Below are 111,973 nucleotides of genomic sequence, written 5' to 3'. Positions count from 1 at the left end.
ACGCGACGAGCGTCGGTGCGATCTCGGGCACGGCAGAGCTCTCCTTGCTCGGGTCGGGTGGGGTCGAGGAGCGTCAGCCGGCGACGGCGAGCTCGGTGTGCCGGTTCTCCATCAGGCGGAGCACCATCGGCGTGAAGATCAGCTGCATGGCGAGGTCGATCTTCCCGCCCGGACAGACGATCGTGTTCGGCCGCGACATGAACGAGCCGTGCAGCATCGCGATCAGGTAGGGGAAGTCGATGCCGTGCGGGTCGCGGAACCGGATCACCAGCATGGACTCGTCCGCCGTCGGGATCGTGCGCGCGATGAAGGGGTTCGACGTGTCGACCACGGGAACCCGGTGGAAGTTCACGTCGGTGCGTGAGAACTGCGGGCACATGTAGTTCACGTAGTCCGGCATGCGCCGCAGGATCGTCTCGGTGACGGCCTCGGTCGAGTACCCGCGCTCCTGCTTGTCGCGATGGAGCTTCTGAATCCACTCGAGGTTGATCGCCGGCACCACGCCGATCTTCAGGTCCGCGTGGCGCGCGACGTCGACCGTGTCGGTGAGGACGGCGCCGTGCAAGCCCTCGTAGAAGAGCAGGTCGCTGTCCGTCGGGAGCATCTCCCAGGGCGTGAAGGTCCCGGGGGCCTGGCCGTACACCGCCGCCTCCGCCTCGTCGTGGAGATAGCGGCGGACGCGGCCCGTCCCGGTTTCGCCGTACGCGCGGAACAGCTCCTCGAGCTCGTCCAGGAGGTTGGCCTCGGGTCCGAAGTGGCTGAACGAGTGGTCGCCGCGGCGGGCCGCCTCGGCCATCGCCGCGCGCATCTCCGCGCGGTCGTAACGGTGGAAGCTGTCGCCCTCGACGAACGCGGCGGTGATGCGCTCCCGGCGGAAGATCTGCTCGAACGTGCGCATCACGGAGGTCGTGCCGGCACCGGACGATCCCGTGACCGAGATGATCGGGTGCTGACGTGACATGACTTCGCTCCTCACCTGACGCGGGCTCTGATCACAGCCTGCGGTGCGGGCGACGTCCTGCCATCACCCGCGCGGAGGAGCGTGGGGGTGGTCAGTCCGCCGGCGCCCAGCCGAGGTGCGTGTCGGCGAGCAGGTGCTCGACCAGCAGCCGGGTCGGTGCGGTGGGACTGATCTGCGTCACCGCGTTCCACGGGCGGTCCATCGGAGTGCCCGGGACCGCGATCTCGATCAGTGTCCCGGCCTCGAGTTCGGACTCCACGGCCTGACGCGACACCATCGTGACGCCGAGACCGGCGACGGCCGCGGCGACGACGGCGCCGTGCGAGCCGAGGGTCATGAGCGGCGGCGTGATCTCCAGCCGTCCGAGCAGGGCGAGGCAGGTCGCCCGGACCCCGGACTCCGGTTCCCGCAGCAACCAGGTGACGGTGGCGAGATCGCCCGGGGTGCCGGGCGCACCGACCACGACGAGGGTGTTGGGGCTGGTGGCGCACACCCGGACGTCGTTCACGCTCGCAGGTGGTCGCCCGGCCACGACGAGATCCGCCTCGTGCCGTGTCAGGATCGGCCACACGCGGCCGCGGGGGGCGACGTCGACGTGGAGCACCACGCCCGGGTACTTCCGGCGGAACGATGCGAGCAGGGCGGGGATGAGCAGTTCGCCCGCGGTGGTGACCGCGGCGATCCGGACCGAACCGTGCTCGGGGTCGGCCTCGCCGCGAGCGGCCAGGACGGCCTCGTCGTGGAGGTTGAGGATGCGCTGGGCGTAGGCGACGTAGCGCTCGCCCGCCGGGGTCAGCCGGACACCGCGGCCGATCCGCTCCACCAGGGGCACGCCTACCTCGGCGCTGAGCGCGCTGAGGGAGGACGACACCGAGGACTCGGTGACGAACAGGCGCGCGGCGGCGCCCCGCACCGAGCCGGCCGCCGCCAGTTCGACCAGGACGCGGAGGCGTGAGTTCGTCGCCATCGTCGCTCCTGGCCGTTCGCCGTCAGGCCGAGCGGACGGTTCTGCCCGCCTCGGCGGCCTCGCTGAAGACGCGGCTGGCCAGGATGTCCTCGGGCCGAATCGTCGTCAGCGTGTCCAGGGTCACCATAGTGTTCTCGCCCTCCACGAGGCGCTGCGCCTGCCGCAGTCGTGCACGCTCGACGGCGTTGCGGACGCTGCGCGCGTTGGCGAACCACGGCTGCCCGACCCGGCGGTCGAGGTAGCGGGTGAGGGCGTCCTCGGCTTCGGGGGAGAACCGGTAGCCCAGCTGATCAACCATCAGATGGGCGATCTGCCGGAGCTCGTCGACGGTGTAGTCCGGGAAGGTCACGTGGTGGGCGATCCGGCTCTGCATCCCGGGGTTGGCCGCGAAGAAGGTGTCCATCTTGTCGGCGTACCCGGCGAGAACGACGACGAGGTCGTCCCGGTGGTTCTCCATGACCTGGAGCAGGATCTCGATCGACTCCGCGCCGTAGTCCCGCTCGTTGCCGACCTTGTAGAGGTAGTACGCCTCGTCGATGAAGAGCACCCCGCCCATGGCGCGCTTGATGACGTCCTTGGTCTTCGGTGCGGTGTGCCCGACGTACTCCCCGACCAGGTCGTCGCGGGTGACGCTGACCAGGTGGCCGCGGCGGAGGTAGCCGAGCCGGTGGAGCAGGTCGGCCATCCGCAGCGCGACGGTGGTCTTCCCGGTGCCGGGGTTGCCGGTGAAGCACATGTGCAGGTTCGGTTTGGCCGTCGTGATGCCGAACTGGGCGCGCGTGCGGTCGACGAGCAGCAGCGCGGCGATCTCGCGGATCCGTTGCTTCACCGGGGCCAGTCCGACCAGCTCGGTGTCGAGCTGCGCCAGGACCGCGTCGATCCCGGCGTCCCGCCGCGCCGCGGCCAGGTCGACGACGGCGTCGGCGGGCAGCAGCTCCTCGGTCATCGCGCGAGGCGTTCGGTGGTGTAGCTGATCCGACGGTCGGAGCTCTCCTGCCGGATCAGCCGGAACCCGGTCTCGTCCGCCGGTCGCTGGACGAGGATCGACAGCGCGGTCGTCTGGCGCCCGAGACTCGCGTCGTACGCGTTCACGCGGATGTAGCAGTCGGGCCGTGCCTGCCGGCAGGCGTTGATCTCCAGCAGAACGCCCGCGGGGTCGACGAGATCGAACATCGGCAGACCCCACATCTCCCAGTAGGTGTTGCGGGGGTGCGGGTCGTCGGTGAACTCGATCGACAGGGGCCAGCCGTGATCCAGGCAGTACTGAATCTGGGCGGCGATCTCGTCGTCGGTGAGGTCGGGAAGGAAGGAGAAGGTCCCCTGGGTGATGCGCACTGCTGAGCTCCTCAGGCGGGCGTCGGCGTCGCGACGACGTCGGGGGTGTCGGTGGACTCGTAGGTGAACGTGATGTCGCCCCAGGTGGACAGCGCCATCTCCAACGGGCGGCAGTGCGCGGCGGCGCGGGCGAGGATGTCCGGGCCCTCCCGGTAGAAGTCGCGGCCTTCGTTGCGTGCCTTGATCATCGCCTCCAGCGCGACCCGGTTCGCCTCGGCGCCGGCGGCGATGCCCATCGGGTGTCCGATGGTGCCGCCTCCGAACTGCAGGATCACGTCCTCGCCGAGGTGGTGCAGCAACTGGTGCATCTGGCCGGCGTGGATGCCGCCCGACGCGACCGGCATGACGCCGGGCATCGACGCCCACTCCTGCTCGAAGAACAGGCCTTTGACCGGGTCGGCCGGGACACGGTTCAGACGCAGGGTGTCGTAGAAACCGGCGGTGGTGTTCGGGTCGCCCTCGAGCTTGCCGACGACGGTGCCCGCGTGGATGTGGTCGACGCCCGCGAGCCGCATCCACTTGGAGATCACGCGGAAGCTGACGCCGTGGCTCTTCTGCCGCGTGTACGTGCTGTGCCCGGCGCGGTGCAGGTGCAGCAGCACGCCGTTGGCCCGTGCCCAGCGCGCCATCGACTGGATCGCCGTGTATCCGATGGTGAGGTCGATCATGACGACGACCGAGCCGAGCTCCTTGGCGAACTCCGCCCGCTCGTACATCTCCTCCATCGTCCCGGCGGTGACGTTGAGGTAGTGCCCCTTGATCTCACCGGACGCCGCCTGCGCGCGGTTGACCGCCTCCATGCAGAACAGGAAACGGTCACGCCAGCGCATGAACGGCTGCGAGCCGATGTTCTCGTCGTCCTTGGTGAAGTCGAGCCCGCCGCGCAGCGCCTCGTAGACGACGCGACCGTAGTTGCGGGCCGACAGCCCGAGCTTCGGCTTCACGGTCGCACCGAGCAGCGGCCGGCCGTACTTGTTCAGGTGCTCGCGCTCCATCACGATGCCGTGCGCCGGGCCCTGGAACGTCTTGACGTACGCGACCGGGATCCGCATGTCCTCCAGCCGCAGCGCCTTCAGCGGCTTGAAGCCGAAGACGTTGCCGATGATCGAGGAGGTGAGGTTCGCGATCGACCCCTCCTCGAACAGGTCGAGGTCGTAGGCGATCCGTGCGATGTACTGCCCGGGCGTCCCAGACACCTCGTCGACCCGGTAGCACTTGGCCTGGTAGTGCTCGAAGGTCGTCAGGCGGTCGGTCCAGACGACCGTCCAGGTCGCGGTGCTGGACTCACCCGCGACGGCCGCGCCCGCCTCCTCCGGGGACACCCCCTCCTGCGGCGTGATCCGGAAGGCACACAGCACGTCCGTGTCCTTCGGGACGTAGTCCGGCTGCCAGTAGCCCATCTCCGCGTAGGGGAGAACCCCGGCGTTCCAGCGTTTCTCGGTGCTCAGTTCGGTCGTCATGACCCGAAGCATGGGGCGCGGAAAACCACGGCGTCCATCGAAATCTTCCTCAACCACACTTAAGTGGGAACCCAAGCCTCCATCGGGAGGGGCGCGGTCTCACCCCTCCCGTTCCCCCGCAGGGTGATGTGCCCGCCGGGCGATGAACCGCAGGCTCGGTGGGACGAGACGGCGCGCGGAGCGCAGGGAGGCCACACATGCACGAACTCGCCACGACGGCGCGCCGGTTGGTGCGGCCCGGGCACGGAATTCTCGCCGCCGACGAGAGCATCGGGACGATGTCGAAGCGGCTGGAGGCGGCCGGAGTTCCGGCGTCGGAGCAGGTGCGGCGGGACTACCGCGAACTGCTGCTGACGACCCCTCGGCTATCGACCTGGGTCTCCGGGATGATCCTCTGTGACGAGACCCTTCGCCAGTCGCTGGCCGACGGGACCCCGTTCGTCGTAGCGGCGCGGGAACGCGAGATCGAACTCGGCATCAAGGTCGACACCGGCACGGTGCCCCTGCCGTTCTCGGGTGGGGGCGTCGTGACCCAGGGTCTGGACGGCCTCGGCGGCCGGCTGGCCGAGTACCGGGAGATGGGCGCGACCTTCGCCAAGTGGCGGGCCGTTCTCGAGGTGTCGCGGGCGACCAAGCGCATCGTCAAGGCGAACGCGCACGCGCTCGCGCGCTACGCCGCGCTGTGTCAGGAGGCGGGCCTCGTGCCGATCGTGGAGCCCGAGGTCCTGATGACCGGCCGCCACGAGATCGAGGTCTGCCAGGCGGTGACCCACAAGGTGCTCGGCGAGGTCTTCGACCAACTCGACCTTCTCGGCGTCGACCCGGCCGGCATCGTGCTCAAGCCGAACATGGTCGTGGCGGGAGACGCCTGCCCCGTCCCGAGCCCGCCGGAGGAGGTCGCGCGGCGCACGCTCAAGGTGCTGCGCGCCCAGCTGCCCTCCGCGGTGCCCGGCGTCGCGTTCCTCTCCGGCGGCCAGTCGAACGCCCAGGCCTGCGCGAACCTCGCCGCCGTCAACCGGCTGGCGGGCGAGGACCAGGCGGCGCCGTGGGCGCTGACCTTCTCGTTCGGACGTGCGCTCGTCGACGACGCGCTCCGTACCTGGCGGGGCAACCCGAACGCCGTGACGGGAGCTCAGAACCGGCTGGCGGAGAACTGTGCACGGGCCGCCGCGGCCGCGGCGCGTCGAGCGGTCGTGGGCGCTCATGCGTGAGTCGGTGGCGGGGGTCGTCGAGCGGTCCTCGGCGGCGGCGCGCGTCTCGCTCGAGCAGTACGCCGACGGCCACGTGATCCGGTCCCTCGACCCCAGCGGTGACCTCGGCGACGTGATCCGGGCCTTCGGGGAGGCTGTCCTGCGGATCGCCGACCACGTCGGCGCGGGGCGCCTCGCCGCGGCCGCGGTCGACGCGGGGGAGCTCAACGTCCAGGGCGAGGTGCAGAAGCCCCTCGACGTGCTGAGCAACGACGTCGTCCTGACCGCGTTGCGCGACGTGCCCGCGGTCGCGGCGGTGGTGTCGGAGGAGCTCGCGCAGCCGCAGGTGTTCCCCGACGCCCGTGGGCCCTACCTGGTGGCGGTCGACCCGCTCGACGGGTCGAGCAACCTCGACGTCAACATCCCGGTGGGGACGATCTTCTCGGTGCTGCGGCGTACCGGCACCGGCGCGGAGGTGGACCTCACCGAGTTCCTGCAACCGGGCCGGGACCAGGTGTGCGCCGGCTTCGCGCTCTACGGCCCGGCGACGGTGCTCGTCCTCGCGACCGCCGCGGGTGCGGTGGCCTTCACGCTCGACCGCACCACCGGTGTGCTGGTGCGGACCCATCCGCATTTGCGGGTGCCCGAGTCGGCCTCGGAGTTCGCGGTGAACGTGTCGAACGAGCGCTTCTGGCCGGCGCCCGTTCGTGACTTCATCTCCGACTGCCTCGCCGGCCGCGCGGGGCCACGCGGCCAGGACTACAACATGCGCTGGGTGGCCTCGCTGGTGGCGGAGGCGTTCCGGATCCTCACCCGGGGCGGGGTGTTCCTCTACCCGGCCGACAGCCGGTCCGGGACGCGGGCGGGACGGCTGCGGCTGCTGTACGAGTGCAACCCGATCGCGTTTGTCATCGAGCAGGCGGGAGGGTGCGCGAGCACCGGGCGTGGTCGCGTCCTCGACATCAGTCCGACCGCCCTGCACCAGCGTCTGCCGTTGGTGTTCGGCTCAAGCGACGAGGTCGCCGCGGTGGAGGGCTACCACCTCGACCGTGCCTGCGGCGTCCGGCCCCGGAGTGCGCGTCCGGAGTTCCCGCTGTTCAACACTCGAACGCTGTTTCGCGGTCGGTGACGTCCAGCGGGAGCTCGACGATCACCCGGGTGCCGCGACCCGGCGAGCTCTCCAACCGTAGGTCGGCGCCGAGCAGCGCCGCCCGCTGCTCGATCGACGACAGGCCGAAATGGTGTCGCGCCGGGTCGTCCGGCGTCGTCCGGGCCGAGGGCGGCTCGCTCGTGTCGAAACCTCGCCCGTCGTCGGTGCAGGCGAGGACCAGGGAATCTCCCGAGCGCCGCAGCGACAGCACGATGCGTTTCGCCTCGGCGTGCCGGACGGCGTTGCTCAACGCCTCCTGTGCCAGGCGGTACAGCGCCGCGGCGGCGTGCGACGGGATGTCGCCGAGGACTTGCGGGGGGTCGGCGAGCAGCTCGACCTCGGTCCCGGGCTCCGGTGCCGCGCCCTGGATCAGCGACTCCAGGGCGGCGACCAGACCGAGGTCGTCGAGGACCAGGCTGTGGAGGCCGGAGATCGCCGATCGCGTCTGGTGGTAGGCGAGGTCGGCCAGCTGCTGCGCGGCCGCGATCTGGGCGCGGGCCGCCTGGGCGTGGGGAAGGTCACGCACCGCGAGATCCGCCGCGTTGAGGTGGAAGGCCATCGTTGCCAGCACCGTCGTCACGCCGTCGTGGAGGTCGAACGCGATGCGCCGGCGCTCGTCCTCCTGCGCCGAGATTGCGGCCGCGATCAGGCGGTCGCGTTCCGCGCGGTGTCGGCCGACGGCGACCCACAGCTGCTCGGTGTGCATGCGCAGGCCGAGCGGCGACGCGAGCTCGGTCGCACGCGTCAGTTCCTCCTCGGAGAAGGGCCGGGCGCAGTTGCGGTACGCCGCGAGGACCCCGACGATCTCCCCGTACAGACCGGGAATCGGGGCGCAGATTCGGGACACCGATTCGCCCGGCCCCAGCCCGATCAGGCGGCGGTGCACGACGTTGCGGGGCGAGTCGCGGTCGATGCGCACGGGTCGGCCGTCCTCGGCGACCTGCCCCGTGATGCCGAACCCGAGCGGGATGCGCAGCGACTCGGCGATGCGCGGGTCCCGAGGACCGGAGGCGGCGACGAACAGGTCGTCACCGTCGACGGCGAACACCACGACGCTGTCCGCCATCAGGTGGGCGCAGAGGTAGTCGCAGTCCGGCGGGGCGGTGAACTGCCGCCACGTCACCGGAAGATGCCCTCCCGCAGGGCGACCGAGACCGCGCCCGCGCGGTCGGTCACCTCCAACTTCCGGTACAGGCCGCGCAGATGCGTCTTCACCGTGTCCTCGCTGATCACCAACGTCGACGCGATGGCGCGGTTGGAACGTCCGGCGACGAGCAGTTCGAGCACCTCGGACTCACGCTGGGTCAGACCCAGGTGTGCGCCGGGCCAGAACTCGCCGGCGTGGATGCGCGCGGCGGACAGTGCGACGCGCCCGGCCAGGGCCGGGTCGACCACGGTCTCCCCGTCACAGGCACGCTGGAGGTGGGTCACGAGCTCGGCGGCGTCAACGCGCTTGAGGATGTAGCCCCGCGCGCCCACGCGGAGCGCCTGGAACAGGTAGTGCTCGTCGTCGTAGACCGAGAGCAGGACAACGGAGACCTCGGGGTAGGCCGTGGTGATCGCCTGGCACAGGTCGATCCCGCTGGTGCGGCCGAGTCGGACGTCGCAGAGGACGACGTCGGGACGCGTCCGGTCGACGAGGGCGAGGGCCTGGTCGTACGTGGTCGCCGTCCCGGCGATGACGACTTGGTCGGAGAAGTGGGCCAGCATCGCGGTCAGGCCGTGCAGCACCATCTCGTGGTCGTCGACCAGCACGAGGCGCAGGGCCGGGCGTGGGGCGGGGGCCTCGGCGGGGCTCGGCATGGACATGGCGCACAGGCTAGGACCGGAACCGTGGTGGGGGCGAGGTTCCACCGCGCAATTCACCCCCGTTCTCCCACCCGCGGGGGAGGGAGAAGCGCGCTGCAGCCGCTGGGATCGCTCTGTCGCCCTACGGAGGTTGTTTCATGCGGCAGAGCACGTTGGAGACCCACGGAGCCGGTGCGATTCGGTCCGAGGGCGTGGACAGGAGCGTGGACGCGAGCGCGGATGTCGACGCCCTCGCCGTCGACACCATTCGTTTCCTCGCCGCCGACATGGTGGAGCAGGCCAACTCGGGCCACCCGGGCATGCCGATGGGCGCCGCGGCGATGGCGTGGACGTTGTTCAGCCGGCACCTGAAGCACGACCCGGCCGATCCCGACTGGCCGGACCGCGACCGTTTCGTCCTGTCCGCCGGCCACGGCAGCGCCCTGCAGTACGCATTGCTGCACCTGTTCGGCTACGACCTGCCGATGCACGAGCTCCGCGCCTTCCGCCGGATCGGCTCCCGTACGCCCGGCCACCCGGAGCACGGGCACACCCCGGGCGTCGAGACGACCACCGGCCCGCTCGGGCAGGGCCTCGCCAACGCGGTCGGGATGGCGCTCGCCGAGCGCATGCTGGCGGCGGAGTTTCCCGAGGTCGTCGAGCACCACACGTACGCGATCGTCGGTGACGGCTGCCTGATGGAGGGGATCAGCCATGAGGCGGCGTCACTCGCCGGTCACCTCGGGCTGGGACGGCTGACCGTCCTGTGGGACGACAACCGCATCACGATCGACGGGGGCGTCGACCTCGCCTGCTCCGACGACGTCCTCGCGCGTTTCGAGGCCTACGGCTGGCACGTGCTGCCGGTCGCCGACGGGACGGACGTCGACGCGATCGACGCCGCGCTCACGGCGGCGAAGGCCGACCCGCGTCCGTCGTTCCTCGCTGTCCGCACGGTGATCGGCCGCGGTGCGCCGGGGATCGAGGGGACGCCGAAGGCGCACGGGTCGCCGCTGGGGGAGACCGCGCTCAGCGCCGCCAAGGCGCGCGCCGGGTGGCACCACCCGGCCTTCGCGGTCCCGGAGCCGGTCCGGGACCGCTGTCTCTCGCTCGCGGCGGTGGGAACCGCGCGCCGCCGGGAGTGGGAACACCGTCTGACGCAGTTGAGCCTGGCCGACCCGGCACGCGGGCGCGAGTGGGACCGGCGGCTCGCCGGCGCCTTGCCCTCGGACTGGCACCAGTTCCTGACGGACACCCGCGCGGCGATGTGCGCGGGTCCCCGCGACGCTCGTGCGACGCGGATCTGGTCCCGCCAGGTGCTGGAGGCGATGCAGCACAAGCTGCCCGAGCTCGTCGGTGGATCGGCGGACCTGGCGGGATCGACGGGCGTCGACACGGGCTTCCCCGTCGTGCGTCGCGACGACTGGGCCGGGCGGGCGATTCCGTTCGGCGTGCGTGAGTTCGCGATGGCGGCGGTGCTCAACGGCCTCAGCCTGCACGGGGGGTTCCGCGTCTTCGGCTCGACGTTCGCGGTCTTCAGCGACTACCTCCGGCCCGCGCTGCGCCTGTCCGCGCTGATGCGACAGCCGGTGATCTACGTGCTGACGCACGACTCCGTCGCGGTCGGCGAGGACGGGCCGACGCACCAGCCGGTCGAGCACCTGGAGTCGCTGCGACTCATCCCCGGCGTGCGGGTGTTCCGCCCGGCCAACGGACTCGAGACACTCACGGCCTGGACCCTCGCCCTCGAGCACCGTTCGGGCCCGTCGGTGATCGCGCTGTCCCGGCAGGCGCTGCCGGCCCTCTCGGCCTGCGCTCCCACCGAGGACCGCCGGCTGCGGGTGGTGCACGTCGAGGAGGCACTGAAGCAGGACGCCTCGCGGGCTCCGGACGTCGAGTTCCTCGCGACCGGGTCGGAGGTCGGGCTCGCGGTCGAGGCCGCGAAGCTGCTCGACGCGCAGGGTCTGCACTGCCGCGTGCGCTCCGTCCTCGAGCGCGACGCGCTGCTCGAGACCGAGCGCGACGCCCGGCTCACCGTCTCGGTCGAGGCCGGCGTCACCGCCGGCTGGCACCGCTTCGCCGGCCTCTGCCTCGGTGTCGACGAGTTCGGCCTCTCCGGTCCCGGCCCCGACGTCCTCCGCGTCCTCGACCTCACCCCCGAGGCCGTCGCGGCCAAGGTGCTGGAGCGGTGGGTCGGCCGGGCCCGCCCCGACGCCCCGCCGGTGACGACGTAGCGGAGGTCAGGGCTCGGCGGCGACGATCTGCTGGGCGAGGTCGCGCATCGAGCGGCGGACGAGGTCGTTGTCCTCGCCGGCGAGGGGGCCGTCGTCGGACTGGGCGCCGGCGACCATGTTCAGCGCGGCGATCAGGGAGCGCAGGGCGAGGGTCTGGGCGGCGAGGCGGCGCTTCGCGGACGGCCGGCCGGCGGGGAGGTACTGGAACGCGCGGCGGACGTGGAGGGCGACGAAGCGGTCCCGGAGATCGCGGGTCGAGCCGGTCGCGGCCTGCAGGTGGGTGCGGTAGAGCCGCGCCGAGTCGGGCTGGGACTCGAACCAGCCCCACACCGCGTCGACGACGCGGCCGAGGCCCTCGACGTCGGTCGCCTCGTCGGTCGGGCGCGCGGCCTCGATGACGGCGTTGAGCTCGTCGAGGACCTGCTCCATCGCGCTCTCGAAGAGCGCTTCCTTGCTCGCGAAGTGGTACGTCACCGTCGCGACGGTCACGCCCGCAGCGTCGGCGACGTCGGGGAACGAGGTGCCCGCGAGCCCCCGCTGGGCGAAGACCTTGATGGCCGCCGCGAGGACCTCCGGCCGACGCGAGCCGGGGCCGGGCCCCACCGCTTCCGTCACTGCGTCACCTCGTACTCGCGTGCGATCCGTACGTTACCGTCGCGACCCATGGCGACCGGTGCTGCGGTGGGACGCCCGTCCCGGCGGAACGACGTGATCCGCGCCGGCATGGAGCTGTTCGCCACCGGCACCCCGGACGAGATCCCGGTCGCCGACATCGCGCGCTCCGCCGGGGTCACGACGGCCGCGCTGTACTACCACTTCAAGAGCAAGGAACAGATCCTGCTCGAAGGCTTCCGGGCCTTCGGCACGCGACTGGTCGAGCGGTTCGCCGCCGAGCTCGACCCGACGACCGGCCCCGCCATCGACCTCGGGCCGGCCATCGCGCGCCTCGTCGTCTGGCTCGACGAGTGCGACCCCGATGCGACGGTGTTCTTCGTGTCCTCGGTGGCCGCGCACCACGAGGTCGAGGAGGCACGACGGGCCACCCGGCACCAGCTGGTGCCGATCCTCGGCGCGGCCGCCGCCCGTGCGAACGCCGAGCTCTCGCCCGCCCGGAGCCTGATCGTCGGGGCGAGCGTCCTCGGCGTCTACGAGACCGCGGTGACGTCGTGGATCGAGCGCGACGAGATCTACCGGGGCCTCGGCCGCCGCGGGTTCCTCGCCGAGGTCGAGCACCTCGTCGAGCGCATGCTCCGCGGCGGCTGACGAAGCATCAGGAACTAGCGGGCGAGACCCTCGGAGCGGATGCGGTCCGAGAAGAACTCCATCCAGCTGAAGCCGACCTTGACCGGCCGGTCGTCGCCCTTGATGCGGACCTCGCCGGCCTGCGACTTGTAGCCGCCCCAGCGCGCCTTCGAGTGGCCCTCCATGCGGCCGTCCGGCACCCCGCTGAACGCGATCTCGATGTCGTCGACCCGGTACTCGCCCCGGTCGATGTTGCCGTCGTCGTCGAGGGAGAACGCGGCCTCCATCTGGTCCGTCGACGCGATGACGCGGTCGCCCTCGACCATGCAGACCAGGTTCATGCCGTTGGTGCACCGCACCAGGTGGCCGAATTGCGTGGTGCCGTCCTGAAGCTGGTTCGCGTAGAGGTTCCAGAAGACCTGACGGTCCGTGTAGAACTCGGTCTCCTTCCACTCCGCTCCGTGCGGGCGGAAGTAGATGGCGTCGAGGAAGATCGTGCCCTGCATCCGGCGGCCGTCGATGACACCCTCGACCGCGTACGGCTGGCTCGTGTAGAGCATCCCGGCCTTCTCCAGTGAGCAGTACAGCTTCACGCCGGTCGCGCAGATCGAGCCGTTCAGGTTGAGCAGGTTGCCCTCGTCCCAGCGCAACGTGTCGTTGGTGACGGTCAGGTCCAGTGGCTGCTCGCCGGGCAGGCGCAGGTCCTCGGGGATGCGCTGCATGAGCGGCTCGAACCAGCGGAACTCCTCGGGCGTCCGCACCCGGCGCACCTCACCGCGCGCGCTGTACGGCGTGCCCGGGAGCATCTGCATGCTGCCGCTCTGCGACGACATCACCGTCAGCCCGCCGGTCATCGACGCCAGGAACTTGCGGTGGACGACGAACAGCGAGCCGTCCTCGGCCCGTCCGCCGCCGTAGGCGTACATGCTCTGCAGGTTCACCCCGAGACGCGGGTGCTCGTTGAGGAACTCCCCGAGGTCTGGCGTGTAGGTGCCGGTCAACGTCGAGTCCGGGAAGTGGTCGAACGGCTGCGCGGTGGACATGCGTCAGGGTCCCTTCTGCGGGGGAGCGGTGCGTCGGACGCTAGCTCCGGGGATGGTACGAGTCAAGAAATTGGCCCGACTGTCTCGAGCGGGACGCTCAGCGAGGGCAGCCGCGGCCGGTAGACGGCCGAATACTTGACTCGACATCCAGTCGCGCGGTTTCGTGGCGGCACGTGCGCGGACAGGAGGTTCGGATGACGGTCACGCTGATCACCGGCGGTGCGGCCGGGATCGGTCGGGCGACGGCGCAGATGTGTCTCGACCGCGGCGGTTCGGTGGTCCTCGTCGACCTTGCGGAGTGCGCGGGGCTGCCGGCCGACCGCGCCGCGACGGTCCAGGGCGACGCCGCGGACCCCGCGGTGCTGGCCGCGGCGGTCGAGCTCGCCGACAGCCGGTTCGGGCGGCTCGACGGGCTCGTCCTCAACGCGGGCATCACCGGCTCGGAGTCCGTCGACGTCGTCGAGCTCGACCGGCTGCGCCGCGTCCTCGAGGTCAACCTGGTCGGCCTCGTGGTCGGGATGCAGGCCGCGACCCCGCTGCTGGAACGCAGCGGCGGCGGCTCAATCGTCGTCGTCTCCTCGGTCTCCGCCCTCGGCGGCGAACCCCGCCACGGCGCGTACGGCGCGGCGAAGGCGGGTGCGATCAACCTCGCCCGGTGCGCGGCCGTCGACCTCGCGCAGAAGGGGATCCGCGTCAACACCGTCTGCCCCGGGCCCGTCCACACCCAGCTCACGACGCCGCTGCGGGAGAAGAGCCCTGAGCGGTACGAGGCGCTCCGCCGGCAGATTCCCGCCCAACGATGGGGCGAACCCGAGGAGGTCGCGGAGCTGATCTGCTTCCTGCTCTCCCCGGCGGCGAGCTTCATCACCGGGGCCGCGATCCCGGTCGACGGCGGCATCACCGCCCAGACCCCGCAGTTCCCTCCGCCGGCGTTCGACCCCCGCTGACTCGACCGAAATTCGCGTTTTCCGGGACCTCCGTACCTCCGACACGGGGCCAAGGACACCCGAACGGAGCACCCGTGGACCGACAGAATGGACGCGTGGGCACGGGCCGGGCGCGGAGACTCTGACGTGCAACTCGTGCTCGCCGCGCAGCCGGACGCCGTTCCGAAGGCCCGACGCTTCGCGGCGGAGGTCACGCGCGACCTGCCGGACTTCCAGGACGGCGTCGAGCTCGTCGTCACCGAACTCGTCACCAACGCGGTGCTGCACGCGGCCGGGCCGGTGGTGCTCCAGCTCCGGACGGACGGGGAGGCGGTCCGCGTCGAGGTCACCGACGGCGGCGGGTCGTTCGCGCTGACGCCGCGGGACCTGCCGATGGGCATGACCGGCCGCGGGCTCGGTCTCGTCGCCGCCTACGCCTCCGCCTGGGGCATCGCGCCCGTCGACGGCGGCAAGACGGTCTGGGTCGAACTGCGGCCGGACCCCCACGACGTGGCCCCGATCGCGATCGACGACGGCGCGTTCGACTGGCCCGACGACGAGCTCGAGTCGCCCATCGAGGTGCGGATCCCCGGGGTCCGCGCCGATCTCGTGCTCGCGGTGCGGGCGCACACCGACGGGCTCGTGCGCGACCTGCAGCTCGCGCTGGCCGCCGGGTCGTTCGAACCGTCGACGGTCGAGATCGTCCAGCGGCTCCTCGACGACCTGACGCTGGTGGTGGCGGAGTACCGCGACGAGACGGCGCGCCAGGCCGCGAACGCCGACGGCTCCTTCACCCTCGTCCTGCACGCGACGCCCGACTCCATCGCGAAGGCGCACCGTCACCTCGAGGCCCTCGACGAGGCCGACCGGTTCGCGCGTTCCGCCCAGTTGCTCAGTCCTCCGGCCCCGGCGGTGCTGCGGGTCTTCCGCCGTTGGCTGGGGGAGTCGGTGATCCACGCCGTCCGAGCGCAGATCGAGCCGGAGCCGATGCCGGTACAGCTCTCCTTCGAGGCGGCGCTGGCGAAGGAGGTCTCCCGTCTGGCGAGCCTCTCCGAGGCCGCCGAACGGCTCTCGGCCCTGCAACGCGTGACCGGTGCGCTCGCCCACGCCCACAGCCTCTCCGACATCGCGCGGACCGTGACGATGGAGGCCGCGGCGGAACTGCACGCGCTCTCTGCCCGCGCGTACCTGCTGCGCGGGGACCGGCTTCAGGTGCTGGCCGTCGGGGGAGACGTGCCCGGCTGGGTGCCGGACTTCGACGAGATCCCGCTCGACTCCCACCTGCCCGCCGCGGAGGTCGTGCGCACCGGCCGACCGCTGGTTCTACGCGGACACGCACAACTGACGGACCGTTTCCCGGCGCTGGCCGCTGTCTACGAGGACGAGCGCGCCGTCCACCTCGCGCCGCTGATCGTCGACTCCCGTTGCATCGGCGTCCTCGGACTCACCTTTCCGCTGCTCGGCGTCGACGACGCCACGCAGAACGACTTCGTCGCCACGCTCGCCGACACCTTGGCGCAGGCCCTGGACCGTGCGCTCGTCATCGAACGCCTCGCCGAGACGAACGCCGCCCTCAACGCCGCGAACGACCGGCTGACCTTCCTGGCCGACGCGTCGGCGGCGCTGTCCGGCAGCCTGGACTACCAGGAGACCGTCGACGCGATCGTCAACTACATGGTCCCCCGGCTCGCGGACTGGTGCTTCATCCAGCTGCTCAATGAGGACGGCCAGCTCCACACGGTGGCGCTCTCCCACGTCGACCCTGACCGCGTCGCCTGGGCGCACGAGGTCGGGCGTCGGTACCCGACGCGCATGGACGCGGCGTTCGGTGCCGCGAACGTCGTCCGCACCGGTCGTTCGGAGCTGTACGCGGAACTGCCCACCGAGCTCATCGAGTCGGCGGTCGAGGACGACGAGCACCGCGAGATCATCCGCGAGTTCGCGCTCTCCAGTGCTCTCGTCGTGCCGCTGGCCGCCGACGACGAGGTCCTCGGGGCGCTCACCCTGACGTTCGCGGAGTCGGGCCGCCGGTACGCCCCCGCCGACGTCGCGTTCGCCGAGGACGTGGCCCGGCGCGCGGCGCTCGCGTTGCGGTCCGCGGTGACGTACCGCGCCCAGACCGGGCGGCTCGCCGAGGTCCAACGGGTCGCCGACGCGGCGCAACGCGCGATCCTCGCGCCGCCGCCCGCGCGGCTCGGGCCCCTCGCCCTCGCCGCCCGGTACGTGGCCGCCGCCGCGGAGGCCCAGGTCGGCGGCGACTTCTACGAGGTCGTCTCCGGCGGCACCGGCGCGCGGCTGCTGATCGGCGACGTCCGGGGCAAGGGCCTGGCTGCGGTGCGAACGGCGACGCTGGTGCTCGGCGAGTTCCGCGCCGCCCGCCGCGACGACAGCTTGCCTGAGGTGGCGGCGCGGCTCGACCGGCGGATGCGGCCGTACCTGGAGGACGAGGACTTCGTCACCGCTCTGATCGCCGACATCCACGACGACGGCCGCGTCGAGCTCGTGTCGTGCGGTCATCCGCCGCCCTTGGTGCTGACGTCGGGTCAGATCGTCGAACTGACCGTGTCCGCCGACCTGCCACTGGGCCTCGGCGCCGAGCCGGAGGTCACGCACTCCCAGTTGGGGTCCGGCGATCGTCTCCTGCTCTACACCGACGGCGCGATCGAGGCCCGCGACGCCCGGCGCCGCTTCATCGAGCTCGCTTCGGTGCTGCAGCCCGGCCTGGACCAGGACCCGGCGGGTCTGCTCGAGACCGTCGTCTCGGGCCTGCACCGACGCGTGGGCCAGGAGCGGCTGAACGACGACCTGGCCCTGCTGGTCGCCGAGTACCGGGGGACGGGCCCGGCGTAACGTCGCGTGCATGAGCAACGCGATGGGCTTCGACGCGGCCACCTCCCGGCGGATCGAGGCCGCCTACACGAGTTCCGAGCTGATCGCCCAGCGCCGGGCGACCCTCGACCTGCTGGCGCTGCGGCCCGGCGAGGTCGTGCTGGACGTCGGGTCGGGCCCGGGGTTCCTCGCCGCCGAGATGGCCGCGGCCGTCGGGCCGACCGGGCGCGTCCTCGCCGTGGACCCGAGCGACACGATGCGGGCGCTCGCGCGCAGCCGCGAGTTGCCGCCGAACTCCGGCGCCGTCGAGCACCTCGCCGGGGACGCGACCGCGCTACCCACGCCCGACGCGTCGGTCGATGTCGTGGTCTCGACGCAGGTCCTGGAGTACGTCGCCGACGTCCCGGCCGCGCTCGCCGAGGCGCGCCGCGTGCTGCGCCCGGGTGGACGGGTGCACGTCCTCGACACCGACTGGGACTCCCTCGTCTGGCGCAGCGCCGACCCGGAGCGAGCGCGCCGGATCCTCACCGCGTGGGACGCCCACCTCGTCGACCCGTACCTGCCGCGCCGGCTCCCGCAGCTGCTGCGCGCGGCCGGGTTCGCCGAGCCGGAGGTGCGCGTCCTCCCCCTGGTTCGCGCCGGGTGGGACGAGAACTCGTTCGCCGCAGGCCTGCTCGGGCTGGTCGAGGCGTTCGTCCCGGGCCGGGACGGCCTGACCACGGAGGACGTGGCCGCCTGGACCGCGGAGGTGCGCGGACTCGGCCCGGACGCCTTCTTCAGTCTCAACCGCTACCTGTTCCTCGCCACCCGGCGGGATTGACGTCGAATTCCGGGGAATACCCCCCAGTGGTACCGTCTTGTACGAGGTACCCGCAGGGGGTATCCGAACGGAGGCGATCGTGAGCACCAGCGAGTACACCGTCAAGGGCATGACCTGTGGCCACTGCGTCAGCGCGGTGACCGAGGAACTCACCAAGCTCCCCGGCGTCTCCGACGTGCAGGTCGACCTCGCGTCGGGTCGCGTGACGGTCCAGTCCGAGGCTCCGCTCGCCGAGCAGGACGTCGTGGCCGCGGTCGACGAGGCCGGCTATGAGGTCGTGACGGCGTGACGCACGGCTACGCCCACGCCAAGGACGAGCACCTCCGCCGACTGCGGCGCATCGAGGGCCAGGTCCGGGGCCTGCAGCGCATGGTGGAGGAGGACAAGTACTGCATCGACATCCTCACCCAGGTGTCGGCCGCGACCCGCGCACTGCAGTCGTTCTCCCTGGCTCTGCTGGAGGAGCACCTCGCCGGGTGCGTCGTCGACGCCGCCCAGCGCGGTGGCCCCGACGCCGACGCGAAGGTGCGCGAGGCGTCCGAGGCGATCGCCCGCCTCGTTCGGTCCTAGGAATTCCGGAGCATCCGTCATGAACACACCCGTCAAACTCGGCGCCTACGTGCTCGGCCTGTGCGGCGTCTTCGGCGCCGCCGCCGGCGTCGGCGCCGCGGTCGGGCCGGTGGGCTCGGAGCCGGTGTCCCACACCGTCGCGCACGGCGACCCGTCGCCGGCGCCGGCCGCGGAGCATGGCGCCGCTCACGCGCCCGGTGGGCTGCAGATCTCGGAGGCCGGGTACACCCTCGAGGTCGCGCGGGAACTGGCGGCCGGTGCGGCCGTCACGGTCTCGCTGCGGATCCTCGGACCTGACGGCGCTCCGCTCACGGACTACGAGGTCGTGCACGACAAGGAGTTGCATCTGATCGCGGTCCGCCGTGATCTGACGGGTTTTCAGCATGTTCACCCGACGCGAGCGGCGGACGGAACCTGGTCGGTCCCGCTCGACCTCTCCGCCGGGACCTGGCGCCTGTTCGCCGACTTCGACCCCGCCGGCCCCGCCGCGGCGCTGGTGCTGGGAGCGGACGTCGCGGTCGCGGGTGACTACGCGCCGGCCGCGTTGCCGCCGCCCCGCCTGCGCACGAAGGTCGACGGCTACACCGTCACCCTCGACGGCACGCTCGTCGCGGGGCAGGCGGGCCCGCTGCGGTTCTCCGTCAGCCGCGACGGCACCGAGGTGACCGACCTGCAGCCGTACCTGGGCGCGTACGGCCACCTCGTCGCCCTGCGGGCCGGGGACCTCGCGTACCTGCACGTCCACCCCGAGAGCACCACATCCGCCGGACCCGTCACCTTCGTGGCCACCGCCCCCTCCGCCGGGGACTACCGGCTGTTCCTCGACTTCCGGCACGGCGGTGTCGTCCGCACCGCGGCGTTCACCGTGAGGGTCGCGCCCGGCCCCGCGGAGGACAGTTCCGGCGAGCACGCCGACGACGACCACGCGCACTGAGAATCGCTGACAGGACATGACGATGAGCACCGCGAAGCAGAGCACGAGCCCCCCGGCGTCCGCCGAGGGCCAGGTCGAGCTGGCGATCGGCGGCATGACCTGCGCGTCGTGCGCCGCGCGCATCGAGAAGAAGCTGAACAAGCTCGAGGGCGTCACCGCGACGGTCAACTACGCCACCGAGAAGGCCAAGGTCAGCTGGACCGGCGAGATCGCGCCCGAGGACCTGGTGGCCGTCGTCGAGAAGGCCGGCTACACCGCGAAGCTGCCGGAGCCGCCGGCGGCCGAGGGCGGCGAGGTCGTCCTTGAGCCCGACGCCGACGTGGAGCTCCGCAGCCGCCGGCAGCGCCTGCTGGTCTCGACCGCGCTGACGATCCCCGTCGTCGCGATGGCGATGATCCCGGCGCTGCAGTTCACGAACTGGCAGTGGCTGTCGCTGACGTTGGCCGCGCCCGTGGTGGTGTGGGGCGCGTGGCCGTTCCACAAGGCCGCGTGGACGAACCTGCGCCACGGCACGTCGACGATGGACACCCTGATCTCGATGGGCACACTCGCCGCGTTCGCGTGGTCGATCTACGCCCTGTTCTGGGGGACCGCCGGCGAGCCCGGCATGAAGCACGGCTTCGAGTTCACCGTCGAGCGCACCGACGGCTCCGGGAACATCTACTTCGAGGCCGCGGCCGGCGTCACGACGTTCATCCTGGCCGGGCGGTACTTCGAGGCCCGCGCGAAGCGGCAGGCGGGAGCGGCGCTGCGCGCCCTGCTCGAGCTCGGCGCGAAGGAGGTCTCGCTGCTGCGCGACGGCCGCGAGCAGCGGATCCCGATCGGGCAACTGGTCGTCGGTGACGAGTTCGTCGTCCGCCCCGGCGAGAAGATCGCGACCGACGGCGTCGTGACAGAGGGTTCCTCGGCCGTGGACGCCTCCATGCTGACGGGCGAGTCCGTGCCCGTGGAGGTCGGACCGGGCGACGTCGTCGTCGGCGCGACCGTCAACGCGGGCGGCCGGCTCGTGGTTCGTGCGACGCGGATCGGCGCGGACACCCAGCTCGCGCAGATGGCGCGCATGGTCGAGGACGCGCAGAACGGCAAGGCCGAGGCCCAGCGCCTCGCCGACCGGATCTCGGGCATCTTCGTCCCGGTCGTGATCGCTCTCGCCGTCGCGACCTTCGGCTTCTGGCTCGGGACGGGTGACGGGGTGTCACCCGCGTTCACCGCCGCCGTCGCAGTGCTGATCATCGCCTGCCCGTGCGCCCTCGGGCTCGCGACGCCGACCGCGCTGATGGTCGGCACCGGCCGCGGGGCCCAGCTCGGCATCCTCATCAAGGGGCCCGAGGTCCTGGAGAACACACGCCGCGTCGACACCGTCGTCCTCGACAAGACCGGCACCGTGACCACGGGACGGATGAGCCTGCTCGACGTCGTCGTCGCGACGGGGGAGAGCCGCGCGCAGGTGCTCGCGTTCGCGGGCGCGCTGGAGCAGGCCTCCGAGCACCCGATCGCGCAGGCGATCGCGGCCGGCGCGCTCGCCGAGGTCGGCGACCTGCCCTCGGTGCAGCAGTTCACCAACGTCGAGGGCCTCGGCGTGCAGGGCATGGTCGACGGGCACTCCGTCGTCGTCGGTCGGCCGCGCCTGCTCGCCGACTGGGCGCAGCACCTGACCCCGGAGCTGGAGCGCGCCCGCGCCGCCGCGCAGGAGAGCGGCCGCACCGTCGTCGCCGTCGGTTGGGACGGCGCCCCGCGCGGACTGCTCGTCGTCGCCGACGCGGTCAAGGAGACCTCCGCCGAGGCCGTCACCCAGCTCCGCGAACTCGGCCTGACCCCGGTGCTCCTGACCGGTGACAACGCCGTCGTCGCCCGCTCCGTCGCGGCGCAGGTCGGGATCGACGAGGTCATCGCCGAGGTCCTTCCCGCGGAGAAGGTCGACGTCGTCCGCCGGCTCCAGAGCGAGGGCCGCACGGTCGCGATGGTCGGCGACGGCGTCAACGACGCCCCCGCCCTCGCCCAGGCCGACCTCGGCCTCGCGATGGGCACCGGCACCGACGTCGCGATCGAGGCCGGGGACCTGACCCTGGTCCGGGGCGACCTCCGCGCCGCCGCCGACGCGATCCGCCTCTCCCGCCGCACCCTCGCGACGATCAAGGGGAACCTGTTCTGGGCCTTCGCCTACAACGTCGCCGCCCTCCCCCTCGCCGCCTCCGGGCTGCTGAACCCGATGATCGCCGGCGCCGCCATGGCCCTGTCCTCGGTCTTCGTGGTCTCCAACAGCCTCCGGCTCCGCCGCTTCCGCCCCCTCAACGCCTCCTGAGCCCCGCCCTGTCAACAAAGGGTGACACCCCTTACTGCGCAGTAAGGGGTGTCACCCCTTCTTCGCAGGGGCAGCAGGGGCAGCGGGGTAGTAACGGGGGTCTCGCCCCAACGGAGCCGCGCCGGGGTTGGGGAGGACCGGCCGGGGGCAGATCCGCGCCATGGAAACCACTGCCGGTCTGCCGTTCCCGCTCGGTGCCACGCCGGGGCCCGGGGGGACGAACTTCGCCGTTGCCTCGGAGGTGGCGGACTCGGTCGAGATCTGCCTGTTCGACGAGGGCGGGGGTGAGACCCGGGTCGAGCTGCCGGAGCGGACGGCCCACGTCTTCCACGGCTTCCTCCCCGGCGTCGGACCCGGGCAGCGGTACGGGCTCCGGGTGCATGGGCCGTGGGACCCGGCGAACGGGCTCCGGTGCAACCCCCACAAGCTGCTGCTCGACCCCCACGCCACCGCCGTGGACGGGGACGTCGTCTGGGGCGAGGCGGTCTTCGGCCACACCTTCGACGACCCGGGCCGCCGGAACGACGAGGACTCCGCGGCCTCGATGCCCAAGTGCGTCGTCACCGACCGGGCCTTCGACTGGGGCGACGACGCCCCGCCGCGGATCCCGCTGGCGGAGTCGGTGATCTACGAGACCCACGTCAAGGGCATCTCGGCGCGGCACCCGGACGTGCCGAAGGAGATCGCCGGCACCTACGCCGGGCTCGCGCACCCGGCGATCGTCGACTACCTCACCGACCTCGGTGTGACGGCAGTCGAGGTGCTGCCGGTGCACCAGTTCGTCCAGGACAGCCACCTGCTGGAGAAGGGGCTCCGGAACTACTGGGGCTACAACAGCATCGGCTTCCTCGCCCCGCACGGGGAGTACAGCTCGGCGGGCACGGCCGGCGGGCAGGTGAACGAGTTCAAGGAGATGGTGAAGGCCCTGCACGCCGCGGGCCTCGAGGTGATCCTCGACGTCGTCTACAACCACACCGCCGAGGGCAACCACCTCGGCCCGACGCTCTCGCTCAAGGGCATCGACAACCCGTCGTACTACCGCCTCGTCGAGGGCGATGCCGCACACTACTTCGACACCACCGGCACGGGGAACAGCGTCAACGTCGGGCACCCGATCCCGCTCCGGCTGATCCTGGACTCCCTGCGCTACTGGGTCACCGAGATGCACGTCGACGGGTTCCGCTTCGACCTCGCGACGACCCTGACCCGCCAGGACGGCCGCGAGGACATCCACTCCGCGTTCCTCAACCTCGTCCACCAGGACCCGGTCCTCGCGCCGGTGAAGCTCATCGCCGAACCGTGGGACATCGCGGGTTACCAGGTCGGCGGGTTCCCCGCCCGATGGGCCGAGTGGAACGGCAAGTACCGCGACTCGGTCCGCGACTTCTGGCGGGGCGCCGACGGCGAGCTCGGCGAGTTCGGCCTGCGCCTGACCGGCAGCGGCGACATCTACTCCAGCGACCTGCGGACGCCCACCGCGAGCGTCAACTTCGTCACCGCGCACGACGGGTTCACCCTCGCCGACCTCACGGCCTACAACGACAAGCACAACGAGGCCAACGGCGAGGACAACAACGACGGCGAGTCCCACAACCGCTCGTGGAACTGCGGCGCTGAGGGCGACACCGACGACGCCGACATCCTCGAGCTGCGTGAGCGCATGCGCCGCAATTTGCTCGGAACACTGCTGCTCTCCGCCGGGGTGCCGATGATCCTCGGCGGCGACGAGATGGGCCGCACCCAGGGCGGGAACAACAACGCCTACTGCCAGGACAACGAGATCTCCTGGTACGACTGGGACAACGTCGACGAGCACCTGCTCGCGTTCACCAAGACCGCGATCGCGCTGCGCCGCGACCACCCGGCCCTGCGTCCCCGCGAGTACCTGCGCACCCCGGAGGGCGGGGTCGCGCAGATGGTCCTCTACCGGCCCGACGGCAAACAGATGCAGGCCGAGGACTGGCAGAACCCGATCGCAAAGACCCTCGCGGTCGCGCTCGACGGCCGCCTCATCGAGGACGCCGACGGCGAGACCACCCGCGACCGCCTGCTGCTCCTCATCAACGCCCACTTCGAACCGGTGGAGTTCACGATCCCCACCGGCCGCGGCTCCTGGCGGGTCGTGCTCACCACGGACGACCCCGACCCGATCGATCCCCTCAGCGCGGGCGACGTCATCGCCGTCCGGGACCGCTCACTGCTCCTGCTGCACAGCGACTGAGCTCCGTCAGGCGTAGAGCGCCTCGATGCGATCGGCGTAGAGCTCGTGGGCACGACCCCGTGACGACATCGCGGCCGTCGCGATCCGCGTCCCGTCGGCCTGAACGATCCTTCGATGTGACCGGGTCGACCGTCGTTTCCGGCCCCTTTTCATTTTTCTGAACTAGAATCAGATGTAATGCTGAGGAGGGAAAAATGGCTGACCAGCAGCGTTACATCACCGTCGGAGTCGATGGTTCGGAAGGGGGCCGTCGGGCCCTGTCCTGGGCGATCCGGCACGCGGTCGCCGTCGGCGCGGACGTTCAGGTCGTCACCGCCTGGTCGTGGGACGGGATGGCCTTCGCCGCCGGCAACACCGGTGGCCCGCACGAGGCGCGCGCCTACGCCGAGAAGATCCAGCGCACCGACATCGACAAGGTGCTCAGCGAGATCGACGGCCCGGTGCCGGTGATCACGACGCGGGTCGTGGAGGGACACCCGACGGCGGTGCTCGTCGCGGCCTCGAAGGGCTCGGAGCTGCTCGTGCTCGGCAGCAACGGCCGCGGCTTCCTCGCCTCCACGCTGTTCGGCTCGGTGAGCGAGTCCGTCGTCCGCCGGGGCAGCACCCCCGTCCTCGTGGTGCCCGCGCTGGCGCGCGTGGCTGTTGCCGCCTGACCTTCGCGCGTAACGTCAGCGGGACCGAGCGCTATGGCGCGCGATTCCGCTGACGTTGCGGGGTACGGAGGAGACGTGGGCGAGCACACGTTGACTCTTGGACCACCGGACCCGGTGGACGCGCTGGCGGCTGACGGCTCCTACGTCCGGATCCGGCCGGCCGGGCCGGGGGACACCGACGCGCTCGTCGAGCTGCACGACCAGGCCTCGGCCCGGTCGCGCTACCTGCGGTTCTTCACCAACGACGCGAACGCCGGTCGCCGCTTCGTCACGCACCTGATGGCACCGCCGGCCGCGGGGGAGCAGCCGCCGGTCGTCCTGCTCGCCGAGCGCAGCGGGGCCGTGGTCGCGATGGGCGCTTACCTGCCCTCGTCGGCGGTCGAGGCCGAGGTCGCGTTCCTGGTCGCGGACTCCTGCCACGGCCTCGGCCTCGGGACGCTGCTGTTGGAGCAGCTCGCCGCCGTCGCCCGCGAGCGCGGCATCCGGCGGTTCCGGGCCGAGGTGCTGCTGGAGAACCGGGCGATGGTCGGGGTGCTGGTCGACTCCGGGTTCGCCGAGCGCAGCGAGCCCGACGGGCCGACGACGTCGATTCTCCTCGACACCGCCCTCGACGACCGGGCGCTGCGCCGCATCCTCGACCGCGAGCGCATGGCCGAGAACCGGTCGCTGGACCGTCTGCTCGCCCCGCGCAGCGTCGCGGTCGTGGGGGCCGGGCGGCTCGAAGGTCCGGGTCACCGCGTCGTCCGCAACCTGCTCGCCGCCGGCTTCACCGGCTCCGTGCACCCGGTGAACCCGACGGCCCGCGCGGTGCGCGGCGTGCCCGCGGTCGCGAAGATCGGGGACATCTCGCCGCCGGTGGACCTTGCCGTGATCGCGGTCCCCGCGCCCGCGGTGCTCGACGTCGTCGCCGAGTGCGGCCAGGCCGGGGTCGCCGCGGTGCTCGTGATCTCCGCCGGGTTCGCCGAGGCCGGGCCCGAGGGCCGGCAGGCCGAGGCCGAGCTGCTCTCGGTCGTCCGCCGCTACGGGATGCGCCTGGTCGGGCCGAACTGCCTCGGCGTCGTGAACACCGGCCCTGACGTGCGGCTCAACGCGTCGTTCGGACTCGAGATGCCGCCGCCCGGGGGGCTGTGTCTGGCCTCGCAGTCCGGGGCCGTCGGGATCGCCGTGCTCGACGCGGCGAGCCGCAACGGGCTCGGCGTCGCGGAGTTCGTCTCGCTCGGCAACAAGGCCGACGTCTCCGGCAACGACCTGCTGCTGGAGTGGTGGCGCGACCCGCGGGCCGACGTCATCGGTCTGTACCTGGAGTCCTTCGGCAACCCGCGTCGCTTCGCCCGTATCGCGCGGCTGGTCGCATCGGACAAGCCCGTGCTCGTCGTCAAGGGCGGCCGGTCGAGCCGGGGCAGTCGGGCCGGGGCATCCCACACCGCGGCCGCGGCGACGCCGGACCGCGTGCTCGACGCCCTCTGTGCCTCGGCCGGCGTCGTGCGGTTGGACTCGCTGCCCGAACTGCTCGACGTCGCGCGCCTGCTCGCCGGGCGCCCGCTGCCGCAGGGGTCGCGGCTCGCCGTCCTCGGGAACGCCGGTGGCGGCGGGGTGCTTGCGGCCGACGTGGCGTCCGCGGCCGGCCTCGAGGTGCCCCCGCTGACGGCGCCGACGATCGAGGCGTTGCGGGCCCTCGGCCCGGTCGACACCGACGGCAACCCGCTCGATCTCGGCGCGACGGCGTCCGCGGCGGCGCTCGCCGAGGCCCTGCGCATCGTCGCCGGGTCCGGGGAGGTCGATCTGGTGGTCGCGGTCGTGGCCTCCACCGGCGACAACGACGCCCCGGGCGCCCTCGACGCCATCGCCCGCGCGGCCGCGGAATGCCCCGAGGTGCCGGTGACCGTCGTCGCGCTCGGCGCGGTGACCGGCCCGCAGCGCATCGAGACCGATGGCGTCCGCATCCCGATCTTCGAGTTCCCCGAGACGGCTGTGCGCGCGCTCGGGCACGTCGCCCGGTACGCGGCCTGGCGCCGGCGGCCACAGGGTGAGGTGCCCCAGTTGGCCGGCGTCGACCTCGCCGCCGCCCGCACGCTGCTCGACGAGTTCCTGGGCGCGAACAACCAGGGCGGGTGGCTCCCGCCGGTCGAGGCCGCGACGTTCCTGCGCGCGATCGGCATCGACGTCGCGCCCGGCGTCGTCGTCACCGACCCCGACGCGGCCGAGGCGGCGGCGACGCAGCTCGAGTACCCCGTCGTCCTGAAGAGTGCGGTCCCCGACCTCGTGCACAAGACCGACCGGGGCGCGGTGCGCACCGACCTGCGCGCCCCGTGGGAGGTCCGCGCCGCCTACGCGGCGGTCGTGCGCGCGGCGGAGGATCCGCGCGTCCTCGTGCAGCCGCTCGTGACGGGTACGGAACTGCTGATCGGCCTCGCCCGCGACCCGGACTTCGGCCCGGTCGTCGCCGCCGGCAGCGGTGGCGTCCTCACCGACCTCGTCGGCGACCGGGTGTACCGGGGCCTGCCGCTCACCGACGTCGACGCGACGGAGATGATCGCCGGGCCGCGGATCGCCCGGCTGCTCGCCGGGTACCGTGGCGCGCCGCCCGTCGCCATCCCCGCGGTGACCGACGTGCTGCACCGGGTCGCGGTGCTGGCCGAACGCTTCCCGGAGATCGCCGAGCTCGACCTCAACCCGGTCATGACCGGACCCGACGGCGCGACCGTGGTCGACGCGCGGATCCGCGTCATCCCCGCCGGCCCCGAGCCCGACCCCTACCGCCGGCGCCTCTCGCCCGCCCGCTGACCCGACAGGAGACCCGATGCCCGACGAGCGTTCCTGCCCCACCCTGCTCGTCGCCGGCGACGGCGCCGCGGCCTACGACCTCGGCGACGGGCATCCGATGCGCGCGGTGCGGGCGGCGCTCGCGGTCGAGCTCGCGCGGGCGCTCGGGGTCGCGGAACGCGCCGGCTGGACCGAGGTCGTCGCCCCGCCCGCCGCCGACGAGCAGCTGCGGCTCGTGCACACCGAGACCTACGTCGCGCTCGTGCGGCAGGCCGAGCGGTTGCCGGAGGCGATCCTCGCCGGGTTCGGGCTCGGCACCGAGGACACCCCGGTGATCCCGGGTCTGCACCAGGCCGCGGCTGCGGTGGCCGGCGCGACGATCGCGGCCTGCGAGGCCGTGTGGTCCGGAAAGACGCGGCACGCGGTCAACCTCGCGGGCGGCCTCCACCACGCGATGCCCGGCCACGCCAGCGGCTTCTGCGTCTACAACGACGCGGCCATCGGCATCGCGACGCTGCTCGCCGCCGGTGCGCGCCGCGTCGCGTACGTCGACCTCGACGCGCATCACGGCGACGGCGTCGAGAGGTGCTTCGTCGACGACCCCCGCGTGCTCACGATCTCACTGCACCAGGACGGGCGGACGCTGTTCCCCGGCACCGGGGCGGCCCACGACACCGGCGGCGACACGGCGCCCGGCAGTGCGGTGAACGTCGCGCTCCCGCCCGGGACCGACGACGCCGGCTGGCTGCGCGCCTTCCACGCCGTGGTGCCCGAGCGGATCCGCGCGTTCGGCCCCGACGTGATCGTCACCCAGTGCGGGTGCGACGCCCACCGCAACGACCCGCTCTCGGACCTGCAGATCTCGGTCGAGGGCTTCACGGTCGCGTACGAGGCGATGCACGAGCTCGCCCACGAGACGAGCGCCGGCCGTTGGGTCGTCCTCGGCGGCGGGGGGTACGACCTCGGCGACGCGGTCCCGCGGTCGTGGGCCCAGCTGCTCGCGGTCGTCAGCGGTTCGTCGGTGGCCCCGGACACGGAGCTTCCCGCGGACTGGCGCGCGCACTCGGAGACCCTCGTCGGCCGCGCGGCCCCGACCGTCCTCGGCGACGGCGCGGAGACAACCTGGCGGGACTGGGAGTCCGGCGCCGACCCCGAGCACGCCCTCGACGCCGCGATCCTGCAGACCAAGGCCGCCCACCGCAACGCGGGGATCGTGCCGATGGTCGGCGAGTTGTTCTGACGAGACGTCACGTGCGTCCGCCGCCCCGTCTGCCCGACGTCCTGCGCCCGCTGGTGCGGGAGACGGTCAACCGCCACCAGCTCCGGACGGCCGGCCGCCCCGGCGCCCGGGCGGCGCTGATCCGGCACCGCGGCCGCCGGTCCGGCCGGACCTACGAGACCCCCGTGACCCCGACCCTCACCGACGACGGCTTCCTCATCGCCCTCCCCTTCGGCGACCGCGCGGACTGGGTCCGCAACGTCCTCGCCGCCGGCGAGGCGACGCTGGTCCGCGAGGGCGTCGAGCACGCGGTCCGGGACCCGGAGGTGGTCCCGATGGCGGACGTCGCGGACTGCTTCGACCCCGGCGACCAGCGCGCCCACCGCCGCTTCGGCGTCACCCTCGCCCTCCGCCTGCGGACCCGTTGAACAAGGGGTGTCACCCCTTATCAACGAACGGGCGGGCGATGCGGCCGGGCGGGGGAGCGGGGAAGGCGTCGGGGTGCAGCGCCCAGGCGAGGGCCTCGATGCCGTCGACGAGGCCGGGGCCGGCCTGGACGACGTAGTTCGCGGAGTCGATCGCGACGATCGGGAGGCCGGGGAGTCGCTCGGCGACCGCGGCGCTCTGCTCGACCGCGGCGTCGAGGCCGAAGCCGCACGGCGCGACCACGACGACGTCGGCCGCGGGCAGGTCCTCCCACGGGATGCTGACGCTGCGGCCGCCGTCGATCGAGCCGACCGGAATCCCCCCGGCGTGCCGGACGAACTCGGGAACCCAGTGCCCGGGCAGGAACGGCGGGTCGGTCCACTCCAAAACGAGGACCCGCGGCCGCGGCCGGTCGCCGACGCCGTGGGAGACGACGTCGACGCGGCGCCGCAGGGACCACGCGAGTTCGCGGCCGACCTGCGGGACCCCCGCCGCGGCGGCGACGGTCTCGACGTCGAAGAAGACGTCGGAGAGGTAGCGCGGGTCGAGGGAGACGACCGCGGCGTCGGTGCCGATCGCGCGGCACGCGTCCTCGACGGTCCCGGCCGGGAGCGCGCACACCCGGCACAGGTCCTGAGTGAGGATCAGATCCGGTTTCAGCGCGGCGAGCGCGACCCGGTCCAGTTCGTACATCGGCAGCCCGGCCGCCGTTCGGTCGCGGACCCACGCGTCGATCTCGGCGGGACTGAGCCCGTCCGGGATCGCGGTGTCGACCACGACCGGCACCCGGTCGCGCAGCGAGCACTCGAACGTCACTGCGACCAGGTCGTCCGCAAGGCCCAGCGCCCGGACGATCTCGGTCGCCGCGGGCAGCAACGACGCGATCCGGGGCATGTCCCCAGGGTAGGCAGTGATCAGTCGTCGGGTTCGTCGGTGTGCTCGGCGTGCGCGGAGTGCTCGGCGTACCAGCCCGCGTAGGGGGTGTTCTTCGCGAGATGCCGGTTCCAGTCCGGCGCCCTGTCGGTCCACCACACCGGCCCACGCTCGCCGAGGGCGCGCTTGGCGGCGTCGACCTGCTCCCGGGCCTGTGCGCGGGCCTTCTCGTCGCCGGCCCGCATCGCGGCCTGTTTCGCCCGGCGGGCCGCCATCAGGTCGGAGACCAGGCGCTCGCGGGCGTCCTCGGACAGCGCCGGGTTCGACCGCCGCCACAGCCGTCCGCGGACGACCACGTACCGGTCGTCCGGGGTCACGAGCGGCTCGGTCATGGTGAGGAACTGCCGCAGCACGGGCCGTTCATGCCGGCACGATTCCGGGCGCGGAGGGGCGGACGCCGCGCCGCGGGGGAAGAAACCGGTCCGAACCGGCATTGTTGACCCCCGTGGCGAACCCCTCGACCTCAGGAGAGTCCACGGGCCGGGCGATGGTGGCCCGCATCGCGGCTCCGTTGCGCCGGTACCTCGACACCGAGGCCGGTAGCGCGGGCCTGCTGCTGCTCGCGACCCTCGCGGCGCTGGCCTGGGCGAACTCACCCTGGCCGGACAGCTACGACCGGTTCTGGCACACCGAACTGTCGATCACCCTCGACACCCACACGCTGAACCTCGACCTCAAGCACTGGGTCAACGACGGCCTGATGGTGTTCTTCTTCCTCGTCGTCGGTCTGGAGGTCAAACGCGAGCTCGCGATGGGCGAGCTGACGGACCGTCGCCGCGCCGCCGTCCCGCTCGCCGCCGCCCTGTTCGGGCTGGTGGCACCCGCGGTGCTGTTCCTCGCGATCAACCCCTCCGGCGAGGCGGCGTCGGCGTGGGGTGTCGTGATCTCGACCGACACGGCGTTCCTGCTCGGGGTGCTCGCCCTCGTCGGATCGCACGTCCCGACCGGGTTGCGGTTGTTCCTGCTGACCCTCGCCGTCGCCGACGACATCGGCGCGCTGACGATCATCGCGCTCTTCTACACCGAGGACCTCGACCTCGTCGCGCTCGCGCTCGCGGCGCTCGGGATCGCCGCGATGCTGTTCCTCCGCTACCTGCACGTGTGGCGCGGGCCGGCGTACTTCGTCCTCGCGATCGGGGTGTGGATCGCGATGTACGAGTCCGGGGTGCACCCGACCCTGGCCGGCGTCGTCATCGCGATGTTCACGCCCGCCTACCCGGCCCGCCGTGAGCAGGTCGAGGAGGCGGAGCGCCTGACCCGCGCGTTCCGACAGTCACCGAACCCGGAGTACGCCCGCGCGGCACGGCTGAGCATCGAGCGCTCGGTCTCGCTGAACGAGCGCATGACGCGGCTGTACCACCCGTGGACGAGCTACGTGATCGTCCCGATCTTCGCCCTCGCCAACGCCGGCGTCCGTCTCGACGGCGACACGATCAGCGACGCCTCGACCTCGCCCGTGACGATCGGCATCGTCGTCGGCCTCGTGCTCGGCAAGCTGCTCGGCATCTGGGCCGGTGCGTACGCCGCCGTCCGCTGCCGCCTCGGGGAGTTCGCGCCGGGCATCACCGGCCTCGGCCTCGCCGCGGGTGCGGCGCTGTCGGGCATCGGGTTCACGATCTCGCTGTTCATCGTCGACCTCGCGCTCGACGACCCGCAGCTCGCCGACGAGGCGCGCATCGGTGTCCTCGCCGCCTCGGTGCTCGCGACCGTCCTCGGCTGGGGTCTGTTCCGCGTCGCGCAGGCGCGGCAGGGTGACATGCCCGGCCGGCCGCTCAAGCTCGACCCGCCCGTCGACCCCGCCCGCGACCACATCCGCGGGCCGCTCGACGCCCCGCTCACCCTGGTCGAGTACGGCGACTTCGAGTGCCCGTTCTGCAGCACCGCGACCGGCTCGGTGCACGAGCTGCAGGACCGCCTGGGCGACCGGCTGCGCTACGTCTTCCGGCACCTGCCCCTCGACGTCCATCCCCACGCCCCGCTCGCCGCCGAGGCCTCCGAGGCCGCCGCGGCGCAGGGCAAGTTCTGGGAGATGTACGACCGCCTCTACGAGCGGCAGGACCAGCTGACCGAGCGCGACCTGATCGTCCACGCCTACGAGCTCGGCCTCGACGTCGAGCGGTTCGCCCGCGAGCTGGTCGAGAGCAGGTACGCCCCGGTCGTCCGCGACCACGTCATCTCCGCCGAGGCCAGCGGCGTCGGCGGGACCCCGACCTTCTTCGTCAACGGGGTCCGCCACGTCGGCCCCTTCGACGCCGAGACCCTCGCCGCCCGCCTCCTCGAGACCGCCCCCGCCGCCTGACCCCCCGCAGTGGAGATGTCATCTCCACTGGATTGGGCCGTTCCCGTTGGAGATGTCATCTCCAGTGCAACCCGTCTGTGCACTGAAGATGACATCTCTTGTGCATCCCGCACTGCACTGGAGATGACATCTCCAGTGCACGGCGGGAGGTCAGGGGCGGCCGGGGGTGAACAGCTGGATCGACCCGACGGGGGAGAACCCGGCGCGGAGGAGGGCCCGCATGCTCGCGGCGTTGCCGGGGGCGCAGGCGGCGACGACGAGCTCCCCGGCGGGGACGGCGGCGAGGCCGGCGCGGACCAGGGCGGTGCCGCCGCCGGCGCCGCGGCGCGACTGATCGAGCTCGAAGCTCAGCTCGATCAGGCCGCCGATGCCGCGGGCGAGGACCACCACGGAGGTGTCGCTCGCGTCGGTCCGGCCGAGGACGCGGACGTCGTCCCGGACGCGCTGGGCGAACCCGACCCGGGGGTGTCCGGCGAGGTCCGGCCGCTCGATGAGGTGCCCGCCGGTGCCGCGGGCCTCCCAGGCGCCGGTCCCGACGCCGACGAACAGTGAGTCGAGGCTGTCGATCCAGCCGCCGTCCGCGAGGGCGGCGATCACGGCCGGGTGGTGCGCCCCGCCGAGACCGTCGACGCCGAGCTTGGTCAGCTCGTCGTCGGCGACCCGCTCGGAGATCGCGAGCACCGCGTGCCCGGTGAACGCGACGACGGCCTCGACCCCGTCGCGCCACGGCGGGACGCGCCGCCAGCCGGCGTCGGCAGTGGGGAACTCCCCGGCCGCCGCGGCGCGGATCAGTGTCGCCAGCGGGTGTTCACCCATCGTCAGCCTCGACGCAGCGGACTGTCGGGGCCGGAGACGAACGCGCGGTACGTCGCGAACGCTTCATCGACCTGACGAGGCGTCAGACCGTAGCGCTCCAGGGTGTAGTCGGGTGCGCCGGTGCGGCCCGGCGGGTGCGAACGCTCCCACGCGTCGACGGCGTCGAGCAGCGCGGGCGCGGGCTCGGTGCCGCGGCTGCGCAGGATGCGTTCCACGACAGCACCGACGTCGGAGCACGTCTCCGCGTAGTCGACGTCGAGCACCTGGGTCGCGTCGACCCGCTCCCGCTGCTCGATGTTCGCCTCCCAGCTCTGGGCACTCAGCAGGACGTTGCGGCCGATCTGGTCCAGCGTGACGTGGTCGGCGCCGTAGGCCCGGTGGAAGATCTCCTGCATGTGCGCGCTGGACGGCACTACCTGTTGCGGGTCCCGGTGGCAGTGCACGACGGTGGCACGGGGGAAAGTCTTGAGCAGCGTCTCGAGCGCCTGCAGGTGGATCGGCGCCTTGAGCACCCAGGGTCGCCCGCGGCGGCCGCCGTCCTGCCACTGCAGGTACTGCAGCGCGCGCTTGAGATCGGCGTAGGCGGGAGTCTGGTCCTGCTGCACGACCCAGTCGATGAACGAGTAACCGTGGCACACCCACGGCGTGCCGACGGTGCGGAAGCTGAGCTGGAGGAGCAGCACCTCCTCCTCCGGCTCGGTCGCCTCGACCGGGTGCACGGCCATCATGTCCGGGTGCTGCTCGCGCAGGACCGCGAGCTGCTGCTCGGTGACGGCGATGCGCGGGTCCGGGCCGGGGCCGGGGGGGCCCCACGGCGTCGGGAACAGGGCCTGCCAGAGCAGCAGCCGCTGGAAGTCCGGCACGACCGCGAGCGCGCGGTGCAGCTTCGTCGTCCCGGTCCGGGCCAGGCCGGTGATGACGATCGGGTCGTCGAGCTCCTCGTCGGCGATCTCCGGGTGTTCGGTGAACGCGGCCGCGATCGCGAGGCGGGTGCAGAGCAGCCGCGTCATGTCGGCGTCGAACGCGGCGGCCCAGGTCGCGTCGAGGGTGCCGGCCGAGTCCACGGCCTCGACGAGCTTCTCGAACGGCTCCCGGAACGCCGGGTCACCGAAGTCGCGCAGGCCGAGCAGGTCACCGGCCGCCGACATCAGGGCGGCCGCACGCAGGCTCGGCGTCATCGCTCCAGCACATCACACCAAGTCGGCCACCAGGGCGGCCACGCGCTCGCGGAGGGCGTCCCGAATTCGCCGGACCGCGGCGAGCTCCTGTCCGGCCGGATCGTCCAGGGCCCAGTCCTCGTACCGCCGTCCGGGAAAGACCGGGCAGGCGTCGCCGCAGCCCATCGTCACCACGACGTCGGACGCCATCACGGCCTCAGGGGTGAGCACCCGAGGTGCGGCCTCCGTGATGTCGATCCCGACCTCCCGCATGGCCGCGACCGCGACCGGATTCACCCGGTCGGCGGGCGCGGACCCGGCGGACCGCACCTCGATCCGGCCCTCGCCGAGGTGCTCGAGCCAGCCGGCGGCCATCTGGGAACGACCGGCGTTGTGCACGCAGACGAACAACACGCTGGGACGTTCAGGCATCAACGGCACCTCTCACGGTGGTCGGGTACAAGGCAAGCAGCAGGAGCAGGCCGAGCGCGGCGCCGACCAACTGCGCGGCGACGAAGCCGGGCACCGACGAGGGCGCGATCCCGGCGAAGGTGTCGGTGAACGCGCGGCCGACCGTCACCGCCGGGTTCGCGAACGAGGTCGACGAGGTGAACCAGTACGCCGCCCCGATGTACGCGCCGACGGCGGGGGCGCACAGGGGACCCTGCGAGCTGCGCACGAGCGCGAAGATCACCAGGACCAGGCCGGCCGTGGCGACGACCTCCGCCACGAGCGTCGGACCGCCGTTCCGTGCGTGCGTCGACGTGGTGAGCACCCCGACGTCGAACATCCCGTGGGCGAGCCAGGTGCCGGCGATCGCCCCCGCGGTCTGGGCGGAGACGTACGCGGCCACCTCCGGCCCGCGGAACGAACGCCGGTCGAGGGCCCATGCCGCGAGGGTGACGGCGGGGTTGAGGTGCCCCCCGCTGACCGGCGCGAGGACGAGGATCAGCACCGTCAGCCCGAGCGCGGTGGCCATCGAGTTCTGCAGCAGCTGGAGGCCGACGTCGTCGGGCGAAAGTCGCTGGGCCGCAATGCCGGAACCGACGACGACCGTGACCAGCCCGCCCGTGCCCACGAACTCGGACAGGGCCCGGCGCCGTAGCTCCGTTGTCATCCGACCGGAGTGCCGAGCAGGCGGCCCAGTGCGTCGAGGGCCTCGGCCCGGACGCGGTAGTACACCCAGCTCGCCCGGCGCTCGGAGGTCAGCAGGCCCGCCTCGCGCAGCACCTTGAGGTGGTGACTGATCGTCGGTTGGGAGACGTCGAACTCGCCCGTGAGCTCGCAGACGCACGCCTCCTGGCCCTCGTGCGACGCGATCAGGGAGAACAGGCGTAGCCGTACCGGGTCGCCGAGGGCTTTGAACGCCGCGGCCAGATCCACCGCCTGACGCGCCGTCAGCGGTTCGCGGCTCAGCGGTGCGCAGCAGTTCACGTCCAGAAGTTCCATGACCGTCCCGGGAATGAATTCGACAGGTATCGATATTGACAGCTATCGAAACAAGGCGCAACCTTCGACCATTCCGAGAGAACGGAGCACCGTCATGACCAGCACTGCCGCTAGTACTGCCATCGACACCAGCCGCGTCCAGCTCGCCCTCCGGGTCGCCGACCTCGAGGCCGCCGTGGAGTTCTACCGCCGGCTGTTCGGGGCCGAGCCGGCCAAGCGCCGCCCGGGGTACGCCAACTTCGCGATCGCCTCACCGCCGCTCAAGCTCGTCCTGATCGAGGGCGAACCCGGCCGGGACACGGTGCTCGACCACCTCGGTGTCGAGGTGCCGACCAGCGCGGAGGTGTCCGCCGCCGCCGCGCGCCTGGCCGCGTCCGGCCTCGCGACGGAGGAGGAGCAGGACCGCGCGTGCTGCTACGCCGTCCAGGACAAGGTCTGGGTCGAGGCTCCCGGCAAGGAGCCGTGGGAGATCTACACGGTGAAGGCGGACGCCGACACCCTCAGCCCCGCAGGAGCCGAGCCGTGCCGCGCGGGATGCTGCTGACCGCGCGTCCCGGACCTACGCTGAGCGCGTGACCGAGCTGGCGCAGCGACCCGGACGCTCCCGCCCGGTGCGCTGCGCCCGCTACGTCGGCGGCCGCCGGGTCGACCTGACCCTGGAGGGCGCGTTCGCGGCCTGCTCCGCCGAAGGCTTCGTCTGGATCGAGTGCACCGACCCGTCGCGGGAGGACATCGCCGCGGTCGCCGCCGAGTTCCGGCTGCCCGAGCTCGCGGTCGCCGACGCCGTCGCCGCGCACCAGCGACCGAAGCTCGAGGCGCACGGCGACATCCTGCTCGTCGTCCTCAAGCCGGTGCACTACGTCGACAGCTACGAGGTCGTCGAGGTCACCGAGGTGGCGCTGTTCCTCGGGCCGAGTTTCGTCGTGACGATCCGCCACGGCGACAACGACGTGCTCGACCGCGTGCGCCGCGACCTCGACTCCGGCGAGCACCCCGAGTTCGGGGTGGCCGGCGTGCTCTACCGCGTCGCGGACCGCGTCGTCGACGGCTATCAGGAGGCCATCGACTACATCTACGACGACGTCGACGAGATCGAGGAGCAGGTCTTCGGCGGCGGGGACGAGGACCGGTCCGAGCGCATCTACAGCCTCAAGCGCGAGGTCGCGGACTTCCGGCGGGCGGTCTCACCGCTGAGCCGGACGCTGGAGACCCTCGCCGACGGCCGGCACCCGGTACTGACACCGGAGGTCGAGCCGTACTTCCGCGGCGTGCACGATCATCTGCTGCGCGCGGCCGACAACGTCGAGGCGATCGACCGCCTGCTCTCCGACGTCCTGCAGGCGAACGTCGCGCAGGTGAGCGTCCGTCAGGCGCAGATCCAGCTGCGCCAGAACGAGGACATGCGGCGGATCAGTGCCTGGGCCGCGATCGCCCTGGTTCCGACCGCCGTCGCCGGCATCTACGGCATGAACTTCGAGCACATGCCCGAGCTGAACTGGCAGTACGGCTACCCGCTGGTGCTCGGCGTGATCCTGACGATCTGCCTGGCGCTGTACCTCAACTTCCGGGCGCGCCACTGGCTGGGTGCGCCGGCGGTGGCCGACCCTCAGGCCGAGGGCGCGGGCCGGGTCCGGCGCGAGTTGAAGAGCCGGGCGAGGAAGCTGCGGCGGACGGCGCGCTTGGGCTCGGGGTCGTAACCGGGCCACACCGGCGCGGTGCGCGACTGCGGCGGCGGCGGCCCCTCGAACAGGCCGTTGTGCAGATCCATCGTTCTCGTCCCCCCGGACTGGTGCACGCGGCGGTGCGTGCCGATCTTGCTTCGACGGTAGAGCTCCGACCTCCCGCACGGGAGCCGTTCGGTCAGAGATCAACCGAACGATGGACCCCTATCGGCCGCACCGCCGCGGACCTGACCCGCGCGGCCGAACTCAGGCCGCCCGGCCGGCCGGTTCGCCGAAGAATCCGGCCACGTAGCGGAGCCGGCCGGCGTCGTCGACGAGCACCACGTCGGTGCCCGCGAGGACGGCGGTTCCGTCCGGGGCGACGAGCTCCCAGGTGTAGCGGGCCAGGTCGTGGTGCGCGTCGAGCTCGCTGGTCCGGCGGAACGTGTGGCCGGGGAACTGGCCCTGCGCGGCGCCGGTGAGGGCGAGGATCTGCGCGTGGCCGGTCCCGGTGAACGGCGGGTCGGCGAGCACGCCGTCGGGGGCCCAGACCTCGGCGATCAGCGCGGCCCGCGCGGCCTCGTCCGGTTCGCCGTAGGCCTGCAGCCAGGTGTCGACGGTGAGCTCGAGGGTGACGGTGGTGGTCATCAGGTGTCCTTTCGGTCGGTGCGGGTGGCACCACCGTCGGGTCCGGCGCGGGCGTTCTCAATGACGTCCGAGGTCATGACGGGCCATGACCTCGCAGGTAATCGCGGGCATGACCGCGCGCGGTTAGCGTGCGGGGATGACCGAGCTGACCGTGGGCGCGCTGCTGCGCGACTGGCGCCGGCGGCGCCGGCTGAGCCAGATGGACCTCGCGCTGGCCGTCAACGTCTCGACGCGGCACCTGAGCTTCGTCGAGACCGGCCGCTCCCGGCCGAGCGCCGAACTCGTGCTGGCGCTCGCCGACGGCCTGGACATCCCGCTGCGCGAGCGGAACACGCTGCTGCTCGCGGCCGGCTACGCGCCGCGGTACCCGGTCCGGCCCCTGGAGGACACCGCGATGGATCCCGCCCGCGACGCCGTCCAGCGGATGCTCGACGCCCATGACCCCTACCCCGGCATCGTCGTCGACCGGGCCTGGAACATCGTGCTCGCGAACGCCGCGGCCGGCGCGATCACCGCCGGCCTCCCGGAGGAACTCCTCGGCCCGCCGGCGAACGTTTACCGGCTGAGCCTGCACCCCGAGGGCCTCGCGAAGCGGACGCTGAACTTCGGGGAGTGGGCCGCGCACCTGCTGCAACAGCTGCGCCGGTCGGTCGTCCTCACCGGCGACCCGGGCCTCGCCGCCCTGGAGGCCGAGGTCCGCGCGTACCCGGGGGTCGAGGAGGCGGTCGCCTCCGTCCCCGCCTCACCGTTGGACCGCGCGCCCCTGCTCCTGCCGTTCCGCCTCGACCTCGGCAACGGCACCGAGCTCTCGCTGTTCACGACCCTGACGACCTTCGGCACACCCCGCGACGTCACCCTCGACGAGCTCGCGGTCGAGCTGTTCTACCCCGCCGACGACGCCTCCGCCCGCCTTCTCGGCGGCCGCGGCTCCTCCGCCTCCGCGCTCAACTGACCTCCCGTCCGCTCTGTCCCCCCGTCCGCCCTGTCCCGCTGCTCATGCATGAGCAGGGTGTCGATTTCGGCGGACAAATCGGACACAGATCGACCACCCGCTCATGGATGAGCGGGGCGTCGCCCTGTCCCGCTGCTCATGCATGAGCAGCGGGTCGTTTTCGCGGGACATTTCGGACACAAATCGACCACCCGCTCATGCATGAGCGGGGTGCCTGGTGAAGCCGCCGGGGGCGGCCGAGGGGGAGCGGGGGAGCCGAGGATCAGGGCTCGAGGGAGCGGAAGACGGTCCCGGTCCGGGGCTTGGGCCAGAAGAAGGTCGACTTCGGGGGCATCAGGCCCCGGGCGTCGGCGGTGGCGCGGATCTGCTCGACCGAGACGGGACGCAGCAGGATCGCCGCCTGCGCGCGGCCGCCGCGAACGGCGGCGACGGCGTGCCCGACCCCGTGCTGGTACCTCACCTCGGCGCCGAGGCCCTCCAGCGCATCGGCGACGCGGACCGAGTCGAGCGGCTCGACACCGTCGGGCCCCGGGCCCTCGACGGGACGTAGCAGCCGCAACCCGTCGGGGGTCACCAGCGCCAGCGCGCGTTCGGCGATCAACCGCGCGACGACGTCCGGCCCCGGCAGCGGTTCGAGCTCCCCGACCTCGAAGTCGACGGCGAGGGCTCCGGCGAGGTCGACGTCCGACCCGAGCCCGGAGATCAACCGGTGGATCGGTTGCACGGTCAGCTGCTCGGCGTCGAGCTCGACGATCAGGCAGAGCGTCGCGTTCGCGCCCGCGGGGGCGCCGTCCTCGCCGGCGAAGATCTGACAGGTCGAGTACCGGTGGTGCCCGTCCGCGACGACGACCGGGTTGGACGACACCGCGTCGGTCACGGCCTTCACCGCGGCGGGGGAGTCGAGGCGCCAGAGCTCGTGGGTGACGCCGTCGGGGTCGTCCCAGCGGCCGAGGGGCTCCGCGGCGTCGAGGTCGATCAGACCGGTCAGCCCGGACGTCAGCGACAGGCCCCAGATCGCCGACAGGTTCGCCCGCGTCGCGCGGAGCAGGTCCAGCCGGTCGCTGTGCGCCTTCGGCGTCGTGTGCTCGTGGGGCAGGACGTCCGCCCGCGACTCGGCGTCGATGCCGAGGGCGCCGAGCACCCCGAGGGTGTGGCGCCGCGTCCCTGCCTCGTCGGTGAACGTCATCCGGTACGGGTAGAGCGCGGGCGCGTCGTCGACGAGCGCACCCTCCGCCCGCCACCGCGCGAACAGCGCGGCCGCGCCGGCGTAGGCGTCGAGACCGCTGGAGTCCTCGGGGTCGGTCGGCATGTCGACGAGCACGACGTTGTGCGGGTGCTGCGCGACCAGCGCCGCCCGTTCCTCCGCGTCGATGACGTCGTACGGCGGCGCCGTCACCGCCGCAAGGTCGTCGGTGGCGTAACGGATCCCGGCGAACGGCTCGAATCGCGGCATGCCCGGATCCTTGCAGAAGCAGAGGCGCGCCGAGCGAGCTAAATGCCGTCCCGCACGTCGGGCGTGCAGGCGACCATCCGGAGCTGACCTCGCTCGTCACGCACGAACGTGACGAACTGCTCCCAGCTGTACGCGGCGTCGGCGTTGTGGACGCCCCAACTCGCCTCGACCAGGACCGCATCACCCGGAGGAGTGCGGATCAGGTTGACGAAGTACCGCTGCGGAGCTTCGTGGCTGTCGCGCACGGTCTCCAGGGATTCCCGCACGCCGACCGCGTTCGGCTGAACACCGGCCGCGAGGAGAGCGTCGTCCGTGATGGTCTGCCCGGCCGCGGCACGCACCTGGACCTGCCGCCAACTCTCGAGCGCCTGATCGACCTGAGCGCGCACGCGCGGATCGAGGTCAGGTTCCCGCCGGTCCAGGAACCAGCCGACGCCGAGCAGCAGGGCCAACGCGAGCGCGGCCGCGGCGCCGATGCGCGCCCGTCGCAGTCGCTCGCGGGCGGCGTCGTCCGAGGTCAGCGGCGGCCACAAGGCGTTCGTGGGCGCGGGCAGCCCGGGGCCGCGGTCGATCGACACGGCGTCAGTAGAACATCGCGCGCTCGCGGCGAACGCCCGATCGTGCGGACTGTGACCGTTCGTCCGAGGACGAATCAGGCGTAGTGGAAGACCTCGGTGCCGGCGGGGGCGCCGTAGCGGTCGACGACCTTGTTCAGCTCGTCCTGGAGGTACAGGACGCCGACGCCGAAGCAGACCCACATCAGGACGCCGGTGGCGGGGTCGCAGGTGACCGGGAGCCCGGCGGCGTGCTGGGCGGACTCGATGCGGCGGGCCATGCGGTGCAGGGCGAGGAACTGCGGGATGCCGATCGGCCAGCCGAGGGCGAAGGCGGTGGTGTCGACCCGGTACGACCCGGGGATCCGCTCGTCGAACCGGGCGAGCTCCCGGTTCGCGCGCAGGAACCACACCACCCAGTAGACGCCCAACGTGGCGACGCCGAGGAACCACACCGCCGCCGGTCGGCGCCGTTTCGGCGCCGGACCGTACGTCAGGGTCTCCCGGCTGAGCAGTACCGACGTGTCCGGTGACATCGCGCATCCCCCCGAGCGCGGCCGGCCTCCCCAGAACGGCCGCGGTCTATCGAAACGCTAGGGCGATTTGCCGCGGTCCGCAGAGAAATCGTGAGAAATTCACGCGCCACGCCGGGAGGGCGTCACCCGGACGGCGGAAGGTCAGCCCGCCGACGCGAGGTGCCGCCGCAGCCCGCGCTCCCCGGAGCGCATCATCAGGGCGTGGTTGGCCCGCAGCGCGGGCCGGGCGAAGGAGAGCGCGCGCAGCAGCGCGCGGCGCACCTCGACCTCCTCGCCGAACTCCAGGACGGTCCCGCCGTTGGGCGCCGGCGTCAGGCGCCAGCGGCTGTGGCCGACCAGGTCGCCGGTCAGGCGCGCCTCCAGGACACCGGCGTCCGGGTCCTTCTGCGAGTGGTGCGCGGTCATGCGCAGCGAGTACGGAAGTGTCGACCGAACCTCAACTTCACAGGTCTGTTCGTCGATAGGACGGGTACTGCGGACCTGCGGCCACCATTGGGGGTATTCGTCCAGCTTTGCGAGGGTCTCGAACACTCGCGGTGCGGGCGCGTCCACCAGCCAGTGACTGCGGAACACGTAGAAGTGTCGGCTCACCCGATCAAGTGTGGCGACGCCAGTGAAATTGGACGGAACCGGACCGGATCAGTGCACGTCTCACCTTTGCTGCGAGTCGGGGGACGGCACGCGGCGGGCCCCGCACAGGCCCACGGTCCGCAGTGTCGATGGAGGTTCGAATGCGCCGGTGGCTCTCCCGGATGCGTCCTTCGCACCACGTGTCGGAGCCGGTGCCCGTGGTCGCGTCGCAGGCCCGGATCCCCGCCCCCACGGTCGGTGACCGCCTGGCGTTCATCCCGGCCCAGCGCGACCGCCGCGCGCACCTCGGCTCCTGAGGCCGTCTCCGCACTTCTTACGATGGGCCGGTGCGAGCCGGCCGTCTTCTCGCCGCTGCGGCGGCGACCCTCGTCGCGCTGACCGCGTGCAGCGCCGAGGACGGCCCGGCGACGCCGGGCGGTGACCGCGGGTTCGTCTCCGGAACCGGCGCCGTCACGATCATCGCCCCGCAGGACCGGGGCGAACCCGTCACGCTGGCCGGCGAGAAGGTCGGCGGCGGGACGCTGGACCTGGCCTCGCTGCGCGGGAAGATCGTCCTGCTCAACGTCTGGGGCTCCTGGTGCGCGCCGTGCCGCAAGGAGGCTCCTTATCTGCAGGCCGCGTGGGACCAGACCCGCACGCTCGGGGACGTCCAGTTCGTCGGGCTGAACACCCGCGACGACGCGGCCGGCGCCGCGGAGGCCTTCGAGCGCCGCTTCGGCATCACCTATCCGAGCCTGCGCGACAACGACGGCAGCCTGCAGCTCGTGTTCAGAGCGACGCTGCCGCCCCGCGCGATCCCGTCGACGATCGTCCTCGACCGGCAGGGCCGGGTCGCCGCGCGCATCATCGGCGAGGGATCTCGCGCAACTTTTGTGGGCCTGGTTGACCAGATCCGGTCCGAGGCGTGACGCGCCGCTGATCCCGCGGCGGCCGTCCGCCCGATTTGCCCGTCGGCAATAACGGACAAAGGCCGGCAACCCTCGCTCGGAGGGTGAGGATCCGGTGACGGAAAGTAGTTGCCGGCGTCCCTAAAGTTATGGGGAAGTCGCGGAACCGCAGGTCAGCGGCCTGCGTCTCACCGCGGACAAGAGCAGAAGCACCGCAGGGGTCACGGACTGATGCGGCTGGGGGGTTGCCCAGACCATGACCGGTGCTTCGCACACTTCACACCAGGGGGATCCACCAATGTCCGGTCTTTCCATGCGTACCCGCGTTCTCACCGTCGCCGTCTCCGGCGCGATCGTCGCTCCGTTCGCCCTCATGGGCGGCTCCGCCCAGGCCGTCGAGGCCCCGATCGTCGGCGACGTCGCCGCGGTCGACAGCCTCCTCGGTGGCACCGGTGGCCTGCTCGGCGGCGACCTGGTCGGCGGCGTGCTCGGCACGGCCACCGGCACCGTCGGCGGCGTTCTCGGCGGCACCGGCCTCGACCCGGTCAGCACGGTCACCGGCGTTGCCGCCGACCCGCTGTCGATCGTCCAGACCCTGCCGCTCGGCGACGTCCTCGGCGCCGACGTCCTCTCCACCGTCACCAACCTGGTCGACCTGGAGAACGTCCTCGAGACCGTCACGAACCTCGTCGACCTCGACGGCATCATCAAGACCGTCACCGACCTGGTCGGCTCGGTCACGGACGCGCTGAACCTGGACCAGCTGCTCGGCGTCCCGGTCAAGGTCACCAAGCCCGCCGCCGAGGTCAAGGGCGCGAGCAAGACCACCAAGACCACGAAGACGACGAAGGCCGCCAAGCCCGCCACCGTCGAGGCCGGCGCGCTGCCCCAGACCGGTGGCAACGCCGACCTGACCGCGCTGCTCCTCTGCGCGGGTCTGGCTGTCGCCGGCACCGGTGTCACCCTGGTGACCCGCCGCCGCGGCAGCATCCTCGGCGCCGCCTGAATCCGGGGCCCGAGATCGGGGCGCTGACCCCGAGAGCGATCGACGCGAACGCCCGTCACCGCACTGCGGTGGCGGGCGTTTCGTGTGTCCCGCGGGGCGTGTGCGATGCTGGCCGGACTTACCGGCGGTAGCGCCCACGTAGGGAATGACAGCAATGTCATTCAGCCGTAGACTGGCGATGCCGCCGGAATGCAGGCGGTCGGAAGAGCCAGTCGGACGCTTCGGAGGTCTACTCGATGGAAGCCGCAGCAGCCGCGTCGGAGCGCAGCGCCCAGGTCGCCGCCGAGCTGGAGCTCGCGGAACCGGGTTCGGTGACGTTCGACGGTCCGGCCGGCGCGCTTCCCGAGCGGGACCGCGAGATCCTCGCCTTCGAGCGCCAGTGGTGGCGCTACGCGGGGGCCAAGGAGCAGGCCATCCGTGAGCTGTTCGGGATGTCCGCGAACCGGTACTACCAGATCCTCAACGCCCTGATCGACCACCCGGACGCGATGGCCTACGACCCGATGCTGGTCAAGCGTCTGCGCCGGCTGCGTTCGGCCCGGCAGCGCGCGCGGTCCGCGCGTCGTCTCGGCCTCGACGCCTGAGGTCCCGGCCGTCTGAGGTCTCGGCCTTCTGACATGGCCCCCGGCGAGCCGCGGCGCGGCGCCTCGCTGCTGAGCATCCTTGCCTCGTCGGCCCTGGCCGCCCTGGCGGTGATCGTGCTGGTCGGGGTGCTGATCCTGGCGTTCGGCACCGACGACGACCCCGCCGCCGAGCAGGCCGGCCCGGCCGCGACCGCCTCGCCCGCGCCCGGGCAGCCGGCGGCGCCGACCCCGACGCCGGAGCCGGCCGCCCCGACCCCGAGCCCGACCCCGCGGCCCGCGGCCAAGGTGCCGGTCGTCGTGTTCAACCAGACGACGGTGCGCGGGCTCGCGCAGACCTTCGCCGACGAGCTGACCGCGGGGGGCTGGACCGTGGCCGGCGTCGACGACTGGCGGGGGAACGTCCCCGCGACGACGGTGTACTTCCCGCCGGGCCTGCGGCCCGCGGCGAAGGCCCTGATGGCGCAATTCCCCCAGATCGGGAGGATTCGCCCGGCATTCGCCGGCATCTCGACCACCCAACTGACCGTCATCCTGAGTAAGGACTTCCCCACGTCTGGATGAGATGTCGGCGGGCTTGGGGAGCGCGTGACCGGACCGTTTCGCACCCTGCGGTAGAACTCGTCAGGTGCCCGGCGTCCCCCACACCTGCCCTCTGTGCGAGGCCAGCTGTGGATTGCTGGTCAGCGTGGACGAGGACGGGTCGGTCCTGGAGATTCGCGGCGACCCGGACGACGTCCTCTCCCAGGGTTTCCTCTGTCCCAAGGGCGTCGCGGTCAAGAGCCTGCACACCGACCCCGACCGCCTCCGCACGCCGATGGTCCGGTGGGGCGGGATGCTCCGCGAGGCGACCTGGACCGAGGCCTTCGACGAGATCGCGCACCGCCTGCCCGCGCTGCAGGAGCGCCACGGCCGGGACTGCATCGCCGTCTTCTCCGGCGTCTCCGCCGACCACGCGCTCGGGCCGCTGCTCTACACCGAGTCGCTGATCAACGCCCTGGGCACACGCAACGTCTTCTCGGCGGCGTCGCTGAACTCGCGGCCGCGCCACGTGGTGTCCGGGATGCTCTACGGCAACCCGTTCACGACGCCGGTGCCCGACATCGAGCGCAGCGACTTCGTGATCATGATCGGCGCGAACCCGGTCGTCTCGAACGGCAGCATGCTGACCGCGCCGGACCTGCGCTCGAAGCTGCGCGCACTGCGGCGCCGCGGTGGGCGCATCGTCGTCGTGGATCCGCGCCGCACGGAGTCCGCCGACGGCGCCGACGAGCACCTGCGCGTCCGCCCCGGGACCGACGGGCTCCTGCTGCTCGCGATGCTCAACGTGCTGCTCACCGAGAACCTGGTGAACCTCGGCGAGCTCGCGGACCTCGTCGACGGGGTCGACGGGATCGCGTCGTTGGCCGTGGGCATCACGCCCGAGCGGGTCGAGCGGCGGACCGAGGTCGACGCGGGCAGCATCCGCCGCGTCGTGCGCGAGTTCGCGCGGGCGGACGCCGGCGTCGTCTACGGGCGGATCGGGGCGTCGACGACGTCTTTCGCGACGGTGACGACCTGGCTGATCGACGTCCTCAACGTCCTGACCGGCAACCTCGATCGCCCCGGCGGCGCGATGTTCCCCCAGCCCGGCCACGGCGGGCTGCCGAACTCGCCGCGGCGGGGCGTCCCGCCGGAGCCGTTCACGCTCGACGGGCCGCGCAGCCGCGTGAGCCGGCGGCCGATCCTGCTCGGCGAGGTCCCGGCGGCGGCGCTCGCCGAGGAGATCGACACGCCGGGCTTCGGTCAGGTCCGCGGCCTGATCACGATCGGCGGCAACCCGGCGCGGTCGGTCCCGAACTCCAAGCGCCTGTACGCGGCGCTGAACTCGCTCGACCTGATGATCAGCGTCGACATGTACCTGAACGAGACCTCCGCGCTCGCGGACGTCGTCCTGCCGGTGCCGTCGATCCTCGAACGGCCCCACTACGACCTGAAGCTCTACAACTACGCGTGCCGCAACGTCGCGAAGTACTCCCCGCCGGTGCTCGACCTGCCGGTCGGCATGTACCCGGAGTGGGAGACGATCGCGCGCCTCGCGCTGATCGCCGCGACCGGCTCGTACAACGGCGTCGAGGAGTTCGACGACCGTCTCGCCGCTGCGGTCGCGATGCGCGAGGGGATCCCGCTCGACCAGGTCGGCGAAGGGCTGCGAGGTCCGGAGCGTCTGCTCGACATCCTGCTGCAGGCGGGGGAGTACGGGCTGACGATGGAGCACCTGCAACTCAGTCCGCACGGGCTCGAACTCGGGGAGCTCGAGCCGCGGTTGCCGGAGGCGCTGCTGACCGAGGACCGCCGCATCCACCTCGCCCCCAAGGAATTTCTGACGGATGCTCAGCGCGTGCGGGCGTTGCTCGACGCCCCCGCCGGCGAGGGGATGCTGCTCGTCGGCCGACGGCACCTGCGGTCGAAGAACTCGTGGCTGCACAACCTCTCGGCGATGGTCACCGGTCCGCGGCGGTGCACGCTCCAGGTCAATGAGGAGGACGCGTACCGGCTCGGTCTGCGTAACGGCGGCCGCGCGCTGGTGACCTCCGCCGCGGGCCGGCTGGTCGCCAGCGTCGAGATCACCGACGAGGTGCTCCCCGGCGTCGTCTCCCTGCCGCACGGCTGGGGTCACGACGAACCTCAGGCCCGCATGACCGTCGCGGCCGAGCGGCCCGGCGTCAACGTCAACATCCTCACCGACGACGCCGACATCGACCCGCTCACCGGCAACGCGGTCTTCAACGGCGTCCGCGTCACGGTCGTCGCCCATGCCGGCGACGCCCCGGACGAGGAACAGCCCATGCCCGACCGGCGCCAGGGCTTCGAGCGCCGCCGCACCCCCCGCGGCCCCGGCGGCATCGGCCCGGAGTCCTTCGGCCCCGCCTGATTCATCTCTGGCTTATATAACGACCAGCGCATATAGTCGGGGCGTGGAGGCGTTCGACGTACTCGGGGACCCGGTGCGGCGACGGATCCTGGAGCTGCTCGCGGGTGGGGAGCGGACGGCCGGGGACGTCGTCGCGGTGATCTCCGCGGAGTTCGGGCTGACGCAGCCGGCGGTGTCCCGGCAGCTGCGGATCCTGCGCGAGAGCGGGTTCGCGGTCGTCCGTCCCGACGGGACGCGGCGGCTGTACGCGCTGCAGGACGCCGGGCTGCGCGACGTCGAGGCCTGGCTCGCGCGGCTGCGGGCCGAGTGGGAGCAGCGCCTGGACGCCCTCGGCACCGAGCTGGCCCGCGGCCGGCGTCAACGTCGCACGACCCTGGAGGAGACATCGTGAAAGACCTGATCGCCGAGCTGACCACCGTCGCGCGCCGTGTCGAACGGGAGGGCGACCACGCCGGTGTCGGACGGGAGGGGGACGTCTACGTCGTCGAGCTCCGGCGCACCTACGACGCCGAACCCGCCGACGTCTGGGACGCGATCACCGACCCCGAGCGCATCGGGCGGTGGTTCGCCAGGGTGAGCGGGGACCTGCGCCTCGGTGGGCGGTACGCGATCGAGGGCAACGCCTCGGGTGCGATCACCGCGTGCGACCCGCCGAAGCGCCTCGCGCTCGACTGGGAGTTCGCCGGTGCGACGAGCTGGGTGAGCGTCGACCTCACGCCGGTCGAGGGGGACCGCTGCGAGCTCGTCCTCCGTCATCGCCAGCCGCGCAGCGAGCACTGGGCGACCTACGGCCCCGGTGCGACCGGCGTCGGCTGGGATCTCTCGCTCCTCGGCCTCGCCTGGCACCTGCAGGGCGTCGAGAACACCGCCGCGGAGTTCGAGGCCCACCCGGGCGGGCGGGACTTCATCCGCGGCGCCGCGACGTCCTGGGGCGAGGCCCACCAGGCCGCCGGCGCCCCCGCCGAGGCCGCCTCCCGCGCCGCCCAGGCCACCGCCGACGCCTTCGCCCCACCGGCCTGACGCATCGAACAAGGGGTGACACCCTTTCTGGCGCCGGAAAGGGTGTCACCCCCAATGAGACGAATGGGGCCAGAGGGGTGAGCCGGGTCAGGCGTCGAGGGCCCAGCGGACGGCTTCGACCCAGCCGAGGCCGTTCTCGCCCTGACAGACCGTCAGGTTGTCGGGGGAGCCGTCCTCGACGACGTGGGCGCCGTTCGCGGTCAGGAAGAACTGCCGGACGAACGGGGCCATCTCCAGGTCGCTGCGGGAGTCGCCGATCGCGATCGCCTGATCCGGCGTCAGACCGCGGCGGGCGAGGTCGGCGGCGATGCCGGTTCCCTTGGTGATGCCGTCGGCCATCAGGTGGTAGACGTGCAGCTGATGGCCGTCGGGGGTCAGGCCGGCGGCGGCCGGGAGGCGGCCGTTGTCGTGGAACCGCAGCCAGGGCAGACCACGGTCGGCGAGCCACTTCTCGACCTCGGCGACGTCGGCGCGGCCGCGGAGCATCACGTCCGCCTCGTGGCCGAGGTGCCAGGGGTCGTAGAGGGCGAGCTGGCCGGGGAAGGCGTCCGCGATCTCCTCGACCAGGCCCATCTCCATGACGACGTCGTAGAGATTGCCGCCGAACTCGGGCGGCATGGCGCCGCGGAGGATCTCGTGCTCGATCCCGTACTTCCAGCCGATCACCGCGCCGAGTTCGCCGACGAAGCCGTCCGCGCCGAAGATGCGCGCGGCCTCGGAGAGCTGCAGGCGCGTCCGTCCCGACACCAGGACGAGGGTGACGTCCGCGGCCAGCAGGTCGTGCAGCGCGGCCGCGGGTTCGAGGGTCGGCGCCAGGTCCGCGCGACGCAGGAAGCACCCCCTGGCCCCGACCATCGTGCCGTCGAGGTCGCTGTAGACGATCTTGATGCTCACGCCGTGCGGGTCCTCGCGTCCAGGACCGCGCGGTGCGCCCGGTACTCCGGCAACGTGATCACCGGGGGCCGTTCGCGGCCGGTCACGTCGTGGGTCGCGACCTCGATCGCGCCGTCGATGCGCGTGAACTGCGTCAGCGTCGCGGGCGGCGCGGGGTGCGCGCGGCCCGGCACGTCCCGCCCGAGCCGGGCGTGGGCCGCCTGCCAGATCTGCGCGGCCATCCGGCCGAGCGCGGCGTCGTCCTGATGCCGGTGGTGGCGGCTGCCGAGGTCGACCTGCGCGATCGCGTCGAGCCCCCGCAGCGCGAGGGTGTCGACGAGCAACGCGATCTCGACGCCGTAGCCGCAGGGGAAGGGCAGCTGCTCGAGCAGCTCGCGCCGGGCGGCGTACTCACCCGCGAGCGGCTGCACGACGCCGGCGAGCTCGGGCCAGTGCAGGTTCAGCAGCGGCCGGGCGACGAGTTCGGTGACCCGTCCTCCACCGGCGGGCAGCACCGAGCCCCCGTTGGTCAGCGGCCGGTCGTAGAGGCCCTTGACGAGCGCGACCTCCGGGTCGGCCAGCAGCGGCCCGATCAGGCCGACGACGATCTCGGGCCGGAAGCGCTCGAGGTCGGCGTCGACGAACACCACGAGATCGCCGGTGCTCACGAGCAGTGACCGCCAGAGCACCTCGCCCTTGCCGGGGACGGCGGGGATCCGGGGCAGGACGTCGTCGCGGGGGACGACGCGCGCGCCGGCGGCGAATGCGCGTTCCGCGGTGCGGTCGGTGCTGCCGGAGTCGATCACCAGCAGCTCGTCGACCAGGGGGGTCCGCTCGACGAGTTCGCGGCGGATTGCGTCGACGATCGCGCCGACCGTCGCCTCCTCGTTGAGAGCGGGGAGAACGACGCTGATCGTGACGTCCGCCGCATTCTTCGCGGCCAGCACCTGCGCCGGCGACCAGTCCGCGAGCCCGCTCGTGCGGCGCTCGAACCACTGTCTGACCTGGGCCTGCACGCCGCTCCTCGCCGTTCGCGCTCCGTCCTGCCGGGCCGTCTACCCGACAGGGCACCCTCCATCTTCGTCTACGATGAACAGCACAACTGAACACGCTCATCCAGAGGGGCTGAGAGATACGGCTCGGTGAAGCCCCGGCAACCACCCGCAAACTCCGCCGCGATCCGTTCGGATCCGGTGTGCGGGAGACGGTGCCAACTCCGTCCCGGTCGGTGATCCGCCGCCGGGGAAGATGAGGAGAGGAACTCCCACGCCATGACGTCTGCACCCCCGGCCCCCCGTCTTCTGGGCAGTGCCACCGGCCTGAGCTGTCGCGAATGCGGCTCCGCCTACGAGATCGGCCCCCTCTACGCCTGCGGTGAGTGCTTCGGCCCGCTCGAGGTCGCCTACGACTTCCCGACGATCACCCGCGCCACCATCGAGGCCGGCCCCACCAACATCTGGCGCTACAAGGACCTGCTCCCGGTCCCGTCCCACGTCGCCGAGACCAAGACCCTCAACCCGGGCTGGACGAAGCTGATCCGCGCCGACAACCTCGCGGCCGAACTCGGCATGAAGCGCCTGTGGGTGAAGGACGACTCCGGCAACCCGACGCACTCGTTCAAGGACCGCGTCGTCGCCGTCGCCCTGGCCGCGGCCCGCGAGCTCGGCTTCACCGTCCTCGCCTGCCCGTCGACCGGCAATCTCGCCAACGCCGTCGCCGCGGCCGCGGCCCGCGCCGGCATCAAGTCGGTCGTGATGATCCCGGCCGACCTCGAGCAGCAGAAGATCCTCACCACCGCGGTCTACGCGGGCACGCTGCTGGCCGTCGAGGGCAACTACGACGACGTCAACCGCCTCGCCTCCGAGCTCGCCGGCGAGGAGGAGGACTGGGCGTTCGTGAACGTCAACGTCCGTCCGTACTACGCCGAGGGTTCGAAGACCCTCGGGTACGAGGTCGCCGAGCAGCTCGGTTGGCGCATCCCGCCGCAGACCGTCATCCCGATCGCGTCCGGCTCGCAGCTGACGAAGGTGGACAAGGCCTACACCGAGTTCGCGAAGCTCGGTCTGGTCGAACAGACGCCGTACAAGATCTTCGGCGCCCAGGCGACCGGGTGCTCCCCGGTCTCGGTGGCGTTCAAGGACGGCCGCGACTTCGTCGCCCCGGTCCGGCCCGACACCATCGCCAAGTCCCTCGCGATCGGCAACCCGGCCGACGGCCCGTACGTGCTCGACGTCTGCCGGCGCACCGGCGGGACCGTCGAGGACGTCTCCGACGACGAGGTCGTCGAGGGCATGAAGCTGCTCGCCCGGACCGAGGGCATCTTCGGTGAGACGGCGGGCGGTGTCACGATCGCGACGCTGCGCAAGCTCCTCGCGACCGGCCAGCTCGACCCCGACGCCGAGACCGTCGTGTTCAACACCGGTGACGGACTCAAGACGCTGGACGCGATCGCGGCGCACGTCGGTCCGACCGCGACCATCAAGCCGACGATGGCGTCGTACCGGTCCGCCGGGATCTGACGAGGGGTCTCGGGCGGCTCGCGGCGTCCGGAACGGGCTCACTCTCGCGCGCGAAACCCCTGGTCCTGGGCTTGTGCCGCCCGCTAATGTCAGCGGCGTCACATCAAGTTCAGCTCGGCACCAGGAGAGACCGATGCCTCAAGGCACCGTCAAATGGTTCAACGCGGAGAAGGGCTACGGCTTCATCGCGGTCGACGGTGGCGCGGACGTGTTCGTGCACTACTCGGCAATTCAGGCTGATGGTTACCGCTCCCTCGACGAGGGCCAGCGGGTCGAGTTCGAGATCGCCCAGGGCGCCAAGGGGCCCCAGGCGGACGCGGTTCGCACCATCGCCTAGAACCAAGCTGTAAGGCCGGGATTCGTCCCGGAGGTCCGCCGGCCGTCTGTACGGTGTCCAGATGTCCACGGACAACTCACGTCTGCCCGGCTCCGACGGTGAGCACGCCGTCCAGGAGCGCTGGGACGCGGTCGATCGGGCCCGCTCGTTCTACGACCGTCAGATGCTCGACCACCTCAACGAGGCCATGCGCGAGTTCATCGCGCGCCAGGAGATGGTCTTCATCGCCACCGCGGACGCCCGCGGTGAGTGCGACTCCTCCTTCCGGGCCGGTGAGGCCGGCTTCGTCGTCGCTCTCGACGAGCGGACGCTGGTCTACCCCGAACTGCGCGGCAACGGCGTCTACGCCAGCCTCGGCAACATCATCGAGAACGCTCACGTCGGGCTGATGTTCGTCGACTTCTTCGACGATCTGATCGGGCTTCACGTCAACGGCGCCGCGACGATCCTCGAGCACGAGGACCTGCTCGCCGACGAGCGTGTGACGGTCCCGCTGCTGGAGATGCTGACCCGCCAGGGCGGTCGCCGGCCCGAGCGCTGGGTCGCGGTGCACGTCCACGAGGCCTACATCCACTGCTCCAAGCACATCCCGCGGCTGGCGAAGCTGGACCGCCAGCTCGACTGGGGCACCGACGACAGCAAGCGCAAGGGCGGCGACTACTTCAAGGTCGGCGAGACCAAGCGCGACGCGACCCCGAGCGTCGAGGCCTGACTCGGGCCGGGTCGAGCGGGATCCGAGCTTGCACTCGCGGGGGTCGAGTGCTAATCATGGGACTAGCACTCGTGGCATGAGAGTGACAGCACTGCAGACCGGCCGGTGAGGCCGGAGGGTCCGGCGCGAAAGGGGTCGCCGGCGCTCCGGTCGTCCGTCGCGGGCACCGCCCGGCTCTGAATCCACCCCATCTGGGAGGACCCAACAGCATGGCCAAGATCATCGCCTTCGACGAGGAGGCGCGGCGCGGTCTCGAGCGCGGCATGAACGCCCTCGCGGACGCCGTCAAGGTGACGCTGGGCCCCAAGGGCCGCAACGTCGTCCTCGAGAAGAAGTGGGGAGCGCCGACGATCACCAACGACGGTGTCTCCATCGCCAAGGAGATCGACCTCGAGGACCCGTGGGAGAAGATCGGCGCCGAGCTCGTCAAGGAGGTCGCGAAGAAGACCGACGACGTTGCTGGTGACGGCACCACCACGGCGACCGTGCTGGCCCAGGCGCTCGTGCGCGAGGGTCTGCGCAACGTCGCCGCCGGCGCGAACCCGATGTCCCTGAAGAAGGGCATCGAGGCCGCTGTCGAGCGCGTCAGCGAAGAGCTCATCAACATCGCCAAGCCGGTGGAGACCAAGGAGCAGATCGCTGCTACCGCCTCCATCTCGGCGGCCGACAACACCATCGGCGAGATGATCGCCGAGGCGATGGACAAGGTCGGCAAGGAAGGCGTCATCACCGTCGAGGAGAGCAACACCTTCGGCCTCGAGCTTGAGCTCACCGAGGGCATGCGCTTCGACAAGGGCTACATCAGCCCGTACTTCTGGACCGACCCGGAGCGCATGGAGGCGGTCCTCGAGGACCCGTACGTCCTCCTCGTCGAGTCCAAGATCAGCTCGGTCAAGGACCTGCTCCCGCTGCTGGAGAAGGTCATGCAGTCCGGCAAGCCGCTGGCGATCATCGCCGAGGACGTCGAGGGTGAGGCCCTCGCGACCCTCGTCGTGAACAAGGTCCGTGGCACGTTCAAGTCCGTCGCCGTCAAGGCTCCGGGCTTCGGCGACCGCCGCAAGGCCATGCTGCAGGACATCGCCACCCTGACGGGTGGTCAGGTCATCAGCGAGACCGTCGGCCTCAAGCTCGAGACCGCCGGCCTGGACCTGCTCGGCCGCGCTCGCAAGGTCGTCGTCACCAAGGACGAGACGACCATCGTCGAGGGTGCCGGCGACGCCGACCAGATCGCGGGTCGCGTCAACCAGATCCGCGCCGAGATCGAGCGCTCGGACAGCGACTACGACCGCGAGAAGCTGCAGGAGCGCCTGGCCAAGCTGGCCGGCGGTGTTGCGGTCATCAAGGCCGGCGCCGCGACCGAGGTCGAGCTCAAGGAGCGCAAGCACCGCATCGAGGACGCCGTTCGCAACGCGAAGGCGGCCGTCGAGGAGGGCATCGTCGCCGGTGGTGGCGTGGCCCTGCTCCAGGCCGGCAAGACCGCGTTCGAGAAGCTCGACCTCGAGGGCGACGAGGCCACTGGCGCCAACATCGTCAAGGTTGCGCTCTCGGCCCCGCTGAAGCAGATCGCCGTGAACGCCGGCCTTGAGGGCGGCGTCGTGGCGGAGAAGGTCAGCAACCTCGAGATCGGCCACGGACTCAACGCCGCGACCGGCGAGTACGTCGACCTGATCGCCGCCGGCATCATCGACCCGGCCAAGGTCACCCGCTCCGCGCTGCAGAACGCGGCGTCGATCGCCGGCCTCTTCCTCACCACCGAGGCCGTCATCGCCGACAAGCCGGAGAAGGAGTCCGCCGCGGCGGCTGCCGCCGGCGGCATGGGTGGCATGGGCGGCATGGACTTCTGAGTCCAGCTCCTCGCACCACCAGCACGACCAGCACGATCTGACACGAAGGCCCCGGCGGGATCTCCCGCCGGGGCCTTCGGCCGTTCGTCAGCCGAGCAGGGTGCTCGTGCGGGCGCGCAGCAGCGCCTCGGCGTCGCCGGAGATCGAGCGCAGCACCTCGGCCGCGGGCCGCACCGCGGTGACCGCGTGGGCGCCCTGGCCGTAGAGGACCGCGTCGGTCGCGGGGTCCGGCGGCTTCGCGAACGGGTTCTCGACCGGCGCGCCCTCAGGCCGCGGCGCGGGTTTGAGCTCGGACTCGCGTCCGGTCCAGCGGTCGACGTGGGCGTTGCGTCGCACCCGCTCCCCGACACCCTCGGGCCAGGGCAGGCCGGAGGCGATGTCGTACACCCGCGTCCAGACCGTGTCGTCGCCGTCGCTGGCGACGATGAGCTGCTTGTGGACGTCGTGCACCTCGACGGCCTCGTCCGTGGCGAGGAACGCCGTGCCGACCCACGCGCCGTCGGCCCCGGCCGCGAGGACGGCGGCAAGGCTGCGGCCGTCGGTGATCCCGCCGGCGGCGAGGACGGGGATGTCGGGGTAGCGGTCGAGCACCGCGCCGAGGAGTGGGAGCAGCCCGCGGGTGCCGGTGTGCCCGCCGGCCTCCGTCCCCTGGGCGACGAGGATGTCGGCCCCGGCGTCGACGGCGAGCTGGGCATCCGTCAGGTTCTGGACCTGGCACATCACGGTGGCGCCGGCGTCCTTCGCCTGCGCGACGTAGGGCCCCGGGTCGCCGAAGGAGAACGCGACGACCTGCGGCCGGCCCGCGAGGGCGGCGTCGAGCAGCGACCCGAACATCGGGAGGAAGGCGGTGATGAACCCGACCCCGAACGGGCGGTCCGTCGCCCCGCGGATCCGCAGGATCTCCGCTTCGATCCAGTCCGGCCCCCGCGCGGGATGGATCCCGCCGAAGGACCCCAGCCCGCCGGCCGCGGACACCGCGGCGGCGAGCGAACCGCCGCTGTGCAGCGCCATCGGCGCGGACATGATCGGGTGGTCGAGCTCGAACAGCTCGGTGAACCGGGTCGTCACCATCGTCAAGGCGCTCCGTCCGTCGTCGGCGTCGGTGATCGCGCGCTACGACCAGCATGGACCCGGACGGGGCCGAACGGTCAGGCGGTCAGCGCCCCGAGTGGAGCGATCGGTGCCCCGGACTGCTCGCAGACCCACTCCGGGTCGGGGCCGAGCTCGGGGCTGATCCGCAGCTCGTGCGGCTCCTCCTCGGGGGCGCACCGCCGGCACAGGGGCCAGCGGCCGATGCCGGAGTCGAGCAGCGCGTCCTGGACGTCCTGCGCGACCTGCCCCGCGACGTACGCGGTGCCCTCGGGCCACTCGTCCGCCCACCACCGGCGCTCGGCGAGCTTCTCCTCCAGGACCGACACCGAGTCGGCCGTCGCCGCCCCCGTCGCCGTCAGGTCCGCCAGCACCCGCGCCCGGGCGTCCAGCAGCGCCTCGTCCGTCGTCCGCACCCCCCGATTCTCCCCGCCCCCGCGCCCCCGACGCCCCGCCCCCGCACCCCCGGCGCCCCCGTCGCCGCTCATGCATGAGCGGGTGGTCGATCGAATCGGGACAAATCGGACACGAATCGACGCTCTGCTCATGCATGAGCGGAGTGCGCGCCTCCCGGACGGGTTGAGGGAGGCACCACGGCCGGGATGCGGGGGTCTGGGTACGCCGTTGGTGTGGTGAGCGTCAAGTCCGCGGCACCGGGGAAATCGGCTGCATAACCTGAGGGACATGGCGATGTTGATCGATCCCCCGACCTGGGCGGGGCACGGGCGGCTGTGGTCGCACGTCGCCTCGGACACGTCGCTGGACGAGCTGCACGCGTTCGCCGCGGTCGCGGGAATCCCGGCCGAGGCGTTCGACCGGGACCACTACGACGTCCCGGCCGAGTGGTACGACCGGATCGTCGCGGCCGGGGCCCGGCCGGTGTCGCCCCGGGACATCGTGCGCGCCCTCCGCGCCGTCGGTCTGCGCACCCCGAAGGTGCCGTCGTACCTGCGTCAGGCTTCCTGACGGCCAGTCAGCTCGGTTAGCTCCGCGCTGACGTTCGCTCGCGCGTCCGCCTCCCAGCGATCCCTTCCCGCTGGGGTGCGGAACAGCGCGGGCATCGCGAGCAGCGAGATCAGGATCCGCGCGCGGCCGGCGCGGAACTCCTCGTCCGGGACGTGGGCGTACTCGGCGCGCACCGCGTCGGTGTAGCGGCGGTAGTCCGCCGCCGACCCGGCGAGCACCGCGAGGTCGGCGTCGCAGAGGACCTCGCCGTTGCGGTCGCCCGAGGCGGGATCGTGTGTCGTCGTCAGGCGCACCAGCCGCGCGACCTCGGCCACCCGGGCGGCGGGCAGCCCGAGCGCGGACAGCTCGGCCTCCGCGAGCCGTGCGCTCTGCTCCTCGTCGTCGGGGGCGCAGGCGTACACCGCGTCGTGGTACCAGGCCGCGAGCCGGACGGCGGTCGCGTCGTCCGCGTGGTCGGCGAGGACGTCGACGCCGTCGAGCACCGCCGCGAGGTGGGCGAGGTCGTGGTAGCGCCGGTGGGGCTCGGCCCACCGCCCGAGCAGCTGCGCCCCGGTCGCGGCGGCGTCCGCCGCGCCCGCGCCGCGCAGCAGCGCGTCCCAGCGCTCGACGAGCTCCACGGGAATCAGCCGGTGCCGGGGTCCTCGACCCCGCCGAGGACGTCCTCGGCGTCGAGGATCCGGTACGCGTAGCCCTGCTCGGCGAGGAAGCGCTGGCGGTGCGCGGCGAACTCCTGGTCGACGGTGTCGCGGGAGACGATCGCGTAGAACCGCGCGCCGCGGCCGTCGGCCTTGGGGCGCAGGACCCGCCCGAGGCGCTGGGCCTCCTCCTGTCGCGAGCCGAACGTGCCGGACACCTGGATCGCCACCGCCGCCTCGGGCAGGTCGATCGAGAAGTTGGCGACCTTCGACACGACGAGGACGTGAATCTGCCCGGTGCGGAACAGGTCGAACAGGCGCTCGCGCTCCTTGACCGTCGTCTCGCCCTTGATGACGGGGGCGTCCAGCCGCGCGCCGAGATCGTCGAGCTGGTCGAGGTACTGGCCGATGACGAGGACCTGCTCGCCCGCGTGCTTCTGGACGAGCGCCTCGACCACCCGCGACTTCGACCGCGCGGTGGAGGCGAGCTTGTAGCGCTCCTCGGCCTCGGCGGTCGCGGTGAGCAGCCGCTCGTGGTCGGTCAGCGTCACGCGGACCTCGACGCAGTCGGCGGGCGCGATGTAGCCCTGGGCCTCGATGTCCTTCCACGGGGCGTCGTAACGCTTCGGGCCGATCAGGGAGAACACGTCGCCCTCGCGGCCGTCCTCGCGGATCAGAGTGGCCGTCAGACCGAGGCGGCGCCGCGCCTGCAGGTCCGCGGTCAGCCGGAAGATCGGCGCCGGGAGCAGGTGCACCTCGTCGTAGACGATCAGGCCCCAGTCGCGGGCGTCGAAGAGCTCGAGGTGTGCGTAGACGCCCTTCCGCTTCGTCGTCAGGACCTGGTAGGTCGCGATCGTGACCGGCCGGATCTCCTTGCGCTGCCCGGAGTACTCGCCGATCTCGTTCTCGGTCAGCGACGTGCGCTTGAGCAGCTCCGTGCGCCACTGGTGCGCCGAGACGGTGTTGGTGACGAGGATCAGCGTCGTCGCCTTCGCCTCGGCCATCGCGGCCGCGCCGACGAGGGTCTTGCCCGCGCCGCAGGGGAGGACGACGACGCCGGATCCGCCGTGCCAGAACCCGGTCACGGCCTCGCGCTGGTAGGGCCGCAGCGTCCAGCCGTCCTCGTCGAGGAAGATCGGGTGCGCCTCGCCGTCGACGTACCCGGCGAAGTCCTCGGCCGGCCAGCCGACCTTGAGCAGGACCTGCTTGAGGTGCCCGCGCTCGGACGGGTGGACGACGACCGTGTCGGGGTCGATGCGCTCGCCGACCAGCGGGGCGACCTTCTTCGACCGCAGCACCTCTTCGAGCACCGGCCGGTCGGTGGTCGAGAGCACCAGGCCGTGCACCGGGTGTTTCTCCAGTCGCAGCCGGCCGTAGCGGGCCATGGTCTCCGCGACGTCGACGAGCAGCGAGTGCGGAACGGCGTAGCGGGAGTACTTCAGCAGCGTGTCGACGACCTGCTCGGCGTCGTGGCCGGCCGCCCGGGCGTTCCACAGGCCCAGCGGCGTCAGCCGGTAGGTGTGGACGTGCTCGGGGGAGCGCTCCAGCTCGGCGAAGGGCGCGATGGCCCGCCGACAGGCCTCGGCCTGCTCGTGGTCGACCTCGAGCAGGAGGGTCTTGTCGGACTGCACGATCAGCGGGCCGTCGGTCATCCGACCCATTCTGCTTGATCCCTGGGAATCGTGTCGGGGAGTGAACGTTCGGTCCCGCTCCGGCGTCTGTGCTGCGAAAGCTCGCAACGCAGGAGGAACGATGTCCGCCACCGTCCGGTATGTCTACGACCGCCCGCTGCCGTTCGCCCGTCACCTGCGGATCGACTTCCTCAACGAGGACGGCGCCGTCACCTCGTCGATCGTCTCCACCTTCGAGCCCGGCAAGGGCTGGGTCACCTCCACCACCCGCCTGCCGCTGGCGTCCGGCGCCGCCTGACCCGGGCCGGATCGCGGGGCGGGTAACGTCCCGCGAATGATCGGCACCGAGTTCCGGGTCGAGATCGACCCGAAGGAGATCGACGACCTTCGCGAGCGCCTGCTCCGGACCCGCTGGGCGAATCCCGAGCCGGTGGACGACTGGTCCCAGGGCGTCCCGCTCGACTACGCGAAGGACGTCGCGAGCTACTGGGTCCACGGCTACGACATGAACCGCGTCGCGGACCGGATCAACGTCCACCCGCAGTTCCTGGTCGAGATCGACGGCGTCGACATCCACGTCCTGCACGCCCGCTCGCCGCACCCGCAGGCCCGGCCGCTGGTGATCACCCACGGGTGGCCCGGGTCGGTGATCGAGTTCCTCGACGTGATCCCGCTGCTGACCGACCCGCCGGACCCCGCGGACGCGTTCCACGTCGTCTGCCCGACGCTGCCGGGCTTCGGGTTCAGCGGCAAGCCGACGGAGACGGGCTGGAACGTCCAGCGCATCGCGCGGGCGTGGGCGCAGCTGATGGCGAAGCTCGGCTACGACCGCTACTGGGCCCAGGGCGGGGACTGGGGCTCGTTCATCACCGGTGACCTCGGGGCCGTCGACCCCGACCACGTCGCGGGCATCCACATGACGCTGCCCCGCGCGCCGAGCGTCCCGGACGCCGAACTCAGCGACCTCGACCGGGCGTGGCTCGCCGACGCCGAGGAGTGGCGCGCCCGCGGCCAGGGCTACTCGGCGCAGCAGAGCACCCGGCCGCAGACGATCGGCTACGGCCTCGTCGACTCCCCGGCTGCGCAGCTGACCTGGATCCTCGACAAGTTCTGGGCCTGGACCGACAACGGCGGCGACCTGGAGTCGGTCATCTCGCGCGACGTCCTGCTCGACAACGTGATGCTCTACTGGCTCCCCGCCGCCGGGGCCTCCTCGGCCCGGATCTACTGGGAGAACTTCCCCCGCCACCTCGGCCGCGACCCGGTCGGCGTCCCGATGGGGGCCTCGTTCTTCCCCCGCGAGGTCGTGAAGACCCCGCGCCCCTGGCTGGAGCGGCGCTTCTCCGACATCCGGTACTTCAACACCGACCTCGAACGGGGCGGCCACTTCCCGTCCCTCGAGGTCCCGGAGGCCTTCGTCGCCGAGGTCCGCGCCTGCTTCCGCCTGATGCCCTGACCTGCCCCTGCCCTGACCTGGCCTGTGGAAAAGAAAGGGTGACACCCCTTACTGCGCAGTAAGGGGTGTCACCCTTTCTTGACAGGGGCGGGGCGGGCCAACTTCTCCGGCGTGGCGCGCCTATCCGAGGCCTGGGATAGGCGCGGCGCGCAGGAGAAGTTGCGCCCCCGGGGGGCTACGCGTCGGCGACGGCGGAGATGCGGGAGAGGGCGAAGGAGCGGACCCGGGCCTGGCGGTGGTCGAAGGCCTTGAGGACGCCGCCCTCGACGGCGATGGGGTCGACGATCCGGTCGGTGGCGGTGCCGTCGTCCCCGACGTAGCCGAGCCAGAGCGAGGTCTGGGCGTCGGCGGCGGCGCGGAGGCGGCTGATCAGGGCACTGGTCGAGGTCGGCTTCTCGGTCAGCGTCGAGGGGCGCTCGGCCTCCTCGGCGGACCGGCGGGCCCCGACGGCGGCGGCGCGGTCGCCGGCGCGCAGGGCGCGGACCGCGGCCGCCCGCAACTGGGGCGTCGGGGCGGGCCGGTCGGAGAGCACCGGCTTGGGCGCGGTGCGCGGGCCCGTCCGGCGCGCGTCGGGACGCCGGAGCACGACGGCTCCCGTCGCGGACTCCGCCGCCGGGGCGTAGCCGAGCTCGCGCAGGGTCGCCAGGACGGTGTCGACGGCCACCGAGGCGATTGCGACGGTCGGGGCGAGCTTGCGCAGCCCGAGCTTGGCCGCGCGCCGGTCCGAGACCAGCTCCGAGACGACGGTCTCGTCGTCGCAGCGCAGGTACGCATCCGCGGTGCCGACGCGGATGCGGCCGTGCCGGCGGGCCACGTCGTCGACGAGGTAGGTCAGCGGCTGCGGCACCGGCGTCCGGGACGCCCGGGCGAACAGTTCGTGCAGGTCGGCAGCGCTGCGTCCCGCGTCGAGCGCACGGCGGATCGACGCGTCGGTGAAGCGGAACACAGTCGCGCCGCCGGTCGACTCGACGTCGGCTGCGAGGGAGAGGTCCGCGGCCAGCGACCGGACCAGCGGCCCGGGCGCGATCGCGGTCAGGTCGGCCTGCAGCATCACGTGGTCCAGCGGCTGGGGCAGTTCGTCCGACAGCCGGCTCACGGCGTCCTCGACCTCGCCGGCGATCAGCGCCCTTCCGTACGAGGTCAGCGCCCCGCGACCGGTGACGCCGAGCAGTTCCGCCTCGGTCAACGTCCACCGCACGAGGTCGGGACGCAGCGCCCCGCCGCGCCGCGGCCGTTGCCAGGTCAGGCGGGCCAGAATGTCGACGGCGCCGGTGGTCTGACCCGGCGTCAGGGATGCGAGCTCGGACAGGACGGCGAGACGGATCTCCGGTGCGGTGCCCCGGTCCAGCTCGCGACCGAGCGCCGCGACCGACTTGTCCTTCCCGTCCGGCCGCGAACCCACGAGGCCGACGACGCGGCTGCTGGCCAGCCAGGCCGCAGCGAGCGCCGCCCAGCGCCGGCCGGTGCCGAACGCGCGCCACCGGTCGAACTCCGGCGTCGGCAGGAAGATCTCCGAGGTGCCCGAACTCTCGGTCGCCACCAGCCCCGCGACGAACGCGGTCTCGACCAGGAGGGCCGCGGCGAAGGCGTCGCCGTCGACGGCGGCCTGCACCCGCTTGAGGTCACGGACGCCGAGGCCGCCCCCGCCGGTCCGTAGGGCGACGGGCGGGTCGAGCGCCCACTCGTCGAGCAGGTCCTCGACGCGGCGCACGAAGGTCATCGCCGCTCCGGCGCCGGCGCGGTCCGCCGCGTCGACACCGACCTGAGAGGCCGTCAGTTCTGGCGGCGACAGCTGCGGGTCGGGGTGGAGCGCCCCGCCGCGGAACGCGACCGCGACCTCCGCGGGGAGGACGGCCCGCTCGCCGTCGAGAGCGACCAGGATCCCGCGGGCGAGCAACCACTCGATCGGGCCGTTCGCGGTCGCGGCGGTGACGTCGCGGTCCGCGCGCCCGATCGTGCCCACGCCGCCACCGGCGTCCAGCTCGGTCAGCAACTGCCGGGCACCCGCCGGGGCCTGCTCCAGCAGCGCCGCCAAGGTCGCCGGCCGGGACAGGTGTCGGGTCAGGGCCGTCAGGGCCGCCGGCGGATCCGGCTCCCCGGGCAGCCCGAGGTCGGCGAGGATCTGTGCCAGTCGCGACGGGCGGTACCCCGCGGCGGCCTGGGCCAGCGGCGGGCCGGTCCCGCCCGGGCCGGGGCCGAGCAGCTCCCGGACCGTCCGGACCACCCGCAGGTTGTCGTCCGGCCCCCAGACCAGCGCCCGCTCGCGCAGGACGTCCAGCGCGCGCTCCACCGCGGCCGCCGGGGCGGGCACCAGGCGTTCCAGAGCCGCCAGCGTGCCCGGCTCGCCCTGGTGGGCGACGCCGTCGAGCACCTGCAGTGTGAAGCGGTCGAGCGCGTCGAGGGCTCGGGCCACGGAGGTCCGTGTCGTCGCCCGGGCGACGAGATTGGTCATGTCGGTGGGGACCGGTGCGACCAGGTCCGGGCGCGCGCCGAGCAGTGCCGCGAGGCCGTCGTCGTCCCGCGCGCGCAGCTCGTCGGCCAACGTGCGCACGCCGGTGGAGTACCCCGCGCTCATCCGCTCCACGTTACGCCGCGCGGGTGGCGGGCGCGGAACGCGCGCGGATCGCGGGGGGCAATGCGGTTTCCGCGCCCCCGGGAGGGCCATGATCGTCGTCGTGGGCATGTTGCCGGGCGACGAACTCGTCGCGGACTACCTCGCCCGCGCCGGCCGGGTCGCGGCCGACGCGCTGGCGCCGGCTGACAGTGCCGTCGTCGTCGAGGAGATCGGTCGCCGGGTGCGCGCCCGCGTCGGCGCCCCGCCCCGCTGGGACCTGCGCGGCACCCAGCACCAGCTCGCCGAGCTCGGGGAGCCCGAGGATCTGGTCGAGGCCGTCGCCGCGGAGCTGATCCCGGGTCACGCGAAGGCCCCCGAGCCGGAGCCCGTCGTCGAGCTCGAGATCGAGCCCGACACCGACTTCCCCACCCTGGACCTCGGCGCGGTCCCGCCGCCGGTCCCGCCGCCGGTCCCGCGGCTGCCGCTCCAGGCCGACCGGTCGGCCCAGTCCGCGTACAGCGGCCGGCCGGCCCCGACCTTCCGTCCGATGTTCCGCGACGAGGAGGAGGCGCTGCGGATCCGGCCGATCGCGGCCGACGAGTCCGTGGCCCGTGACACCCCGCTGTCGGGGATGGGCCGGCTCGGGTGGGAGCTCGCCGCCCTGGCCGTCCTGGCGATCGCGGTGTTCCCGTTCGGCTACCTGGGCTGGTTGCTCGGGGCCGTGCTCGTCGTGCGGTCCCGCTACTGGGAGATCTCGGACAAGGTCCGGGTCCTCGCCGGCATGCCCGCCGCCGGTGTCGGGTTCGCCGTCCTCTGGGCGTGGCTGCAGGCGACGCAGATCCAGGAGTCCGACAACTCCGGGACGCGTCTGTCCGAGGCCTGGCACTCCTTCGCCGACACCTTCGCCGTGCTGCCCCAGATCTGCGGGCTGCTGGGCGCGCTCTACCTCGGCTACGCCCTGGTGCGGGACCACCACACCGGCTGAGCCGACCGTCAGGCGGCGGCGTGCGACTCGATCCCGACGAGCACGTGGTGGTCCGGCCGCTCGACCTCGGCGGCGTCGCAGGACAGCGCCCGGGCGCAGGCGGCCAGGCGGCGCTTCACGGTGACGGCGAGGATCCGCCCGGCGACGAGCAGGTCGACGCGGGTGGTGTCCTCGTCGAGCTGCACCACGCCCTGGTGGGCGACGGCCGCGACGTCGAGGACGCCGAACTCCGCCCGGGCGAACCACTCCGCGGACTGCGCGGCCCCGGGGAGCCCGGCCCGCCCGCGGTAGTGCGGCAGCACGACCTCGCCCCGCAGCGAGGCGAGGCCGACGGCCGGAGCGTTCTCCGCGTTCAACGCCCCGTGGTAGGTCGCCTCCGGCAGCGTCACGGTCGTCGCGGCGAAGCGGTGCCCGCCGAGGTGGGTGGTCTCCCAGATGGCGTCGCCGAGCTCGCGCGCCAGCGCGTCCGCGGCCGGCCGGCCGGAGTGGGCGCAGCAGGCGTCGTGCCGGCCGTGCGCGCAGATCAGCAGGATCCGGTCGCGCACCGGCGCCCCGAAACCGCCGTGGATGCCCGCGGCGATCGCCTCGAGGTCGAGGTCGAGCAGGTCGCGCAGGTCCCCGACCTCCGCCCCGCGCAGCCACGGCTGCGGCCCGCTGAAGCCCAGGTAGACCTGGTGCGGGCTGCGCCGGCGGCCGCGCGTGCGCCGGATCAGCTGGGGGCGGACCTTGAGTTTGCGGGCGCGCACCATGAACTCGGACACACCCGGCGGGAGGTCGGTGTCGTCCTCGTTGGCCGGCCACGGCCCGGGGTGTTCCATGACGAGCCAGCCCCTGGGTTTGGTCGGCGCCGAACCGTGCAGGGGCTCTTCGAGGGCGGCACGCAGCACGCCGCAGCGGAGGTCGCTCATGTCACCACCACGGGGAGTGCGCAGCCGCCGGCGAGGCAGGCCACGAAATCAGGCTAGCGGCGGGCCGGTCCGGCTCCGGGGGAGACCGCGAACAGACGTGAGGAATGCCCGCCGGAACTCGTGACGCACGGAGCGCGGCCCTTGGGTAGCCTCGGCGTTTTCCAGTTTCGGTCCAGCAGCTTTCGGTCCAGCAGCGAGGTCAGCGTGCCCACCGGCAAGGTCAAGTGGTTCGACATCGAGAAGGGCTTCGGCTTTCTCGCGCAGGACAACGGCCCGGACGTCTTCGTGCACAAGGACGCCCTTCCGGCGGGAGTGGCGACGCTCAAGCCCGGGACCCGCGTCGAGTTCGGCATCGCCCAGGGCCGCCGGGGTGACCAGGCGCTGTCCGTGCGCGTCCTCGACCCGCTGCCGTCGGTGGCCAAGGCCATGCGCAAGGACCCCGACGAGATCGCGATCCTGCTCGAGGACCTGATCAAGCTCCTCGACAACGTCTCGAACTCCTACCGCCGCGGCCGGCGCCCGGCGCCCGCGGAGGCCAAGAAGGTCGCCGCGGTGCTCCGCGCCGTCGCCGACGACGTCGAGGCCTGAGGCCTGAGGCCCGAGCTCAGTAGCTGTCGTCGCCCCGGTTCCGGGTCGGCGGGAAGTCGCGCGGCGCGGGCCGGGGGTGCGCCGGCGGGGCCGGCGGGGTCGAGTCCGCGCGCGGCGGCGCCGGGGCGGGCGGGGCCTGCTTGCGGGCCTTGACCTGGTCGCGGCTGACCTTGCCGTGGCGGAGCATCTCCAGCGTCAGACCGACGATGGCGATCCCGGCGACGGCGAACGCGAGCCCGCCGCGCAGCGGGAGGGCGATGCCGATCGCGCCGCCGATGACCCAGGCGAGCTGCAGACGCGTCTCACTGCGGGCGAAGGCGGAGCTCTGGACGGCCTCCTCGACGTCGCGCTGGATCATCGAGTCCAGCGAGAGTTTGCCGAGGGTCTGGGCGAACCCGACGACGAACCCCGCCGCGAGCACGACCGTGATGCCGTACCAGATCGCCGCGCCGAAGATCGCGACCACGTCGGCGACGAGCAGCGCGACGATGACGATCTCCGGCCCGCGGGTCTTGAGGGCGCTGCCGACCGCGGTCCCGGCCGCGCTGCCGACGCCGGCGGCGCCGATCACCAGGCCGAGCTGGACGTTGCCGTTCATGTCGCCGATCGGGTGTTCCCGGAGCAGGAACGCCAGGTACAGCGTGAGGAAGCCGGACAGCCCACGGAACGCGGCGTTGGCGCGGACGCCCATGTCGACCGCCGCCCCGACGTAGCGCCCCTTGCCCAGGCCCGACCGCGCCTCGAACGAGGCGCGGGAGTCACGGGCGTCGGAGTCGATCTGCGCCGGCAGGCGCAGGGAGAGCACGACGCCGATCCCGAACAGGACGGTCGCGATACGCAGCGTCCACTCCGGGCCGGCGACGCTCTGGATCGGTGCGACCGCCGCCGTCGCGACCGTGGCGGCGGCGAGACCGGCCATGTTCGTCCACGAGTTCGCGCGCACCAGCGGGATGCCCGGCGGCAGCAGCCGGGGCACCCCGGCGGCCTTGATCAGGACGTAGGCCTTCGAGGCCATCAGGCAGCCGAAGGCGCCGGCGTAGATGAACAGGTCGGCGTCCTGGACGCCGCCGGCGATCGTCCACGCGAGGACGGCGCGGACGAGGAACGTCGTCGCGAGGGCCCAGCGGCGGCCGGAGCGGAACCTGTCGAGCAGCGGGCCGATCAGCGGGGCCAGCAGCGCGAACGGGACCATCGTGATCAGCAGGAACAGCGCGACCCGCCCGCGGGCCTGGTCGGCGTCGCTGGGGTTGAAGAACAGCGTCCCGGCCAGCGCAATCGTGACCAGGATGTCGCCGGCGGCGTTCAGGCCGGACAGTTCGGTCAGCTTCGCCATGCCGGACTCGCCCGCACCCTGCGCGTTCGTCGCCCGGCGGACCGTGCGGCGCGTGGCGTCCGCGGTCTTCGCGCTGGCCCGGGCGGTGCTGCGGGCGGCGAGGCGCCAGGCCGCGAACAGGCCCATCTCGTCGGTCGGCGGGGGCGGCGGCGTGTTCGGCGGCGTCGACCCCGGACCGGCCCCGGACCCGTACTGGGGTGGGGGCGCCCCGTACGGCGGGGGCGGGTCTCCGGGGCTCACGGTCCCTATCCTGCCCCGCGCCGCAACTCCGACAACCGTGACACCGGACGTCCGCGCGCCGCGACATGAGGTTGAATTCACGGGTGACCGCCACGACTCGCTCCCGCCGCTCCGCCGGACCCGACCCTGCCTGCGTCGAGGCGGTCGAGCTCGCCCGAGCCGCGGCCGCCGAGGCGGCGCCCGGCGAGATCGGTGACCACCTCGGCTTCGACAGCGAGGACGAGCGCCTCGTCACCCACCGGTTCGCCACCACCAACCCCGGTTACGTGGGCTGGCACTGGGCCGTCACCGTGGTCCGCGCGTCACGCGCCAAGGACGTGACGGTCTCCGAGGTCGTGCTGCTGCCGGGCGAGACCGCCGTGCTCGCGCCGCCGTGGGTCCCGTGGGCCGAGCGCTTCCAGCCCGCCGACCTCGGCCCGGGCGACATCCTCCCGCCGCCGGAGAACGACGACCGGCTCGTCCCCGGGTACACCGGCGAGACCGACGCCCCCTACGACCCCGCCGACGGCGGCGCCTACGCCGACACGGTCGCGGCCGTCGCCGACGAGCTCGGCCTCGGCCGGGCGCGGGTGCTCTCGCCCGTCGGCCGCGCGGACACCGTCGACCGCTGGTACTCCGGTGACCGCGGCCCCGAGGCCCCCCTCGCCGCCGCCGCGCCCGCGCAGTGCACGACCTGCGGCTTCCTGCTCCCGCTCGCGGGCTCGATGGCGCGCGTGTTCGGTGTCTGCGCCAACGAGCAGGCCCCCGACGACGGCCGGGTCGTCTCCTACGACCACGGCTGCGGCGCGCACTCCGAGATCGTCGCCGCCCCCGCGGCCCTCGGCGAGCGGCTCCCGCCCGTCCTCGACCACGTCGACTACGACCTCGTCGAGCGCGGCGGCCCCGAGGACGCGGCCGCGGAGCCGACTGTCGGCGACGGTGTCGGCGCCGGCGACGGTGTCGTCGTCGAGGTCGTCACCGAGCCCGACCCGGAGTAGCCGCTACGGCGTGGGGCCGGCCGCCCGGCGGCGCCGGCCCGCGCGCCGGGCCTCGACCCGCCGGCGGGTGAGCCACCAGCCCCAGCAGCCGAGGCCGAACCCGGCGGCGGCGGTCCACAGGTACCACTCGTTGCCGTTGTCCTCCAGGCGGCCGTGGAAGACCAGCAGGACGGCCCAGGCGACGAACCACGCCGCGGTCCCGATGGCGACGACGACCGACTCGTCGACCTCCATCGGCTCGGGGTCCGGACGCCGAGCCGACGTCGCGGCCCGTGCCCGTCTGCCTGCCATGGCCGTCAGCCTAACCAGGGTCTCGTGACACGATGAGGGCCGATCCGATCCCCACGCCCCGGAGCCGACACCGTGTCTGACCTGCGCGAACGCACCATCGACATCGTCAAGACCTACGGCCTGGTGCACCGCGAGGAGCCGTTCCGCCTCGCCTCGGGTGAGTTGTCCCACGACTACATGAACGGCAAGAAGGCCCTCGCAGCCGGCGACCGCCTCAAGACCGCGTGCGAGGCGATCGTCGAGATGGTCGCCGAGCAGGGCGTCGAGTTCGACGCCGTCGGCGGCCTGACCCTGGGCGCGGACTGCTACGCGTACGGGATCGCGATGCTGACCGGCAAGGAGTGGTTCGTCGTCCGCAAGCAGCAGAAGGACCACGGCGCCCAGAAGCGGGTCGAGGGTGCCGAGCTCGGCCCGGGCGTCCGCGTGCTGCTCGTCGACGACGTCGTCACCACCGCGGGTTCGATCCTGCAGTCGCTCGACGTCGTGCAGGAGCTCGGCGCGGAGGTCGTCCTCGCCGTCACCCTGGTCGACCGCGGCGACGTCGGCCGGATCAAGTTCGCCGACCGCGGGATCCCCTACTCCCCGCTGCTCACCTACGCCGACCTCGGGATTCGGCCCGTCGGCGGCGCCGCCTCCGCCTGATCGCCGCGTCCTCTCCTGCGCGCCGCGGCTGTCCCGGGGCGCAGGGACGCAACTTCTCCTGCGCGCCGCGGGTATCCCGGGCCCGGGATGGGCGCGCCAGGCTGGAGAAGTTGAGCCCGCCGGGCGGGCGCGAAAAGAATTTCGTTAGCCTAAGTAATGAGTTACGATGACGGCATGACGACGCTCTCCGCCGCCGACCTCGAACTGGCCCACGGCGTGCGGATGGCGGTCACCCGCCTCGCCCGCCGGCTGCGGAACCAGCGCGCCGACCTGTCCCTGACGCCGAGCCAGCTCTCGGCCCTGGCGGCCCTCGACAAGCACGGCCCGATCACGCCCGGGCAGCTCGCGGACCACGAGAAGGTCCAGCCGCCGTCGATGACGCGTGTGCTCGGGGTGCTCGAGGAGAAGGGTCTCGTCGTGAGCACCCCGCACCCCACCGACCGGCGGCAGAAGGTCGTCGAGGTGACCTCGGCCGCCCACGCGATGCTCGTCGCGGACCGGCGCGCCCGGGAGGAGTGGCTCGCGAGCCGGATGGCCGAGCTCACCTCCGCCGAGGTCGCGGCCCTCCGGGCGGCGACGCCGGTCCTGGAGAAGCTGATCGCCCCGTGAGCCCGACCTTCAAGAGTCTCTCCGTCCCCAACTACCGCCGATACTTCACCGGGATGGCCGTGTCCAACACGGGTTCCTGGATGCAGCGGGTGGCGCAGGACTGGCTGGTGCTGCAGCTCTCGAGCGGCAGCGCGGTCACGCTCGGCATCACGACGGCGCTGCAGTTCGGCCCGATCGTCCTGCTGTCCTCGCTCGGCGGCGTCCTGGCCGACCGCTACGACAAGCGCAGGCTGCTGTTCGTCACGAACACGGTGATGGGGCTGCTCGCGCTGATCCTCGGAGCGCTCGTGCTCACCGACCTCGCAGCGGTCTGGCACGTGTACGTCCTCGCCGCGGGGCTCGGCGTGGTCGCGGCCCTCGACACCCCGACCCGGCAGGCGTTCGTCGTCGAGATGGTCGGCCGGGAGGACCTGCCCAACGCCGTCGGCCTGAACTCGGCGTCCTTCAACGGTGGCCGCATCATCGGTCCGGCGGTCGCCGGTTTCCTGATCGAGGCCTTCGACGGCGACACCGGCTGGGTCTTCCTGATCAACGCCCTCACCTACCTCGCGCCGGTGATCGCCCTGCACCGCATGCGGGTGGCCGACCTGCACCGCAGCGAGCTCGCGCCCCGCGGCCGCGGGCAATTGGCCGAGGGCATCCGCTACGTCCGCGGGCGGCCGGACCTGATGGCCGTGCTGTTCGTCGTCTTCTGCCTCGGCACGTTCGGCCTCAACTTCCAGATCACCAACGCCCTGATGGCCACGGCGGAGTTCGGCAAGGGCGCCGGCGAGTTCGGTCTGCTCGGGTCCGCGATCGCGGTCGGGTCGCTCGCCGGTGCGCTGCTCGGCGCCCGGCGGACGGAGGTCCGCGTCCGCCTCGTGATCGGGGGTGCGCTCGCCTTCGGGCTGCTGGAGATCGTCTCGGGCGTGATGCCGAACTACGGGCTCTACGCGGCGTCACTTCCCGCCGTCGGCGTCGCGGCGCTGCTGACGACGACCGCCGCGAACTCGGTCATGCAGCTCTCCGTCGCGCCTGCGATGCGGGGCCGCGTGATGGCGCTGTACATCACGGTCCTGTTCGGCGGGACGCCCGTCGGCGCCCCCCTCGTCGGCTGGCTGGCGGAGGAGTGCGGGCCGCGCTGGTCGCTCGTCGTGGGTGGGGTCGTCACCGCCGCGTCCGCCGCGCTGGCAGGCTCGTACCTGGCCCGCCGCGCGAAGATCACCGTCCGGGCCACGGTCTTCCCCCGTCCGCGTCTGAGCCTGGAGTACCCGGTGAGCGAGCCCGTTCCGTGAGCACTGAACGCGGCTCCGCGAGGACGAAGTCCGTGCCGGAGACGCCGTGAGGTTGTTCGTCAGTGTGCGACCGCCGGCGGACGCGCTCGCGGCGCTGGACGCCGAGCTGGGCCGGGTTCGGGCGATCGCGCCGTCCGGCCTGCGCTGGACCCGGCCCGAGCAGTGGCACCTGACGCTCGCGTTCCTCGGGGAGGTCGCGGACGACACGGTGCCGGCGCTGACCGCCGCCCTCGACGCCGTCATGTCCGACGCCCCGATGACCCTCCGCCTCGCCGGCGGCGGGTGCTTCGGGACGAACGTGCTCTGGGTCGGCCTCGCCGGCGACGTTCACGCCCTGCGGACCCTCGCCGAGGCCGTCACCGCCGCCGCCCGCGGGGTCGCCGTCGAGCTCGACGACCGGCCCTACCGTCCGCACCTGACCCTCGCCCGGGCCGGGAAGACCTCCGCCGACCTGCGTCCCGCGGCCGGCGAACTGGCCCAGATCGTCGGCCCGACCTGGGACGTCGACGCCGTCCACCTCATGGCCAGCCGCCTCGGCCAGAGCCCCGGCGGCAGCGCCCTGCACGCCCCGATCGCCACCTGGCCGCGGCGCCGCCGCGGACCTGCGTAGCGTTGCCCGGCGTGGGTGGGCCTGGACGCACGCGGACGCTGGTGACAGCGGTCCTCGTCGTGCTGGTGCTCTCGGTCGTCGCCTCGACCGTCGTCGACTACTTCTCCGGCTGACCCGCCCCGCCCCCGCCCTGCACTGGAGATGACATCTCCAGTGCACCCGGCCGTTCTCGGTGGAGATGTCATCCCCACTGGATTGGGCGGTTTCCGGTGGAGATGTCATCTCCAGGGGGCGGGGCGAGGGGTTAGTCGGCGCGGCGGGTGAGGGGGACCCGGCCGATCGAGCCGAGCATCGCGACCAGCACCGCGAGGAGCGGGACCGCGGCGACGGTGAGCATCAGGTCGCCCCAGGGGACGATCGTCTCCGTCGCTCCGGTGGCGGGGCGGGCGGCGTGGGCGAAGTAGAACCCGAACCCGAGGCCCAGGGCGACGCCGAGGACCGCGAGCACGAGCGCCTGCGCCCCGGCCAGGCGGCGCCGGCGGCTCGGGGGCGCCCCGATCGCCGACAGCGTCGCGAGGTCCGGCCGGCCTTCGGCGGCGGAGAGGGCGACGCACATCGCGACCCCGAGCAGGGCGATCAGCGCGGCCGCGGCGGTCAGGCCGACCCGCACGAGCCGGGTGTGGTCCTTCTCCGCGTCCGAGGAGATGACCGGCATCCCCATCGCCTCCGCGGCCGCGATCGCGGCCCCGGCCTGCTCCCGCGACTCCGGCGGGTAGGACAGCAGCGTCGTGGTGTCCTCGGCCTTCCAGCCCTGCCGCTCGACGAGCGAGGAGGGCACGAACACGGCGGGCAGCTGGGTGTAGGCCTGGTCGCGGGGCAGGACGACGGCCGCGAGGCGGACCTGGCGCGCGCCCGCGTCGACGTCGAAGCCCTCGACGAGGGTCAGTCGCCCGGCGGAGTCGAGGAGGCCGTCGTCGAACACGACGGCCTTGCCGGCGTCCAGCGCGTCCTTCGCGGCGGCCGCGCCGGCGACGCGGCCGGACGCGAGCTCGACGAGGTCGGGGGTGCCGACGCCGACCTGCGTCCACGGGCCGCCGCGGGGGCTGACGGCATGGACCGGGAGGCGGCCGCCGTCGTCGTCGATCTCCCCGACGGGCTGCTGCACCGGGATCACCGTCGCGCCGGGGATCACCTGCCGCACGGCGGCGGTGGCCTGGCTGAGCTGCGCGGAGTCGACGGCCCGCTGGTTGTCGAGAGCGAGCACGCGGTCGGGGACGGCGCCCGCCTCGAAACGCTCCTTGCCCTCCCGGTCGGACGCGATCAGGCACGAGATCGCGACGGCGCCGCCGACGGCCACCGCGATCGCGGCCGTCGCCGGCCCGGTGCGGTGCCGGTGCCGCGCGGCGTCGCGGGTGGCGAGGCGCAGCGTGACGGGCAGTCGGCCGGCCAGCTTCGCCAGCGCCGCCAGCAGGGCGGGCGCGAGCAGGAGCAGGCCCGCGACGACCACGAAGACCCCGACGAGGATCGCGATCGAGCCGGTGGTGTCGTCCAGGCGCCCCTCCGAGCCGGCCAGGCTGGAGATCCGGTCCGACGGCGCGTACTCGAACCACTGCGTCGGGCCGCTCGACATCAGCGAGGACGCGATCAGGCTCAGCGTCACACCCCCGGCGACGAGCACACCACCGAACAGCGGCGCCCAGCGCGACCGCGCGGTCGGGACGGGGAAGCGCGCGGCGAGGGCGTCGACGATGCGGCGCCGGCCCGCGGTGATCGCGGGGAACATCGCGGCGGCCAGGCCGGAGCCGACGCCGACCAGCGCGACGACGACCAGCTCGGTCCACCCGAAGTGGACGCCGATCATCACCTCGTTGTTCAGACGCTCGAGCAGCGGCCGCGCGGCGACCACGCCCCCGATGCCGGCGGCCACACCGGCCACCGCGCCGACGAGGCCGAGCAGCAGGCCCTGCGCCAGCACGACGCGGCGCAGGTCGCCGGGCGACCCGCCCTGGGCGGCGATCATCCCGAGGTCGCGGGTCTGGCGCCGCGCGCCGACGGCGAAGGCGGTGCCGGCCAGGAGCACCACCTCGAGCAGCCCCAGACCCGCGACCAGCGTCACCAGCGCGGCGGCCTTCAGGTCGTCGCCGCTCGCCCGGCTGAGGTCACCGAGACCGATCTCGTAGGACGAGGACTGGCTGCGCAGCTGGACGTACATGTCGAGTGAGCGCAGGTCGCGCAGCTGCTCGAGCGTCGCGTTCTCGAACTGCTTCGGCAGGTCGATGTAGTAGACGCCGTCGAGGCTCGAGGCGTCCCCGTTCAGGGCCTTCGCGATCGGGGAGTTCGCCGGCATCACGACGAGCGGGCAGCTCAGGCAGAACGGGTTCTGGGCGATGCCGGAGACCGTCGCCGACGGCCCGTTGCGCAGCGAGATCGTCGCACCGACGCCGTTCCCGGGCAGGCCGAGCTTGTCGGCGAGCTTCGCGCTGATCGCCACCTCGCCGGCCTTCGGAGCGGACCCGGACTTCAGTCGTGCGGTCGCGCGGGTCAGCGGGTCACCGAGGTGATCGGTGATCAGGTACGAGGACTCCGCGAGCCGACCGGGTGCGCTGAACACCGCGTTGCTCTCGGACTGCTGGAAGGCGGCGCGGCTGCCGGGCGGCAGGGCCGCCTTGATCTGAGCCTCCGTCACGTCGGGACCGGAACCCTCGCGGAAGCTCGGGTACAGGACCGCGTCGGAGCCGCCGAACGATCGCTCCCGCTCCAGGGCCGGCGAGGTCTGCGTCCGGTAGAGGACGTCCACGCCGGTGGCCGCGGCGACCGGCGCGAGGATCAGGATCACGATGAGCAGCGAGCGCCACCTGTGCCGCAGGGCGTCCCGGCGGGCGAGCCGGAGCGCGGCGCGCCAGGCCGTCACGACGAGGTCCGCAGCGTGGAGCGCGAGCGCGGAACGCCGGTGCCGTCGCTGACCAGGGCGCCGTCCCGCAGGGTCACGATGCGGTCGGCCCAGCCGGCCATCCGGGCGTCGTGGGTGACGACGATCCCGGCCGCGCCCGCGTCGCACCGCGCGCGCAGCAGCTTGAGGATCGCCTCACCGGTGACGGAGTCCAGCGCCCCGGTCGGCTCGTCGGCGAGCACCAGGCGGCGCGGTCCGATCAGGGCGCGGGCGATCGCGACGCGCTGGCGCTGACCGCCGGACATCTGGTCGGGGAAGGAGTTCGCGTAGCCGGCGAGGTCGACCTCGGCGAGCGCCGCGGCCGCCTCGGCGAGCGCGGTCCTCGACCGGATCCCGTCGAGCTCGCGGGGGAGCGCGACGTTCTCGGCCGCGGTGAGGGCCGGGAGCAGGTTGAGGTCCTGGAACACGTACCCGATCGCGCGCCGGCGCAGGGCGGCCAGGGCGGCGGCGGGCTGCCCGCGCATGGTCGTCCCCTCGACGACGACGTCACCGGAGGTGGCGGCGTCGAGACCACCGGCGACGTTGAGCAGCGTCGACTTGCCGGAGCCGGACGGCCCCATGACGGCGACGAGTTCGCCGGCCTCGACCGCGAGGTCGACCTCGCGCAGGGCGTGCACGGCGGTCGGACCGCTGCCGTGCACGCGGCTCACGCCGCGAAGTTCGAGGACGGGGGTCATGAGGTCACACTCCGGGTCAGATCAGGGTTGGCGGGTGGTGTGGGTGGTCGGGTGAGCAGGACCTGCTCGCAGTGGTCGAGCCAGCGGATCTCCGCCTCGGCGGCGAAGATCGCGGCCTCGGCGACGAGCTCGGCCGCGAGGTCGCCACTCGCCTTGCGCCGGGTGGCGGCCCGGATCGCGCGGTGGGCGGCGGTTCGCTGGGCGTCGATCACCGCGAGGGCGTCGACGGTCGGGGTCGCGACGGCCATCGCGACCTTGATGACGAGTTCGTCCCGGGGCCGGGCGTCGTGCTCGATCGGCTCGTCGAACCAGGCCGCGAGCTCGGCGCGGCCGGCCTCGGTGATCCGGTAGACGACCTTGCCGGACTCGTCGGCGGTGCCGACGGGCTCGACGAGGCCGTCCCGGTCGAGCCGGTTCAGCGTCGTGTAGACCTGCCCGACGTTCAGCGGCCAGGTCGCTCCCGTCGCGGCCTCGAACTCGACCCGGAGCTGGTAGCCGTACTTCGGGCCACCCTCCAGGAGAGCGAGAAGGCCGTTCCGGATGCTCATGGATACTGAGTATGCATACTGAGTATGCGTCCCGCCACCCGGATCCCCATCCAGGAGACTGATCTCATGCCCGAGCCGCTCGCCGCCGCCCTCGCCGAGGTGCGTGCGCTGCTGCTGGACGCCGACCTGCACCGCGCCGTCGCGGCCGGCCGGCGCCACGGCGCGCCGCGCCCGCAGTGGCGGCGCGCGGAGCTCCGTCCCGTCGACCTCAAGGGCGGTCGCCGGCTGCAGCGGGTCTGCTACGACGAGCGGGCGGCGCACACGACGAACCTCGCCTACCCCGCCGAGGCCGCGGAGGGCGTCGACGCCCTGCTCGCCGAGCCCTACGGCAACTGGCACGTCGAGGCCGCCGGCCGGACCGTGCAGCTGCGCGTCACCAAGAAGGGCCAGGCCCAGGTCCACCGGGAGCGCGCGGCGCCGGCGACCACCCCGGCCGCGCGGCACGACCGGCAGAAGCCTCGCCTGATCGACCCCGGTGACCCGCTGTTCGACGTCCTGGGCGCGGACGCGGCCAAGCGCCGGCAGGTCGACGCCTTCCTCCGGCTGCTGGAGCCGACCCTGGACGCCGTCGCCGGGCGCGACCCGCTCCATGTCGTCGACCTCGGGTGCGGGAACGCCTACCTCTCGTTCGCCGCGCACCGGTACCTGTCCGGCCGGGGCACGGCGACGCTGACCGGCGTCGACCTGCGGGACGCGGCCCGGGCCCGGAACACCGCGATCGCCGAGCGCCTCGGGGCGACCGGGGTCGAGTTCGTCGCGGGCACGATCGCCGACGCCGACGTCCCGCCCGGCGACGTCGTCCTCGCGCTGCACGCCTGCGACACGGCCACCGACGACGCCCTCGCGCGGGCCGTGCGGTGGGAGGCTCCGGTGGTGATTGCCGCCCCCTGCTGCCACCACGAGACCGCCGCGGCGATCCGTGCCGCCGGCCCGCCGGAGCCGTACGGCATCGTCGGCCGGCACGGCATCCTCCGTGAGCGCATGGCGGACGTGCTCACCGACTCGCTCCGCGCCACGTTGCTGCGGCTGCTGGGGTACCGCGTCGACGTCGTGGAGTTCGTGAGCAGCGAACACACAGCGCGCAATCTGGCGATTCGCGCGGTGCGGACGGGCGCGCCCGCCGATGCTGGCCTGGTGGAGCAGTACCGGGCGCTGACGGCGGCGTGGTCGCTACGACCTCAGCTGGCGGCCCTGCTCTCCGCGGAACTGACGGCCCGTCATGGTGGTGAGTGGTGAAGCGCGCGCTCGCGGGCCTCGCGGCCCTGACGGTGGTCGGTCTCGCCGCGGGCGTTGCCGACGCCGCCGACAAGGAGCGGATGTTCCAGTTCCAGGACGACCGCATCACCGAGTCCAGCGGGCTGGCCGCGAGCATGAAGCACTCCGGGATCGTCTACACCCACAACGACTCCGACGCCGGCCCGGACGTCTACGCCGTCGACGACTCGACGGGCGAGACCGTCGCGGTCCTGACCCTCAACGGCGCCCCGGCCCGCGACTGGGAGGCGATGACCCGCTGCGTCACCGACAAGACGCTGTGGGTCGGCGACATCGGCGACAACATCGACGCCTGGAAGACCTACCGGCTCTACCGGATCCCGGAACCGGACACCCTCAAGACCGGCAACGTCGAGTTCACGCAGTACGACATCCGCTACGCCGACGGACAGGCGCGCGACGCCGAGGCTCTGCTGTGCGACCCGCGTACCGGCCGGCTCTACATCGTCTCGAAGGAGAACGAGTCCAAGGCCGGTGTCTACCGCGGACCCGCGACGATGAAGGCGGGCGCGGTGAACACGTTCATGCGCATCGCCTCAGCCCCGGCCGGCGTCACCGACGGCGCGTTCTTCGCCGACGGCCGGTTCGCGGTCCTCCGCGGCTACTTCGAGGCGCGGATCGTCACCCCGAACGCGGGCTGGAAGACGGCCGTGAAGTTCACCCCGCCGATCCAGATGCAGGGGGAGTCGGTCGCCGAGTCCGCCGACGGCAAGGACCTGCTCTTCGGCAGTGAGGGCATCGGGTCCACCGTCTGGCGGGTCCCGATCCCCGAGGACGTGAAGAAGCTCCCGAACTCCTCGGTCTCCGCCCAGGACGCGAAGGACGCCGCCAAGGACGCCAAGGACAAGGGCAGGAAGGCCGCCGACGACGCGAAGAAGGCCGGCCGGGACGCGGCGAAGGACACCTCCGACGACATCAAGCGCGTCAACGACGAGGGCATCCCTGGCGTCGACGGTCAGATGGTCGCCCTGTTCTCCGCCCTCGGCCTCGGCCTCCTGGTCCTCGTTTTGGCCACCCGCCGCGACTGACGAACTACCAACCGACCTGCTCGCAGCCGGTGTGGTCGGCGGGTTCGACCTGAAGCGTCGCGTGCTCGAGCTTGTGAGTGACGGAGAGCAGTTCACGGGCCTGGTCGAGGACCGCGTGGGTATCGGCGTCGACGGCGACGACGAGGTGCGCGGTCGCGACCTCCATCTCCGAGGTCAGCGTCCAGACGTGGAGGTCGTGGACGTCGACGACGCCGGGGAGCGCGGCGAGGTCGGCCTGCAGGGCGACGAGGTCGATGTGCGGGGGCGCGGCCTCCAGCAGCACCCGCAGCGCGGAGGCGCCGAGCCGGTAGGTCCGCGGCAGGATCCACAGGCCGAGAGCGATCGCGAGGGCCGGGTCGATCCAGTCCTCGCCGGTGATCGCGATGAGCACCGCGGCGACGATGACGGCGGCCGAGCCGACCGCGTCGGCGAGGACCTCCAGGTATGCGCCGCGGAGGTTGAGGCTCTCCTTGGCGCCCTCGCGCAGCAACCAGAACCCGACGAGGTTGACGGCCAGGCCCGCGCAGCCGACGGCGAGGACCGCGCCGGAGGAGATCTCGACCGGGTCGGACAGGCGGTCGATGCCTTCCCACAGCACGTACGCCGAGACCCCGAACAACAGGACGGCGTTCGCCAGCGCGGCCAGCACCTCGAGCCGGTAGAGCCCGAACGTGCGGCGGTTGCCGGTCTGCGCCCGCGTCGCGGCGGCGATCGCGGCGAGCGCCATCCCGAGCCCGGCGGTGTCGGTGAGCATGTGACCGGCGTCGGAGAGCAGGGCGAGCGAGTCGGTCGCGAGCGCAACGACGACCTCGACGACGAGGAACGCGAGCGCGAGTCCGAACGCGATCGTCAGTCGGCCGCGGTGGCGCTCCCCGGCGCGGGCCGAGGCATGGCCGTGGCCGTGCCCATGGCCGTGGCCGTGTCCCACGCGCGCCCCTCTGCCCCGTTGGCCCGCCTCGAGGGGCGGCTCAGCCGTCGAGCGTAGCGACCTCGGCGGGGCGTCGGCCCGAGACGATGAGCGAGGTCACGGCCACGGCGAGCAGGAGCGGGACGAGCGCGAAGGCCGCCTGGATGTTGAGCGCGTCCGACATCGCGCCCATCAGCAGCGGCGAGAGCGCGGCGGCGCCGCCGACGCCGAGCGCCGCCCGGCCCGCGGCGAGGTCGGGGTGTCCGTCACCGGCCTCGATCGCCCGGGTGACCGCCAGCGGGTAGTGCAGCGACATCCCCAGGCCCATCGCGGCCAGCCCGAGCAGACCCTGGACGGGGGTCTGGGACGTCCAGAACACAGCGAAGCCGACCCCGGCCAGGGACAGGGCCCCGAGCAGGGCGCCCTCGGGCTTGCGGCGCGCGATCGTCGCCCCGGCGACCCGGCCGACGAACATCCCGCCGAGCAGCACGCTGACCCCGGCCGCCGCGGCGCCCTCGGACATCCCCGCCGAGTCCCGGAGCAGGTCCGAGGACCAGACCGTCATCGAGGCCTCGACGCCGATCGACATCGCGACGACCAGCCAGGCGCCCCAGTAGGTGCGGGGGAGCTTGCCCTGGGATCCCCGCGTCGGCGCGACGCCGTCGGGGATCGGCTCGCGGCCGAGCGTCAGGCCGAGCGCCACGGCGATGAGGATCAGCCCGAGCAGCACCGGCCGCCAGCCGAGGTCCAGCGCCGCGGACGCCGCGATCAGTCCCGGCCCGACCAGTCCGAACGCTGCCGCGACCGCGTTGGCCTCGGTGATCACGGCCGGCGCGTTCTCGTCGTGGCGCTCGCGCAGGATGACCGCGGAACCCGTCACCAGCAGCGAGCCGAACCCGCCGGCCACGAACGCGCCGGTGAGAGTCACGGCGAGCACGTCCACCGAGCACAGGATCCCGACGCCGACGGCGAGGCCGACCATCGCCGCGCGTGCCGTCCGGCCGCGGCCGAAGTTGCGGGCGAGCAGGGGGTAGAGCAACGAGGCGAGGATCGACCCGACCGAGATCATCGTCGCGTGCAGGCTCGCGACGGTGTTCGAGACCTCGAGTTCGTCCCGCAGCATCGGCACGACGGGCCCGAAGCCGAAGAGGAAGTACCCCCACAGCCCGAGCTGGCCGTAGACCAGCAGGGTGAGGCGGTCGCGCTGCATCGGCCCTCCGCCTCTTAACGCGGAACGTCCGAAGAAGCGGCTGCTATTGCGACCACTTCTTCGGACGTTCGAGCAGTGCTAGAGCGCCGCGACGACGTGGTCGATGCAGGCGGTGAGCGCCTCGACGTCGGCGGGGTCGATCGACGGGAACATCGCGATGCGGAGCTGGTTGCGGCCGAGCTTGCGGTAGGGCTCGGTGTCGACGATCCCGTTGGCGCGCAGGACCTTCGCGACCGCGGCCGCGTCGACGGAGTCGGCGAAGTCGATCGTGCCGACGACCGCGGAGCGCATGGCCGGGTCCGCCACGAACGGGGTCGCGAACTCGGACTTCTCCGCCCAGCCGTACAGGTGCGAGGAGGATGCGGTGGTCCGGTCGACGGCCCAGCCGAGACCGCCCTGGCCGTTGATCCAGTCCAGCTGCTCGGCGAGCAGGAACAGGGTGGCGAGCGCGGGGGTGTTGTAGGTCTGGTCCTTGACCGAGTTGTCGATCGCGGTCGGCAGGTCGAAGAAGGTCGGGATGTAGCGGCCCGAGCCGGAGATCTCGGTGACCCGCGCGAGCGCGGCCGGCGACATGACCGCGATCCAGAGCCCGCCGTCGGAGGCGAAGCACTTCTGCGGCGCGAAGTAGTAGCAGTCGGTCTCGGAAATGTCGACGGGCAGACCGCCGGCGCCCGAGGTCGCGTCGACGAGGACGAGCGCGTCGGCGTCGGCCCCGGCCGGACGCAGGATCGGCATCGCGACGCCGGTCGAGGTCTCGTTGTGGGTCAGGCCGTAGACGTCGATGCCCTCCTCGGCCACGGGCAGCGGGTGCGTCCCGGGCTCGGACTTGATGACGCTCGGCTCGCCCAGCCACGGCGCGGCCTTGCAGACGCTCGCGAACTTGGAGGAGAACTCACCGAAGTGCAGGTGCTGGCTGCGGGAGCGGACGAGGCCGAAGGCCGCGATGTCCCAGAAGGCGGTCGCGCCGCCGTTGCCGAGCACGACCTCGTAGCCCTCGGGCAGGGAGAACAGCTCGGAGATGCCGGAGCGGACCCGCCCGACGAGGCTCTTGACCGGCTTCTGCCGGTGCGAGGTGCCGAGGATCGAGTCCCCGGCGGCGGCCAGGGCGGCCACGGCCTCGGGCCGGACCTTGGAGGGGCCGCAGCCGAAGCGTCCGTCGGCGGGAAGGAGGTCAGCGGGAATCTTGATGTCGCTCACGCGGATGTGTCCTCTGATCGAGAGGTTTGGGGGACCGGGGCCGGCGCCGCTGTCGACCGTCGTCCATTGTTCCGTACCCCGGTCCGTGCTCGCGCCGGAGTGTCGGCGGGGCGCCGCGCCGAGGGATCAGCCGAGCAGCAGGTCCTGGGGGATGTCGGACCAGCCGTCGACGTCCTCCGGCTTGCGGGTGGACGGGCCGATGTAGCGCGCGGAGGGCCGGACCAGGCGTCCGGTGCGCTTCTGCTCGAGGATGTGCGCGGCCCAGCCGGCGGTACGGGCGCAGGTGAACATCGCCGTGAACATGTGCGGCGGGACCTCGGCGAAGTCGAGGACGATCGCGGCCCAGAACTCGACGTTGGTCTCCAGGACCCGGTCGGGACGGCGGGCGCGCAGCTCCTCCAGGGCCGCCTTCTCCAGCGCGGCGGCGACCTCGTAGCGCGGGGCGCCGAGCTCCTTGGCCGTGCGGCGCAGGACGCGGGCGCGGGGGTCCTCGGCGCGGTACACCCGGTGGCCGAAGCCCATCAGGCGCTCGCCCTTGTCGAGGATGTTCTTGACGTACTTGGTGGCGTCGCCGGTCCGTTCGATGTCCTCGATCATGTAGAGCACACGCGAGGGGGCGCCGCCGTGCAGCGGGCCGGACATCGCGCCGACGGCGCCGGACAGGGCGGCGGCGACGTCCGCGCCGGTGGAGGCGATGACGCGGGCGGTGAACGTCGAGGCGTTCATGCCGTGCTCGGCGGCGGAGGTCCAGTAAGCGTCGACGGCCTTGACGTGGCGGGGGTCGGGCTCGCCCTGCCAGCGGATCATGAAGCGCTCGACGACGGTCTTGGCCTTGTCGATCTCCCGCTGCGGGACCATCGGCTTGCCCTGGCCGCGGGCGGACTGCGCCACGTAGGACAGCGCCATGACCGCCGCGCGGGCGAGGTCGTCACGGGCCTGGGCGTCGTCGATGTCGAGCAGCGGCTGCAGGCCCCAGGCCGGGGCGAGCATCGCCAGTGCCGACTGGACGTCGACGCGGATGTCCCCGGAGTGGATCGGGATCGGGAACGGCTCCGCCGGCGGCAGGCCCGGGTTGAAGGAGTTGTCGACCAGCAGGCCCCAGACGTGCCCGAAGGTCATCCGGCCGACCAGGTCCTCGATGTCGACACCGCGGTAGCGGAGCGCGCCGCCCTCCTTGTCCGGCTCGGCGATCTCGCTCTCGAATGCGACAACACCTTCGAGGCCGGGTACGAAGTCGGACATGGGGCCGCCTTTCAGCAGGTCGGACGGGGGGCCGTGACCTCCCATTCTGTACCCGCGGCCGACCCCGCCGGTCCGCCTGTGGCGTGGCCCACGCCTCACTCGTCCGGCCGGGGAGACCGGAAAGTCGGAAATCATTCCCCGTCTCCGGCTCCCGGGCCGGTGCGCGGCGGAAATAGGGTTGGCCGCATGGCGATCACGACGCAGACGGTGGAGTTCCCCAGCAACGGCGGCACGGCGGGTGGCTACCTGGCGCTCCCGGAGAGCGGCAGCGGTCCCGGTGTGGTCGTCGTCCAGGAGTGGTGGGGGCTCGACCCCTCCCTGAAGATCATGGTCGAGCGGCTGGCCGAGGCGGGCTTCGTCGCGCTGGCGCCCGACCTGTACCACGGTGAGCTCGCGAACCACGACGAGATGGACAAGGCCGGCCACCTCATGCAGTCCCTCCCGGCGGACCGCGCCGCGAAGGACATGAGCGGGGCCGTCGACTTCCTCGCCGGCCACGACGCCGTCACCGGCGACGGCCTCGGTGTGATGGGCTTCTGCATGGGCGGCATGCTCACCTTCCTGCTCGCCGCCGGCCGCGGCGACAAGATCAAGGCTGCGGTGCCGTTCTACGGCTTCCCGGGTCCGGACTCCGAGCCGGACTGGTCCGGTCTGACCGCGGTGGTCCGCGGGCACATGGCCGAGAACGACGACTTCTTCACCCCCGACGGCGCCCGCGCCCTGGAGAAGAAGCTGCGCGACCTCGGTAAGGACGTCGAGCTGACGGTCCACCCGGGCTCGGGCCACGCGTTCATGAACCCGATGAACACCCTCGGCACCAAGGACGACGAGCTCGCCGCCCGCTGCTGGGCCGAGGCGACCTCCTTCCTCCGCTCCCAGCTTGGCTGACGAGGCGTCAGACCTCGCGGCCATGCGCCGCGAGTACATGGAGACCGGGCTCGAACCGGCGGACCTGCCGGCCGAGCCGGTCGCCGCGTTCCGGAAGTGGTTCGACGAGGTCGTCGACGCCGGGCTGCCCGAGCCCAACGCGATGGTGGTCTCGACGGCCGGCCCGTCCTCGCGGATGACGCTGCTCAAGAGCGTCGACGAGCGAGGGTTCGTGTTCTTCACCAACTACACCTCGCGCAAGGCCCGCGAGCTCGACGCGAACCCGCGGTGCTCGCTGCTGTTCCCGTGGCACGGGCTGCGGCGGCAGGTGATCGTGAACGGGTCCGCGAGCCGGGTCCCTCGCGCGGAGACCGAGGCCTACTTCGCGACCCGCCCCCGCGGCTCCCAGATCGGCGCCTGGGCGAGCCGGCAGTCGACCGTCGTCGCGAGCCGCGCCGAGCTCGACGACCGCTACGCCGAGCTCGAACGGCGCTGGCCGGACACCGTCCCCTGCCCCGACTTCTGGGGCGGCTTCGTCGTCGTCCCCCAGGCCGTCGAGTTCTGGCAGGGCCGCCCCTCCCGCCTCCACGACCGGCTCCGCTACACCCGCGCCGGCGCCGGCTGGATCGTCGAGCGCCTCGCGCCTTAGCTGACGCGCAGCCGCCGGCCGTCGCCGCCGAGTCCCGCTGCTCATGCATGAGCAGGTGGTCGAAAATCGGACACGATCGGCGCCGAAATCGACACTCCGCTCATGCATGAGCAGCGGGCGCGGGGCGCGGCGGTGGCTGGTCCGGCCCAGCGCCCGGACAGAGAAGAGCCCGCGGGCTGCCGGTCGTAACCGGCTGCTCGGAGGGACGTAGCCCCGAGCACCCACGGGCTCCGGTGACTGCAGTGGATTCGCCTGGCCGCAGACCTGCGGTCCGGTGAAGGCACCTAGTCAATGCGGCTAGCTTGCAGCCACCTCACGCGTCCGACAGCTACTCAAAGCGTGGACCACCTCCCTTCCGTGTACGACGACGGTACGTCGCGGCCGGGAATCGTGTCGAGGGATTTCGGGCCGGGTCCCCGGACTCTCAGCTGGGCTCTCAGGTTGGCTCCCCGGAAAGGGCGTCGGCGGCGACGCGGAGGTCGGCGACGAGGGCGGCGTAGGCGGTCTCGCGGTCGTCGGAGCGGAGCACCGCGGAGGGGTGGACGGTCGCGAGCAGCTGCGCCGCAGGGACGTCGCCCGCGACCAGGCCGCGGGCCGCGCGGTCGGGCCACGGGAGGAGGACGCCGCGCTCCTTCGTCACCCGGAACGACGGCCCGGCCAGGGCCCGGCCGGCGACGGCGCCGAGGGCGACGATCAGCTCGGGCCGGACGCGCTCGAGCTCGGCGGCGAGCCACGGCCGGCAGGCGGTGACGTGCCCCGCGTCCGGGGACCGGTGCAGCCGGCGCTTGCCGCGCTCGGTGAAGCGGAAGTGCTTGACGGCGTTGGTCAGCCACACCGAATCCCGGGCCAGGCCCGCCTCGGCCATCGCCGAGTCGAGCAGCCGTCCGGCGGGGCCGACGAACGGCTCGCCCTCGACGTCCTCGCGGTCGCCGGGTTGCTCGCCGACCATCAGGCAGCGGGCGCCGGGGTCGCCGGCGCCGAAGACGACCTGGGTCGCGGGGGCGTACAGCTCGCAACCCCGGCACCCCTCGGCCGCGACGGCCAGGGCGGCGAGGTCCCCGTCGGCGGGGACCCAGGCCCGCGCGCCGGGGCGGTCGGGGCGGGTGGCCATGCCGGGCTCCTACCCGCCGCCGGGTCAGGAACGCGAGATCTCCGCCAGCCGGACAAGGGCCTCGGCCCGTTCCTCGGCGTGGTCGACGATCCGTTCGGGGTAACCGTGGGCGTACCCGTCGAGGACCTCCCAGGGGGTGTGGGCGGTCTTGCCGTGGAGGTGGGCGAGCTCCGGGACGTAGCGGCGGACGTAGTCGCCGGTCGGGTCGAACTTCAGCCCCTGCGTCACGGGGTTGAACACCCGGAAGTACGGGGCGGCGTCGGTCCCGCACCCGGCGACCCACTGCCACCCGTGCGAGTTCGAGGCGAGGTCGCCGTCGCGGAGCCAGCGCAGAAAGTGCCGGGCGCCGTGCTGCCACTCGACGTGCAGGTCCTTGACGAGGAACGACGCCACGACCATCCGCACCCGGTTGTGCACCCATCCCTCGGTCCGGAGCTGGCGCATCCCGGCGTCGACGAACGGGAAGCCGGTGCGGCCGTCGCACCACGCCTCGAAGGCGTCGTCGGGCTCGGCGTACCGCATCCGGGCGTACTCGGCCCGCAGGTACTCGCGCGCGCTCTCCGGGCGGTGGAACAGGACGTCGGCGTAGAACTCCCGCCAGGCCAGCTCCTTCAGGTAGGTCTCGTCGCGCTCGGGGTCGAGGTCGGCCAGCAGCGTCCGCGGGTGGACCTCGCCCCACTTCAGTGCGTGGGAGAGCTGCGAGGTCCCGTCGAGGTCGGGGCGGTTGCGGGCGTCGGCGTAGTCGGCCAGCGTCCGCTCGCGGAACGAACGCCACCGGCGCAGCGCCGCCTCCTCGCCCGCCGTCGGGAGCGACAGTCCGTCCGGGACCGGCGCGGCCGGGAGGTCCTGGCTGACCAGCGGGTACTCCCACCGCACCGAGCGCGGTGAGCCCGCCGGCTCCCGCCACCCGTGCGCGCACCAGGCCCGGAAGAACGGCGAGAACACCTGGTACGGCTCGCCCGAGCCCTTCGTGACCCGGCCCGGGGCGACGGCGTAGGGCGAGCCGACGAACTCCAACCGGATGTCGTGGGCCTCCAGCGCCGCGGCGACCCGGGCGTCACGCTCGCGCCCGTACGGCCCGAAGTCCGCCGCCGCGTACACGACCGGAGCGTCCGCCGCCCGGGCCACGGAGACGACCTCCGCGACCGGGTCGCCGCGTCGGACCAGCAGGCCGTCGCCGCCGATGCGGTCACCCAGAGCGCCCAACGATGCGGCGAGGTACGCACGCCGCACCGCGCCCGAGGGCCGCCAGAGGGCCGGATCGACCACGAACAGCGGAACGACCGCTGACGGCCGGTCACCGAATCCGGCCTGCCCGGCGGCGGCCAGGAGCGCGGGGTTGTCGCGCAACCGAAGGTCCCGGCGGAACCACAGAACGTTCGCGCTCATCGGCCGAGGCTATGCCGCTGTCGGACGCGGTCGGAAATTGGAAACAAATCGGTACTTCGACCGCGTCGCCGAAGGCTCTAGGTTGGGCCGAGTCGCCGGGTTCTGCCGTCCGGTGGCCCGTCCCCGGAGGTCCGCATGGCGTCTGGTCGCTTCCGGTCCGCTTCGGCGTTGACCCTGGTCCTCGCCCTGGCCCTGTCCGCCTGCGGCGGTGGGAACGACGACGCGTCGGCGCCGGGCACGTCACCGGACGAGAAGCCGGCGGCGGTCGCCTTCGGCGTGGACGACAACGCGGTCGGCCCCGCCCCGCCGGTCGAGGGCGCCACCCCGGGCGGCACGGTCCGGGTGCTCGACGACTCCGACATCGCGCACCTCGACCCGGCTCGGATCTACGTCAACACCGCGGGCATGGTCGCGGGCCTGATGATGCGCACGCTGACCGGCTACCGGCAGGTCGACGGCAAGGTCGAACTCGTCGGGGACCTGGCGACGAACACCGGCGTCACGAAGGACAACGGCAAGACCTGGACCTACACGCTGCGGGACGGCGTGACGTGGGAGGACGGGTCGCCGATCACGTCCGCCGACGTCAAGTACGGCATCGAGCGGACCTTCTTCTCCGGCTACGCCGAGGGCCCGACGTACCTGCAGGAGTGGCTCACCGGGCGGACCGACTTCCGCAAGGTCTACGCCGGCCCCTACAACGGGCAGTCGCTCAAGGCGATCTCGACGCCCGACGAGAAGACCGTCGTCCTGAAGTTCCCGAAGGCGCAGGCCGACGTCCCGTTCGCGCTGACGATGGTCTCGACCGGGCCGGTGCGGAAGAGCAACGACACCCGCGGCAAGTACGACCAGCGCCCGTTCGCCTCGGGCCCGTACAAGATCGGCTCGCGGCAGATCGACAAGTCGATGACGCTGGTCCGCAACGAGGCCTGGAAGGCGGAGTCGGACCCGATCCGCTATCAGTACCCCGACAAGTACGAGTTCCTCTGGGGCGACCAGCGACTCGCGCAGTACCAGCGGATCATCGCGGGCAACGGGGGCGACGCGGCCGCCGTCCCGTTGCTGGCGAACATCGCGACCGAACTGCTGGCGCAGGTGACCGGCAACCCCGACCTGAACCGGCGGATGGTCGCCGGCTACACGCCCTTCGTCTTCTACTTCGCGATCAACACCCTGCGCATCACCGATGTCGAGGTCCGCAAGGCGTTGCTCCACGCGGTGCCGCGCCAGCAGATGCGGCAGATCGCCGGCGGGCCGATCGTCGGCGACTTCGCCAACACCATCTCCGGCCCGACCCTGGTCGGCCACGAGGACTCCAGCGTCCACGGGGCGACGCCCGCGGGCGACCCCGCCAAGGCGCGGTCGATCCTGGAGGCGGCCGGCAAGGTCGGTCAGAAGATCGTCTACGCCTACCCGCAGACCGACGACCAGGAGCGCATCGCGGTCGTCGTCGAACGCGCGCTGTCCGAGGCCGGGTTCGAGGTCGTCACCAAGCGCCTGTCGGTGAAGAACTACTACGACGAGATCGGCAAGCTCGACGCCAAGCTCGACCTCTTCCAGGGCGGGTGGGGCTGGGACTGGCCGGGCGGCGGCACGGTCTACCCGCCGCTGCTCCACAGCAGCCGGGCCGTCGAGCTGGGCACGAACTTCGCCCACTTCCGGAATCAGGAGATCGACGCCGAGATCGATCGGATCTCCACGATCACCGACCCGGTCGCCGCCGGCAAGGAATGGGCGGAGCTCGATCGAAAGGTGATGGCCCTGGTGCCGATGATCCCGTACCGGTACGACCGGGCGGTGCAGTTGGCCGGCGAGCGGATCGGCAACGCGACGCTCGACGTGATCTTCGGGATCATCAACCTCAACGGGCTCTACGTGAAGTCCTGATCGCCCGTGGCCTCGATCGTGATCCCGCCGCCCCCGGCGGACAGCAGCGACGGGGCGGAGCTGCGGGCGCGGGACGTCGGACGTTCGCCACGTCAGATCGCGTGGCAACGGTTCCGACGCGACCGCGTCGGGGTCGTCGCGGGCTGCGTGGTGCTGTTCTTCGTCGCGGTCGCCGCGCTGGCGCCGGTGATCTCCTGGCTCTACGGCAAGGACGCGGACACCACGTATGGGCTCAACGAGCCCGGCCTCCTCAACACCTTCGGGTTCCCGATCGGGCCCGCCGGTGGGATGAGCGGTGAGCACTGGCTCGGCCTCGAACCCAGCCTGGGCCGGGACGTGTTCATGCAGCTCGTCTACGGCGCGCGGACGTCGCTGTTCATCGCGTTCTCGGTCGCCCTGATCACCTCGACGATCGGCGTCGTCTTCGGCATCGTGACCGGCTACCTCGGCGGCCGCGCGGACGCGATCGGTGGCTGGATCATCGACGTCGTGCTCGCCCTCCCCGGGCTGATGATGTTGATCGCGCTGAGCGTCGTCGTCGACGACGTGTTCGTCGGCGACGAGGAGGAGGCGTCGACGGCGCTGCGGTTCCTCACCGTCATCGTCCTGTTCTCGCTGTTCGGCTGGGTGTTCCAGGCCCGGCTGATCCGGGGTCAGGTCCTCTCGTTGCGGGAGCGGGAGTTCGTCGACGCCGCCCGGATGTCGGGGGCGGGGACCTGGCGGATCGTCCGCAAGGAACTGCTGCCGAACCTGTGGTCGCCGATCCTCGTGGTGTTCTCGATGGCGGTGCCCTCGATCATCACCGCCGAGGCGGCGCTGGCCTACCTGAACATCGGGATCACTGAACCGATCCCGGACTGGGGCCGCATGGTCAACCGCGGTGCCCAGGTGTATCTGGCCGACCCGGCCTACATGCTCATCCCCGGCGGAGCGCTGCTGGTGATGGTGCTGGCGTTCAACATGCTGGGCGACGCAGTCCGCGACGCCCTCGACCCCAAGGGGCTCCGATGAAACGACTGACGCGGTCCCGGATGTCCGTCCTCCTCGCCGCCGCGCTCCTGGTGACCGGATGCGGGGGAGGCGGGGACGACGACAACTCGGCGGCCTCGACCGGTCTGGACAGCCTCGACGGCAAGCCGCCGGTCTTCGCGTACGGCTTCGACGACTCCGCGGCCGGACCGGCGCCGGCGCCCGAGGGGGCCGTCGCCGGCGGCACCGTGCGCGTCTACGACGTCATCGACTATCAACACCTCGACCCGGCGCGGATCTACTCCAGCCACGAGGGTGTGGTCTCGCAGCTGATCACCCGGACGCTGACCGGGTACCGCCAGAACGGCGACCAGATCGACCTCGTCGGTGACCTCGCGACCAACACCGGTGTCACCAAGGACAAGGGCAAGACCTGGACGTACACCCTGCGCGAGGGCGTGACGTGGGAGGACGGGACGCCGATCACCTCCGCCGACGTCAGGTACGGCCTCGAGCGCACGTTCGCGAAGGAGTACACCGAGGGTCCGACCTACCTGCAGTCCTGGTTCGCGGACAGCGAGAACTACCGCAAGTACTACGACGGTCCCTACAGCGGGAAGTCGCTCAAGAACGTCACGACGCCGAACGCGCGGACGGTCGTCCTGAAGTTCAACCGGCCCCGGCCGGACGTGCCCTTCGCGCTCGCGATGCCCGCGGGGGCGCCGGTGAAGAAGAGCCAGGACACCCGCGGCAAGTACACCCTGGACCCGTTCGCGTCCGGGCCCTACAAGATCTCCTCGCACAAGGTCGACAAGTCGATGACGCTGGTCCGCAATGAGGCGTGGAAGGCCGAGTCGGACCCGATCCGCACGGCGTTCCCGGACCGGTGGGAGTTCAGCTTCGGTGAGCTCCCGCTGCAGACCAACCAGCGTCTGATCGCCGCGAACGGCGAGGACCAGGCGGCGATGACCGTCATCGACAACGTCTCGCCCGAGGTGCTGCAGCAGGTCGTGAGCACTCCGGAGCTGCGGGCGCGCACCATCGCCGGCTACACGCCGTACGCGAGCACCGAGGTGATCAACACCAAGCGGATCACCGACCTGAAGGTGCGTCAGGCGCTGATGTACGCCTACCTGCGTCAGCAGGTCCGGCAGATCCTCGGCGGCCCGACCCACGGCGACTTCTCCTCGACGATCGGCTCCCCGACCCTGGTCGGCTGGGAGCCCAACGACATGTGGAACGTCCCGCCGGAGGGCGACCCGGAGAAGGCGAAGCAACTGCTCGCCGAGGCCGGTAAGCCCAACCAGCGGATCGTCTACGCCTACGGCAACCTGCCGCGCGGGGAGCAGATCGCGGTGGCGGTCGTCGCCGGGCTGGAGCGCGCCGGCTTTCAGGTCGTGAAGAAGCCGATCAACCCGAAGACGGCCTCCGACGAACTCAGCGACCCGAACAACAAGTTCGACCTCTACAGCCTCGCGTGGGGTGCGGACTGGCCGAGCGGGGCCACGGTGTACCCGGTGCTGTTCGACGGCCGGCGCATCGGCCGGGGCGGGTTCAACTGGTCGTTCCTGAACGATCCGAAGATCAACTCCGAGATCGACGAGATCGAGCTGATCACCGACCCCGTGGAGGCCGGCAAGCGGTGGGCGGCCCTGGACCGCAAGATCATGGCGCTCGTCCCGGTGATCCCGGACGTCTACGTCAAGAGCATGCAGCTCTACGGGCCCAAGATCGGCGGCGTCTTCCAGGACACCCTGCACGGGCGCGTCTCGCTCAACACGATCTTCGTCAAGCCCTGACCTGATTTCCCGTCAGTTCAACAGTCCCGACGGAGGGTCGGCCCGGTGCTGCGATACGTGATCCGCCGCTTGCTCGGCGCGGTGGCGATCCTGGCCGTGGTCAGCTTCGCGACGTTCCTGCTCTTCTTCGCGATCCCGGGCGACCCCGACCGGCTGGCGTGCGGCAAGACCTGCACGCCGGAGCGCCTGGCCGACATCCGGGCCTCCCTCGGCATCGACGACCCGGTGCTCGTGCAGTACGGGGAGTTCATGAAGGGGATCTTCGTCGGGCGCGACTTCACCCAGGCCGGAGAGGTCGTGCACTGCGACGTCCCGTGCTTCGGGTACTCCTTCACCAATCAGCAGTTGGTGTGGGACACCGTCGTCGACCGCTACCCCGCGACGCTCTCGCTGGCGCTGGGTGCGGCGGTGCTGTTCCTCGTCGTGGGTGTCGGGCTCGGGGCGATCTCCGCGCTGCGGGCCGGCAGTCTCCTCGACCGGATCGGCATCGCGTTCAGCCTGCTCGGCGCCTCCGTGCAGATCTTCTTCCTCGGGCCGCTGCTGTCGAACATCTTCGTCAACCAGCTCGGGTGGCTGCCCCAGGCGCGGTACGTCCCGCTGACCGACGACCCGGTCGGGTGGTTTCAGGGCCTGTTGCTGCCGTGGATCGTGCTCGCCTTCGTCAGCATCGCGGTGTACGCGCGGCTGACGCGGGCGAGCGCGATCGAGGCGCTGGGGGAGGACTTCGTCCGCGCCGGCCGTGCCCGCGGACTCCCGACGCGCACCCTGCACCTCAAACACACCGGTCGCGCGACGGTCACGCCCGTCCTCACCGTCTTCGGCCTCGACCTCGCGACGCTGCTCGGCGGCGCGATCATCACCGAGACCGTCTTCAACATCCAGGGCGTCGGCAAGCTCGCGCTCACCGCGATCGACCGCGACGACCTGCCGTTGATCATGGCGACGGTGCTGATCGCGGCGGCGTTCATCGTGATCGGGAACCTGATCGTCGACCTGTTCTACGCGGTCATCGACCCCCGGGTGCGGATCACGTGACGCCCTTCCTCGAGGTCCGCGACCTCCACGTCAGCTTCGACACCGACGACGGCGTCGTGCGGGCGGTCGACGGACTGTCGTTCACGCTCGAGCGCGGCCGGACGCTCGGCATCGTCGGCGAGTCCGGCTCCGGCAAGACGGTCACGGGGCTGGCGATCCTCGGCCTGCACGACCGGCGCCGCGCCACCGTGACGGGCGAGATCCGGCTGCACGGGCAGGACCTCGTCGGGCTCAGCGAGGCGGAGCTGAACCGGCTGCGTGGATCGGCGATGGCGATGGTGTTCCAGGACGCGCTGACCGCGCTGTCGCCGTACTACTCGGTGGGCCACCAGATCGCCGAGGGCTACCGCCTGCACAACCAGGCGACGAAGAAGCAGGCGCGGCAGCGCGCGATCGACCTTCTCGGCCGCGTCGGGATACCGCGGCCGGCGGAGCGCGTCGACTCCTACCCGCACGAGTTCTCCGGTGGCATGCGCCAGCGCGCGATGATCGCGATCGCCCTGGCCTGCGACCCGGAACTGCTGATCGCCGACGAGCCGACGACGGCGCTCGACGTCACCGTCCAGGCGCAGATCCTCGACCTGCTCGCCGACCTGCAGGCCGAGTTCAACTCCGCGATCGTCCTCGTCACCCACGACCTCGGCGTCGTCTCGCAGGTCGCCGACGACGTCCTGGTCATGTACGCCGGCCGGGCGGCCGAGCGGGGTCCGACCCGGGCCGTGCTCACCCGTCCCGGTCACCCGTACACGTGGGGGCTGCTCTCCTCGGTGCCGCGGCTGACCACGGCGATCGACTCCGACCTGCTCGCGATCCGCGGCACTCCGCCGAGCCTGATCGACCTGCCGCGGGGCTGCGCGTTCCGGCCGCGCTGCGACTACGCGCCGCTCGTCCCCGACGACCGGTGCGCGACCGAGATCCCGGCGCTGACCCCCGCCCTCGGCACCGTCGCCGCCTGCCACCTGCGTTCGGGTGAGCGCGAGCGGATCGTCGTCGAGCGGCTGCTCCCGCTCTGGCGGGGCGAGGCGAGCGCGAGTGACGTCGGAGGTGCGTCGTGACGGCGCCACTGCTCCGGGTCGAGGGCCTGGTGAAGCACTTCCCGGTGCGCGCGGGCCGGTCCGTGCGGCAGCGGCAGCTCGCGGTCGTGCACGCCGTCGACGGGATCGACTTCGAGGTCGGCGCCGGCGAGACCCTCGGCCTGGTGGGGGAGTCGGGCTGCGGGAAGACCACGACGGGCCGGCTGGTCGCGCGGCTGCTCGAACCCACCGCCGGCGCGATCGAGTTCGAGGGCCGGGACATCGCCCACCTGTCGACGAAGCAACTGCGCCCGCTCCGGCCGAAGATCCAGATGATCTTCCAGGACCCGTACGCGTCGCTGAACCCGCGCCACACGGTCGGTGCGATCGTCGCCGCGCCGCTCGAGGTCAACGGCATCGACCCGCCGGGCGGGCGCAAGCGCCGGGTGCAGGAGCTGCTGGAGACCGTCGGCCTCAACCCCGAGCACTACAACCGCTACCCGCACCAGTTCTCCGGGGGGCAGCGGCAGCGGATCGGCATCGCGCGGGCGCTCGCACTGAACCCGAGCCTGATCGTCGCCGACGAGCCGGTCTCGGCCCTGGACGTCTCCATCCAGGCGCAGATCGTGAACCTGCTCCGGCAGCTGCAGCGCGACCTCGGCCTCGCCTACGTCTTCATCGCCCACGACCTCGCGGTCGTGCGCCACGTGTCCCACCGGGTCGCGGTGATGTACCTGGGCAAGATCGTCGAGACCGCGCCGGCCTCCGCCCTCTACGCGGGGCCGCGCCACCCGTACACGCACGCCCTGCTCTCGGCGGTCCCGGAGATCGATCACAGCGAGGACCCGGCGCCGCGGGCCCGGGTCCACCTCTCCGGCGAGGTCCCCAGCCCGATCGCGCCCCCGTCCGGGTGCCGGTTCCGCACGCGATGTCCGATCGCCCGCGACCGGTGCGCCGCGGAGGAGCCCGTGCTGCGCCCCATGGGTGACGCAGCACACCGTGTGGCCTGCCACTTTCCGCTCACCGGCCCCACCCAGCTCTGAGGGCTAGAGTGGCGGTTCGGGCACGGCCCGCAGAAAGGATGGCTTTCCCATGGGCGATCTGATCGACACCACCGAGATGTACCTCCGGACGATCTTCGAGCTGGAGGAAGAGGGTGTGGTGCCGCTGCGCGCCCGGATCGCGGAGCGCCTGAGCCAGAGCGGCCCGACGGTCAGTCAGACGGTCGCACGCATGCAGCGTGACGGTCTCGTCACCGTGCAGGGCGACCGGCACCTGGAGCTGACCGAGCGCGGCCGCGAGTACGCGGTCCGCGTCATGCGGAAGCACCGGCTCGCGGAGTGCCTGCTGGTCCAGGTCATCGGGATCGAGCCGGCCGAGGTGCACGCCGAGGCCTGCAAGTGGGAGCACGTGCTCTCCGAGTCCGTCGAGCGCAAGATCCTCTCGCTGCTGAACCACCCGACCCAGTCGCCGTACGGCAACCCGATCCCGGGGCTCGACGAACTCGGCGACGACCGTCCCGACGACGACTTCCTCGAGGGCCTGCAGCCGCTCCACCAGGTCGCGACCGCCGACGGTGTCTCCGTCGTGGTGCGCCGCATCGCGGAACCGGCGCAGGACGACCTCGCCGTGGTGCGCGGCATGTTCCGCGCGGGCGTCCGTCCGGGTGGTTCCGTCGTGGCGCGGACCGCCCCCGGCGGCGTGCTGGTCGGTCAGGCCGGGGAGACGATCGAACTCGATCCGCACATCGCCTCGCACGTGTTCGTCGAGGTCCTCGCGGGGGCCTCCGCCTGAGCGAGCGCGCCCGGGCCGACGTCGTGTCGGCGGTGGCCGGCATGGTCGCCGCCGGGCTGGTCGTCGGCACCGCCGGGAACGTGAGCGTCCGTGACGGCGACGTCGTCGCCGTCACGCCGAGCGGGCTCGACTACGACCGGCTGAGCCCGGCCGACGTCGGTCTGCACGCCCTCGACGGCACCGCGCTCGACGCCCGGCACCGGCCGTCGTCGGAGCTGCCGCTGCACCTCGCGGTCTACGCCGCCACCGACGCCGGGGCGGTCGTGCACACCCACTCCCCGGCCGCGACGGCGCTGACGCTGCTGGTCGACGAGCTGCCGGCCGTCCACTACTACGTCGCGATGTTCGGCGGCCCGGTCCGGGTCGCGCCGTACCACCCGTTCGGCTCGCCCGAGCTCGCCGCCGCGACGGCCGAGGCGCTCGACGGGCGGCGCGGGGCGCTGCTCGCACATCACGGTGCGGTCACGATCGGGGCCGACGTCGGGCAGGCGCTCGAGCTCGCGATCGTCCTGGAATGGCTCGCTGACGTGTACCTCCGTGCCGCGGCGGCCGGCACGCCCCGCGTCCTGCCGCCCGCCGCGCTGGCCCAGGCGGACGCCGCACTCGCGGCGTACCGAGCGGCGCGCCCGCGTCCCGAATAGGCTTTTCCGCATGTCGACGACGTCCCGCGCCCTGCGCGCCGCCGCCCTGTCCGCCGCTGCCGTGCTCGCCCTGACCGCCTGCGGGGGCGACGACAACGATCCGCTGGGCGGGCCGGCGAGCAGCCCCGCGGCCGGGGGCATCGGCGGCGTCGCGACGATCCCGGACGCGGCGACGAAGAACACCGACGCCGGCGCCGAGGCCTTCGCGAAGTACTACTTCGAGGAGGTCCTGAACAAGGCCTACGCCTCGGGCAACATCTCGACGCTGATCAAGTACACGCACCCGCAGTGCATCATCTGCCGCGCCACGGTCGGCGACATCGCCACCGCCTGGGCCCGCGGCAAGAGCGACGGCGGCCAGGTCACGGTGAGCTCGGTCGACGCCTCCAAGGCGCAGAACGTCACCAACGTCGAGCTCAAGCTGACGAAGACCCGCTACGTCGAGCTCGACCGCGACGGCAAGAACGTCTTCTCGACGCCGGCGCAGAACAACCTGAGCTTCCTGGTCCAGCTGCAGTGGAACAACAGCGAGAAGAGTTGGGTCGTGCGGGAGATCGTTCCGCCGGCGCTGCGCAAGGGCGGCAGCGCGTCGGCGACCCCGACGCCGTAAGGGTTCCCGACCCCATAAGCTCTTCGGCGTGCTCGGTCCTTTCGTCGCCCGTCACGTCGGCCCCTCCGATGCCGAACAGGCGACGATGCTCGCCGCCCTCGGCTACGACTCGCTGACGGCCCTCGCCACCGCGGCCGTGCCGGACTCGATCCGGCTGCCCTTCGAGGACGGGGCACCGCTCGCGGTGCCACCGGCCCTGTCCGAGGACGAGGTCCTCGCCGAGATCCGCGCGCTGTCGAGCCGGAACACGGTGCGTCAGCAGATGATCGGTCTGGGTTACTACGAGACCGCGACCCCGGGCGTGATCCTGCGCAAGGTGCTGGAGAACCCGGGCTGGTACACGGCCTACACGCCGTACCAGCCCGAGATCTCGCAGGGCCGGCTCGAAGTTCTGCTCGCCTTCCAGACCGTGGTCTCGGACCTGATGGGCCTGGCGATCGCCAACGCCTCGCTGCTCGACGAGGGCACCGCGGTCGCCGAGGCCGTGACGCTGATGCGCCGCTCGGTGCGCGGGATGCCCGACGCCCGTGTCGTCCTCGACGCCGACTGCCTGCCCCAGACCGTCGAGGTCGTCCGCACGCGCTGTGAGGCGCTCGGGATCGACGTCGAGGTCGCGGACCTGACCGCCGGGATCCCGGACGGGGAGGTGTTCGGCGTCGTCGTGCAGTACCCGGGTGCGAGCGGCCGGCTGCGCTCCCGTGCGGACTACGCGGCGCTCGCGGACGCCGCCCACGAACGCGGCGCCATGATCACGGCCGCCGCCGACCTGCTGGCCTGCACGCTGATCGAGGCCCCCGGGTCGTGGGGCGCGGACATCGCCGTCGGCAGCGCGCAGCGCTTCGGTGTCCCGCTGGGCTTCGGTGGCCCGCACGCGGGGTTCGTCGCGGTGCGCGCGGGGCTGGAGCGGGCGCTGCCCGGCCGCCTCGTCGGCCTGTCGGTCGACTCCGCCGGTCGTCCGGCGTACCGGCTCGCGCTGCAGACGCGTGAGCAGCACATCCGCCGTGAGAAGGCGACGTCGAACATCTGCACCGCGCAGGTGCTGCTGGCGGTCATCGCCGCGCTGTACGCGATCTACCACGGGCCGGAGGGGCTGACCGCGATCGCGCGCCAGGTCCACGGCCGGGCCAAGGCGATCGCCGACGGGCTGCGACACGCGGGCATCCGTCTCGTCCACGACCACTTCTTCGACACCCTGCTCGTCTCGGTGCCGGGGCGCGCGTCGACCGTTGTCGCCAACGCCCGACGGGCCGACATCAACCTCGGCCAGGACGGCCCGGACCGCGTGCGCATCGCGTGCGGCGAGACGACGACCTTCGCCCACGTCGCGGCCGTGCTCGCCGCGTTCGGCGCCGTCCCCGTGACGGGCGACGACGTCACCGTCGGCGACCTCTACCCGGAGGACCTCGGGCGGACGACGCCGTTCCTCACCGCCTCGGTGTTCCACGAGCACCGCAGCGAGACCGCGATGCTGCGCTACGTCCGCAAGCTCGCGAACAAGGACTACGCGCTCGACCGCGGGATGATCCCGCTCGGCTCCTGCACGATGAAGCTCAACGCGACGACCGAGATGGAGCCGATCACCTGGCCCCGCTTCGGCGCGATCCACCCGTTCGCCCCGGCCGAGGACTGGCCGGGCTACCTCACGCTGATCCGCGACCTGGAGTACTGGCTCGCCGAGCTCACCGGCTACGACCGGGTCTCGCTGCAGCCGAACGCCGGGTCGCAGGGTGAGCTCGCGGGCCTGCTGGCGATCCGCGCGTTCCACAAGGCGAACGGCCACGCCGAGCGCGACGTCTGCCTGATCCCCGCGTCCGCGCACGGCACGAACGCGGCGTCCGCGGTGATGGCCGGCATGCGCGTGGTCGTGGTGGCGGCGAACGACGCCGGTGAGGTCGACCTCGACGACCTGCGCGCCAAGATCGACGCGCACCGCGAGCGGCTCGCGGCGATCATGGTCACCTACCCGTCGACGCACGGCGTCTTCGAGGACGGCATCCGCGAACTGTGCGACCTCGTCCACTCCGCCGGTGGTCAGGTCTACATCGACGGTGCGAACTTCAACGCCCTCCTCGGGCTGGCCAAGCCCGGCGAGTTCGGCGGCGACGTCTCCCACCTGAACCTGCACAAGACCTTCTGCATCCCGCACGGTGGTGGCGGGCCGGGCGTCGGCCCGGTCGCGGTGAAGGCGCACCTCGCGCCGTACCTGCCCAACCACCCGCTGGTGGCGGAGGCGGGCCCGGCCACCGGCGTCGGCCCGATCTCGGCCGCTCCGTTCGGCAGCGCGGGCATCCTGCCGATCCCGTGGGCGTACATCCGCCTGATGGGGCCGGACGGTCTGCTGCGCGCGACGCAGGTCGCGATCCTCGCCGCGAACTACGTGGCGGCCCGGCTCGGCAAGCACTTCCCCGTGCTCTACACCGGCCGCAACGGCCTGGTCGCGCACGAGTGCATCCTCGACCTGCGGCCGATCACCAAGGCCACCGGCGTCACCGTCGACGACGTCGCGAAGCGCCTGATCGACTACGGCTTCCACGCGCCGACGGTCTCCTTCCCCGTCGCGGGCACGCTGATGGTCGAACCGACCGAGAGCGAGGACCTCGGCGAGCTCGACCGCTTCTGCGACGCGATGATCGCGATCGCGGGGGAGATCGACCGCGTCGCCGCCGGGGAGTGGCCGGCCGACGACAACCCGCTGCGGAACGCGCCGCACACCGCGGACGTCCTCGCCGCCGCCGAGTGGACCCGCCCGTACTCCCGCGAGGAGGCGGTGTTCCCGAACCCGGCGGTGCGGGCCGACAAGTACTGGCCGCCGGTCGGACGGATCGACGGGGCGTACGGCGACCGGAATTTGGTCTGCTCCTGCCCGAGCGTCGAGGAACTGGCTGCGGACTAGTCCTTAGGCTGTCGGCGACATGAAGTTCTGGGCGACCGTGGCAGCACTCGGACTGGTCGCCCTGGCCGGGTGCGGTGGCGGCGGCGGACCCCGCGTCGCGACGGCCCTGCCGCCGGAACTGCTCGAGGTCCTGACGACGCAGGTCGACTGCGCCGGCGCCCCGCTGGTCCAGGTCCGCCAGCACCGCTACGACTTCACCACCGACGGGGTCGAGGACGCGCTGGTCGCCGTCCGCTGCGACTCCGGCGCCGGGGCCCCGCCGTCGGCGGTGTTCGCGATCGCGGCCGGTCCGGACGGGCCGGAGGTGGTCGACGAGCTGCTCGACGCCGACGACGGCGAGGTCGTGAAGGACCTGTCGGCCGTCGGCCCGAACGCGGTGGTCACGACCTTCGGATTCGGCCCCAACGCCCCGCGTTGCTGCCCTGACCTGGAGATTTCCCACACCTACCGCTGGGACGGCGCCACCTTCGGTGAGCCCACGACCCGCTCGAGCCCGCTCCCCGAAGCCCCGCCGGAGTGAGGACCTAGGGTTCTCGCAGTGCCCGGTGCGGCCGGGCAGGCTGACCCGAGAAGGAGTTCGTCCATGAGCAGGTTCGACGGCAAGGTCGCGATCGTGACCGGCGCGGCCCAGGGGATCGGCGCGGCCACCGCGACGCGCTTCGCGTTCGAGGGCGCGACCGTCGCGGTCGTCGACATCACCGCGGAGCGCGGCGCCGACACCGTGGCCGAGATCGAGAAGGGCGGCGGCAAGGCCGTCGCGTTCGGCATCGACGTCTCGAACTCCGCGTCGGTCACCGCCGGCGTCGAGGAGATCGTCGCGCAGTTCGGCGGGGTCGACATCCTCGTCAACAACGCGGGCGTCACCCGCGACAACATGCTGTTCAAGATGACCGAGGAGGACTGGGATCTCGCGGTCGATGTCAGCCTCAAGGGCGCGTTCCTGATGGCTCAGGCCGCGCAGCGTCACATGGTGCCCAAGAAGTCGGGCAAGATCGTCTCGCTGTCGTCGATCTCCGCGCTCGGCAACCGCGGCCAGTCGAACTACTCCGCCGCCAAGGCCGGCATCCAGGGCCTGACGGCGACGATGGCGCTCGAGCTCGCGCGCTACAACATCAACGTCAACGCGGTCGCTCCCGGCTTCGTCGACACCGCGATGACCCGCGCGACCGCCGTCCGCATGGGCCTGGACCCGGAGGAGTTCGTCGCCGCCGGTGCGGCCGCGACCCCGATCGGCCGCGTCGCCCAGCCTGACGACATCGCCTCGGTCATCGCGTTCCTCGCCTCGGAGGACGCCCGCCACATCGTCGGCCAGACGATCTACGTCCACGGCGGCAAGTGGGGCGTCTGAGCCTTGGCCAAGGACATCGACTGGGACGCGCGGTACGCCGCGGATCCCGCGTTGTGGGGGGAACAGCCGAACCAGTTCGTCCGGGCCCGCGTCGCCGACGCGGAGCCCGGGCGGGCGGTCGACCTCGCGTGCGGCAACGGCCGTAACGCGGTCTGGCTCGCGCGGCGCGGCTGGCACGTCGAGGCGGTCGACATCTCCTCGGTCGCGATCGAGCAGGCGCAGCAGCGGTCCGAGCGCGCCGGCGTGCACGTGGACTGGGAGGTCGGCGACGTCCTGGCCTGGACGCCGGCCGAGCCGCTGGACCTCGTCCTGATCGTGTACCTGCACATGGAGATGCCCGAGCTCACCGGCGTCATCGCCCGAGCGGCGACGTGGCTGCGCCCGGGCGGCCGGCTGCTCTACGTCGGCCACTCCCGCACGAATCTGACGCGGGGTGTGGGTGGGCCGTCGAACCCGGAAGTGCTCGCGGAGATCGCGGACCTCGCCGGCGCCGCCGAGGGTCTGCGGGTGCTCGCGCTGCAGCACCTGCTGCGGGAGACCGAGGCCGGGACGGCCGTCGACATCCTGCTCGAGGTCACCACCTGGGACGGCCCGGAGCCCACGGGGAATCCCGACCCCGGTCACCTGAAGCCGCCCGCCCCGTGAGCGTCCTCGTGGTCACCGGCGGCGGGCGCGGCATCGGCGCCGCCACCGCCCGCGCCGCTGCGGCGGCCAGCTGGGATTTGTGCCTGGGCTACCGCGCGGACCGGGCGGCGGCCGAGGCCGTCGCTGCGGATTGCGCGGCGCTCGGCGTGCAGACGGCTGTCGTGCAGGCCGACGTCGCGATGGAGATGGACGTCATCGACCTGTTCGTCCAGGCCGAGGAACTCGGCCCGGTGCGCGGACTTGTCAACAACGCAGGCATTGTGACGCCCCGTAAGACGGTGGCCGAGCTGGAGTCCGAGGACCTCGAGGAGGTCTTTGGTGTGAACGTCTTCGGGGCGTTCTTCTGCGCCCGCGAGGCCGTCCGGCTGATGCAGCGCGACGGCGAGGGCGGGGCGATCGTCAACGTCTCGTCCCGGGCCGCGGTGCTCGGCTCGCCGGGGGAGTACGTCGACTACGCGGCCTCGAAGGCCGCCGTGGACGCCCTGACGACCGGCCTGGCCAAGGAGGTCGCCGGCGACGGGATCCGCGTCAACGCCGTCCGGCCGGGACTGATCGAGACCGAGATCCACGCCTCGGTCGGCCGCCCCGAGCGACTCGTCGAGCTCGCCCCCACCGTCCCCCTCGGCCGCCCCGGCACCGCCGACGAGGTCGCGGGCGCGATCGTCTGGCTCCTCTCCCCGGCCGCCTCCTACGTCACCGGCGCGTTCCTCGACATCGGCGGCGGCCGCTGATCCCTCCCCCCTCGACCTGTGGAAAAGAAAGGGTGACACCCCTTACTGCGCAGTAAGGGGTGTCACCCTTTCTTCACATCACGCCATCAGGGTGGCGGCGAGGGTGCCGCCGAGCTCCCAGCAGGCCTCGAGGTCGTCCTTGGTCGGGGAGCCGGAGACCTCGACGGTCGCGGCGGCCTTGGTCCAGCCGAGCCCGTCGGCGATCGACTCGACGGCTCGGACGGCGCCCTCGGTCCCGAGGTTGCCGTGGACGTAGAGGCCGTACGGGCGGCCCTTCGTGTCGTCGAGGACCGGGTAGTAGATCTGGTCGAAGAAGTGCTTCAGGGCCCCGGACATGTACCCGATGTTCGCCGGGGTGCCGAGGACGAGGCCGTCGCAGGAGAGGACGTCCGACGCCGTCGCCGCCAGCGCCGCCCGGCGGACGACCTCCACCCCGGTGATCTCCGGGTCGCTCGCGCCCCGGACCACGGCGTCGAGCAGTTCCGACGTCGCCGGTGACGGGGTGTGGTGGACGATCAGCAACCGGGCCATGGGCCCTTTCCTACCCCAGCCTCAGCGCAGGCTGCAGGTCAGGTGGATCCGCCTCCCGCTGCGGAGCACGAACGTCGCCGAGATGTCGACGGTGTAGCCCTCGTCGACGAACCGCGTGCTGGTGCGGAACGACGGCGGCAGCGTCCGACGCCGGTCACGCCACTCCCCGCCGCCGAGGTTCTCGCTCGGTTGCCCGCCGCCCGAGGCCCCACCGAACACCCGCTTCACCCGGGGCGCGGTGAAGTTGCCGGTCCCGTCGCGGTGAGTGACGCGGACGACGGTGTAGCGGCCGTTGTCCCGGGCCTTGATGCGGACCTTCTGGCCGTACTTCGTCTTCGAGCAGTTGGTGATGACGTCCTGCGCCGGCCGGGCGGTGGGGGCGGCGGAGGCGATCGGCGCGGCCGAGAGCGGCAGGGCGACGGCGGTCGCGAGCAGAGCGAGGCGGGTGCGCATCGGTTCCCTTCGCAGGACGGGCCGGGTCAGTGCGCCCGGCAGGCGAGCTTGATCTTCTTGCCGCTGCGGAGGGTGAAGGTCGTGCCGATGATCGTGATGTACTCGCGCGGCCCGGTGCGGAACGAGTAGGCGGACCCCGCGCTCTCCAGCGTCGCAGCGCTGCCGATCTCGCGGCCGCGACGGTCCGGCGGGACCCACTCGGACTCGCGGTAGATCCAGGTCTGCGTCGCGCTCACGCGCGGCTCGCGGAAGTTCCCCGCCGCGTCGCGGTGGCTGACGCGGACGTTCATGCCGGCGCGGCCCTCGTCGCGGATCTTGATCCGCACCTTGACGCCGTGCTTCGTCATCACGCAGTTCGTGACGGTGGCGCCCTTCTTCGGCGCGGCCGACGCCGGCTGGGCGACGAGCAGGGCAGGCGCGAGCAGCGCCGCGCCGGCGAGCAGAGCAATCGGGGTTCGCATGGGGTCCTCCGCCGTCAGGATGTGGCGGCGGCCCCGCCCTTGAGACCGGCTTGGTGTAATGCCGACCGAGAGCGGAGCCAACGAGCCGTCAGAAACGGTCAGAGCAGACGATTCCGGCCCTGCTCCAGCTCCAGGAGCGTCTGCTTGCGGGACAGCCCGCCGCCGTAGCCGACGAGCTTCCCCGACGACCCGATCACGCGGTGGCACGGCACGACCACGGAGATGGGATTGCGCCCGTTCGCGAGGCCGACGGCGCGGGAGGCGGTGGGCTGGCCGATCCGTCGGGCGAGCTCGCCGTAGGAGATCGTCTCGCCGTACGGAATCTCGCACAGTGCGGCCCACACGCGGCGCTGGAACGGCGTGCCGTCCGCGGCGAGCGGGAGGTCGAACGTCGTGCGCTCGCAGGCGAAGTACTCGCCGAGCTGCCGGTCGGCCTCCTTGAGGACGACGCTGGTGCCGTCGTCCGCGGGGCCGAAGCGCTCGGCGGGCGGGAGGTGTCTCGCGTCGTCCATGTAGATCCCGACGACGGTCTCGCCGTCGGCGACGACGGTCATCGGGCCGATGGGTGAGTCGACGACGACGTGCGTGCGGGTCATACCGAATCCTCTCGCGGCAGGACGTTGACGGGGTGGGTGCCGGTGGCCCACAGGTGCTGGACGGCGTACGCGCGCCAGGGCCGCCAGGCGGCCGAGCGCAGAGCGAGGGCGCCGGGGGATTCCGGCAGCCCGAGGCCGGCGGCCGCCTGGCGGACGCCGAGGTCGGTGGCCGGGAAGGCGTCCGGGTCGCCGAGGACGCGCATGGCGACCACCTCGACGGTCCAGGGCCCGACGCCGGGCAGGGCGGTCAGCTCGGCCCGGGCGGCGCTGTGGTCGGCGCCGAGGCCGAGGTCGAGGCGGCCGTCGGCGAGGGCGGAGACGAGCCCGGCCAGGGTGCGGCGTCGGGACTCGGGCACGGCGAGCGTCGCCGGGTCGAGGTCGGCCAGGGCCTTCGTCGACGGGAACAGGTGTGTCAGGTCGCCGTCGGGGTCGTCGACGGGCTCGCCGAGGGCGGTGACCAGCCGCGCGGCGTGCGTGCGCGCCGCGGCCGTCGAGACCTGCTGGCCGAGGACGGCCCGGACGGCGAACTCCTCCCCGTCGGTCGTGCGCGGGACGCGGCGCCCGGGGGCGGCCGCGACCAGCGGGGCGAGCAGCGGGTCCGCGGACAGGGCGGTGTCGATCGCCACCGGGTCGGCGTCGAGGTCGAGCAGCCAGCGGCACCGGTTGATCGCGACCTGCAGGTCCCGCAGGTCGGTCAGCCGCAGCCGGGCCGGGATGTGCCCGGTGACGGGGAGCTCGCCGTCCTGAGGGGGCGTCAGTTCGACGATGCCCGGGCCGTGGGGCAGTCGGAGCGTCCGTCGGTAGGCCCCACCACGCCACTCCTCGACGCCGGGGACGCCGGTGGCGGCCAGGTGACCGAAGAGGTTGTCGGGGAACAGCGGTCCGCGGAACGGCAGCCGGAGGCTGAGGGCACCGGGGGCTCCGACGGCGGGGCGTCCTTTCGCCCGCCGGCGCAGGTCGGTGGGCGAGAGGGCGAACACCTCTGCGACGGTCGTGTTGAACGCGCGGATGCTCGCGAATCCGGCCGCCGCGGCGACGTCGGTCATCGGGAGGTCGGTGGTCTCGATGAGCAGCCGCGCGGTCTGCGCCCGCTGTGCGCGGGCGATCGCGAGCGGCCCGGCGCCGAGCTCGGTCAGCAGCTGTCGCTGTACCTGCCGGACGCTGTAGCCGAGGCGCGCCGCGAGCCCCGGGACGCCGTCGCGGTCCACGACGCCGTCGGCGATCAGGCGCATCGCGCGGGCGACCGCGTCGGTGCGGAAGTTCCACTCCGGGGAGCCGGGGCTCGCGTCCGGCCGGCACCGCTTGCAGGCGCGGTACCCGGCCTGCTGGGCGGCCGCCGCGCTGGGGAAGAACTCCAGGTTCCGGGCCAGCGGGTTCGCCGGGCACGAGGGCCGGCAGTAGATCCCGGTCGTCCGGACGGCGACGAAGAACCACCCGTCGAACCGCGGGTCCTTCGCTGCGACGGCCCGCAGGCAGGCGTCCCGATCGGTGTCCATGTCGTCCAGCCTGCGCCCCGCCCGCGGCGATTGCTAGCCGAAAAACGACATCAACCCTGCACTGAAGATGTCATCTCCATCGCGGGGGTCAGGAGGTCTGCGGGTTGAGCGTGGGGTGGAAGGACTCCCACTCGCGGAGCAGGTCGTCGGCGGCCTGCGGGCCGCGGCGCAGGTCGGCGCCGTACGCGCTGGCGACCACGCGGCGGTGGTCGGCGTCGGAGACCGCGCCGTGGATCGTCCGCGGGTGGTGCAGGACGACGTCGCCGACGTCGCACTCGGCGACCAGCCAGTCGGTCCCGGCGCCCGCGCCGCGGTGGGAGCCCCGCTGGTACCGGACCGCCCCGCCGTCGGCCTTCACGGCGTCGAGCGGGACCCAGAGCCGGACGACCTGCGAACCCATCACCGGGACGTACGGCGCTTCGCGGTTGACGGTCATCAGGTCGGTGGAGCCCGGGCGGGCGCCGACCATCTGGTCGACGTAGACGGTGACGCAACTGGCGCCGTGGAGCGCCTGGCGGGTCAGGCCGACGAGCGGGGCGTCGAGGGCCCAGGCCCGGAAGCCGGGGAGCTCGCGGCGCTCGTCGGAGGCGGCGACCTCGCTCATCACCCGGGCCACGGTGGCGGCCATCGTCGCGATCCACTCGTCGGTGAGGATCCCGCGCGCGATCGTGACACCGTCGCGCCGGAGGTCGTCGCGCTCGGCCTCGCTCAGCGCCCGCGTCAGGCCGGCGACGGGCAGCACCGTGGAGGGCATGAGCGGAGCCTAGGTGACGACGAGGTCGCGGGTCAGCTCCCCGACGGACCGGGCGCCGCACAACGCCATCGAGTTGGCGAGCTCCACCTGCAGCTCCTTCAGCATCGTCTCGACCCCGGCCGCTCCGCCGGTCGCGAGGCTCCACACCATCGGCCGGCCGACGAGGACGGCCCGTGCGCCCATCGCGACGGCCTTGAGGACGTCGGTCCCGGACCGCACCCCGCCGTCGACGTAGACCTCGGCGTCGCGCCCGACGGCGGCGACGACGTCGGGCAGCGCGTCGGCCCCGGCGATCGCGGTGTCCAGCTGCCGACCGCCGTGGTTGGAGACGACGACGCCGTCCGCTCCGGCGTCGACCGCGGCGCGGGCGTCGTCGCCGCGCAGGATGCCCTTGACGATCACCGGGAGGCCGGAGACCTCCTGCAGCCAAGCGATGTCACTGGGCGTCAGATTCGGGTCCATGTCCCGGCCGACCTGGGCGGCGAGGCCGGACTGACCCGCGACCGACGGCATCTCCAGGCCGAAGTTCGCGACTGTCAGACCCGGGGCGAGGGTGAACGAGTTCCGCTCGTCGCGGCGCCGTCGTCCGACGACGGGGAGGTCGACGGTCAGCACGAGCGCGCTGTAGCCCGCGTCGGCGGCGCGCTGAACCATCGCCTCGGTCATCGAGCGGTCCTTCTGGACGTAGACCTGCATCCAGCGCGGCCCGGCGACGGCGGCGATGTCCTCGAGTTTCATCGTCGCGACCGTCGAGGAGATGTACAGGCTCCCGGCCGCCGCGGTGCCGCGGGCGGCGTCGCACTCCCCGCCGGGGTGGGCCATCGCCTGGTACCCGACCGGCGCGACGAGCACCGGCAGCGCGACCGGCGTGCCGAGCACCGTCGTCGAGGTGTCGACCACCGAGACGTCGCGCAGCACCCGCGGGCGGAGGCGGATCCGGCGCCAGGCGGCGACGTTGTCGCGCAGGGTCTCCTCGTCGTCGGACCCGCCGGCGAAGTAGTCGTAGGCCATCGGTGCCAGCGCCTCGCGCGCGGCGGCTTCCAGGGGCTCGAAGTCCATGTGCGGATTCTGGCGTCCCGGGCGATCGCGGCGCCACGGGCCCGGGCGCGCCTACGATGTCGCGAATGACGGCCCCGGGCGCGGACGACCTCTCGACCGCGGCCATGCGCGCCATGGCGGCGCGGACGGACCCGGACCTGCTCGCCGCCGCCGTCAGCCGTGACACGGCCACCCACGTCTGGCCGGAGCACGTCCGGAACCCCGAGTTCCTCGACGCCCTGCGCAAGTCCGGGCGCGACAACGTCCGCGCTATCGTCGACGTCCTCGCCGGGCGGCTGCGCCTGGAGGACGTCAACCCCACCGGCGCACTCGCCTTCGCCGACCTGACCGCCGAGCTCGGCATCCCGGTCAGCGAGCTGGAGCGCGGGTACTGGGTCGGCGTCCGCGGGTTCTGGCGCGAGTGGTTCCGCCTCGCGCGCATCGAGGCCGCGAAGGGCGAAGGCACCCTCGAGGAGCTCGTCGGGCCCGCGACGATCGAGCTCCTCGACTACATCATTCACATCGTTGGGATCGTCGTCGCCCGCTACGACGCGGTGCGCGCGGAGATCCTCCGCAACCAGGAGGACCGCCGCCGGGCGCTGCTCGGTCAGATCCTCGGCGGGGCGATCTCGGCGCCGACGGGCGAGCTGGAGAACCTGCTGGGCTACCGCCTCCGGGGGACGCACCTGGCGCTCGCGCTGGAGGTCGACGAACGTGCCCAGGCCGAGCGTGTCGCGTCGACGCTGACCGAGACCTCCGGCGCCCTCGGCTCGTTGATGCTGCTGCACGCGCCGGGGACGTGGATGCTCTGGCTCGGTTATGCCGGCGCCGTCGGGCCGAAGGAGACCGCGGCTGTCGCGCGCGCCGCGGCGGCGACCGGGGCGACGATGGCGATCGGGGCCCCGGGCACGGGGTTGGACGGTCTGCGCCGGACATACGAGCAGGCCCTCGACGCCGCGCGGTTGCACCGGCGGATCGGCAAGCAGCCCCCGGTGTTGTGGTTCTCCGAGGTCCGCCTCGAGCTGCTGATGCTCCACGACGAGGACGCCGCGCGGCAGTTCGTCGCCGACGAGCTCGGCGAGCTGGCCGGTGCCGACGAGCGTGCCGAGCGCACCTGCGAGACCCTGCTCGCCTGGCTGACCACCGGCTCCCAGTCCCGCGCCGCGACCCGCCTCGGGGTCCACGAGAACACCGTCCGGATCCGGATCCGCCACGCGGAGGAGGTCCTCGCCCAGGGCCTGTCCGAACGCCGCGCCGAGGTCCTCGCCGCCCTCCGCCTCCGCCGGCTCCTCGGCCCGCCCGGCCCCCGCTGACGCCGGTGGAAAAGAAAGGGTGACACCCCTTACTGCGCAGTAAGGGGTGTCACCCTTTTGTGACAGGGGTGATGGCGCGCGTCAGACGAGCGAGGCGAGCCACCCGTGGTCGACGACGAACGCGGAGCCGGTGGAGAACCGGTACCGCTCGCTGGCGAGGAAGACCGCCAGCGGGGTGACGTCGGAGACCTGACCCATCCGGCCCTGCTTCTGGCTGATGATCTGATCGAACGGGACGCCGAGCGCCGCCTCGAACGTCGGCACGGCCTCCTGGACCAGGACGGTGTCCAGGAACGTCGGGCACATCGCGTTGACGCGGACGTTGTGGGCGCGGAACTCGGTCGCCGCCGTCTTGCAGAGGTTGATCACGCCGGCCTTGGCGGCCGCGTAGTCACCGATGAGGGCGGAGCCCTTGAAGCCGGTGATCGAGGCCATGCCGATGATCGAGCCGCCACCGGTCGCCGCCATCGCGAGCGCGGCCGCGCGGATCGTCAGGAAGACGCCGTCGAGGTTGACCGACGTGACCTTCCGCCACTCCGCGAGGTTCATCTCCGCGAGGGCCATCGGGCGCCCGACTCCGGCGTTGGCGACGGCGATGTCGACCCGGCCGTGCTGGGCGACCGTGCCGTCGATGAGGGCCTGCACCGAGGCCTCGTCGGTGACGTCGCACTGGATCGCCGAGCCGCGGGACAGGCCCTTGGCCACCCGCTCCGCGCCCTCCCCGTCGATGTCCGAGACGACGACGATCGCGCCTTCCTTGTCGTAGGCCTCGGCGATCGCGGCACCGATGCCGCGGGCGGCGCCGGTGATGACCGCGACCTTGTCCTGAAGTTCGCCCTGAGCAGTCGTCACAGCAGGCTCCCGGTCAGTCCGCCGTCGAGGATGAAGTGCGCGCCGGTGATGAACCGCGCGTCGTCGGAGGCGAGGAACGCGGTGGTCTCCGCGACCTCCTCCGGCGTGCCGAGCCGCTGCTGCTTGAGGGCGACGACGTCGCTGAACGGCAGGCCGACGGCCTCGGTGAAGGGGTCGACCAGGCGCGCGACCATCTGCGTGTCGATGAATGACGGGCAGACGGCGTTCACGCGGATCCCGTGGTCACGCAGTTCGATCGCGGCGGTCTCGGTCAGGCGGAGCACCGCGCCCTTGGTCGCGCAGTAGCCGCCGAGCAGCGGGGCGCCGCCGAGACCGGCCACCGAGGCCATGTTGACGATCGCGCCGCCGCCGGAGGCCAACAGCGCGGGCACGGCGTGCTTGATGCCGAAGAACACGCCCTTGACGTTGACCGCCAGGAGCTTGTCGATGTCGGCCTCGGTGTGTTCGTGGAGCGGCTTGCCGATCTCGATGCCGGCGTTGTTCACGACGATGTCGATTCCGCCGAACTCGGAGACGGTCGCGTCGACGGCCGCCTGGACGTCGTCGGCCTTGGTCACGTCGCAGGCCAGGGAGGCCGCGCCGGGAAGTGCCGCGGCGGCCTTGGCGGCCCCCTCGGCGTCGATGTCGGTGAGGAGCACGCGGGCACCCCGCTCGGCGAAGAGCACCGCAATTGCGTGCCCCAGGCCCTGCGCGGCGCCGGTGACGAGGGCCCTCTTGCCCTGCAGGTCAGCCAGCATGGGCCCCACCCTAGGGCGACGTGGGTCACACGCAACATGTTGGAAACCAACACTCGGCCGCGTCCAGATCGTGCGAATTCGCCCTCGACCCTGCGTGACCAGGCCTTTAGTGTCTCGCGCCACAGGTGGATTCCGGAGAGGACGCGGGCGCATGCACGATTACACGATCGGCACCCTGTTGGAGCGGGCCTGCCGTGCGTACGGGCCGCGCATCGCCGTCGTCGACGGGGACCGCCGCATCACGTACTCCGAGCTCATCTCGACCGTCCGCCGCCACGGGCGTGCCCTGCTCGCAACCGGTCTTCGTCCCGGGGACCGGGTCGCGCTGCTCATGCCCGACCGGCCGGAACTGCTCTACGCGTACTACGGCGCCCTGTGGGCCGGCCTCGCCGTCGTCCCCCTGAACGCCCGCCTCGGCGCCGAGGACCAGGAGTACATCCTCACCGACTCCGGTGCGAAGGCGGTCGTCCACGACCGCGCGTACGTGGAGCGGCTCTCCGGCATCCTGGGCCGGACCTCGATCGAGCACCGCCTGGGCGTCGACGAGGACGCGATCCTCGACGGCGGATCGCCCCTGGGTCTGCTCGCGGACAAGGAGTCCGACGCGGCGGGTGTCCCGGCCGTCGCGCCGGACGACTTGTTCGGCATCTACTACACCGGTGGCACGACCGGGCGCCCCAAGGGCGTGGCGCACACGCATCGCACGTTCATCTCCGCCCTGCTCTCCGAGCTCCTCGAGCTCGGTCTCGGTGAGGCGGACGTGTTCGCGCACTGCGCGCCGCTGACACACGCCAGTGGTGGGTTCGTGCTGCCGGTGTGGATGCGCGGGGGCACCAACGTCGTCCTCGGTGGCTTCGACCCGGACAAGCTGCTGGCGGCGATCGAGACCGAGAAGGTCACCGCGACCCTGCTCGTCCCGACGATGATCTACGTCCTCCTGGACCACCCGGCGACGAAGACGGCCGACCTGTCCTCGCTCAAGACCATCGTTTACGGCGCCGCCCCGATGGGCCTGGAGCGCCTGATCGAGGGACTGGAGCGCTTCGGCCCGATCTTCGCCCAGCTCTACGGTCAGACCGAGGCGCCCAACCAGCTGACGGTCCTGACCAAGGACGACCACGCCGAGGCGCTGAGGACCCGTCAGTTCGAGCCGCTCAGTTCCTGCGGCCGGCCGGTGCTGATCGCGGACGTCCGCCTGCTCGACGACGACCTCAACGAGGTCCCGATGGGCGAGCCCGGCGAGATCTGCGCCCGCGGCCCGCACGTCATGACGGGCTACTGGAACCGCCCGGAGGAGACCGCCTCGACCCTGCGCGACGGCTGGCTCTGCACCGGCGACATCGCCAAGGCCGACGAGCGCGGCTTCCTCTACATCGTCGACCGCAAGAAGGACATGATCATCTCCGGCGGGTACAACGTGTACCCGAAGGAGGTCGAGGCGGCGCTGTTCACCCACCCCGCCGTCCGCGACGTCGCCGTCATCGGCGTGCCGGACGAGAAGTGGGGCGAGTCGGTGAAGGCGGTCGTCGTCGCCGACCCCGGCACGCCTGTCACGGCCGAGGAGCTCATCGCCTGGGTCAAGGAGCGCAAGGGCTCGGTGAACTGCCCGAAGACCGTCGACTTCGTCGAGGCGATCCCGCTCACCGCCGTCGGTAAGCACGACAAGCCCGCGCTGCGGAAGCAGTACTGGGGCGGCAAGACCCGCGCGGTCAACTAGGACATCCCCCGTTGCGTCCGGCCAACTGTGGCCTATGGGCCACAGTCCGCCGGACACATGGGGTGTCTAGGCCGAGCGCTCGACGG

112 protein-coding genes and 1 riboswitch (1 of these 113 running past the window's edge) are annotated in these 111,973 nt (G+C 72.4%); of the genes, 62 read left to right on the top strand and 50 right to left on the bottom strand.

The features are described 5' to 3' along the window. From rpe to ABD401_RS08070, 6 genes are all read right to left on the bottom strand, one after another. Positions 1-31 carry the beginning of a ribulose-phosphate 3-epimerase gene (gene rpe / locus ABD401_RS08095; protein ID WP_344603425.1) on the bottom strand. The gene continues 653 nt to the left of window position 1, outside the view, so 31 of the gene's 684 nt are visible here — the first part of the coding sequence; it begins with the start codon at positions 29-31; the stop codon falls past the left edge of the window. Between the two features lie 42 nt (positions 32-73). After that, positions 74-961 carry a phosphoribulokinase gene (locus ABD401_RS08090; RefSeq protein ID WP_344603423.1) on the bottom strand — a complete coding sequence of 296 codons (888 nt, stop codon included), beginning with the start codon at positions 959-961 and terminating at the stop codon, positions 74-76. Between the two features lie 91 nt (positions 962-1,052). Then, positions 1,053-1,928, bottom strand: coding sequence for a LysR family transcriptional regulator (locus ABD401_RS08085; protein ID WP_344603421.1), 876 nt, complete (start codon positions 1,926-1,928; stop codon positions 1,053-1,055). A 22-nt stretch (positions 1,929-1,950) separates the two neighbouring features. Next, entirely contained in the window at positions 1,951-2,874 is a 924-nt protein-coding gene (gene cbbX, locus ABD401_RS08080; RefSeq protein ID WP_344603419.1) for a CbbX protein, read from the bottom strand. Next, positions 2,871-3,263 (bottom strand): ribulose bisphosphate carboxylase small subunit, encoded by a 393-nt coding sequence (locus ABD401_RS08075; protein ID WP_344603417.1) that lies wholly within the window; start codon positions 3,261-3,263, stop codon positions 2,871-2,873. The genes cbbX and ABD401_RS08075 overlap by 4 nt, the downstream gene beginning before the upstream one ends. Positions 3,264-3,274: 11 nt before the next feature. Continuing rightward, complete coding sequence (locus ABD401_RS08070; RefSeq protein ID WP_344603415.1) at positions 3,275-4,723, bottom strand: form I ribulose bisphosphate carboxylase large subunit; 1,449 nt, start codon at positions 4,721-4,723, stop codon at positions 3,275-3,277. Positions 4,724-4,920: 197 nt separating this feature from the next. On the opposite strand from ABD401_RS08070, the gene ABD401_RS08065 reads away from it, so the two are divergent. Then, a complete protein-coding gene (locus ABD401_RS08065; protein WP_344603413.1) occupies positions 4,921-5,934 on the top strand; it encodes a class I fructose-bisphosphate aldolase in 1,014 nt (337 codons plus the stop codon). Further along, complete coding sequence (locus tag ABD401_RS08060) at positions 5,927-7,042, top strand: class 1 fructose-bisphosphatase (protein WP_344603411.1); 1,116 nt, start codon at positions 5,927-5,929, stop codon at positions 7,040-7,042. Before ABD401_RS08065 ends, ABD401_RS08060 begins: the two co-directional genes overlap by 8 nt. On the opposite strand, the gene ABD401_RS08055 is transcribed toward ABD401_RS08060, so the two are convergent. Beyond that, a complete protein-coding gene (locus tag ABD401_RS08055; RefSeq protein ID WP_344603409.1) occupies positions 7,011-8,186 on the bottom strand; it encodes a GAF domain-containing sensor histidine kinase in 1,176 nt (391 codons plus the stop codon). The two genes, ABD401_RS08060 and ABD401_RS08055, sit on opposite strands and share 32 nt — an antisense overlap. Further along, on the bottom strand, positions 8,183-8,866 hold the full coding sequence (locus ABD401_RS08050) for a response regulator (protein WP_344603545.1): 684 nt from the start codon (positions 8,864-8,866) through the stop codon (positions 8,183-8,185). The genes ABD401_RS08055 and ABD401_RS08050 overlap by 4 nt, the downstream gene beginning before the upstream one ends. Positions 8,867-9,075: 209 nt before the next feature. Here ABD401_RS08050 and tkt point away from each other — a divergent pair, with 209 nt between their 5' ends. Beyond that, positions 9,076-11,085: a transketolase gene (gene tkt, locus ABD401_RS08045; RefSeq protein WP_344603407.1), complete on the top strand. Its 2,010-nt coding sequence runs from the start codon at positions 9,076-9,078 to the stop codon at positions 11,083-11,085. Between the two features lie 6 nt (positions 11,086-11,091). On the opposite strand, the gene ABD401_RS08040 is transcribed toward tkt, so the two are convergent. Further along, positions 11,092-11,700, bottom strand: a complete 609-nt coding sequence (locus ABD401_RS08040; protein ID WP_344603405.1) for a TetR/AcrR family transcriptional regulator — start codon at positions 11,698-11,700, stop codon at positions 11,092-11,094. 48 nt (positions 11,701-11,748) lie between these two features. On the opposite strand from ABD401_RS08040, the gene ABD401_RS08035 reads away from it, so the two are divergent. Continuing rightward, positions 11,749-12,348: a TetR/AcrR family transcriptional regulator gene (locus ABD401_RS08035; RefSeq protein WP_344603403.1), complete on the top strand. Its 600-nt coding sequence runs from the start codon at positions 11,749-11,751 to the stop codon at positions 12,346-12,348. Positions 12,349-12,362: 14 nt separating this feature from the next. Here the strand turns inward: ABD401_RS08035 and ABD401_RS08030 are convergent, their stop codons facing one another. Continuing rightward, on the bottom strand, positions 12,363-13,370 hold the full coding sequence (locus tag ABD401_RS08030; protein WP_344603401.1) for a hypothetical protein: 1,008 nt from the start codon (positions 13,368-13,370) through the stop codon (positions 12,363-12,365). 194 nt (positions 13,371-13,564) lie between these two features. Between ABD401_RS08030 and ABD401_RS08025 the strand changes: the two genes are divergently transcribed. The 12 genes from ABD401_RS08025 to ABD401_RS07970 all read left to right on the top strand — a co-directional run bounded on the left by ABD401_RS08025 (position 13,565) and on the right by ABD401_RS07970 (position 29,035). After that, a complete protein-coding gene (locus ABD401_RS08025; protein WP_344603400.1) occupies positions 13,565-14,317 on the top strand; it encodes an SDR family NAD(P)-dependent oxidoreductase in 753 nt (250 codons plus the stop codon). A gap of 126 nt (positions 14,318-14,443) precedes the next feature. Next, positions 14,444-17,146: a SpoIIE family protein phosphatase gene (locus tag ABD401_RS08020; RefSeq protein WP_344603398.1), complete on the top strand. Its 2,703-nt coding sequence runs from the start codon at positions 14,444-14,446 to the stop codon at positions 17,144-17,146. A gap of 10 nt (positions 17,147-17,156) precedes the next feature. Beyond that, positions 17,157-17,945: a methyltransferase domain-containing protein gene (locus ABD401_RS08015; protein WP_344603396.1), complete on the top strand. Its 789-nt coding sequence runs from the start codon at positions 17,157-17,159 to the stop codon at positions 17,943-17,945. Positions 17,946-18,024: 79 nt separating this feature from the next. Next, complete coding sequence (locus ABD401_RS08010) at positions 18,025-18,234, top strand: heavy-metal-associated domain-containing protein (RefSeq protein ID WP_344603394.1); 210 nt, start codon at positions 18,025-18,027, stop codon at positions 18,232-18,234. Continuing rightward, positions 18,231-18,515 (top strand): metal-sensitive transcriptional regulator, encoded by a 285-nt coding sequence (locus tag ABD401_RS08005; protein WP_344603392.1) that lies wholly within the window; start codon positions 18,231-18,233, stop codon positions 18,513-18,515. The genes ABD401_RS08010 and ABD401_RS08005 overlap by 4 nt, the downstream gene beginning before the upstream one ends. Positions 18,516-18,534: 19 nt before the next feature. Continuing rightward, positions 18,535-19,449 (top strand): hypothetical protein, encoded by a 915-nt coding sequence (locus ABD401_RS08000; RefSeq protein ID WP_344603390.1) that lies wholly within the window; start codon positions 18,535-18,537, stop codon positions 19,447-19,449. 22 nt (positions 19,450-19,471) lie between these two features. Beyond that, positions 19,472-21,751: a heavy metal translocating P-type ATPase gene (locus ABD401_RS07995; protein ID WP_344603388.1), complete on the top strand. Its 2,280-nt coding sequence runs from the start codon at positions 19,472-19,474 to the stop codon at positions 21,749-21,751. Positions 21,752-21,911: 160 nt separating this feature from the next. After that, positions 21,912-23,972 (top strand): glycogen debranching protein GlgX, encoded by a 2,061-nt coding sequence (gene glgX / locus ABD401_RS07990; protein ID WP_344603386.1) that lies wholly within the window; start codon positions 21,912-21,914, stop codon positions 23,970-23,972. 194 nt (positions 23,973-24,166) lie between these two features. After that, positions 24,167-24,625: a universal stress protein gene (locus tag ABD401_RS07985; RefSeq protein WP_344603384.1), complete on the top strand. Its 459-nt coding sequence runs from the start codon at positions 24,167-24,169 to the stop codon at positions 24,623-24,625. 75 nt (positions 24,626-24,700) lie between these two features. Then, the gene (locus tag ABD401_RS07980) at positions 24,701-27,409 is read left to right on the top strand and encodes a bifunctional acetate--CoA ligase family protein/GNAT family N-acetyltransferase (protein WP_344603382.1); all 2,709 of its coding nucleotides are present in this window, start codon (positions 24,701-24,703) and stop codon (positions 27,407-27,409) included. A 16-nt stretch (positions 27,410-27,425) separates the two neighbouring features. Further along, entirely contained in the window at positions 27,426-28,628 is a 1,203-nt protein-coding gene (locus tag ABD401_RS07975; RefSeq protein WP_344603380.1) for an acetoin utilization protein AcuC, read from the top strand. 11 nt (positions 28,629-28,639) lie between these two features. After that, on the top strand, positions 28,640-29,035 hold the full coding sequence (locus ABD401_RS07970; protein WP_344603378.1) for a nitroreductase family deazaflavin-dependent oxidoreductase: 396 nt from the start codon (positions 28,640-28,642) through the stop codon (positions 29,033-29,035). Between the two features lie 10 nt (positions 29,036-29,045). Here ABD401_RS07970 and ABD401_RS07965 read toward each other — a convergent pair whose 3' ends face one another. Then, positions 29,046-29,927, bottom strand: coding sequence for a TroA family protein (locus ABD401_RS07965; RefSeq protein WP_344603376.1), 882 nt, complete (start codon positions 29,925-29,927; stop codon positions 29,046-29,048). A 20-nt stretch (positions 29,928-29,947) separates the two neighbouring features. Next, complete coding sequence (locus tag ABD401_RS07960; RefSeq protein ID WP_344603543.1) at positions 29,948-30,298, bottom strand: hypothetical protein; 351 nt, start codon at positions 30,296-30,298, stop codon at positions 29,948-29,950. 155 nt (positions 30,299-30,453) lie between these two features. Between ABD401_RS07960 and nhaA the strand changes: the two genes are divergently transcribed. Continuing rightward, complete coding sequence (nhaA, locus tag ABD401_RS07955) at positions 30,454-32,265, top strand: Na+/H+ antiporter NhaA (protein ID WP_344603541.1); 1,812 nt, start codon at positions 30,454-30,456, stop codon at positions 32,263-32,265. 150 nt (positions 32,266-32,415) lie between these two features. Here nhaA and ABD401_RS07950 read toward each other — a convergent pair whose 3' ends face one another. From ABD401_RS07950 to ABD401_RS07930, 5 genes are read right to left on the bottom strand one after another with little or no spacing between them, the layout of a single operon-like run. Beyond that, a complete protein-coding gene (locus tag ABD401_RS07950) occupies positions 32,416-33,081 on the bottom strand; it encodes a GNAT family N-acetyltransferase (RefSeq protein ID WP_344603374.1) in 666 nt (221 codons plus the stop codon). Between the two features lie 2 nt (positions 33,082-33,083). Then, positions 33,084-34,259, bottom strand: a complete 1,176-nt coding sequence (locus tag ABD401_RS07945) for a sulfotransferase family protein (protein ID WP_344603372.1) — start codon at positions 34,257-34,259, stop codon at positions 33,084-33,086. Between the two features lie 12 nt (positions 34,260-34,271). Further along, positions 34,272-34,670: an arsenate reductase ArsC gene (locus tag ABD401_RS07940; protein ID WP_344603370.1), complete on the bottom strand. Its 399-nt coding sequence runs from the start codon at positions 34,668-34,670 to the stop codon at positions 34,272-34,274. Further along, the gene (locus tag ABD401_RS07935; RefSeq protein WP_344603368.1) at positions 34,663-35,355 is read right to left on the bottom strand and encodes an aquaporin; all 693 of its coding nucleotides are present in this window, start codon (positions 35,353-35,355) and stop codon (positions 34,663-34,665) included. Before ABD401_RS07935 ends, ABD401_RS07940 begins: the two co-directional genes overlap by 8 nt. Further along, positions 35,352-35,687: an ArsR/SmtB family transcription factor gene (locus tag ABD401_RS07930; protein ID WP_344603366.1), complete on the bottom strand. Its 336-nt coding sequence runs from the start codon at positions 35,685-35,687 to the stop codon at positions 35,352-35,354. The genes ABD401_RS07935 and ABD401_RS07930 overlap by 4 nt, the downstream gene beginning before the upstream one ends. A 94-nt stretch (positions 35,688-35,781) precedes the next feature. Here ABD401_RS07930 and ABD401_RS07925 point away from each other — a divergent pair, with 94 nt between their 5' ends. Both ABD401_RS07925 and ABD401_RS07920 read left to right on the top strand, forming a co-directional pair. Continuing rightward, on the top strand, positions 35,782-36,231 hold the full coding sequence (locus tag ABD401_RS07925) for an ArsI/CadI family heavy metal resistance metalloenzyme (protein ID WP_344603364.1): 450 nt from the start codon (positions 35,782-35,784) through the stop codon (positions 36,229-36,231). A gap of 28 nt (positions 36,232-36,259) precedes the next feature. Further along, a complete protein-coding gene (locus ABD401_RS07920; RefSeq protein WP_344603362.1) occupies positions 36,260-37,384 on the top strand; it encodes a magnesium and cobalt transport protein CorA in 1,125 nt (374 codons plus the stop codon). A gap of 231 nt (positions 37,385-37,615) precedes the next feature. Here the strand turns inward: ABD401_RS07920 and ABD401_RS07915 are convergent, their stop codons facing one another. Further along, positions 37,616-37,996 carry a nuclear transport factor 2 family protein gene (locus tag ABD401_RS07915; protein WP_344603360.1) on the bottom strand — a complete coding sequence of 127 codons (381 nt, stop codon included), beginning with the start codon at positions 37,994-37,996 and terminating at the stop codon, positions 37,616-37,618. A 136-nt stretch (positions 37,997-38,132) separates the two neighbouring features. Between ABD401_RS07915 and ABD401_RS07910 the strand changes: the two genes are divergently transcribed. Further along, positions 38,133-38,948 (top strand): MmyB family transcriptional regulator, encoded by an 816-nt coding sequence (locus tag ABD401_RS07910; RefSeq protein WP_344603357.1) that lies wholly within the window; start codon positions 38,133-38,135, stop codon positions 38,946-38,948. Between the two features lie 262 nt (positions 38,949-39,210). On the opposite strand, the gene ABD401_RS07905 is transcribed toward ABD401_RS07910, so the two are convergent. The 4 genes from ABD401_RS07905 to ABD401_RS07890 all read right to left on the bottom strand — a co-directional run bounded on the left by ABD401_RS07905 (position 39,211) and on the right by ABD401_RS07890 (position 42,043). Beyond that, positions 39,211-40,401 (bottom strand): DUF1015 family protein, encoded by a 1,191-nt coding sequence (locus tag ABD401_RS07905; RefSeq protein WP_344603355.1) that lies wholly within the window; start codon positions 40,399-40,401, stop codon positions 39,211-39,213. Positions 40,402-40,439: 38 nt separating this feature from the next. Beyond that, positions 40,440-40,979, bottom strand: coding sequence for a hypothetical protein (locus ABD401_RS07900; protein WP_344603353.1), 540 nt, complete (start codon positions 40,977-40,979; stop codon positions 40,440-40,442). Positions 40,980-41,053: 74 nt separating this feature from the next. Next, positions 41,054-41,491 (bottom strand): DUF4234 domain-containing protein, encoded by a 438-nt coding sequence (locus ABD401_RS07895; protein WP_344603351.1) that lies wholly within the window; start codon positions 41,489-41,491, stop codon positions 41,054-41,056. Positions 41,492-41,632: 141 nt separating this feature from the next. Then, positions 41,633-42,043 carry an SRPBCC family protein gene (locus ABD401_RS07890; protein WP_344603539.1) on the bottom strand — a complete coding sequence of 137 codons (411 nt, stop codon included), beginning with the start codon at positions 42,041-42,043 and terminating at the stop codon, positions 41,633-41,635. A gap of 179 nt (positions 42,044-42,222) precedes the next feature. Here ABD401_RS07890 and ABD401_RS07885 point away from each other — a divergent pair, with 179 nt between their 5' ends. From ABD401_RS07885 to ABD401_RS07850, 8 genes are all read left to right on the top strand, one after another. Further along, positions 42,223-42,378, top strand: a complete 156-nt coding sequence (locus tag ABD401_RS07885; RefSeq protein WP_344603349.1) for a hypothetical protein — start codon at positions 42,223-42,225, stop codon at positions 42,376-42,378. A 30-nt stretch (positions 42,379-42,408) separates the two neighbouring features. Further along, positions 42,409-42,990, top strand: coding sequence for a TlpA family protein disulfide reductase (locus tag ABD401_RS07880; RefSeq protein ID WP_344603347.1), 582 nt, complete (start codon positions 42,409-42,411; stop codon positions 42,988-42,990). A 292-nt stretch (positions 42,991-43,282) separates the two neighbouring features. Next, positions 43,283-43,975, top strand: a complete 693-nt coding sequence (locus ABD401_RS07875; RefSeq protein WP_344603345.1) for a hypothetical protein — start codon at positions 43,283-43,285, stop codon at positions 43,973-43,975. Positions 43,976-44,211: 236 nt separating this feature from the next. Continuing rightward, positions 44,212-44,559 carry a DUF3263 domain-containing protein gene (locus ABD401_RS07870; protein WP_028984696.1) on the top strand — a complete coding sequence of 116 codons (348 nt, stop codon included), beginning with the start codon at positions 44,212-44,214 and terminating at the stop codon, positions 44,557-44,559. A gap of 33 nt (positions 44,560-44,592) precedes the next feature. Next, positions 44,593-45,120, top strand: a complete 528-nt coding sequence (locus ABD401_RS07865; RefSeq protein ID WP_344603342.1) for a LytR C-terminal domain-containing protein — start codon at positions 44,593-44,595, stop codon at positions 45,118-45,120. Positions 45,121-45,184: 64 nt separating this feature from the next. After that, positions 45,185-47,470, top strand: coding sequence for a molybdopterin-dependent oxidoreductase (locus ABD401_RS07860; RefSeq protein WP_344603340.1), 2,286 nt, complete (start codon positions 45,185-45,187; stop codon positions 47,468-47,470). A 43-nt stretch (positions 47,471-47,513) separates the two neighbouring features. After that, positions 47,514-47,861: an ArsR/SmtB family transcription factor gene (locus ABD401_RS07855; protein WP_344603338.1), complete on the top strand. Its 348-nt coding sequence runs from the start codon at positions 47,514-47,516 to the stop codon at positions 47,859-47,861. Further along, positions 47,858-48,490, top strand: a complete 633-nt coding sequence (locus ABD401_RS07850; RefSeq protein ID WP_344603336.1) for an SRPBCC family protein — start codon at positions 47,858-47,860, stop codon at positions 48,488-48,490. Before ABD401_RS07855 ends, ABD401_RS07850 begins: the two co-directional genes overlap by 4 nt. 87 nt (positions 48,491-48,577) lie before the next feature. Here the strand turns inward: ABD401_RS07850 and ABD401_RS07845 are convergent, their stop codons facing one another. Both ABD401_RS07845 and ABD401_RS07840 read right to left on the bottom strand, forming a co-directional pair. Beyond that, positions 48,578-49,384 (bottom strand): HAD hydrolase family protein, encoded by an 807-nt coding sequence (locus ABD401_RS07845; RefSeq protein WP_344603334.1) that lies wholly within the window; start codon positions 49,382-49,384, stop codon positions 48,578-48,580. Next, on the bottom strand, positions 49,381-50,379 hold the full coding sequence (locus tag ABD401_RS07840) for a glucosyl-3-phosphoglycerate synthase (RefSeq protein ID WP_344603332.1): 999 nt from the start codon (positions 50,377-50,379) through the stop codon (positions 49,381-49,383). Before ABD401_RS07840 ends, ABD401_RS07845 begins: the two co-directional genes overlap by 4 nt. A gap of 93 nt (positions 50,380-50,472) precedes the next feature. Beyond that, positions 50,473-50,618, top strand: a riboswitch (SAM riboswitch). Between the two features lie 16 nt (positions 50,619-50,634). Between ABD401_RS07840 and thrC the strand changes: the two genes are divergently transcribed. From thrC to groL, 4 genes are all read left to right on the top strand, one after another. Next, positions 50,635-51,882: a threonine synthase gene (gene thrC / locus ABD401_RS07835; protein ID WP_344603330.1), complete on the top strand. Its 1,248-nt coding sequence runs from the start codon at positions 50,635-50,637 to the stop codon at positions 51,880-51,882. Between the two features lie 133 nt (positions 51,883-52,015). Next, the gene (locus ABD401_RS07830) at positions 52,016-52,219 is read left to right on the top strand and encodes a cold-shock protein (RefSeq protein WP_344603328.1); all 204 of its coding nucleotides are present in this window, start codon (positions 52,016-52,018) and stop codon (positions 52,217-52,219) included. A 61-nt stretch (positions 52,220-52,280) separates the two neighbouring features. Then, positions 52,281-52,931, top strand: coding sequence for a pyridoxamine 5'-phosphate oxidase family protein (locus tag ABD401_RS07825; protein ID WP_344603326.1), 651 nt, complete (start codon positions 52,281-52,283; stop codon positions 52,929-52,931). 209 nt (positions 52,932-53,140) lie between these two features. Further along, on the top strand, positions 53,141-54,775 hold the full coding sequence (groL, locus tag ABD401_RS07820; protein WP_344603324.1) for a chaperonin GroEL: 1,635 nt from the start codon (positions 53,141-53,143) through the stop codon (positions 54,773-54,775). A gap of 87 nt (positions 54,776-54,862) precedes the next feature. Here the strand turns inward: groL and ABD401_RS07815 are convergent, their stop codons facing one another. After that, positions 54,863-55,846: an NAD(P)H-dependent flavin oxidoreductase gene (locus ABD401_RS07815; RefSeq protein WP_344603322.1), complete on the bottom strand. Its 984-nt coding sequence runs from the start codon at positions 55,844-55,846 to the stop codon at positions 54,863-54,865. A 77-nt stretch (positions 55,847-55,923) separates the two neighbouring features. Beyond that, positions 55,924-56,280 carry a hypothetical protein gene (locus ABD401_RS07810; RefSeq protein ID WP_344603320.1) on the bottom strand — a complete coding sequence of 119 codons (357 nt, stop codon included), beginning with the start codon at positions 56,278-56,280 and terminating at the stop codon, positions 55,924-55,926. A 268-nt stretch (positions 56,281-56,548) separates the two neighbouring features. Here ABD401_RS07810 and ABD401_RS07805 point away from each other — a divergent pair, with 268 nt between their 5' ends. Then, the gene (locus tag ABD401_RS07805; protein WP_344603318.1) at positions 56,549-56,830 is read left to right on the top strand and encodes a DUF4031 domain-containing protein; all 282 of its coding nucleotides are present in this window, start codon (positions 56,549-56,551) and stop codon (positions 56,828-56,830) included. Here the strand turns inward: ABD401_RS07805 and ABD401_RS07800 are convergent. Both ABD401_RS07800 and ABD401_RS07795 read right to left on the bottom strand, forming a co-directional pair. Beyond that, entirely contained in the window at positions 56,818-57,447 is a 630-nt protein-coding gene (locus tag ABD401_RS07800) for an HD domain-containing protein (RefSeq protein ID WP_425566083.1), read from the bottom strand. The two genes, ABD401_RS07805 and ABD401_RS07800, sit on opposite strands and share 13 nt — an antisense overlap. 5 nt (positions 57,448-57,452) lie before the next feature. Next, complete coding sequence (locus ABD401_RS07795) at positions 57,453-59,117, bottom strand: DNA repair helicase XPB (protein ID WP_344603316.1); 1,665 nt, start codon at positions 59,115-59,117, stop codon at positions 57,453-57,455. Positions 59,118-59,217: 100 nt separating this feature from the next. Here ABD401_RS07795 and ABD401_RS07790 point away from each other — a divergent pair, with 100 nt between their 5' ends. Further along, a complete protein-coding gene (locus ABD401_RS07790; RefSeq protein ID WP_344603314.1) occupies positions 59,218-59,394 on the top strand; it encodes a hypothetical protein in 177 nt (58 codons plus the stop codon). A 36-nt stretch (positions 59,395-59,430) separates the two neighbouring features. After that, positions 59,431-60,552, top strand: a complete 1,122-nt coding sequence (locus ABD401_RS07785) for an epoxide hydrolase family protein (RefSeq protein ID WP_344603312.1) — start codon at positions 59,431-59,433, stop codon at positions 60,550-60,552. A gap of 175 nt (positions 60,553-60,727) precedes the next feature. Here the strand turns inward: ABD401_RS07785 and ABD401_RS07780 are convergent, their stop codons facing one another. Next, positions 60,728-63,127, bottom strand: coding sequence for a helicase-associated domain-containing protein (locus ABD401_RS07780; protein WP_344603310.1), 2,400 nt, complete (start codon positions 63,125-63,127; stop codon positions 60,728-60,730). 88 nt (positions 63,128-63,215) lie between these two features. Between ABD401_RS07780 and ABD401_RS07775 the strand changes: the two genes are divergently transcribed. Next, the gene (locus ABD401_RS07775; protein WP_344603308.1) at positions 63,216-64,091 is read left to right on the top strand and encodes a hypothetical protein; all 876 of its coding nucleotides are present in this window, start codon (positions 63,216-63,218) and stop codon (positions 64,089-64,091) included. Positions 64,092-64,099: 8 nt separating this feature from the next. Here the strand turns inward: ABD401_RS07775 and ABD401_RS07770 are convergent, their stop codons facing one another. Next, a complete protein-coding gene (locus ABD401_RS07770) occupies positions 64,100-64,999 on the bottom strand; it encodes a sucrase ferredoxin (RefSeq protein WP_344603306.1) in 900 nt (299 codons plus the stop codon). 204 nt (positions 65,000-65,203) lie between these two features. On the opposite strand from ABD401_RS07770, the gene ABD401_RS07765 reads away from it, so the two are divergent. Then, positions 65,204-65,587 carry a cold-shock protein gene (locus ABD401_RS07765; RefSeq protein WP_344603304.1) on the top strand — a complete coding sequence of 128 codons (384 nt, stop codon included), beginning with the start codon at positions 65,204-65,206 and terminating at the stop codon, positions 65,585-65,587. A 16-nt stretch (positions 65,588-65,603) separates the two neighbouring features. On the opposite strand, the gene ABD401_RS07760 is transcribed toward ABD401_RS07765, so the two are convergent. Continuing rightward, complete coding sequence (locus ABD401_RS07760; protein WP_344603302.1) at positions 65,604-67,160, bottom strand: MFS transporter; 1,557 nt, start codon at positions 67,158-67,160, stop codon at positions 65,604-65,606. A 65-nt stretch (positions 67,161-67,225) separates the two neighbouring features. Here ABD401_RS07760 and ABD401_RS07755 point away from each other — a divergent pair, with 65 nt between their 5' ends. Next, positions 67,226-68,137, top strand: coding sequence for a DUF3027 domain-containing protein (locus tag ABD401_RS07755; RefSeq protein WP_344603300.1), 912 nt, complete (start codon positions 67,226-67,228; stop codon positions 68,135-68,137). A 3-nt stretch (positions 68,138-68,140) separates the two neighbouring features. Here ABD401_RS07755 and ABD401_RS07750 read toward each other — a convergent pair whose 3' ends face one another. Continuing rightward, a complete protein-coding gene (locus ABD401_RS07750; protein ID WP_344603298.1) occupies positions 68,141-68,428 on the bottom strand; it encodes a DUF2530 domain-containing protein in 288 nt (95 codons plus the stop codon). A gap of 72 nt (positions 68,429-68,500) precedes the next feature. On the opposite strand from ABD401_RS07750, the gene ABD401_RS07745 reads away from it, so the two are divergent. From ABD401_RS07745 to thpR, 4 genes are all read left to right on the top strand, one after another. Then, complete coding sequence (locus ABD401_RS07745) at positions 68,501-69,070, top strand: phosphoribosyltransferase family protein (protein WP_344603296.1); 570 nt, start codon at positions 68,501-68,503, stop codon at positions 69,068-69,070. A gap of 174 nt (positions 69,071-69,244) precedes the next feature. Next, positions 69,245-69,679, top strand: coding sequence for a MarR family winged helix-turn-helix transcriptional regulator (locus ABD401_RS07740; RefSeq protein ID WP_344603294.1), 435 nt, complete (start codon positions 69,245-69,247; stop codon positions 69,677-69,679). Next, positions 69,676-70,953: an MFS transporter gene (locus tag ABD401_RS07735; RefSeq protein ID WP_344603292.1), complete on the top strand. Its 1,278-nt coding sequence runs from the start codon at positions 69,676-69,678 to the stop codon at positions 70,951-70,953. The genes ABD401_RS07740 and ABD401_RS07735 overlap by 4 nt, the downstream gene beginning before the upstream one ends. A gap of 46 nt (positions 70,954-70,999) precedes the next feature. Continuing rightward, positions 71,000-71,563: an RNA 2',3'-cyclic phosphodiesterase gene (gene thpR, locus ABD401_RS07730; protein WP_344603290.1), complete on the top strand. Its 564-nt coding sequence runs from the start codon at positions 71,000-71,002 to the stop codon at positions 71,561-71,563. 244 nt (positions 71,564-71,807) lie between these two features. On the opposite strand, the gene ABD401_RS07725 is transcribed toward thpR, so the two are convergent. Genes ABD401_RS07725 through ABD401_RS07715 form a run of 3 tightly spaced genes read right to left on the bottom strand, consistent with a single transcriptional unit; the run spans position 71,808 to position 75,678 of the window. Beyond that, the gene (locus ABD401_RS07725; protein ID WP_344603288.1) at positions 71,808-74,414 is read right to left on the bottom strand and encodes an ABC transporter permease; all 2,607 of its coding nucleotides are present in this window, start codon (positions 74,412-74,414) and stop codon (positions 71,808-71,810) included. Further along, positions 74,411-75,130 carry an ABC transporter ATP-binding protein gene (locus tag ABD401_RS07720; RefSeq protein WP_344603286.1) on the bottom strand — a complete coding sequence of 240 codons (720 nt, stop codon included), beginning with the start codon at positions 75,128-75,130 and terminating at the stop codon, positions 74,411-74,413. Before ABD401_RS07720 ends, ABD401_RS07725 begins: the two co-directional genes overlap by 4 nt. Beyond that, positions 75,127-75,678, bottom strand: a complete 552-nt coding sequence (locus ABD401_RS07715) for a PadR family transcriptional regulator (RefSeq protein WP_344603284.1) — start codon at positions 75,676-75,678, stop codon at positions 75,127-75,129. Before ABD401_RS07715 ends, ABD401_RS07720 begins: the two co-directional genes overlap by 4 nt. A 66-nt stretch (positions 75,679-75,744) precedes the next feature. On the opposite strand from ABD401_RS07715, the gene ABD401_RS07710 reads away from it, so the two are divergent. Both ABD401_RS07710 and ABD401_RS07705 read left to right on the top strand, forming a co-directional pair. Further along, positions 75,745-76,914, top strand: coding sequence for an SAM-dependent methyltransferase (locus ABD401_RS07710; RefSeq protein ID WP_344603282.1), 1,170 nt, complete (start codon positions 75,745-75,747; stop codon positions 76,912-76,914). Continuing rightward, positions 76,911-77,981 carry a hypothetical protein gene (locus ABD401_RS07705; RefSeq protein WP_344603280.1) on the top strand — a complete coding sequence of 357 codons (1,071 nt, stop codon included), beginning with the start codon at positions 76,911-76,913 and terminating at the stop codon, positions 77,979-77,981. Before ABD401_RS07710 ends, ABD401_RS07705 begins: the two co-directional genes overlap by 4 nt. A 4-nt stretch (positions 77,982-77,985) precedes the next feature. Here ABD401_RS07705 and ABD401_RS07700 read toward each other — a convergent pair whose 3' ends face one another. The 4 genes from ABD401_RS07700 to ABD401_RS07685 all read right to left on the bottom strand — a co-directional run bounded on the left by ABD401_RS07700 (position 77,986) and on the right by ABD401_RS07685 (position 82,537). After that, positions 77,986-78,909, bottom strand: coding sequence for a cation diffusion facilitator family transporter (locus ABD401_RS07700; protein WP_344603278.1), 924 nt, complete (start codon positions 78,907-78,909; stop codon positions 77,986-77,988). 40 nt (positions 78,910-78,949) lie between these two features. Then, on the bottom strand, positions 78,950-80,098 hold the full coding sequence (locus ABD401_RS07695; RefSeq protein ID WP_344603276.1) for an MFS transporter: 1,149 nt from the start codon (positions 80,096-80,098) through the stop codon (positions 78,950-78,952). A 78-nt stretch (positions 80,099-80,176) separates the two neighbouring features. Then, complete coding sequence (gene serC / locus ABD401_RS07690) at positions 80,177-81,295, bottom strand: phosphoserine transaminase (protein ID WP_344603274.1); 1,119 nt, start codon at positions 81,293-81,295, stop codon at positions 80,177-80,179. 126 nt (positions 81,296-81,421) lie between these two features. Beyond that, positions 81,422-82,537, bottom strand: a complete 1,116-nt coding sequence (locus ABD401_RS07685; protein WP_344603272.1) for a citrate synthase 2 — start codon at positions 82,535-82,537, stop codon at positions 81,422-81,424. A gap of 186 nt (positions 82,538-82,723) precedes the next feature. On the opposite strand from ABD401_RS07685, the gene ABD401_RS07680 reads away from it, so the two are divergent. Both ABD401_RS07680 and pdxH read left to right on the top strand, forming a co-directional pair. Beyond that, positions 82,724-83,425 (top strand): dienelactone hydrolase family protein, encoded by a 702-nt coding sequence (locus ABD401_RS07680; protein WP_344603270.1) that lies wholly within the window; start codon positions 82,724-82,726, stop codon positions 83,423-83,425. Then, a complete protein-coding gene (gene pdxH / locus ABD401_RS07675) occupies positions 83,418-84,053 on the top strand; it encodes a pyridoxamine 5'-phosphate oxidase (RefSeq protein WP_344603268.1) in 636 nt (211 codons plus the stop codon). The genes ABD401_RS07680 and pdxH overlap by 8 nt, the downstream gene beginning before the upstream one ends. 436 nt (positions 84,054-84,489) lie before the next feature. On the opposite strand, the gene ABD401_RS07670 is transcribed toward pdxH, so the two are convergent. Next, positions 84,490-85,164, bottom strand: a complete 675-nt coding sequence (locus ABD401_RS07670) for a UdgX family uracil-DNA binding protein (protein WP_344603266.1) — start codon at positions 85,162-85,164, stop codon at positions 84,490-84,492. A 24-nt stretch (positions 85,165-85,188) separates the two neighbouring features. Further along, positions 85,189-86,553: a cryptochrome/photolyase family protein gene (locus ABD401_RS07665; protein ID WP_344603264.1), complete on the bottom strand. Its 1,365-nt coding sequence runs from the start codon at positions 86,551-86,553 to the stop codon at positions 85,189-85,191. A gap of 135 nt (positions 86,554-86,688) precedes the next feature. Here ABD401_RS07665 and ABD401_RS07660 point away from each other — a divergent pair, with 135 nt between their 5' ends. The 14 genes from ABD401_RS07660 to ABD401_RS07595 all read left to right on the top strand — a co-directional run bounded on the left by ABD401_RS07660 (position 86,689) and on the right by ABD401_RS07595 (position 101,918). Further along, positions 86,689-88,440, top strand: coding sequence for an ABC transporter substrate-binding protein (locus tag ABD401_RS07660; RefSeq protein ID WP_344603262.1), 1,752 nt, complete (start codon positions 86,689-86,691; stop codon positions 88,438-88,440). Between the two features lie 6 nt (positions 88,441-88,446). After that, positions 88,447-89,451, top strand: coding sequence for an ABC transporter permease (locus tag ABD401_RS07655; RefSeq protein WP_344603260.1), 1,005 nt, complete (start codon positions 88,447-88,449; stop codon positions 89,449-89,451). Further along, entirely contained in the window at positions 89,448-91,208 is a 1,761-nt protein-coding gene (locus ABD401_RS07650; RefSeq protein ID WP_344603258.1) for an ABC transporter substrate-binding protein, read from the top strand. The genes ABD401_RS07655 and ABD401_RS07650 overlap by 4 nt, the downstream gene beginning before the upstream one ends. 45 nt (positions 91,209-91,253) lie before the next feature. Then, positions 91,254-92,243: an ABC transporter permease gene (locus ABD401_RS07645; RefSeq protein WP_344603256.1), complete on the top strand. Its 990-nt coding sequence runs from the start codon at positions 91,254-91,256 to the stop codon at positions 92,241-92,243. Then, entirely contained in the window at positions 92,240-93,298 is a 1,059-nt protein-coding gene (locus ABD401_RS07640) for an ABC transporter ATP-binding protein (RefSeq protein ID WP_344603254.1), read from the top strand. Before ABD401_RS07645 ends, ABD401_RS07640 begins: the two co-directional genes overlap by 4 nt. Then, the gene (locus ABD401_RS07635) at positions 93,295-94,299 is read left to right on the top strand and encodes an ABC transporter ATP-binding protein (RefSeq protein ID WP_344603253.1); all 1,005 of its coding nucleotides are present in this window, start codon (positions 93,295-93,297) and stop codon (positions 94,297-94,299) included. The genes ABD401_RS07640 and ABD401_RS07635 overlap by 4 nt, the downstream gene beginning before the upstream one ends. Before the next feature lie 49 nt (positions 94,300-94,348). After that, entirely contained in the window at positions 94,349-95,050 is a 702-nt protein-coding gene (locus ABD401_RS07630) for an iron-dependent transcriptional repressor DtxR (protein WP_344603252.1), read from the top strand. Positions 95,051-95,073: 23 nt separating this feature from the next. Continuing rightward, the gene (locus tag ABD401_RS07625) at positions 95,074-95,691 is read left to right on the top strand and encodes a class II aldolase/adducin family protein (RefSeq protein ID WP_344603250.1); all 618 of its coding nucleotides are present in this window, start codon (positions 95,074-95,076) and stop codon (positions 95,689-95,691) included. 10 nt (positions 95,692-95,701) lie between these two features. Next, the gene (locus ABD401_RS07620) at positions 95,702-96,301 is read left to right on the top strand and encodes a DUF6318 family protein (RefSeq protein ID WP_344603248.1); all 600 of its coding nucleotides are present in this window, start codon (positions 95,702-95,704) and stop codon (positions 96,299-96,301) included. Between the two features lie 28 nt (positions 96,302-96,329). Next, positions 96,330-99,194 carry an aminomethyl-transferring glycine dehydrogenase gene (gene gcvP, locus ABD401_RS07615; RefSeq protein ID WP_344603246.1) on the top strand — a complete coding sequence of 955 codons (2,865 nt, stop codon included), beginning with the start codon at positions 96,330-96,332 and terminating at the stop codon, positions 99,192-99,194. A gap of 19 nt (positions 99,195-99,213) precedes the next feature. Continuing rightward, positions 99,214-99,714 (top strand): hypothetical protein, encoded by a 501-nt coding sequence (locus ABD401_RS07610; protein WP_344603244.1) that lies wholly within the window; start codon positions 99,214-99,216, stop codon positions 99,712-99,714. A 63-nt stretch (positions 99,715-99,777) separates the two neighbouring features. After that, positions 99,778-100,542 (top strand): SDR family NAD(P)-dependent oxidoreductase, encoded by a 765-nt coding sequence (locus tag ABD401_RS07605; RefSeq protein ID WP_344603242.1) that lies wholly within the window; start codon positions 99,778-99,780, stop codon positions 100,540-100,542. A gap of 3 nt (positions 100,543-100,545) precedes the next feature. Further along, positions 100,546-101,187 (top strand): class I SAM-dependent methyltransferase, encoded by a 642-nt coding sequence (locus ABD401_RS07600; RefSeq protein WP_344603240.1) that lies wholly within the window; start codon positions 100,546-100,548, stop codon positions 101,185-101,187. After that, a complete protein-coding gene (locus ABD401_RS07595; RefSeq protein WP_344603238.1) occupies positions 101,184-101,918 on the top strand; it encodes an SDR family oxidoreductase in 735 nt (244 codons plus the stop codon). The genes ABD401_RS07600 and ABD401_RS07595 overlap by 4 nt, the downstream gene beginning before the upstream one ends. Positions 101,919-101,996: 78 nt before the next feature. Here the strand turns inward: ABD401_RS07595 and ABD401_RS07590 are convergent, their stop codons facing one another. The 7 genes from ABD401_RS07590 to ABD401_RS07560 all read right to left on the bottom strand — a co-directional run bounded on the left by ABD401_RS07590 (position 101,997) and on the right by ABD401_RS07560 (position 107,268). Beyond that, positions 101,997-102,449, bottom strand: coding sequence for a flavodoxin family protein (locus ABD401_RS07590; RefSeq protein ID WP_344603236.1), 453 nt, complete (start codon positions 102,447-102,449; stop codon positions 101,997-101,999). Between the two features lie 21 nt (positions 102,450-102,470). Then, complete coding sequence (locus ABD401_RS07585; protein WP_344603234.1) at positions 102,471-102,902, bottom strand: hypothetical protein; 432 nt, start codon at positions 102,900-102,902, stop codon at positions 102,471-102,473. A gap of 26 nt (positions 102,903-102,928) precedes the next feature. Beyond that, positions 102,929-103,363: a hypothetical protein gene (locus ABD401_RS07580; RefSeq protein ID WP_344603232.1), complete on the bottom strand. Its 435-nt coding sequence runs from the start codon at positions 103,361-103,363 to the stop codon at positions 102,929-102,931. 98 nt (positions 103,364-103,461) lie between these two features. Then, positions 103,462-103,959, bottom strand: coding sequence for a methylated-DNA--[protein]-cysteine S-methyltransferase (locus ABD401_RS07575; RefSeq protein ID WP_344603230.1), 498 nt, complete (start codon positions 103,957-103,959; stop codon positions 103,462-103,464). Then, complete coding sequence (locus ABD401_RS07570) at positions 103,956-105,455, bottom strand: DNA-3-methyladenine glycosylase 2 family protein (protein WP_344603228.1); 1,500 nt, start codon at positions 105,453-105,455, stop codon at positions 103,956-103,958. The genes ABD401_RS07575 and ABD401_RS07570 overlap by 4 nt, the downstream gene beginning before the upstream one ends. An 88-nt stretch (positions 105,456-105,543) precedes the next feature. After that, positions 105,544-106,209, bottom strand: a complete 666-nt coding sequence (locus ABD401_RS07565; protein WP_344603226.1) for a phytanoyl-CoA dioxygenase family protein — start codon at positions 106,207-106,209, stop codon at positions 105,544-105,546. A 9-nt stretch (positions 106,210-106,218) separates the two neighbouring features. Continuing rightward, positions 106,219-107,268: an alpha-hydroxy acid oxidase gene (locus ABD401_RS07560; protein WP_344603224.1), complete on the bottom strand. Its 1,050-nt coding sequence runs from the start codon at positions 107,266-107,268 to the stop codon at positions 106,219-106,221. A gap of 65 nt (positions 107,269-107,333) precedes the next feature. Between ABD401_RS07560 and ABD401_RS07555 the strand changes: the two genes are divergently transcribed. Beyond that, positions 107,334-108,560 carry a PucR family transcriptional regulator gene (locus ABD401_RS07555; RefSeq protein WP_344603222.1) on the top strand — a complete coding sequence of 409 codons (1,227 nt, stop codon included), beginning with the start codon at positions 107,334-107,336 and terminating at the stop codon, positions 108,558-108,560. An 81-nt stretch (positions 108,561-108,641) separates the two neighbouring features. Here the strand turns inward: ABD401_RS07555 and ABD401_RS07550 are convergent, their stop codons facing one another. Further along, positions 108,642-109,412, bottom strand: a complete 771-nt coding sequence (locus ABD401_RS07550; protein WP_344603220.1) for an SDR family oxidoreductase — start codon at positions 109,410-109,412, stop codon at positions 108,642-108,644. Beyond that, on the bottom strand, positions 109,409-110,167 hold the full coding sequence (locus ABD401_RS07545; protein ID WP_344603535.1) for an SDR family NAD(P)-dependent oxidoreductase: 759 nt from the start codon (positions 110,165-110,167) through the stop codon (positions 109,409-109,411). The genes ABD401_RS07550 and ABD401_RS07545 overlap by 4 nt, the downstream gene beginning before the upstream one ends. Before the next feature lie 154 nt (positions 110,168-110,321). Here ABD401_RS07545 and ABD401_RS07540 point away from each other — a divergent pair, with 154 nt between their 5' ends. Continuing rightward, on the top strand, positions 110,322-111,887 hold the full coding sequence (locus ABD401_RS07540) for an AMP-binding protein (protein WP_344603218.1): 1,566 nt from the start codon (positions 110,322-110,324) through the stop codon (positions 111,885-111,887). The last annotated feature ends 86 nt before the right edge of the window (positions 111,888-111,973 follow it).

Source organism: Sporichthya brevicatena, assembly GCF_039525035.1.
GTDB classification, from domain to species: Bacteria; Actinomycetota; Actinomycetes; order Sporichthyales; family Sporichthyaceae; genus Sporichthya; species Sporichthya brevicatena.
This window is presented reverse-complemented; position numbering and strand designations above follow the sequence as displayed.

Bases quoted from the DNA above. Each gene is read 5' to 3' on its own strand.
- ABD401_RS07870 (WP_028984696.1), top strand. From the start codon at position 44,212: ATGGAAGCCGCAGCAGCCGCGTCGGAGCGCAGCGCCCAGGTCGCCGCC.
- ABD401_RS07815 (WP_344603322.1), bottom strand. From the start codon at position 55,846: ATGGTGACGACCCGGTTCACCGAGCTGTTCGAGCTCGACCACCCGATC.
- ABD401_RS08060 (WP_344603411.1), top strand. From the start codon at position 5,927: ATGCGTGAGTCGGTGGCGGGGGTCGTCGAGCGGTCCTCGGCGGCGGCG.
- thrC (WP_344603330.1), top strand. From the start codon at position 50,635: ATGACGTCTGCACCCCCGGCCCCCCGTCTTCTGGGCAGTGCCACCGGC.
- ABD401_RS07555 (WP_344603222.1), top strand. From the start codon at position 107,334: ATGACGGCCCCGGGCGCGGACGACCTCTCGACCGCGGCCATGCGCGCC.
- ABD401_RS07930 (WP_344603366.1), bottom strand. From the start codon at position 35,687: ATGGAACTTCTGGACGTGAACTGCTGCGCACCGCTGAGCCGCGAACCG.
- ABD401_RS08015 (WP_344603396.1), top strand. From the start codon at position 17,157: ATGAGCAACGCGATGGGCTTCGACGCGGCCACCTCCCGGCGGATCGAG.
- ABD401_RS07805 (WP_344603318.1), top strand. From the start codon at position 56,549: ATGGCGATGTTGATCGATCCCCCGACCTGGGCGGGGCACGGGCGGCTG.
- ABD401_RS07940 (WP_344603370.1), bottom strand. From the start codon at position 34,670: ATGCCTGAACGTCCCAGCGTGTTGTTCGTCTGCGTGCACAACGCCGGT.
- ABD401_RS07770 (WP_344603306.1), bottom strand. From the start codon at position 64,999: ATGAGCGACCTCCGCTGCGGCGTGCTGCGTGCCGCCCTCGAAGAGCCC.
- ABD401_RS07610 (WP_344603244.1), top strand. From the start codon at position 99,214: ATGAAGTTCTGGGCGACCGTGGCAGCACTCGGACTGGTCGCCCTGGCC.
- ABD401_RS07965 (WP_344603376.1), bottom strand. From the start codon at position 29,927: ATGCCCCGGATCGCGTCGTTGCTGCCCGCGGCGACCGAGATCGTCCGG.
- ABD401_RS07995 (WP_344603388.1), top strand. From the start codon at position 19,472: ATGAGCACCGCGAAGCAGAGCACGAGCCCCCCGGCGTCCGCCGAGGGC.
- ABD401_RS07975 (WP_344603380.1), top strand. From the start codon at position 27,426: ATGCCCGACGAGCGTTCCTGCCCCACCCTGCTCGTCGCCGGCGACGGC.
- ABD401_RS07650 (WP_344603258.1), top strand. From the start codon at position 89,448: ATGAAACGACTGACGCGGTCCCGGATGTCCGTCCTCCTCGCCGCCGCG.
- ABD401_RS07630 (WP_344603252.1), top strand. From the start codon at position 94,349: ATGGGCGATCTGATCGACACCACCGAGATGTACCTCCGGACGATCTTC.
- ABD401_RS07670 (WP_344603266.1), bottom strand. From the start codon at position 85,164: ATGGCCACCCGCCCCGACCGCCCCGGCGCGCGGGCCTGGGTCCCCGCC.
- ABD401_RS07665 (WP_344603264.1), bottom strand. From the start codon at position 86,553: ATGAGCGCGAACGTTCTGTGGTTCCGCCGGGACCTTCGGTTGCGCGAC.
- ABD401_RS07540 (WP_344603218.1), top strand. From the start codon at position 110,322: ATGCACGATTACACGATCGGCACCCTGTTGGAGCGGGCCTGCCGTGCG.
- ABD401_RS07565 (WP_344603226.1), bottom strand. From the start codon at position 106,209: ATGCCCTCCACGGTGCTGCCCGTCGCCGGCCTGACGCGGGCGCTGAGC.
- ABD401_RS07830 (WP_344603328.1), top strand. From the start codon at position 52,016: ATGCCTCAAGGCACCGTCAAATGGTTCAACGCGGAGAAGGGCTACGGC.
- ABD401_RS07685 (WP_344603272.1), bottom strand. From the start codon at position 82,537: ATGTCCGACTTCGTACCCGGCCTCGAAGGTGTTGTCGCATTCGAGAGC.
- ABD401_RS07915 (WP_344603360.1), bottom strand. From the start codon at position 37,996: ATGACCACCACCGTCACCCTCGAGCTCACCGTCGACACCTGGCTGCAG.
- ABD401_RS07605 (WP_344603242.1), top strand. From the start codon at position 99,778: ATGAGCAGGTTCGACGGCAAGGTCGCGATCGTGACCGGCGCGGCCCAG.
- ABD401_RS07950 (WP_344603374.1), bottom strand. From the start codon at position 33,081: ATGGGTGAACACCCGCTGGCGACACTGATCCGCGCCGCGGCGGCCGGG.
- ABD401_RS07885 (WP_344603349.1), top strand. From the start codon at position 42,223: ATGCGCCGGTGGCTCTCCCGGATGCGTCCTTCGCACCACGTGTCGGAG.
- ABD401_RS08085 (WP_344603421.1), bottom strand. From the start codon at position 1,928: ATGGCGACGAACTCACGCCTCCGCGTCCTGGTCGAACTGGCGGCGGCC.
- cbbX (WP_344603419.1), bottom strand. From the start codon at position 2,874: ATGACCGAGGAGCTGCTGCCCGCCGACGCCGTCGTCGACCTGGCCGCG.
- groL (WP_344603324.1), top strand. From the start codon at position 53,141: ATGGCCAAGATCATCGCCTTCGACGAGGAGGCGCGGCGCGGTCTCGAG.
- ABD401_RS07960 (WP_344603543.1), bottom strand. From the start codon at position 30,298: ATGACCGAGCCGCTCGTGACCCCGGACGACCGGTACGTGGTCGTCCGC.
- ABD401_RS07925 (WP_344603364.1), top strand. From the start codon at position 35,782: ATGACCAGCACTGCCGCTAGTACTGCCATCGACACCAGCCGCGTCCAG.
- ABD401_RS07865 (WP_344603342.1), top strand. From the start codon at position 44,593: ATGGCCCCCGGCGAGCCGCGGCGCGGCGCCTCGCTGCTGAGCATCCTT.
- ABD401_RS07795 (WP_344603316.1), bottom strand. From the start codon at position 59,117: ATGACCGACGGCCCGCTGATCGTGCAGTCCGACAAGACCCTCCTGCTC.
- ABD401_RS07895 (WP_344603351.1), bottom strand. From the start codon at position 41,491: ATGTCACCGGACACGTCGGTACTGCTCAGCCGGGAGACCCTGACGTAC.
- ABD401_RS07985 (WP_344603384.1), top strand. From the start codon at position 24,167: ATGGCTGACCAGCAGCGTTACATCACCGTCGGAGTCGATGGTTCGGAA.
- ABD401_RS07790 (WP_344603314.1), top strand. From the start codon at position 59,218: ATGTCCGCCACCGTCCGGTATGTCTACGACCGCCCGCTGCCGTTCGCC.
- ABD401_RS08070 (WP_344603415.1), bottom strand. From the start codon at position 4,723: ATGACGACCGAACTGAGCACCGAGAAACGCTGGAACGCCGGGGTTCTC.
- ABD401_RS08090 (WP_344603423.1), bottom strand. From the start codon at position 961: ATGTCACGTCAGCACCCGATCATCTCGGTCACGGGATCGTCCGGTGCC.
- ABD401_RS07660 (WP_344603262.1), top strand. From the start codon at position 86,689: ATGGCGTCTGGTCGCTTCCGGTCCGCTTCGGCGTTGACCCTGGTCCTC.
- ABD401_RS07755 (WP_344603300.1), top strand. From the start codon at position 67,226: ATGAGGTTGAATTCACGGGTGACCGCCACGACTCGCTCCCGCCGCTCC.
- ABD401_RS07875 (WP_344603345.1), top strand. From the start codon at position 43,283: ATGCGTACCCGCGTTCTCACCGTCGCCGTCTCCGGCGCGATCGTCGCT.
- ABD401_RS07945 (WP_344603372.1), bottom strand. From the start codon at position 34,259: ATGACGCCGAGCCTGCGTGCGGCCGCCCTGATGTCGGCGGCCGGTGAC.
- ABD401_RS07775 (WP_344603308.1), top strand. From the start codon at position 63,216: ATGATCGTCGTCGTGGGCATGTTGCCGGGCGACGAACTCGTCGCGGAC.
- ABD401_RS07910 (WP_344603357.1), top strand. From the start codon at position 38,133: ATGACCGAGCTGACCGTGGGCGCGCTGCTGCGCGACTGGCGCCGGCGG.
- nhaA (WP_344603541.1), top strand. From the start codon at position 30,454: ATGGTGGCCCGCATCGCGGCTCCGTTGCGCCGGTACCTCGACACCGAG.
- glgX (WP_344603386.1), top strand. From the start codon at position 21,912: ATGGAAACCACTGCCGGTCTGCCGTTCCCGCTCGGTGCCACGCCGGGG.
- ABD401_RS08035 (WP_344603403.1), top strand. From the start codon at position 11,749: ATGGCGACCGGTGCTGCGGTGGGACGCCCGTCCCGGCGGAACGACGTG.
- ABD401_RS07620 (WP_344603248.1), top strand. From the start codon at position 95,702: ATGTCGACGACGTCCCGCGCCCTGCGCGCCGCCGCCCTGTCCGCCGCT.
- ABD401_RS08025 (WP_344603400.1), top strand. From the start codon at position 13,565: ATGACGGTCACGCTGATCACCGGCGGTGCGGCCGGGATCGGTCGGGCG.
- ABD401_RS07710 (WP_344603282.1), top strand. From the start codon at position 75,745: ATGCCCGAGCCGCTCGCCGCCGCCCTCGCCGAGGTGCGTGCGCTGCTG.
- ABD401_RS07750 (WP_344603298.1), bottom strand. From the start codon at position 68,428: ATGGCAGGCAGACGGGCACGGGCCGCGACGTCGGCTCGGCGTCCGGAC.
- ABD401_RS07570 (WP_344603228.1), bottom strand. From the start codon at position 105,455: ATGGACACCGATCGGGACGCCTGCCTGCGGGCCGTCGCAGCGAAGGAC.
- ABD401_RS08000 (WP_344603390.1), top strand. From the start codon at position 18,535: ATGAACACACCCGTCAAACTCGGCGCCTACGTGCTCGGCCTGTGCGGC.
- ABD401_RS07935 (WP_344603368.1), bottom strand. From the start codon at position 35,355: ATGACAACGGAGCTACGGCGCCGGGCCCTGTCCGAGTTCGTGGGCACG.
- ABD401_RS07575 (WP_344603230.1), bottom strand. From the start codon at position 103,959: ATGACCCGCACGCACGTCGTCGTCGACTCACCCATCGGCCCGATGACC.
- ABD401_RS07560 (WP_344603224.1), bottom strand. From the start codon at position 107,268: ATGGACTTCGAGCCCCTGGAAGCCGCCGCGCGCGAGGCGCTGGCACCG.
- ABD401_RS07905 (WP_344603355.1), bottom strand. From the start codon at position 40,401: ATGCCGCGATTCGAGCCGTTCGCCGGGATCCGTTACGCCACCGACGAC.
- ABD401_RS07695 (WP_344603276.1), bottom strand. From the start codon at position 80,098: ATGCAGCGCGACCGCCTCACCCTGCTGGTCTACGGCCAGCTCGGGCTG.
- ABD401_RS07740 (WP_344603294.1), top strand. From the start codon at position 69,245: ATGACGACGCTCTCCGCCGCCGACCTCGAACTGGCCCACGGCGTGCGG.
- ABD401_RS07585 (WP_344603234.1), bottom strand. From the start codon at position 102,902: ATGCGCACCCGCCTCGCTCTGCTCGCGACCGCCGTCGCCCTGCCGCTC.
- ABD401_RS08030 (WP_344603401.1), bottom strand. From the start codon at position 13,370: ATGTCCACCGCGCAGCCGTTCGACCACTTCCCGGACTCGACGTTGACC.
- ABD401_RS07825 (WP_344603326.1), top strand. From the start codon at position 52,281: ATGTCCACGGACAACTCACGTCTGCCCGGCTCCGACGGTGAGCACGCC.
- ABD401_RS07780 (WP_344603310.1), bottom strand. From the start codon at position 63,127: ATGAGCGCGGGGTACTCCACCGGCGTGCGCACGTTGGCCGACGAGCTG.
- ABD401_RS07720 (WP_344603286.1), bottom strand. From the start codon at position 75,130: ATGACCCCCGTCCTCGAACTTCGCGGCGTGAGCCGCGTGCACGGCAGC.
- ABD401_RS07590 (WP_344603236.1), bottom strand. From the start codon at position 102,449: ATGGCCCGGTTGCTGATCGTCCACCACACCCCGTCACCGGCGACGTCG.
- ABD401_RS08065 (WP_344603413.1), top strand. From the start codon at position 4,921: ATGCACGAACTCGCCACGACGGCGCGCCGGTTGGTGCGGCCCGGGCAC.
- ABD401_RS07715 (WP_344603284.1), bottom strand. From the start codon at position 75,678: ATGAGCATCCGGAACGGCCTTCTCGCTCTCCTGGAGGGTGGCCCGAAG.
- ABD401_RS07785 (WP_344603312.1), top strand. From the start codon at position 59,431: ATGATCGGCACCGAGTTCCGGGTCGAGATCGACCCGAAGGAGATCGAC.
- ABD401_RS07680 (WP_344603270.1), top strand. From the start codon at position 82,724: ATGGCGATCACGACGCAGACGGTGGAGTTCCCCAGCAACGGCGGCACG.
- ABD401_RS07580 (WP_344603232.1), bottom strand. From the start codon at position 103,363: ATGCGAACCCCGATTGCTCTGCTCGCCGGCGCGGCGCTGCTCGCGCCT.
- ABD401_RS08050 (WP_344603545.1), bottom strand. From the start codon at position 8,866: ATGCCGAGCCCCGCCGAGGCCCCCGCCCCACGCCCGGCCCTGCGCCTC.